Raw genomic sequence first — 113,181 nt, forward strand, 5'->3', positions numbered from 1 at the left:
CACACTCGTGTGGCGGGCGGGGTCTGCGATCACCGACCCGGACAATCCGCACCGCCCCAGAATGTTGTTCCAGAGGGTCCCGGAGGGAAAGACCGTCAAGAACCGAGCGCATCTGGACATCCAAGCGGGAGACAACCGCGAGGAGATGGCCGAGCGCCTGGTCGCGGCAGGTGCCACGCTGCTGCATCGCGGCAGTCAGGGTCCTTACGTGTGGATCACGATGGCGGACCCGGAAGGTAACGAGTTCTGCCTGTGCTGACGGTTGTGCTGATGGCTTCTGATCAGGCGGGCGCGCGGTAGGCGCGCGGCGTGTTTCCCGTCCACCGCTTGAACGCACGGCGGAAGGCGCTCGGCTCGGAGAATCCGAGACGCGCCGACAGGTCGTCCACCGGCTCGCCCCGCCGTAGTCCGGCGATCGCCAGGTCGCACAGCACTTCCTCCCGGAGACGGCCGAGGGACGTACCCTCGTGGCGCAGCAGCCGCCGCAGATGTGGCGGACTCACTGCAAGCATGTCGGCGATCTCGTCGGTGGTTGCGGTGCGGCCCTGGATGCCGGACTCGAAGATTCTGCGCACCTGGCTCGTGACGCTCGATTCGTAGTCGCGTTCGGACAACATCAGGTTCGGAGAATCCCGGAGATACGTTTCGAGCGACTCTTCGGTCCTGACGATCGGCGACCGCATGGCCGAGTTGTCCATTTCGAGCGCCGCGCGTCCCGCGTCGAAGGTGACGGGGATGCCGAAGATCGCGTCGTAGCTGCGCGCAAGGATCGGATCGGGCTCGGCGTACGGCAGCGACACCGACACCAGCGGTATCCGGCCCCCGACGAGCCAGGCCGCGAAGCGGTGCAAGAGCATCAGTAGGAAATCGACTGCCACACGGGTCTTTTCCGTCACATGCTCGGGAAGGGCAACATCCAGGTAGGTGCTCGTCTCGCCGATGGTCAGACTCAATCGAGGAAGCCCCTGCAGGACCCGGTTGACCTCGATCATTCGTGTGAGAGCGTGCGCGAGATCCGGGCAATGGATCAGTGTCAGTGTCATGATCCGGAACGATCCGCGCGGCACCGATCCTGCGCCGAGTCCGAACAACTCGTCATCGGTGATCTGCCAGACCGAGCGGGTGAACAGGCTGACCTGCTCGGGAGTGAGTCGCGCGTGTGGTTGCGCGAGCACTGCTCGGCTGATCCTGGCCGCGGCGAGCGCCGGAGCGAGGTCGATGCCGTCGGCTGCCGCGACACTCACCGCTCGACCAACGAAGTCGGAGGGAATCGTTGGGGCTGACACGCTTACAGTGCCCTTCCTTCGCTGTGAAGGCGCCGGACGCCGTGCAGTCGCTGGGCCGCCTCGGTGAGAACGTCGTCGCGTTTGCAGAAGGCGAAGCGCACCAGATGATTCCATGATGCAGAGTCGTCGACGAACACGCTCACCGGCACGGCGGCGACGCCGATCTTGCTCGGCAGTGCACGGCAGAGTTGCACACCGTCGCGGAAGCCGAGCGGCGTGATGTCTGCGCAGACGAAGTACGTTCCCGCAGAGTCGAGAACATCGAATCCGGCTTCGGTGAGCGCATGTGAGAGAAAGGTTCGCTTACGCTGCAGGTCGTCGCGCATGGATCCGACCCACGATTGTTCGTGCGTCAGCGCGTGCGCGACCGCGGGCTGGAACGGTGCACCGCCGACGAAGGTCATGAATTGCTTGGCGGCGCGGACCCCGTCGATCAGTGGGCGGGGGCCGATTGCCCAGCCGATCTTCCATCCGGTGACGTTGAAGGTCTTCGCGGCGCTCGACACCGTGATCGTGCGCTCGGCCATTCCGGGTAGTGAAGCGAGGGGAGTGTGGTGACGACCGTCGAAGACGAGGTGCTCGTAGACCTCGTCGGACAACACCAGCAGATCACGCTCGCACGCAAGCTCGGCGATCGCTGCCAGGGCGCCGTCGTCGTAGACGGTCCCGGTCGGGTTGTGCGGGGTGTTGACGACGAGCATGCGGGTGCGGTCGGTGACCGCGGCCCGGAGGGCATCGACATCGGACACGAATTCGTTGCCCGATCGGGTCAACCTCGCGGTCCGTCTGGTCGCGCCTGCCAAGGCAACTGCGGCTGCGTAGGAGTCGTAGTAGGGCTCGGTGAGCAGCACTTCGTCGCCGGGTTCGACGAGACCGAGCAGCGCGGCGCTGATGGCCTCGGTGGCACCGACGGTGACCAGAACCTCGGTGTCCGGGTCGTGTTCCAGCCCGTATCGCGCGAACCGGTCGGCAGAGATCGCCGCCCTCAGTGCCGGGGTCCCGGAACCGGGCGGGTACTGGTTGACGCCTTCCGCGATTGCTCGTCGGGCAACCTCGAGCATCTCCGGCGGCCCGTCGGTGTCGGGGAATCCCTGTCCGAGGTTGATCGCACGGTGCTCGACGGCGAGTGAGGTCATCTCGGCGAAGATCGTGGAGGCGAACGGCCGAAGCCTGGCAACGGTGCGGGCCTGTCCCGAGTTCGGCGATTCTCGCATTTCTGCAGGGTAGCCGGTACGTGCTTGCCCTGTTCGCATGCTGTGTCACATCTCGGGGTGCTGTCTCGTCCAACAAGAGGAAGATGAAAACGACCGAGGAGGCAGATCATGACACGGATACCACCGCTCACGCCCGACCAGGCGGGATTGACGACGAAGGCGATGTACAAGGTCGCAGGCCGCATGTTCGACCAGGTCCCCGAGCCGTTCACCGTGGTGGCCTACCACCCCGGCCTGCTCCGTGCGAGCGGTCTGCACGAAATGCTCGCTGATCGGGCATCGAAGGTGTTGCCGAAGAACGTGCGGGAAATAGCGGTCTACCGCACGGCATGGACTGTGGGCTGCTCGTGGTGCGTCGATTTCGGCACGATGCTGCAACGGCTCGACGGTCTCGACACCGATCGGCTCGAACATATCGCCGAGTACGCCACCTCGGACCTGTACAGCGACGACGAGAAGGCCGCGATCGCGTATGCAGACGCGATGACCGGCGATGTGGCGAACGAGGTGACCGACGAACAGATCGCCGACCTCGAGAGGCGGTTCGGCCGTGCCGGCGTCGTGGAACTGACCTACCAGATCGGGCTCGAGAACATGCGCGCCCGCATGAACTCGGCGCTGGGCATCCACGACCAGGGCTTCAGTACGGACGCGTGCCGCGTGCCATGGGCGGAGGAGACAACTCGCTGAGCGGCTCGGTGCTCACCCCGGCGGGTCGGACGGAAGTCTGACACCGCCGAGTTTTGCCGGGTTCGCCATGTCGTATGCGGCCCACACACGTCCGTCGCGCACGGTGACGCCCAGGACGCGCCCGGGGAATCCTCGGTGTGTGTCGTCGCCGACGGATCCTCGATTGAGGAAGCCGAGTTCGCCGTTGACGAGGGCCGGCTCGAGCGTGGTGAGTGCGTCGGCACCGTAGAGGTGCACGAGTCCGAGGAAGAATCGTGCGAACTTGTCGGGTCCCGTGATGACGTTGATCGCGGTGCGCGTGGTCCCGCCTGCATCGCCGAGCATGCGGGCGTCCGGGTGCAGTGCCGCGACCACCGTGTCGATGTCGCCTGTGGCAAGTGCTGTCAAGAGCTGCTGTACGGCATGCTCGTGGTCGCTCGCGGACGAGGGCGGCGGGGCATCGGCAAGGGCGCGTCGCCCTCGTGACGCGAGTTGACGTGCCGCCGCAACACCGACGTCGAGGATGCGTGCGACCTCGTCGAAAGGGACACCGAAGCCGTCGTGCAATACGAACGCGATCCGTTGTGTGGGTGTGAGCGTATCGAGCACGAGCAGTGCTGCCAGGCGGTTGTCCTCATTGCGCACCACCTGCTCGAGCGGGTCGGGTGGCGTCGTGCCCGCGAGGGGCGTGACGATCGGCTCGGGAAGCCACTGCCCCACATACTTCTCGCGGCGCACTGCCGCCGATTTCAGCCTGTCGAGGCAGAGACGACCCACGACGGTCGTCAACCACGCTCGTAGATCGCCGATGCTGTCGGGATCTGTGTTGTCGAGCCGCAACCACGCATCCTGTACGGCGTCCTCGGCGTCCGCCACGCTGCCGGTGAGCCGGTATGCGACCGACAACAGGTGACTGCGGTGTTCCTCGAACGATTCCGCCATCGCAACTGCGCGCATATTCTCGATGCTACGACGCGAGAACGATGCGGGACGAGTGACCGACCCGACGAGGAAACGTATGGACAAGTACGACGTGAAACGTGCACACAAGAAGCTGTATTCACCGTCGGCCGGGGACTTTACGGAAGTGGACGTACCCGAGTTCCGGTATCTTGCGGTCGAGGGGAGTGGCGACCCGAACAGCAGCCGGACATACGCGGAGGCGGTCGAGGCCTTGTACAGCGTGTCGTACACGATCAAGTTCGCCTCGAAGAAGGAGCTCGGGCGCGATGCCGTTGTGGGGCCGTTGGAGGGGCTGTGGTGGGCCGACGACATGTCGACATTCGTCAGCCGTGACAAGCAGGCATGGAAATGGACGATGCTGATCAACCAGCCGCCGTGGGTCACTGACGAGATGGTCGACTCGGCGAAGGTCGTTGTAGCGAAGAAGAAGGCGCCGGCCGCGTTGCCGCTGCTGCATTCGATGACGTGGACCGAGGGACGATGTGTGCAGATCCTGCACATCGGCGCGTACGACGACGAAGGGCCGACCCTGGAGAGCTTGCATCATCGCGTGCTTCCTGAGAGGGGGCTCACCTACAACGGCAGACATCACGAGATCTACCTGAGTGACCCCCGCCGTACCGCGCCTGGGAGGCTGAAAACCATTCTCAGGCAACCGATCACCGGCGCATGACTGTCACCAGCGCGGGATTGCTGCTGTATCGCATCGACGACACCGGTCTCCTCGAGGTGTGGCTTGTGCACCCCGGCGGGCCGTACTGGACCGGTAAGGACGAGGCAGCGTGGTCGGTTCCGAAAGGCGAATACGGAGACGAGGAGGATCCACGCGAGGTCGCTCTGCGTGAATTCGAGGAAGAGTGCGGATTCGCCGCCCCCGACGTTCCGTTGACTCTGCTCGGACGGTACAAGCAGCCCTCGGGGAAGATAGTGAGTGTCTATACCGGGGAGATCGCAACCGAACTGGAGTTCGTGTCCAGCAATGTGTTCGATCTCGAGTGGCCGCCGCGGTCGGGAAAGATGCAGCAGTTTCCAGAGGTCGACGATGCGCGGTGGTGGCCGCTGCCCGAGGCCGAGATCAAACTCCACAAAGGCCATCGCCCAGTTCTCGATGCACTTCGTGCGCGCCTCGACGAACTCGGACGCCGCTATCGCCTCGAATAGTTCACGGCAGCGGTAGTCCTACCGCGCCGCGTTGGAATCACCGTGAGCCGAACCCTTGCCGGTGCGGCGCCGGGTCGCGATGCTTGCACGGTCGTTGTCGAACAGAAAAGGAATCGTCGTGCGTAGCTGTCCGTGTCGCTGAAGCACCGTCGCTCATACCGCAACCTCGTTCCCGTACCGGTGCCCGCAAGCGGGCCGACGCAAGGACACTTCTACGCGATGTCTCATTCCGCGCTGCGGCGCCTCACGACCGCCGTCGCAGCAGGCGCAGCATTTCTCACTCTGACCACTGTCACCACAGCCTGCTCGACGGGCTCCGACGCCTCGGTGACCGCCGACGGCAGGACCGTCCTGCGGTACGAAGGTGCACCCGCTCAGGTCATCTATCCTGAGCTCGCCGAAGCACTCGGCTACTTCGACGACGTCGAACTCGAATGGATCGGCGACAACGGCAACGGGCCGCAGTCGCTGCAGAATACTGCGACGAACCAGATCGAATTCGGCGGCGCTTTCAACGGTGCCGTCATCAAGGCACAGGCCGGCGGTTCACCGCTCACTTCCGTCCTCGGCTATTACGGGGCCGACACGCAGAGCTTTCAAGGTTACTACGTGCTCGATGACAGCCCGATCCGGGAGGCGCGCGACCTGATCGGCAAGAAGGTCGGCATGAACACTCTCGGGGCCCACCACGAGTTCCTCGTGCGGGAATGGCTGGCGCAGCAAGGATTGACGAACGACGAGATCGCGCAGGTCGAGCTCATCGTGGTGCCTCCCGTCAACACCGAGCAGGCGCTGCGTGAAGGCCAGATCGACGTCGGGACGCTCGGGAGTGTGTTCCGCGAGACCGCTGTGGAGCGCGGTGGGCTTCGGCCCCTGTTCACCGACGAAACCCTTTTCGGTGCATTCACATACGGAACGCTGGCGTTCCGTGACGACTTCATCGCGAACAATCGCGACGCCGTGGAGGACTTCGTGCAGGGGACCGCTCGTGCGATCCGCTGGGCGCAGATCACTCCACGCGAGGAGGTGATCGCGAAGTTCGAGGAGATCATCGACACTCGCGGCCGCAACGAGAACACCGATCTCGTGGGGTATTGGAAGAGCACCGGAATCGCGGGGCCGGGCGGCGTGATCACCGATCGCGAAATACAGATCTGGCTGGACTGGCTCACCCGCAACGGCGAGCTCGACGAAGGCGCGCTCGAGGCATCCGATGTCTACACCAACGAGTTCAATCCCTACTTCAACGGAACCTACGACCCCGACAGCGGTCCGAACGGCGAGCCGGTCGAGGAGGCAGTGCAGTGACGATTCGGCAGACCGATCCGAAGCTCCGACTGGAGCACGTGACCAAGCAATTCGCCGTCCGCGGTAGCAGCGAACGGTTCACAGCGATCGACGACATCAGTATCGATCTCGCAGAGGGCGAGTTCCTCGTCCTCGTCGGACCCAGCGGTTGCGGCAAGTCGACGTTGCTCGATCTTCTCGGTGGGCTCAGCGAACCGACATCCGGTCGCATTCTTCTGGACGGCCGCGAGATCTCCGGGCCCGGACTCGACCGTGGCATCGTCTTCCAGCAGTACGCGCTCCTTCCATGGCGAACTGCCCGTTCGAACATCGAATTCGGACTCGAAGCGAAGGGGCTGCAGAAGAAGGAGCGACGCGACCTCGCCGATCGCTATCTCGAACTCGTCGGCCTGCACGGATTCGGAGACCGGTACCCGCACGAACTCTCGGGCGGTATGAAGCAGCGAGTGGCCATAGCGCGCAGTCTCGCATTCGACCCCGAAGTGCTGCTCATGGACGAACCTTTCGCAGCGCTCGACGCGCAGACCCGGGAGTCTCTGCAGGACGAACTCCTGAGGATCTGGCGGGAAACCGGCAAGACCATCCTGTTCATCACTCACGGCATCGACGAGGCCGTCTACCTCGGGCAACGCGTCGCGGTTCTGACATCGCGACCGGGGCGGATCAAAACGGTCGTCGACATCGAAATCGACCGTAGCGTGGACGATGTCAGGTCCGGCGACGCCTTCCGCCGCCACCGCCATGACATCTGGAGTGAACTGCACTCGGAGGTGGAGCGCGGTCTGGGCATCGAAACCGCGGCAGTCGTGCCGACCATCACAACGGAGAAGGTGAAGCATGTCCAGCACTAGTGCCACACTGACCAGGCCGGCCGAATCGGCTGCGCCCGTCGCCGAACGGAAGTCGGACACGCCGAAGGCCACCTCCTCTCCGAGCGTGGTGGATCACGTCCGTGCAGTGGCCTGGAGAATCTTCAAGCCGGCCGTCGCTATCGTTGCGTTCTTCGCGCTGTGGGAGATCGCACCGCGCGCGGGTCTGGTCGACGACGTGTTCCTTCCTCCGCTCACCACGGTGCTGGAAGCCTTCGGTGAGCTGGTCGCCAGCGGCCAACTCGCAGAGCATCTGGGGGCGAGTCTGTCTCGGGCGCTCACCGGATTCGCGATCGCACTCGTGTTCGCGATTCCGCTCGGCGTCGCGATCGGCTGGTACAAACCCGTCGCCGAGACCCTCAATCCCATTCTGGAGATCTTCCGTAACACGGCGGCGCTCGCACTGCTGCCCGTGTTCATCCTGATCCTGGGCATCGGTGAGACCTCCAAGGTCGCGCTGGTGATCTATGCGAGCACTTTCCCGATCCTGCTGAACACGATCTCCGGTGTCCGCACCGTGGATCCTCTCCTGGTGAAAAGTGCGCGTTCGCTGGGTTTTCCACCGCATCGATTGTTCCAGAAGGTGATCCTTCCGGCCGCGGTACCGACTGTTTTCACCGGTATCCGCATGGCGGCGGCCTCGTCGATCCTGGTCCTCATCGCTGCCGAAATGGTCGGCGCCAAGGCAGGTCTGGGATACCTGATCACCGCCTCTCAGCTCAATTTCCAGATTCCGAACATGTATGCGGGCATCATTGCGATCTCGATCGTCGGACTCGTTTTCAACGGCATCCTGATCGCCATCGAACGCCGGCTCTCGCGCTGGCGCGTCACGCAGTAGGTCCGTTTCCTCTCGCCCGTCCTCCCTCGCAATCGGTTAGGTAGTCATGACCAGGTCTCCGAAGCAGCTCAACCTCAATGCCTTCCTGATGGGCGTAGGTCATCATGAAGCAGCGTGGCGTCACCCGCGCACCGAAGCCCATCGAGTCCTCGATGTGAATCACTTCCAGGAACTCGCCCAGATCGCCGAGCGCGGCAAACTCGACTCGGTGTTCTTCGCCGACGGTCTCGCGGTCGGCCCTCGTATCGAGAACAATACGCAGGCGATTTTCGAACCACTCACACTGCTCAGCGCAATGGCTGTGGTGACCGAGCATGTCGGGCTCATCGCCACCGCTTCCACGGGTTACAACGAGCCCTACAACCTCGCTCGGAAATTTGCGTCGCTCGACCACATCAGCGGTGGTCGAGCCGGCTGGAACATCGTCACCTCGGGTGGTGAGGACGAGGCCCGCAATTTCGGCTACGACGAGACTCCGGATCATGCCGGACGCTACGACCGGGCCTCGGAATTCGTCGACGTCGCGGTCTCACTGTGGGACAGCTGGGAGGACGATGCGATCGAACTGGACTCCCGGACAGGACGTTTCGCAAACGCCGACAAGGTTCATGCGATCGAACACGAGGGTGAACGGTTCCGGGTCCGAGGTCCGCTCAACTCACCGCGCTCGGCGCAGGGCCGTCCCGTCCTGGTGCAGGCCGGGTCGTCCGAGAGCGGCAAGAACTTCGCCGCCGAATACGCGGAAGCCGTGTTCACCGCGCAGCGCACTCTCGCCGAAGGGCAGGAGTTCTACCGCGATCTGAAGGCCCGCGTGATCAAGGCCGGTCGCGACCCGCAGTCCTTGAAGATCCTTCCCGGTATCGTCCCGTTCATCGGAACGACGGAAGGCGAGGCGAAAGCACTAGAGCAGGAGTTCACCGACCTCATCTCGCCTGCCTACTCACTGCGGCAGCTCTCACGGATGGTCGGCGTCGACCTCACCGAGCACTCGCTGGATGCTCCGCTTCCACCGCTTCCACCCATCGACGAGATCCAAGGCAACAAGAGTCGCTACCAGCTGGTCAAGGACCTCGCCGAGAACGAAGACCTCACCGTGCGAGAGCTGATCGCCAAGCTCGGTGGTGGCCGTGGGCACCGCACCTTCGCGGGAACACCCGAGCAGATCGCCGACGAGATCGAGCTCTGGTTCGTCAGCGATGCGGCAGACGGGTTCAACGTGATGCCCCCATACCTGCCCGGCGGGCTCGCGGACTTCACGGCGTTGGTCGTGCCGATCTTGCAGAGGCGAGGCCTGTTCCGCACCGACTACACCGAGACGACACTGCGCGGGCACTACGGGCTCGACCGCCCGGAAAGTCGGTACGCTGATCGTCGGCACGCAGCGACTGCCTGACCGGGCTGCGCCGCACCGATCATCGGCGGAGAGGACTTTCATGCGCTTCGGATACTTCGTTCCCCAGGGTTGGCGGCTGGACCTCGTGGGTGTCGCGCCCGCCGACCAATGGCGGGTCATGCGCGACCTCGCGCAACGAGCCGACAACGGTCCGTGGGAATCGATCTGGGTGTACGACCACTTCCACACGGTGCCTGTGCCGTCGGAGGAGGCGACCCATGAGGCCTGGTCGCTGGTGTCGGCATTCGCGGCGGTGACCGAACGTGTGCGTATCGGGCAGATGTGCACGGCAATGGCCTACCGGAACCCGGCGTACCTGGCCAAAGTCGCGGCCACCGCCGACCTCATCTCCGGCGGTCGCGTCGAGATGGGGATCGGCGGCGGGTGGTACGAGCACGAGTGGCGCGCCTACGGCTACGGGTTCCCGTCGGCGGGGGAGCGGCTCGGTCGCCTCGACGAAGGCGTGCAGATCTTCAAGCAGGCGTGGACCGACGGCATTGCGACTCTCGACGGGAAGTACTACCAGGTCGATGGAGCGATCTGTCGCCCACTTCCGTTGCAGGAAGGTGGTATTCCGCTGTGGATCGCAGGCGGAGGCGAGAAGGTCACGTTGAAGATCGCCGCGAAGTACGCGCAATACACCAACTTCGACGGCACACCCGAAGGATTCGCGCACAAGTCGGACGTCCTGCGTGAGCACTGTGCGGACGTGGGCACCGACTTCGACGCAATCGTGCGTTCGGCGAACTACAACGTCGCGATCGGACGGACGGAGAGTGAGGTCCAGGACCGGCTCGAACAACTTCGGAGCCGACTCGAGCCGATCGTCGGTGCGGACAAGGCTGATGGGGCGCTCAACGCATTCCGGGGGATGCCCGCGGTGGGCACTCCCGAGCAGATCGTCGAGAACCTCACAGCGCTGAAGAAGAAGGGTCTCGAGTACGCGATCTTCTACGTCCCAGAGGCCGCATACGACACGTCCGGCCTCGAACTCCTCGAGAAGGAAGTGCTTCCGCAACTAGCGTGATGGCGCCTTCGCGGTATCCGGTTCAGATCGGCCAGGTGCCGGTGGGCGTGCGAGGGTCGTCGGGCAACAGCCCGGCGACCCATACGTCGCGTGGAACACCGCGCTGCACCGTGCCGTGCCGGGCGACTCCTTCATATTGGAATCCCACCCGCCGCGCGACCGCTGCCGACGGCCGGTTACCGACGAATGCGCGCCATTCGATCCGCGAGACGCCCATTCCGTCGGTGGCGAAAGCGAAGTTGCACGCGAGCTGTACGGCAGCGGTGGCCAAACCGTGTCGCCGTATACCGGGGGCGATCCAGTAACCGATTTCCGGAGCCCCCGAACCACGCCCCAGAAACCCGACCATGCCGCACAACCGACCGTGCAGGCTCGTGCGAATCGCCCAGTCGGGGAAGCCGTCCGCCCATTTCGCAGGCACGATGTCGCCGACGAAACGCACCGAATCGGCTCGCGTGTACGGGCTCGGCACGTTCGTCCACGCGGCGATCGCCGAATCCTGGCAGGCCTCGGCAATGACGTCGATGTCTTCCGGGACGGGCGCCGACAGCGTCACGCCGCCATCAGCGAGAACTCGGGTTTCCATATCGGCTCCGAACTTCTGTCAGCGCAGCTCCGGCGGGAGGTCCTTGCTCTGAAGCTCCATGCGCCGCTCGTCGGTGGCGTTGACCTCGTCGGCGAGTTTCAGTTTGTTCGCGAGCAAGCGCCATTCGGCGTTGTCGATCGCGCCCGCCGCTTCCGCGAGAACCTTGGTGTCGCGGGTGCCCCATGCGATAGGCATCGGGCTGGCCATCTGCCACACCTGTGATTTGTTGTTCGTCGAGCGGTCGGACAGCACGGCGACCGAGGGCACCTGCTCGCCCACACGGACACGGTGCCCGGGAATTGCCTGCACGTCGCGGGTCACCAGCGCGTAGTGGCGGGTGCCTGCCTCCGGCTTCGCAATGTCGATCAGGGCCAGCAACGTCATTCCACGCGCACGTGTCGCCGCGACAACGGCCGGGACCAGCGGGTTGTCGTGATAGAGCTGCTCGATGGTGCCGATCTTGCGGGGGGCCCACAACGCCACCCACAGCGACGTGAGCGCCGCGACCACCAGTACTGCGCCCACCACGTACGACCAGGACTCACCGAGATAGAGGAGCCACGCAGCTCCCGCGGCGCACAACAGCGCGACGATGATGCCGGAACGCCGCAGGCTGCGGACCTCGGCGAGCGTCTGGTTCACACTCTTGGCATGGGGCAGGTCGACGGAGAACTCGAATCGGCGCACCCACCCAGCTTATGGGACGCGCGTCGGCCCCGGCTCGAGCACAATGCGCACAACGGGACTATCGCACTCAAACGTGACGGGCCCACGTGATGCAACCCACACTTGCTCCAGTTGATGTCACCACCGGATGGTTGCTCGGGTTCCCGAGAGCCGCACCCCGCCCCGATCGTGCAGTCGCTCGTGGACGGCGTGGGCCCACCGCATCCGGATCGCAAGAAAGTGGGTGCTGACGATGCTGGTAGGCCTCGGCTTCCTCATGATTGCCGCCTTCATCTGATGTTCGGCGCGGATACTCCCTCGTTCACGGGGAGCGGAAGCGCCGTCCTCCTTCCACAGGGTGGGCTGCGCGGAGCAACCGAATCGGGTCGAGAAACCTTGTCGGTGGGTCCGGTTACGGTACCGGGCATGGAGACCGAGGTGGTGCGCTACAACTACCGGCTGAGGCCGGGCACCCTCGCCGAACGCGCCCTGATCCAGGAATGGCACCGTTGCCGATTTCTGTGGAACGAAGCCGTCCACCAGCAGAAAACCGGCGGCAGACCGAACTTCACGAAACTCAGCACCATGTTGACCGAGACCCGAGCTCGCTCGTCGTGGCTGCGCGACGGTTCGCAGGTAGCGCAGCAGCAGATGCTCCGCACCTACGCGCAGGCGTTGGATGCATCGTTCACCGTCAAGGCCGTGGTCGTCCCCGCTTCAAGGCGCGGAAGAACACGTTGCCGTCGCTCGAATACACCCAACGAGGTTTCCGGATTCGTGACGGGCAGTTGGTGCTGCCCAAGGGTGTGAGTGTTCCGGTGGTGTGGTCGCGGGAGTTGCCGTCGGAGCCGTCGAGTGTGCGCATCACGCGTGATTCGTTGGGGCACTGGTACGCGTCGTTCGTGGTGACCCGCGCGAGAGAGCCGATACCGGCGCTCGACGACGGCAGTGGTGTGGGGATCGACTGGGGTGTGAGCAAGACCGCGACGGCCACCGCCGAGGAGTTCGATCTGCCGCATGCGCAGCATCGGAAACGCTGTGCGGCGGAGTTGGCGAAATCCCAGAAACGGATGGCCCGACGCCGTCGCGGGAAGGGGCAGGCGCCGTCGAAGGGCTACCAGCAGGCCCGCAAACAGGCCGCGAAGGTGCACAAGAAGGCGGCCCGGCAGAACCGGCACGACGGACGAGGCTGGGCCAAGCGGGTTGTCGATCGGCATCAGTTGTTGGCGGTGGAGGATTTCAAGCCGAAGTTCCTGGCGAAGTCGACGATGGCGCGTAAGGCCGCGGATGCGGCGATCGCGAGATGAAGCGGGAACTTGTCGAATGTGGCAGGCGGGCCGGCCGGAAGGTGGTGTTGGTGCGGCCCGCGTATACGACGATGACGTGTTCGGGGTGTTTCGCGAGAGCCAAGCAACCCCTCGAACTCGCTGAACGAGTTTTCCGATGCTGGGCGTGCGGGCATACCGCGTGTCGGGATCGGAACGCTGCCAGAGTGGTTCTGGCTGTGGCGGAGCGTGGCCACACCGGTGTCGACGACGTAGGTCACGGGGATCTGCCTCCTTCGGGTGGTGGTTCGGGTGCGGTCTGAGTCGGGAATCTCCTGCCTTCAGGCGGGAGAGGCGTTAAGTATCTGGTCCTGTCCAAGCGAGCGACTCCCGTCGTGGGACTGATCCTCGTTCCCGTCGCGTTCGGCCTGATCGCAGGAGCTGGTACCGGTATCGGCGACATGATCGTCGGAGGAATCGAATCCCTTGCTCCGACTGCGGCCTTGTTGTTCTTCGCGATCATCTTCTTCGGGATCATGATCGACGTCGGTTTGTTCGATCCGCTTGTGCGGCTCTGCGCAGCGATCTCGGTTATGCCGCGCTCGTCGCGCTCGGTGCCTTGGCATTCGGGACCGTCGGCTCGATTCTGCTCGCGAATCGGTGGAAGACGCTCACACTCGGACTCGAAACCGATCAGCTCGCGGAACTCGTCCGGGAGCAGGAGGTCGTCCTTCACGGGATTTCCGATGGCGTGGTCGCGACTGATGCGGGTGGAACCGTCACCGTGGTCAATTCCGAAGCGCGGCGATTGCTGAATCTGCACGGTGGTGCAGGTGATCCGGTCGAGGAGATCGGGATGAGTCCGCGCCTGTTGGACATTCTGCACGATTCGCAGAGCGCACCGGTCGCTGCGACCGCCGGGGACCGTGTCGTCGTAGCGGTCGCGCGGCGGGTGATACGGGATCGAAAGGATCTCGGCACTGTGATGTCGGTGCGCGACCGCACCGACGTGGAGAACCTCACGCGTGAACTCGGAGCCGTACAGTCGCTCACGACAGCGCTCCGCGCGCAACGGCACGAGTTCGCCAACCTACTCCACCTGCTGAACGGACTTCTCCAGCGGGGTCGTACAGAGCAGGCCGCCGACTTCATCGAGCAGATCATCGGGTCGGGGCCACTGGGACAGCACCTCGAGGGCGTCGATGCTCTCGCCGACCCCTACCTGCACGCCTTCCTCACCGCGAAGGCGGCTCACGCCCGGGAGAACGGTGTTCGCCTCGTGCTGGGGGAGAACACATGGGTGCACGGCGTGCTGCGCGTACCCGTCGATGTCACCACTGTGCTCGGGAACCTGTTGGACAATGCGATCGAGGCAGCCAGGGAAAGCCGGCGACGGCCTGCGGAGGTGGAGGTGGAGCTCGTCGAGGATGCAGCGGATCTGCACATTACGGTCGCCGACACCGGAAATGGTGTTGCCGCTGGGCTTTCCGACGTGTTCGAGGAGGGCGCCACCACCCACACCGCCAGTGGGGTTCCGGGCGGACGGGGAATGGGTCTCGCATTGGCACGGCAGATCGCACGCGAGCACGGCGGAGACGTGCACCTGGTCGAGCGTGGCGGACGTCGAACACCGGACAACCCGACCGGCGGCGCGGTGTTCCTCGCGGTGCTCGCCGGAGTTCTCGACGAAGGAGACACAGGGTGGGCAGATCAGATCTGACGGTGCTCGTCGTCGACGACGATTTCCGCGTCGCCGAACTGCACGCGCAGGTGGTGTCGGGTGTCCCCGGATTCACGGTCGCGAATGCGGTGGGCAGTGTCTCTGCGGCGGAACGCAGTGCGAGAGAATCCGGTCGACCTGGCACTCGTCGACGTGTATCTACCCGACGGTTCGGGGATCGATCTGATCCGTGAACTGGATTGCGACAGTTTCGTCCTTGGCGCAGCCGGAGAAGGGCCCACCGTGCGGCGGGCACTGGCTGCCGGGGCGCTGGTCTACCTTGTCAAACCGTTCTCCAACACCGAATTGGCGCGCAGGCTCGCCGCGTATGCGCAGTACCGTCGCATCACGTCGTCGGCGGAACTGACCCAGACCGAGATCGACACGGCCCTCGCGGCGCTGCGTCCCGTGCTGCCGTCATCGGACACCGCCGCACTTCCGGCGCGTTCGGTCACCAAAGAGCTTGTGATGAAATCACTTCGGGAGTCCGAATACCCGATGTCGGCCGGGGAGGTCGCGATGGCGACGGGGGTGTCGCGCGCGACGGCTCAGCGGTACCTCGCGGCACTCGTCGCGAAAGGGAACCTGCGGATGCAGCTGAGATACGGCAGCACGGGCCGCCCCGAACAGGAGTACCGGCTCGTCCGCACCGACAAAGCCTGAAAGGATTCGCCGCGTGGTCCGCTTACTCAGCCGATCTGCGGCCCCAGTAGGTCGTCGGCATCGGTGATCCGGTATGCGTAGCCCTGCTCGGCAAGAAAACGCTGGCGGTGTGCGGCGTACTCGGCGTCGAGAGTGTCGCGGGAGACCACCGAGTAGAAGTGCGCCTGCCCCCCGTCCTGCTTCGGGCGCAGCAACCGTCCGAGACGCTGGGCCTCTTCCTGCCGCGACCCGAACGTGCCCGACACCTGCACCGCGACCGACGCCTCCGGCAGGTCGATCGAGAAGTTCGCGACCTTCGAGACGACGAGGACGTCGAGTTCGCCGTTGCGGAAGCGATCGAACAGTGCCTCACGTTCCTTGCTGCGCGTCGAACCCTTGATCACCGGGGCATCGAGGGCTTCGCCGAGTTCGTCGAGCTGATCGATATAGGCGCCGATGACGAGCGCGGGGGAGTTGGGGTGACGAGCGAGGATCGACTTGACCACTGCGTTCTTGGTGCGAGCCGTCGAGCACAGCTTGTAACGTTCCTCCGGCTCGGCCACCGCGTACGCCATCCGCTCTGCGTCGGTGAGCGTCACGCGCACCTCCACGCAGTCGGCAGGGGCGATCCACCCTTGTGCCTCGATGTCCTTCCACGGCGCGTCGTACCGCTTGGGCCCGATCAGTGAGAACACGTCGCCTTCGCGTCCGTCCTCTCGCACCAGCGTGGCCGTGAGACCGAGACGACGTCGGGACTGCAGGTCGGCGGTCATCCGGAACACCGGTGCCGGAAGAAGGTGCACCTCGTCGTAGATCATGAGCCCCCAGTCGCGGGAGTCGAACAACTCGAGGTTGCGGTACTCGCCCTTCGTCTTGCGGGTGATCACCTGGTAGGTGGCGATGGTGACCGGGCGGATCTCCTTCTTCTCGCCCGAGTACTCGCCGATCTCTTCCTCGGTGAGCGAGGTGCGGGCGATCAGCTCGCGCTTCCACTGCCGTCCGGCGACGGTATTCGTCACCAGGATCAATGTGGTGGCACCGGCCTTCGCCATGGCGGCCGCGCCCACCATCGTCTTGCCTGCCCCGCAGGGCAGTACCACGACTCCCGAACCGCCGTCCCAGAACGAGCTCGCGGCCATCTCCTGGTAGTCGCGCAGATGCCACGGATGCGTCTCGAAGTCGAGGTCGATGCTGTGCGCTTCACCGTCGACGTACCCAGCGAGATCTTCGGCAGGCCAGCCGACCTTGAGCAACATCTGCTTGAGGCGGCCGCGTTCGCTCGGGTGGACGATCACGGTGTCGTCGTCGATGCGTGCGCCGAGCATAGGAGCGATCTTCTTGTTGCGCATGACCTCGGCGAGCACCGCATTGTCGAAGCTGACGAGTGTCAGTCCGTGGGCGGGATTCTTCACCAGCTGAAGGCGGCCGTATCGGCCCATCGTGTCGACGATGTCGACGAGCAGCGGCTGAGGCACGGCGAAGCGAGAATAGGTGACCAGCGCGTCGACGACCTGCTCGGCATCGTGGCCGGCCGCGCGTGCGTTCCACAGGGCCAGCGGAGTGACCCGGTAGGTATGGACGTGCTCGGGTGCGCGCTCGAGTTCAGCGAAGGGAGCGATGGCCTGCCGGGCCGCGTTCGCCTGCTCGTGGTCGACCTCGAGCAGCACGGTCTTGTCGGACTGGACGATGAGCGGTCCGTCGGCCACGAAGCCTCCTGGTGAGAGAATGTAGAACTCTTCCATTGTCCAGATGCGGAGGGCGGCGCGCCACCTGCGCGCCGCCCATGCGTCCGGACATCACCAGAGGAACATGATCAGTTCGTCAGCGATCGGCGCACCTCCATCACGCACACGAGAGCCTCCGAAATTCCGGAACGATATCCGGCGTCCTTTTCGGAGGAAATCATCACGGAATCCAATTCTCCTTCGAGCCTTTCCTGAATTCTGTCCAGGGCGTGGAGTGTCCGTTTCATTTCGATACCGTCTTCTTATCTCATACCGGTGTTCTGATCACTCCGGCTCGTTCGTCGAGTACGAATACTCGTGCACGGGCCAACGCTGCCCGATGACCGTTGCTGTGCGCGTCGGTTCCCGCGGATCGTGACGGCAGGTCACGGATCTTTTCGTACAGTGCCTCCAGCACTGCGGTTTCGGTGTTCATGGCGTGCGGTTCTCAATTCCGCTTCCGCTTACGAATGAATTCCCCGGCCGCTGCAGCCTTCTCACGCTTTTCTGCCCGGCGCTCCTTCATGGACTGCGCGGGTTTCTTGAGTGTTTTTCCCTTGTCGGCCATTGTCGCTCCTCATTTCGAGTGGCAATTACTCAACGAGCCACACCATACGTCAAATCCTGGAAAAAGCCAGTTTGCGAAAAATCGATTCGATTTCCGCGCGTGCATATCCAGGTCGGCGATCTCTCGCAGTCGGTGTGACCGTTGCCCGATGCGGCCGGACTGCTGGGGGAAACGGGAGGTTCAGTCGACCAGCGCTACCGACGAGACGCGATGGAGCACGAAGCTGCGCACCGAGCCGGTCGCGGGGTCGAACGCTTCGAGCTGCCCGCCCGCGACGCTGACCGGATCGACGATGCGACGGGTCGCGGTGCCCTGAGCATCGACGTACCCGAGGGTCACACTGCGTTTCGCGTGCACAGCCAGCTGCAGCAACGCCATCGTGGCCGCACCTCCCGTCCGGCTTCCGTCTCCGCGCACCGGTTTGCCTGCCGGCGCGGAGGCGGCACGATCGCCCGCACGCAGGGTGCGTACGAGTGTCTCGAGCTGTTCGTCGTTGGGCGGCAGAGGGCCGGCGTATCTGGGACGCGACCGCGGCACGACCAGCCGTGCGCCGCGCGGACGCAGATCCAGCACCGCACCCGACGCATCCTCTCCCGCCGGTGCGAAACCGGCCGCTCGCAGCGAGGTGAGTACCTCGGCGAGGGGTGCCTGCGAGATCGCGACCGTCGGGGCGACCGCGCGCAACGCCAACGTCGCCGCGACCGGCGCCGCGAGCACCTCTGCGAGAAGTGCCGGATCGTCGGCGCGCACGAACGACGACGCGATGCCGGCACGCAGGCGACCGTGGCGCCGTGCTACGTCGTCGATCAGGTAGGTCAGAGATTGGGGGACGGGTGTGCGCGAATGGGCCGAGAACAGGGCGTGCAGATCACCGGCACCCATGCCCGCGTCGAGCGCACGGCGCACACTGCCCTCACTGATCCGGTAGACGGTGGCGGCTCCGGCCGATTCGACGTCGGCGACAAGCGCGACCCGCCCGGCCAGTTCCGCGACGAGCGGACCCGGAGCGACGACGGTGAGGTCGGCCTGGACGAGGACGTAGTCGACAGGCTCGGGGAGTGCGTTCGCCATCTCCGCCTCGGCGTCACCACCGTGGAGCAGGGCCTTGCCGGGTGAGCCGAGGCTGCCGTGCGCGACCAGTGCGAGTGCGGTGGCTTCACGAATCGTCTCGGACACCGTCTCATTACCGAAGTGACCTGCCGACCGCGGCCGCCGCCATGCGGCAATGGCCTGCACCTCGGCGGTGGTCGGCGTGACGTGGTCGGCGAGAACTTCGAGGAGCAGTCTGCGGTCGTAGGCCGCGGTCGGGGAGTTCACCTCCTCGGACAGGGCTGCGATCGGCTTGTCGTTCTGATCCCGGCGCCCGATCAGCCATGGCCGTCGTGGTGCGTCGAGCCACGCGCCGGCGAGTACCGCCCAACGATGCGCGGTGTTCGCGGTGAGCCATCCGTCCGCCGAGGTGGTGGGAGCCCAGTAATCGTCGATGTCGCCCGGTGGGGCAGGGTCGGGATTGCCGCGTGCGACGAGTCCCGCAGCCGCGAGCACCTCGACAAGCAATGCGGTGTGGTCGTCGGTGAGGTCCAGTGCCTTGGCGAGTCGGTGGAGTTCGCGAACCCCGAGGCCACCGGAACGCAGCGCGGGAGCGGGTTGTCGGCCCAGTGCGGTGACCAGGCCCTCGCAGTGACGCAGCAGCTCGAGGGCGGCGCCTGCGGCGGTGCTGTTCGTGTCGGTGGCAGCCTTGGTGCCCGCCTCGACACTCGGGGCGAGCAGCGATGCCGGATCGAACGGTGCTTCGCCCCGTAGTGCTTGCCCGACCTTATGAGGAAGTTCGACCGTCTCGTCGTCGATGCGGGTGAGCAACCCGGACGCCAGCAGCCTCTGGACGGGCCGGGTCTCGTCGGAGCCGGGCGCGGCGTCGCGGGTACGCCCGATGGGTGACGTGCGTGCCAGGGTGTCGAGGATGCCGCGCTGTGCAGGGTCGAGTTCGGCGAGGACGACGTCGAGTTCCTCGCGGGTGAACGCGTCCGTTTCGGGGGTGCGCCCGACCCGCCACGGCACCGCTTCCACTGCGGCCGCAATCAGACGCAGACCCTCGGGTGTGTCCCACACCAGCAGGACGGAACGCAGCCGGTCGAGAATCCGATCGACGGCCTTGGCGGTGATCCGTCCCCGCAGATCATCGACGAGGGTTTTTCTGGCCACCGCCTCGTCTGCAGCTCCGAGACGGGCAAGTGCCTCGATGATTCCGAACTCGGCGGTCGTGAAGTCGTTCGCTGCGCGGAACACCGAAGCGCGTTGACGTGCGCGGTTCGCAAGCACGCCCATGGACGCGGGTGGGGGCACCACCAGATCGGGTCGCGAGCGCAGAAGCTCGACGAGTTCCGTGTCGCGGCGATCGGACAGCCACTGGGCGAGCGAGTCCGATGCGGCGTCGGGGGTGGGCGTGGCGGGTGTCATCCGCTCCAGATTAGAGACCTGAGATGGCCTGAGACGAACTCACCTGCCAAAATGAGCGTCATGGCTGACAAATCGAAGAACCTCTACGTCGATCGCGGATGGCCGGAGTTGGCAGATGGCGACCATGCGGTCACCGAACTGTCGTCGACGCGTTCGGGTCCGCTCTCCCCGTACGGCGAGGACGCCGTGTTCCCCGTCCCGGCGGACGAGCTTCCCTACACGCACCCGCACACCGTCATCAACCGCTGAGTTCCTCGACACCGAGGCCTCCTCGGTTGTCAGGCTCCCCGACAACGAAGAACCCCCGCACCGAGACCGGTGCGGGGGTTCTTTGCTGATGCTGCTGAGTGCTGCCTACTGGGGCAGAACGGCGCGGACCGCGTCGAGGACGGCCGGGTCGAGCGCAATACCGGCGGCCTGCAGTGCGTCGACACCCTGCTCGAAGCCGTCGATGATGCCCTGTGCCTCGGCGGGCAGCGCCGGAACCTCGGCGAGCTGCGGAACCGCACGGTTCTCGGTGACCGGCGCGGGCGTGGACTGAGCGGGGGCGCTGGGGGCCTCACGCTGTGTCGGAGCGCTGGACAGTCCGAGGCTCGAGGAGCAGGACGGCCATGCGCCCCAGCCCTGGCCTGCGAGGACACGCTCGGCGACGACGATCTGCTGGTCGCGGCTGGCCTGGTTGGCGGTGGGTGCGTATTCCTGGCCGCCGTAGGCGTTCCAGGTGCTCGGCGAGAACTGCAGGCCGCCGTGGTAGCCGTTGCCGGTGGCGATGGCCCAGTTGCCGCCGGACTCGCACTGTGCGAGGCGGTCCCAATCGGAATCGGGTGCTGCGGCGGCGGTGCCGCTGAAGGCGACACCCGTGACGCCGAGGACGGCGCCGGTCAGCGCGAACTTCGCGACGGTCCGGCCGGTGTTGGTGGGCTTGCGATGGCGTCCGCTCATGTCGGTTCCGTTTCCTCTCCGCACGCGCCTACGAGGTCAGCTGTCGGGTTCGGACTGAAGAGGTAGTCCGGCCGTTGCGCTCGTCGAGCGCTCCGGCTTCACCCCAAGGCCTGCCGCGTGTGCGGCGGGCCGGGCCTCCGGGGAAGCGTCCCGGCGGGGGCCGGGGTGCTTCCGAGGGAGACCGGTTGGGTCCCCCGTTTCCTGTCCCTCGTGGATCGTTCGTCGGGATAACCGGACTTCCGCGGGACAGGAATTTGGCGCGGCGGGCCCGGGTTGGTTGGACCAGGCGGTCCGACCGATGACGACGGTAACGGTCCGGTGGGCGAGTGTCACCAATTGGTAACGCGCGACCGGAAGCGGTCTCGAGCTTGTACTGGGGCTATTCCGGAGTGAACTCGCTGGTAGTCGCGCGAGTAGCCTCCGAAACCCGTTTCGAGCCCGCGCTGTTATCAGCTCGTTATGTGATTAAGGTCACAGGTATGTTGGGCGTGCATCGACGGGAACAATGTCTTTCCCGAGCGGCATCAGAGAGATCGGGATCATCTTCAGGTTCGCGATCGCGAGTGGAATACCGATGATCGTGATGGCCATGGCGATCGCTGTCGTGATGTGTCCGAGGGCCAGCCAGATGCCGGCGATCACGACCCAGATCACATTCCCGATCAGCGAACCGGCCCCCGCAGTCGGCTTGTCGACCGTTGTCTTCCCGAACGGCCACAGCGCATAGACGCCGATGCGGAACGAGGCGATACCGAACGGGATCGTGATGATGAGGATGCAGCAGATGATGCCGGCGAGGAAGTATCCGAGCGCCAGCCACAAACCGCCGAAGATCAGCCAGATGATATTGAGAACGACCCTCATGAACCGTTACCGCCCTTCGAGCGCCGACCTGACTGCAGAGCGAACGCGATTGCCAGCGCGAAGCCGAGTGGCCACGCGAGAGTGAGCAGGAAAAGCACGAGACCCGGCTTGCCGTCGGTGACGATCGGTGTCAGGAAGATTGCGACCACTGCCACGATGCCCACCACGAAGCACGCGATGGCTGCGTTGAACAGGCCCCGGCGGGGTGCACGAGCAGAATCGGAAGAAGAGTTACCCACGACGACTACGGTAGTCGCCGGCAGTCGGGGGCGGAATGTGCGCCGAGGTACACTGAACGCGTCTGCGCGTCCCGCTCGATGAGTTTGGGGCGCGTTGTTTTGCATGTCCATATCGTGCCCTCGGGCACGGCCGTCCAGGAGCAGGTGAGCGCGGTGCCGACCGGCAAGGTGAAATGGTACGACGTCGAGAAGGGCTTCGGCTTCCTGTCTCAGGATGAAGGCGAGGACGTCTATGTTCGCGCGTCGGCGCTCCCCGAGGGTGTCGAGAGCCTCAAAGCGGGCCAACGCGTCGAATTCGGAATGGCCGTCGGTCGTCGCGGACCCCAGGCGCTCAAGGTCGAATTGCTCGAGAAGCCGTCGTTGCGGCAACAGGCCGGACGGCGCGAGGCACCGGCGCGTGAGCGACGCTCGCCCGACGAGCTGCACGGCATGGTCGAGGACATGATCAAGCTTCTCGAAGTCGCGGTCCAGCCCGACCTACAGCGTGGGCGCTACCCGGACCGCAAGGCTGGACAGCGGATCTCCGAGGTCATGCGAGCCATCGCCCGCGAGCTCGATCACTGAACGGACCACGAGGACAGAAACGCCGAATGCCGTATCCGAACGAATCGGATACGGCATTCGGTCTTCACCGGACCGAGGAGTGACCTCGGCCGGGCCGCGTCAGAACGTCTGGACAGCCCACACGGCGTGAGCGATCGGCTCGCCGGCTTCGTCGACCACAGCGGAGGGCAGCTGGACTTCCACGCCGAGCAACTGCAGAGTCGGGTCGCTCGGCACAGTGATCGCGCGCTGCTGTCCCGGCTCGACCATGATGCCGTCGAGGAACGTCTCGCCCGTCTGGAGATCGCCGTACACGGCGATCAGACGCCACGGCGCACCGGAGATCTCCGACGGCAGCGACAGCTGAAGCGGGAATCCGGCGCGAACGGGGAGCTGCGTGATCGGATTCTCGACGCAGTCCTCGAGATTGATGTTGCAGTGCTGTGTCGGAGGGACCGTGACCGAGTTTCCGTCTCCGAAGGCTGTGATCTCGGGCAGTCGCGGCTCGGCCGAGTCGACGAGTCTCCACACCACCGCGCCGATACCCACGGCGACCACCACCAGGACTACCGCGATCAGCGCGATCGCCTTCTTCGTCCGGGCTTGCAGATTCATCGGCTCCCATTTCGTGTCGGCTGCCCATCCGTGCGTACTCGACGCTCGTCGGCAGATTCGGTGGAGGCGTGCTCGGGCCTCCTGCCGCCCAGGCCGGGCAGCAACGTCTTTCCACGGTAGGTGAGCAGGGTCTGCGTGAAACCGAGAACCAGCACCACCGTCACGACCGAGAATCCGATCCACAACTCGGTGGGAAGCAGAACTCCCATGGCGCCGCCCAGCACCCAGCTCAGCTGCAGGACGGTCTCGGACCGGCCGAATCCGGACGCAATGGACTCCTCGGGCAGGTCCTGTTGCAGCGAGGCGTCGAGCGAGACCTTCGCGAGGGCGCTGGCGCAGGCGGCGACCAGCGCGGCCAGGGCAGCGGCGAGCACGTGGTCCGTTGCAGCGACGATCGCCGCCACGACGACTGCTGCGGCCACGCAGCGCACAACGATCAGGGCCGGACGGCCCAACGCCATCCGTGCGCCGGTCGCATTCCCCGCGAAGTTCCCGATCGCGGCAGCAGCGCCGACGAGACCGAGCATCGCAGCCTGCATGAGCGGTGATTGTTCGGTGGTGCTCTTCGCTACGAAGGCGATGAACAGGGTGAGGAAGCCGGTGAGCACACGGATGGTGCCGTTGCCCCACAACCCCGTGACGACCGTACGGCCGAGCGGCTGCCTGTTCTTGCCGCCGGGGGAGAGCACCTCGGTCTTGGTATCGAGCACCTCGGTGCGGGCCTCGGACCCGCGGTACGACAATGTCGCGGGTACCTCACCCTCGGTGACTTCGACCCAGGCCGGTATCCGCATGCTCAGGTACGCGCCGAGAACGGTGATCGCGGCACACAGCCACAGTGCGCCCGCCGAATCGAATGCCCACGCCGCTGCACCGGCAATTGCTCCGGCGCCGAGGGTGCCTCCGACCAAGCCGAACACGGTGAGTCTGGAATTGACACGCACCAGGTCTATCTCGGGTGGCAGTACGCGCGGCGTGACCGCGGATTTGAGCACCGCGAACGATTTGCTGAGCACCATCATTGCCAGCGCGGCGGGATACAATGCCCAGCTGTCGAAATTGAAGATCAAGACGATCGCGAGAACGGTCCGCAACCCGAACGACGTCGCCAGCGCCACGCGACGACCGTGCTGAAGCCGGTCCAGGAGCGGACCGATCAGCGGGGCGATGACGGCGAATGGTGCGATCGTGATGAGCAGATACAACGCGACCTTCGTCTTGTCCTCACCGGTCGCGGCCGAGAAGAACAGTGTGTTCGCCAACGCCACTGCCATCGCGGCGTCGGCTGCGAAGTTCGCCATGGTCGCGTACATCAGTGCCGTCAGGCCCGACTTGTCGGCGCCGTCGGCGGTTGCGGCCCGACGGAACGTGGCGATTCCTTTGTTCGTGAGCTCTCGGCTTCGGAACGCAGCAACGCGCGTCACGGTGAGTTTGCGGGGCATCCTCGGTGCGCGGGGCCCACTGGTGTCATCCGCGCGGTCGTCCTTCGTGTCCGAGGAGTCCTTCGACGGTCCGGTGCCTCGCCCCGCCGCGCGCTTGTCGGTGTCTTCGGGGCCCGAGCGGTACGACTCGTCTATCGGATGCAATGGCGGCAACGGTGTGCGGCGCGCAGAAGTGCGGCGCGGAGGCGGATAGTTGCTGTACCCCGGATGCCGAGAGCCCGGGGCACGATCATCCGCCTTGTCGGCAGGTCGCTCTTCCCGTTCGGTCACTCTTCGATTCTTCACCACCGCGCACCTGTTGTGCAGTCGGGCCGGTTGTCGCGTCGCTCGCAATGCCCGGACGTGCGGGCTGCGCGTGCCACCCTCATGGGACGAACCGGACTTCGAACAGCGTCGGCCACAACTTGCCTGTCACCAGGAATCGGTCCGTACCGGGGATGTGGGCGATCCCGTTCAAGACGTCCACATTGTCTCGATCGGCTTCGTCGAGTCGGTTGCGCAGGGCAGACGCGTCGATCGTTGCCTCGACCCGCCCGGAATCGGGATCGATCCGCACGATCTCCTCGGTCTTCCACACGTTCGCGTAGACGGCGCCGTCGTCGGTGCATTCGAGTTCGTTCAGGTTCGACACCGCACGGCCGTCGCGATGTACCGTCACCCGTCCCAGTTCGGCAAACGTGTCCCGGTCTCGGAACGTCAGGTCTGCGGAGCCGTCACTCATCACGAGTCGAAGGGGTTGGTCGCACAGACCCCAGCCCTCACCGTCGTAGTCGATGCGTTGCTGCTCGGTCAGAGTGTCGCGGTCGCGGACGAACGCCACACCGTCCTTCCACGTGAGCTGCCACACCGCCGTGTCGGTGACGGTGATGCCTTCCCCGAACATGTCGTCGGGAAGTGGCACCCGGATGCGTTCGGTGGGTGAGTCGAGTGGGCGGGCCGACAGCCATGACGTCCCCTCACGCCCGGTGCCCTCGAACAATTCACCGCCGTCCAGTTCGAGGCCCTGGGTGAATGCCGCCGGATCGTGTGGATGCTCCGCAACGACCTCGACGCGTAGTCGATCTACGGGTGGCCCGGTTTCGTCGACGACGGTGTCGCTGCATCCCGCGGTCAGGAGGACGAGTGCGAGCACGAAGGTAGCCGGTCGACGCGTCATGGGGTTCATTTTCCCGGTGTTCTCTCCTGCTTCTTCTCAGCGGTCTCATGTGTCTTCTCGTGGCCGGGCACCATGCCGGGGCATCGGTCCGGCACAATGGTGCCCGTGAGCGTTGCATCTTCTGCCGTTGCCCCCGGAACGGTTCCTTCGGTGGATCCGGCCGTCCGATCGGTGCTCGCGGAGGCCGTCGAGGTCGCTCGGGCTGCCCTGAGCGAGGTCGGAGAGGGCGTGGTCGGCGCCTATCTGGGCGTCACCTCCGAGGACGAATGCGCAGCCACCCACCGCTTCGCAGCCGATCTGGCCGGGTACCACGGCTGGCAGTGGGCCGTCGTGGTGGCCGCGGCGCCCGAATCCGATCACGTCACCGTCAGTGAACTCGTATTGCTTCCGGGCCCCGAATCGCTGGTTGCGCCCGCATGGGTGCCGTGGAACGAACGCATCCGCCCCGGCGACCTGGGCCCCGGCGACCTGCTGGCCCCTGCGCCGGACGACGAGCGGCTCGTTCCCGGCTACACCGCTTCCGGTGATCCCGACGTCGACGAGACCGCCGGTGAAATCGGGCTCGGCCGCAAACAGGTGATGAGTCTCGAAGGCCGGCTCGCCGCAGCAGAGCGCTGGTTCGACGGTGAATACGGCCCCCGCTCGGAGATGGCGAAGGCCGCACCGTCGACGTGCATGCTGTGTGGGTTCTACCTGCCGCTCGCGGGGTCGCTGCGGGCAGCGTTCGGTGTGTGCGGAAACGAACTCGCCGCCGACGGTCATGTGGTGCACGCCGAATTCGGTTGCGGCGCTCACTCCGATACCACTCTGCCCACCGGCGCGGGGTCGCCGAAGTTCGACGCGTACGACGACGGAGCGGTGGAGGTGGTCGAACTTCCCGGTGCCGCTGCAGAGCCCACCGCCGACCCAGCCGTCACCGAGAACGCGCAGTCGGAACAGATCGACTGACGTGCACGCCTCCGACACCGCGGATCCGTTCGGCACCGCGGCGCTGCGCGATGGTCTCGTGACCGCGTGGCGGTCATCGCCGACACGCTTACGAGAGGACATCGCCACCGAAGCGGATCTCGTCCGCGGCGGATACCGCGACCGGGTCCTGACCGAGCTGGCCCAGAACGCTGCCGACGCTGCAAGTCGTGCCGGAATTCCGGGCACCCTGCGAGTTCGGCGGGTCGGAACCTGCCTGCACATCGCGAACACCGGAGCGCCCCTCGACGAAGCCGGTGTCCAGGCACTGACCGCCTTGCGAGCGTCGAGCAAGAGTGGCGGTGTGGGGCGATTCGGCGTCGGATTCACCGCGGTACTCGCAATTTCCGATGAGGTCGAGGTGCGGTCTCACACCGGGTCCGTCAGGTTCTCCGCCGCGCAGACCCGTGACTTGCTGACCGAACACGGATTGGCCGTGTCCGGCCGCAGCGTGCCGACCCTGCGTCTGGTGTGGCCCAGCACGACCGCACCGGCCGCGGGAAGTGACACCGAAGTGGTGCTCGACGTCCGTTCCGGAATCGACGTCGAAACGCTGCTCGGCGACTTCCGCCGCGAGGCGATGGATCTGTTGCTCGAACTGCCCGCACTGCAGACGATCGTCGTCGACGACGACGAGTTCGTCCGCACCGAACGTGTTCTCGAGTCCGGTCTGCGGGAACTACGCATCGGCGATCACTGCTGGTGGGAGCATCGTGGAGCTTCGGCCCGATGGCTCATGCCCGTCGTCGACGGCGTGGTCCGGCCGGTCGGCGACGACGTGCTCCGCGCACCCACCCGGTCGGACGAGGAACTGTCGTTACCCGCCCTTGTCGTCGCCGACGTTCCGATGCAGCCCGACCGTCGGCGGGTTCTGCCCGGCGCTCCGGTGGAACAGCTTGTCTCGGGCTACGCAGATTTCGTCGCGGCACTGCCCGGCGATCAGCGACTCGCTGCGGTGCCCACACCGGGTTTCGCGCGCAGCGAGGTCGACGGACGCATCCGTGAGGCACTGTTCGACGAGCTTCGTCGCACCAGGTGGTTGCCCGCCGCACGCGGGGGCGACGATCTCGCACCCGACCGCGCGACCGCACTGACCGGACTCGACGACGCTCTTGCCGAGGCACTCGACGAGGTCGTCCCGGGACTGATCTCTCCGGCGTTGTGCTCACCTCGACACGCGGCGGCGCTTGCTGCGCTCGACGTGCACCGCATCGGTCTTGCGCGAGTCGCCGATCTACTTGCCGGGCAGTCGCGGGAGCCGGCCTGGTGGAACAGGTTGTACGAGGCGCTGGCACCCCTGGTCGTCGACGCCGTCGCAGCCGAGGAGCTCGCGGCCCTTCCGGTGCCGCTGTCCGATGGACGGACCGTGACCGGGCCTCGGACCGTCGTCCTGCACGACCTCGGCTCCGTCGCATTTCCGTGGGTGAGGCTCGTACACCCCGATGCGGCGCACCCGCTGCTGACCCGGCTCGGCGCGGGCGTCGCCACAGCAGAGGATCTGCTCGGCGATCCGGCGCTCGCCGCAGCCATCGACGATGTGTACCACGATCCCGACGACCGAGCGGCCGAGGACCTCGCCGCCGTCGTGTTGACGCTCGTCGCGAGGGTCCCCGCCGGGGCCGTGCCCCGCGACCTCGGGAGGCTGTTGTTGCCCGGCGAGGACGGTGAACTCGCCCCCGCTGATGAGCTGCTTCTTCCGGATGCACCTCTCGCGGAGGTTCTCGTCGAGGATTCGCCGTTCGGCACGATCGACGCGGATCAGGTCGAGAAGTACGGCGCTGACGCGCTGCGGGCGATCGGCGTCGGGTGGGGATTCACCGTGTTGCGCGCCGACCTGCCGACCGGACCCGACCACGACCTGCCCGACGAGGACCTCTGGTGGCAGACGATCGATACCGATCCCGACACGCTGGTAGCGGTGCGCGATCTCGACCTCGTCGACGAGACCCGCTGGGAGCGGGCGCTCTCGCTGCTGGCTGCCGAGCCCGGCACCGCGGCGACACTCACCGATCGTGACGGCTACACCGCGTGGTGGCTACGCAATTACGCGGTCCTGGACGATCAGCCGCTCGGCCATCTACGGTACGTGGACGACGCGGTCTTCGAAGGTCTGCTCGATCCGTGCACGCATCCCGACGCGGGAGCATTCCGTACGTGCCTGGCCGGAACCGGGATCGACGATCCCGACCTCGTCGAGATACTCCTCGATCGGCTCGCCGATCCGGGGCGGCGTCCGGACCCCGCCGCTGTCGTGGCTGCGCACACCGCGCTCGCGCAGTCCTACGCCGCGGGCACCGCCGAACTCGACGGCGTGATCCTGCCCGCCGGGGTCCGTAGCCTCGCGGGCTCCGTCGTCGATGCCGCAGATGCTCTCGTGGCCGACCAGCCGTGGTTCGCTTCGGCGATTCCGGCCGATCGGCTGATCGTGGTCGACCACGCTGCCGCGGCCCCGCTCGCCGAGTTTCTCGACATCGCTGCAGCGTCGGCCGTGATGTCCGGCGAACCGACGGCGCCGGGAGAGGCCACGACGTGGCGGCGTGAACCGGATGCGGTGCTCGCCTCGGTGGCGTCGGGCCTGCCGATACCGACGACGCCACTGGTGGTACACGAACAGCTCACGGTGCGCTGTACCGGCGCGATCACCGGCGAGCGTGCGGTGCCGTGGTGGGTCGACGTCTCCGGTACCGTCCACTGCACACGTCTCGGCCTGCCGGCGGCCCTCGCCGGGTTGTCCCGTAGCTCGTGAGCATCGACAGCACGTGAACATCGACGAGGCGACACTCGACTGGGTTGTCGGCATTCGCAGTCCGGAGCTCACTACGGCGCTCACTCTGGTCACTCACGCCGGCGGCGGGATCGCGAACCTGGTGATAGCCACGACTGCGGTGCTGCTGCTCTTACGGATCTCGAGGCCGGCAGACGCGTTGCTCGTCGGGGGAGCGGTGGCCACGGCATGGCCCTTGATGACGGCGATCAAGAATCTGGCGGTCCGGGCGCGTCCGGACGAACCCGAACGACTGCTGGACCTTGCCACGTGGTCGTTTCCATCGGGACACGCGATGATGAGCGCGGTGCTTGCGACGACCCTTGCGGTCGTCGCGATGCGGGCCTGGCCCCGTGGCGATGGCCGGAGAACGGTCGCGATCGCCGGTCTCGGTACCTACACCGTGCTGGTGGGGCTGAGCCGTGTGTACCTCGCGGTGCACTGGTTGACCGATGTCCTCGCCGGGTGGATTCTCGGCTTCGGCTGGGCGTTACTGTGGGTGTGGTTGCTCACGTGGGTGCAGGGCAAGCGGCTACGCGGCTAGCCCGGGACGTCGAGACCTCGGCGGTCTCACTCGAGACCTACCTGCGCACCCCGCCGACCGCGACGCGACGCCGAGCGTTGAACGAGGAACAGGCCAGTTCCCAAGAGCCCCACGATGATTCCGGCGATACAGACGGGAAGTGCAGCCGACCAGCGCTCGCCGGCGATCAGGACCGCGACCGTGGCGATCACCCAGAGCCCCGTTCCGATCACGAGTGCGGGCCGGGGGTCGGCGATGGCGCGGATCCGTCCGGCGATGATTTCTGAATCTCTCACGAATTGCAGATTAGATCCTCAACGCTGCAATAATCTTCACCCGTTGCGACGCACCGTACTCGACGAGCGGAAAAAGTGGACATGGCCGTAGGCACCGATTCCAAGAAATCATCATTCCTGGACACGTACTTCAAGATCACCGAACGAGGTTCGACGGTCTCGCGGGAGGTACGTGGTGGACTCGTCACGTTCTTCGCGATGTCGTACATCGTGGTGCTCAACCCCTTGATTCTCGGCAGTTTCTCCGCCGACGATGCGACCGCGAAGGTCGACGTCCTCGGCAACATCCTGCCGGTCAACCAGGTTGCCGCGGTCACCGCCCTCGTTGCCGGTCTGATGAGCATCATCTTCGGTGTCGTCGCCAACTATCCGTTCGCGATCGCCGCAGGCCTGGGCATCAACAGCCTGCTCGCTGTCACGATCGCCCCTCAGGTGACATGGCCCGAAGCGATGGGCCTGGTCGTCATCGACGGCATCATCATCGTGGTGCTCGCCCTCACCGGTTTCCGCACCGCCGTGTTCAACGCGATCCCGAAGGAACTCAAGGCGGCGATCGCCGCCGGTATCGGCGCCTTCATTGCTTTCATCGGGATGGTCGACGCCGGGTTCGTGCGGCGCATCCCCGACGCGGCAGGGACCACGGTCCCCGTCGGACTGGGTATCGACGGTTCCATCGCGTCGTGGCCGACCTTCGTTTTCATCGTGGGTGTGCTGCTCATGGGTGTCCTCGTGGTGCGGAAGGTGCGGGGCGGCCTGCTCATCGGCATCGTCACCACCACGATCCTCGCGATGATCGTCGAGGCCATCGCGGAGGTCGGACCGTCGCAGGGCACCAACCCGAAGGGCTGGAACCTCGGTCTTCCCGCAGCACCCGATTCCTTCATCGGCCTCCCCGACCTGTCCTTGGTCGGCGACGTGAATCTGTTCGGCGCGTTCACCCGTATCGGCGTGATCGCCGCGTCGTTGCTCGTGTTCACCCTCGTGCTCGCCAACTTCTTCGACGCGATGGGCACCATGACGGGCCTGGGCAAGGAAGGCAACCTCACCGACAAGGACGGTAATCTGCCGGGCATCGGCAAAGCCCTCGTCGTCGAAGGCGCCGGAGCCATCGTCGGTGGCGGAGCCTCCGCATCGTCGAACACGGTGTTCGTCGAGTCCGCGTCGGGCATTGCCGAAGGGGCCCGTACCGGCCTCGCCAATGTCGTCACCGGCCTGATGTTCCTGCTCGCGATGTTCCTGACCCCCCTCTACGAGGTTGTGCCGATCGAGGCCGCGGCCCCCGCACTCGTCGTCGTCGGTGCGCTCATGATCGGTCAGGTCCGGGAGATCGACTTCACGAAGTTTGCCGTCGCGCTCCCCGCCTTCCTGACGATCATGGCGATGCCGTTCACCTACTCGATCGCCAACGGCATCGGCGTCGGCTTCATCACCTGGGTCGTCCTCCATGCGGTGAGCGGCAAGGCGCGCACCATTCATCCGCTGCTGTGGATCGTGGCGATACTGTTCGGGCTGTACTTCGCCGTGGACCCGCTCACGGAATTGCTCACCTGACACAGCGGCGGGTCGAAGGCCCGATCTGTCCCGTATTGTGCTCGCCATGATCTCGGACACACGGGCACTCGCAGGCGACCTCGCGCTTGCTGTGGTGCGTTTGACGCGGCATCTGCGGGGACAGCGTAGCCATTCCCGAGTCACTCTGACGCAGTTGTCGGCCATGCAGACGTTGCGGACGGAGGGGGCGATGACGCCTGGAGTGCTCGCGTCCCGCGAACGGGTGCAGCCGCCGTCGATGACCCGTGTGATCGCGTCGCTGAACGAACTCGGCCTCGTAGATCGCACTCCGCATCCCACCGACGGCAGGCAGATCATCGTCAAGTTGTCTTCTGCAGGAGACAGCTTGCTCGCCGATGAGCACCAGGCGCGTGAAGTGTGGCTGACCGAACGCCTCACGAAGCTCGATGACGACAGCATCGCGATCTTGCGCGACGCGGTGGGCATCCTGACCGAATTGGTGTCCGAGGAAGACTAGTCGAGTCCGATGCGGCGATCGTGTCTCCGACTGGGAGAATGTTGTCGTGGTTCACGTCATCGACATCGACGATCCCGCCGATCCAAGGCTGGACGATTTCCGCGATCTCAACTCCTCCGACCGGCGTCCTGATCTTCCAGGTCGCAAGGGTTTGGTGGTCGCCGAGGGTGTGCTGGTGGTGCAGCGCATGCTCGACTCCCGATTCCCGTTGCACGCCATGCTCGGTGTCGATCGTCGTCTCGGTGAACTCGCCGACGACCTGTGCGACGTGGACGTGCCGTTCTACAGGACCGACGCGGCGACCATGGCAGAGGTGGTCGGTTTCCACCTCAATCGCGGCGTGCTCGGGGTCGCGTATCGGCCCGAACCGCTCGACGTCGTCGAAATGATCGAGAAGGCAACCACCGTTGCGGTACTCGAAGGCGTCAACGATCACGAGAACATCGGCTCGATGTTCCGCAATGCCGCAGGGCTCGGTGTCGACGCTGTGCTGTTCGGTAAGAGCTGCGCCGATCCGTTGTACCGGCGCGCGGTGCGCGTGTCGATGGGGCATGTTCTGCGAGTCCCGTTCGCGCACGTCGAGCAATGGCCGAGCGACCTCGATACGCTGCGTGACTGCGGCTTCCAGCTGATCGCGCTGACCCCGAACCCGGAGGCGATGCCGCTCGCCGAGGTGATGACGGGGGAGAAGGTTGCGTTGCTGCTCGGCGCGGAAGGACCCGGCTTGACCGAGCAGGCGATGGGCGCCGCCGATGTGCGTGCCCGGATACCGATGGCGCCGGGGACCGATTCGCTCAATGTCGCGACGGCCGCGGCGATGGCGTTCTACGAACGGGTTCGGATTCCGCGGTGAATATGACTTCCGTGCCCTCGCCGACCCCGTGGTCGACGGGGCTACCGCTGTCTGTGTTCGTCTTCGCGATGAGCGCGGTAACCCTCATCGCGATCGGGGACGTGCTCGCAGACATTCATCCCGCGGTTGCGGTACTGGTCAATGTCGTGGCTGTCGTGGGAGCCCTCCCGACCTTTCTTCTTTGGCGACAGCGAGAGGTATGGCGGTGGGTGGCGTGGGGTATCGCTGCCGCAGTGCCTGTGGCGTGGGGGGGGCTGCTGCTCGGATGAGTGCGGGGTGACCTACAGGCCTACTGCGCGACGCCACCAGGAGCGTGTGGGCTGTTGTCCGGCCGGTGCGGCAAGCGGTGCGGGTTCCCCTGGCCTGCGCAGGGTGAAACTCCATACCTCGATACCGCTCGGCTCGGGCTCGTCCTCGGCGCGACCGACATACCGGAATCCGAGCCATGCGGCATTGGCGGCTTCGACAAGGCGCCGGGGATGGAACGGCAGTGCTTCGGGGTGCGGAACAGAGCCGGCAGGCCACCGCATGGGGTGTTCGCCCGACCAGTACGGACGCTCCCATAAGAAGGGGATGCCCTCGTCCTCGTAGAACTCGATGGCACCGGCCCCGAACGCGCGCCGGAGCGTACCGCGCTCCCATGCCGCGAACGAGCCCCACCCACCGGCCGCGTCGGACACGATCAGGTAGGTGCTCTCCGATGCGAGCGTGTGCAGCCAGTTGGCACCCACCGCGGACGGGCGACGATGGATGAGTTCGCGGCTGCACACCACCGTGACACCGGGGAAGCTGCCGACGAAGACTGTGTTGTCGTCGAACTCCGTATCGTCCGGCCCTTTTCCTGCAGCGACCTGTGCGAGCGTCGCGCGACCGCCCGCAGTGGCGTGCCGATCGGGATGCAAGCGCGTGAGCAGGGCATGCGCGGTATCGCGGTCGGGAGTTGAATTACGCAGTACCGCAGCCGGATCCGGGGCGTCGACGTACCAGAGTGTCGACACGACCGCCGCCATCGGCGTCGGCCCTCAGGCGCGTCCGTTGCTGCGGACGCCGAGTAGTACGTCGTCCCAGGACGGAAGTGCGGGCTTGCCGCGCTTGTCCTTGCTCGGGTTCGCTGCCGACTTGGCCGAGACGGCAGCGCCGCGCTGGGTGTCGGTATCGTGCTCGGTGACGGTCGGCATCGACCGGCCCGCCTCCACGACGGGTACCTCGTGCTCTTCGGGCTCCGGCTGTCGATCGATGACGACCGCGTCGGCCGGTGGGGCGACGAACCGCTCGGTCTCCGACTCCACTGTGTCGTCGATGTCGCGGGACGAGTACACAGGCGTCAGGTAACGCAAGGGGCGACCGCAATCCGGGTCGACGAGGTCGGCGGCGATGTCGTCGAGCGCCGAAATGGTGCCGCCGTGTGCATCGGGCTGATAGCGCCAGTGCGCCGCATTGGTGGAGCGACCGGCCTGCCACTCGAGCTGAGCGACCCAGTGCCCGTCGTCGTCGCGCCACGCATCCCACGTCGCCTCGTCGAGGTTGTGGCCCCGCGAGCGGAATGCCTGTGTGACGATCTCGAGGAGCGTTTGCACGGCGGGACCGTCGGGGCGCACCGGGTGCCCCTGCTGTGCCATGTCGGCGGCACGGGAACGCTCGAGGAGCACCGGGTAAGCGAATCGCTCGACCTTCGAGATCGGGATTCCTGCTTCCTCGGCGACCTGTTCGACGGATGCGCCTGCCCTTATGCGGGCCTGGATCTCCCGTGGGCGGAGGGTGCTGGCGGTTTCGATCTGGATCTGTCCCAGCCGGGCGAGATCGCCGCGTGATGCGGCGCGGAGTGTGTCATCGACTGGAATGCGGAACTTGTCCCCCGTTGTGGGATCCGCGAGCACGACATGCTTAGCATCCGGCTCGAGACCCACCACCTTCAGTTCTCGCACACTGACCTCCTCGCGCCGGCTCGCGATCGACTTGCCCGAGATTATCGGAGTTGTCCGCGATCCGGGAGGCGGACACGCCGCGCCACGCCGGGTCGGATCACAGGAATTCCGGTCGGAGGCGTTATCGTACTGAGTTTGCCGATTATGTCTCGATGTGTGGTTGAGGGTTTTGGAAAAGGCGCGAGGGCCGGACCCACAGGGTCCGGCCCTCGCCCCGATGCTGCGACAGCGGTCGCAACATCGGGATCAGAGCTGGGAGACGACCCAGTCGATGCTCTTGGTCAGCTGCGTGATGTCTTCGGGGTCGATCGCCGGGAACATGCCGACACGCAGCTGGTTCCGGCCCAGCTTGCGGTACGGCTCTGTGTCGACGATCCCGTTGGCCCGCAAGATCTTCGCGACCTGCGCCGCATCGACGGACTCGGCGAAATCGATGGTACCGACGACCTGCGACCGCAGAGCCGGATCGGTGACGAAAGGCGTGGCGAACTCGGAGCCCTCGGCCCACTCGTACAGACGCGACGACGAATCCTTGGTGCGCGCGACCGTCCAGTCCAGGCCACCGTTGCTGTTCATCCACTCGATCTGATCGGCGAACAGCAGCAGCGTTGCGAGCGCAGGCGTGTTGTAGGTCTGGTCCTTGCTGCTGTTGTCGACGGCGATCGGCAGCGACAGGAACTCCGGCGTGAACCGGCCCGATGCCTTGATCTCGGCGACGCGCTCGAGCGCTGCCGGGCTCATCAGCGCGATCCACAGTCCGCCGTCGGCCGCGAAACACTTCTGGGGCGCGAAGTAGTAGACGTCGGTGTCGGCGATGTTCACGGGAAGTCCACCCGCGCCCGACGTGGCGTCGATCGCGATCAGCGAGTTGCCGGACCCCGCGGGACGGGACACCGGCACAGCAACACCCGTGGACGTCTCGTTGTGTGCCCAGCCGATGAGGTCGACCGACGAGTCGGCGACGATTTCGGGAGCCGAACCCGGATCGGCGCTCACGACGACCGGGTCGCCGATGAACGGGTTGTTCTTCGTGACGGTGGCGAACTTCGACGAGAACTCGCCGTACGTGAAGTGCTGCGAACGTTCGCGGACCAGGCCGAATGCTGCGGCATCCCAGAATGCAGTGGTGCCACCATTACCGAGGACCACCTCGTAGCCCTCGGGCAGCGAGAAGAGATCGCGCAGCCCCGAGCGGACACGAGCCACGACGTCCTTGACAGGCTTCTGGCGGTGACTGGTGCCGAACACCGAAGCGCCGACGTCGACCAGCGACTGCAGCTGCTCGGGGCGGACCTTGGAGGGACCGCAGCCGAAGCGGCCGTCTGCGGGCTTGAGATCGGCGGGAATGATCGGTGAAGCGTCAGCCATCGGAAAGCGTGTCCTAAGCGTCGAGGGACAAGTGCAGCAGTAGTCTAAACCGCCTCGCGTGGCCGATCACCGATGTGTGATCGAATCCCATCCCGCGACGGTGGCGGCAGCGCGGGGGTCGGGGCCCGTGTAGATCGCGGCAGGACGCACCAGCTTGCCGAGTTTCTTCTGCTCGAGAATGTGTGCGCACCAGCCGCCGGTACGACCGCAGGTGAACATCGCGGGCATCATCGCGGCGGGAACCTCCGCGAAGTCGAGGATGACCGCGGCCCAGAATTCGACGTTCGTTTCGATCGCGCGGTCCGGGCGGCGTTCACGCAGCTCGGCGAGGGCGGCCTGCTCGAGTGCGGCGGCGGCCTCGTAGCGCGGCGCGTCGAGGCGCTTGGCGGTGGCGCGCAGCACGCGGGCACGAGGGTCTTCTGCGCGGTAGACGCGGTGCCCGAAGCCCATGAGCTTCTCTTTGCGGTCGAGGATGCCCTTGACCATGGCGCGTGGATCGCCGGTGCGCTCGGTCTCTTCGATCATCGGCAGCACGCGCGCCGGTGCCCCGCCGTGGAGGGGACCGGACATCGCGCCCACTGCGCCGGACAGCGCGGCCGGGGCGTCGGCGCCGGTAGAGGCGATGACACGGGCGGTGAAGGTGGAGGCGTTCATACCGTGCTCGGCGGCGGAGACCCAATAGGCGTCGATGGCCTCGACGTGTTTGGGATCGGGCTCGCCCTTCCAGCGCACCATGAAGCGTTCGGTGACGGTCTGTGCCTCGTCGACCCGTTTCTGGGGCACGGCAGGCTGGTAGATGCCGCGCGCGGACTGGGCGACGTAGGACAGGGCCATCACCGCGGACCGGGCGAGGTTGTCGCGCGCGGTTTCGTCGTCGATGTCGAGCAGGGGTGAGAAGCCCCAGATGGGTGCGAGCATCGCGAGGCCTGCCTGGACGTCGACACGCACGTCGCCGGTGTGGATCGGCAGGGGGAACGGTTCTGCGGGGTGCAGTCCGCGTCCGAACTCGCCGTCGACCAGCAGCGCCCACACGTCCCCGAAGGTGACGCCCTTGCCGACGAGCTCTTCGATGTCGACACCGCGGTATCGCAGTGAGCCACCGTCTTTGTCGGGTTCGGCGATGTCGCTGGTGAAGGCGACGACGCCTTCGAGTCCTGCGACGAAATCCTCGGGTACGGACGCGTGTGGTGCCATGACGGTGTGGCTCTCCTCGTTCACGTGCGGCCCGGTCCGGGCGGCACTGCCGGTGGAATGAGTGCGCAGTGTTGTGATCGGCAGCTCATCTCTGTCGTCGAAGAGGACTCTAGTCTCCCAGTCCATCTTCGACCTCCGGGAGGTGCTCGCTGTGGATAATCGGCGAATGGCCGACTCGCAGCAGGAAATCAAGGACGTCCCGAGCAGCATCGCGAGCCCGCCGCACGGGGAGCGGCAACCCGAACGACAGCGCCTCCGCAAACTCGCGCAGGCCGCGCTCAACGCCGACATGACCGTCGACCAGCTGCAGACGATCATCGGCGATCTGGACCGAACTCTCGGCAACATGGACCACACCATCAGCGGACTGGACGGCGCGATCGCCGGGCTCGGCGTCACGCTGGCCCGCTTCGACAGAACTCTCGACCAGGTCGACGCGACCGTGAGCCAGATGAGTGACGTCGTCGGTCGGCTCGAAAGGGTCACCGGCCGCCTCGAGTCGCTCGTCGACATCGCCGAGATCGCCGTCCGGCCCCTTGGTGCACTCGAGTGGGCGGGTCGCAGTATTGCTGTCCGTCTCGGCTGGGGCGATCGCTCAGAATCCACCGACCGGCGAGAGACGGCGATCTCGGAGTAGCGTCCACATCCGTGCAGCACGATCCGCAGAACCCCTTCGCGTCCATGCGCGTGGACTACACCCCGGCGACCCCGGTAACGGTGTCGCCGGACGTCGATCTGAAGCCGGAAGACGTCGCCGACGGCTGGTTTCCGCTGGCACGACGGTGGCTGGCCGACGCGGTGTCCGCAGGTGCCCCCGAACCGAACGCCATCGTTCTCGGCACCGTCGACGAACACGGTCATCCCGCGACCCGGACCGTGTTGTGCAAAGGAATCGATGCCGACGGCGTCACCTTCTTCACCAACTACGGATCGGACAAGGCACGTCACCTCGACGCTGTGCCCTACGCGTCCGCAACCTTCGTGTGGTTACCGCTGCACCGGCAGATCGGTATCCGAGGCCAGGTCACTCGAATCCCGGCCGAGGAGACGGAAACCTACTGGCGGACTCGGCCGCGCGGGTCGCAGCTGGGAGCGTGGGCATCGCATCAGTCGCAGCCCGTCGCCTCGCGCGCCGACCTGGACCACGCACTTGTCGAGGCAGGCGAAAGGTTCGGTGTCGACGACATTCCGGTGCCTCCTTTCTGGGGAGGATTCCGCATTTCTCCGGAATTCGTCGAGTTCTGGCAGGGCAGGCCCAACAGGATGCACAACCGTGTCCGGTCCCGGCTCGTTGATGGCAGGTGGCACACGCAACGGCTGCAACCGTGATTCGAGTGTGCAGTTGTTGTCGCGACCTGCCCGGAGGATTCAAGCCGAGGAGAACTACGCACTCGACATGTTCGGTGCCCGCAGTTCGGTGACCGCGATCCGTGCGGCCTCTCCGATCGCCGCATCCACCACCGGTAGTGCCGGCTCCGCCCGCGCGGCGCGCGTGAAGACCGCGACCGCCACCGGATGCTCACCGGGGAACTCGACGACCGCGACCTCGTTGCGGATGACGCCGATCGTGCCGGTCTTACCCGCAATCGATACTCCGCGATAGGGGAAGGCCGCGGCGATGCGGTGCGGCCAGATCTGGTTGCGCATCACGTTCTGGACGAAGTTCGTCTGCTCGGCGGAGAGCGCGTCGCCTGCCCACACCGCGGCGAGCAGCCGGGTCATCTCCTCGGCGGTGGTCGCGCTGGTGAACGCCGGATCGTATGCGGAGACCGACCACGCCGCGTCGTTGTCGGTGAGGGCCTTGAATGCTTCGACAGTGGTGCGGCTGTCGGTCTCCTCGACCAGCCGCCGGTACATATCGGCGGTGCCGCCGACGATGTTCGTGCGCTCTAGACCGAGCCTGGCGAGCATGTCGTGCACTGCGACGGTGCCGATCTCTCCGAGCAGCACGTCAGCAGCGGCATTGTCGGAGACGGTCATCATCGACGCGGCGAGATCGCGTCTGCTCATGGTCACCGGATCACGCATGCTCGCGATGCCGGTCGACCCCGGTGTGCACTCGTACGGATCGATCCGCAGTTCGGACGTCGGGTCGATCCTGCCCGCGTCCACCTCTGCGCAGAACGCGAGGAACAGCGGAAGCTTGTAGACCGAGGCGAGTACCACCCGCTCATCACCGTGCACCGACAACGTGATGTCGTCGGTCGAGCAGCGGCGCGCGTGCAACCAGCCGCTGCACCCGGCGTCGGCGAACACGGCCCGGATCCGATCGGCAGCCGATCTCATTTCGCGCGCTCGCGGAACAGCACGCGATCGATCGCCGCGACGTGCCGGTCGACGTCGGCACCGGGGCGCCACACGATGCGCACACGCAGCGCAATGGCATCCGGAGCGAGTGTCAGCCACGCGACGCCGGGCGCCGAGCCCGGTGGTGCGGTGGATATTCCGAAGTGCCTTCCGGCTGCGACCGCCGCGAGGATCGTCCGGTCGTCAGGGACGGTCGTCGGATCGACATCGAGTCCGCGCTCTCGCAGAATGTCTTGTGTGGCATCGAAACCCGCCGGGTTTCCGGCTCGCGGGGGTGTCGCGAACGACAAGTCGCAGAGCATCGGGAAGCGGGGCCGCTCCGCTCGGGCGCTGCGGTGCCCGGCAGGGACAACCACCCATCGAGGCACCTTCGTCACCGGTCCGGCCTCGATACCGTCGAGAAGTGCAGGGTGTTCGACGACCGCGAGGTCACACATGCCGGAGCGGACGGCCGCGATCAGGTCGGTTGTTGCAGCCACCTCGGTCGCGATCGTCACGTCCGGTTCGGTGCGAAGCGCTGCGGCGCAGGCGGTGATATTCCGATCGGGGAGTGCGGCCGTTGCGCCCCAGCGCACGACACCGCGGGTTCGAGAGACGCGCTCGGCTTCGGCAAGGAACCGTTCGGAGTCGTCGACGAGCAACCGTGCGCGGGGGAGCAGTGCGGCGCCGGCAGTGGTCAGGACGGCTCCCCGCTGTGTGCGGTGCACAAGAGTGGTGCCGATGTGCTGCTCCAGCCTTCGAAGTCCTTGTGACAAAGGAGGTTGCGTCATGTCAAGGGCGGCTGCTGCGCGACCGAAGTGACCTTCTTCCGCGACGGTGACGAAGAAGCGGAGATGGCGGATCAGATCCATGCCGCTATTCAACCAGCGCCTGCTGTGCACGGTGTGGAGTGCCGCTTCGGGAGTTCGACGTCCGTCTCCTGCGGGTCGCCTACCGGCGGCGATACTTTTTGCGACCCGTCGCTGACCCATGCGGATATTGGCGGTCCGGATTGCTCGAGTGCTGTGGTGATGGCATGACTGAGCAGCGAACAACATTGTCCCGCAGATGGTTTCTCAACTCCGCGCTCGTGGCGGTGTCGATCCCCGTCGTTTCAGCATGTGGCGCACCGACTGCCGCGTCCGTTCCGGATCGTCCATCGGACGGTGCGCCACTCGAAACGAGGCTCCACCTGGCGGAACTCGACGAGCGCCTCGACGAGATCGAGAAGATGCATGCGGTGCGTCTTGGAGTGGCCGCACATTCACCGGGGAGCGGCCGGACCTACACGTATCGCGGCGACGAACGGTTCGCGATGTGTTCGACGTTCAAGCCGTACGCCGCCGCAGGCATCCTGCAACTCGAATCCCAAGGGCGGCTGCGGCTCGACGACGCCGTCGCTGTCGAACCGGGTGACATCGTCGTCAACTCACCGGTCACTTCCGAGAACCAGGGCCGAATGATGACCTACGCACAACTGTGCGAGGCCGCACTGACCCGCAGCGACAACACGGCAGGCAATCTGCTGCTGAGGCGGCTGGGCGGCCCGGACGCGGTGACCGCGTTCGCACGCTCGGTCGGGGACGATACGACACGCCTCGACCGGTGGGAACCCGAGCTGAACGACGCCGCGCGCGGCGACGAGCGCGACACGACGACTGCGGCCGGATTGGGGCGCGGATACCGGGAGCTGCTTCTCGGCTCGGCGCTGGACCCGGCGCGCCGACGAATCCTCACGGGATGGATGCATGCGAGCATCACATCCGATACGAGGATGCGTGCAGGTCTCCCCTCGGGCTGGGTCGCCGCAGACAAATCGGGAGGAGGATACTTCGCCACGCTGAACGACGCCGGGGTGGTCTGGTCGCCGGAGGGGGAGCCGTTGGTGCTGGTGATTCTCTCGGACACCACTACCGGCGACCGCGACGCTCCGTTCGAGAACGCTCCGATCGTGGACACGACGGCGGCACTCGTCTCGGCGATGAGAGCTGTGCCCTGACGGTTGGTACTCCTGCCGTGAAGCCCCGAATCGGCAGGCCGAATCCGCAGTGAAGACGGTGTCCGCCGGGCAGACTGTTGATCATGTCCGAGCCGATCCATCACTCCATCCGGGGCGGCGGATACCGGGCCGAGGTGTCCGGTACCGGTGCTGCGCTGCTCGCACTCGACTACGACGTCAGCTCGGACACGCGAGAATCGGCTGCTCGAGGCTCGGCTGCTCGAGGCTCGGCGGGGGCCTACCGGCTGGTCGAGACCCCGCCAGGCTACGAACCCCCACAGGACTACGTCGGGGCTGTGCTTGCTCCGTGGCCCGGCGGCATCCGCGACGGGCACTTCTATTTCGACGGAATCGAGCATCAGCTCGCCCTCACCGATCCGGAGCGGGGTACTGCCGTCAACGGTCTCGCCTGGCATCGGCGATGGGAGGTGACGGCTCTCACCGACTCGAGGATCCAGCACACGTTGGAGGTCGGGCTGCACAAGGGCTGGCCGTACCAATTGCGGTTGACGGTCGCGCACGAAGTGGGTCCGCACGGCCTCACCGTCACTCACACGGCGACGAACGTCGGCGGATACCATTCGCCGTTCGGGTTGGGGGTGTGTCCCTACCTGCGGGCCGGTGACACCCCGCTCGACGAGTGCACGCTGCAGTTGGCTGCTGGGACGAGGATGCCTCTCGACCGCGCGCGAGGTCTGCCCGATGCATACTCGCAGTCCGTCGCGGACACCGAATACGACTTCACCCGGGCGAGGTTGCTGGGGGACGTGCACCTCGATGTTCCCTTCAGCGCCCTCGACGAGGATCTGGACGGTAACGCCCGGCATCGACTGTGTGGGCCGGACGGCCGGGGTGCCGAACTCTGGACCGGCCGGGGATTCGGATGGCTCCATGCGACGACGATCGAGGATGCCGGAACGCGCGCGCTCGCCCTTGCCCCGATGACGTGCCCGCCCGATGCCTTCAATCTCGGCATCGATCTGCTCGTCCTGCAGTCCGGGGAACGGTGGAGCGGGCGATGGGGTCTGCGGGCGTACGACTCCCAAGGCTGAGTTCTGCCGCACGTCGCGTACGATCGATGCTGGTGAGCGGCGTGCATCGACGTCCCGTCGGAGATTCGGAAGGTGCTGTCGGGCTCCCTTCGGCGGTACGTGCGACACACCGTTCGGGGACTTTCGACCGACCCTGCCTCCGCGCTGCAGCCACGGAACCGTTAGGTTCTACGTGAATGTTCGGAAGTTTCTGGTAGGTCTGAGCTTGAGAGGGATCCTTCGTGCCCGCTGAGAATGACACACAGCCCACCCTCAGCTACCCCGGTGGCGAGCACACAATGGCTATCGCCAAGGCGACGGAAGGCAATGACGGCATCGAGCTCGGCAAGCTCCTTGCGGACACGGGGTACACCACCCTCGATCCCGGATTCGTCAACACCGCCTCCACGAAGTCGGCGATCACATACATCGACGGCGAGAAGGGAATCCTGCGCTACCGCGGATACCCCATCGAGCAGCTCGCGGAGAAGTCGACGTTCATCGAGGTCAGCTATCTGCTGATCTACGGGGAGCTGCCGACCACCGAGCAGCTCGACGTCTTCACCGATCAGATCCGCCGGCACACGCTGCTGCACGAGGATCTCAAGCGCTTCTTCGACGGTTTCCCGCGCAACGCGCACCCGATGCCCGTCGTCTCCAGCGCTGTGAACGCGCTGTCCGCGTACTACCAGGACGCCCTCGACCCCGACGATCCCGAGCAGGTCGAGCTCTCCACCATCCGTCTGATGGCCAAGCTGCCGACGATCGCGGCCTACGCCTACAAGAAGTCGGTCGGTCAGCCGTTCCTCTACCCCGACAACTCACTGTCGCTGGTCGAGAACTTCATGCGGATGACGTTCGGGTTCCCGGCCGAGCCGTACCAGATCGACCCCGAGGTCGCGCAGGCTCTCGAGATGCTGCTGATCCTGCACGCCGACCACGAGCAGAACTGCTCGACGTCGACGGTGCGTCTGGTCGGTTCCTCGGATGCGAACCTGTTCACGTCGATCTCCGGTGGCATCAATGCCCTCTGGGGTCCGCTGCACGGTGGTGCCAACCAGGCCGTGCTGGAGATGCTCGACGAGATCCAGAAGTCCGGCGGCGACGTCACGGAGTTCGTCCGCAAGGTCAAGAACAAGGAAGACGGTGTGAAGCTCATGGGCTTCGGGCACCGCGTCTACCGCAACTACGATCCGCGTGCTGCGATCGTGAAGAAGACCGCGGACAAGATCCTCAACAAGCTCGGCGCCGGCGACGAACTGCTCGAGATCGCGATGAAGCTCGAGGAAGCCGCGCTGACCGATGATTACTTCATCGAGCGCAAGCTGTACCCGAACGTGGACTTCTACACGGGCCTGATCTACCGGGCGATGGGCTTCCCGGACCGCATGTTCACCGTGCTGTTCGCGCTGGGTCGTCTGCCGGGCTGGATTGCGCACTGGCGCGAGATGCACTCGGATCCGACCCTGAAGATCGGCCGTCCGCGTCAGATCTACACCGGGTACACCGAGCGCGACTACAAGGGACTCAGCGCACGCTGACGTGTCACCGACGATGAGTTCGACGATCGACTGTTCGACGAGGGAGCTGGACCTATGACCAAACCGGAAATCGAATTCCAGGAGGGGCCCGCCCCCACTGAGCTGGTGGTCAAGGACATCACCGTCGGCGACGGGGCAGAGGCCGTTGCGGGCGCAATCGTCGACGTCCACTACGTGGGTGTCGAGTACGACACGGGCGAAGAGTTCGACTCGTCGTGGAGCCGTGGTGAATCGATCCGCTTCCCGCTTGCAGGTCTGATCGCAGGCTGGCAGGAAGGCATCCCCGGTATGAAGGTCGGCGGCCGTCGTCAGCTGACGATTCCGCCGGAGCTTGCTTACGGTCCGGCGGGGTCGGGGCATCAGCTTTCCGGCAAGACCTTGGTGTTCATCATCGACCTGCTCGCCGTGCAGGTGCCGCCGGAGCCTCCCGTGATCGAGAAGCCCGAAGGCCCGGCCCCGACCGAGCTGGTCGTCGAGGATATCGAGATCGGCGACGGCGCGGAGGCCCAGCCCGGCGCCACCGTCGACGTGCACTACAAGGGTGTCGAGTTCGACACCGGGGAAGAGTTCGACTCGTCGTGGAGCCGCGGTCAGTCGGTGGCGTTCCCGCTCGCTCGTCTGATCCCGGGCTGGCAGCACGGCATTCCCGGCATGAAGGTCGGCGGCCGTCGCAAGCTGACGGTGCCGCCGGAGCTTGCTTACGGTCCGGCAGGGTCGGGGCATCAGCTTTCCGGCAAGACCTTGGTGTTCGTCATCGACCTGATGGGCACCAACTGATCAGCGCAGTGCGCTGATTCCGATCACGTTCGCAGGCCGCGCATCCATGGTGATGCGCGGCCTGCGAAGTTTCGGGCGCCTCCGATCAGTAGCCCGCAGTGGCAAGTCCGTTGTCGGTGATACTGCCCCGGATGGCTCCGGAGTTGCCGACGGTCCTGCCGAAACTCCACTCGCCGTCGTTGCCGCACACGAGCGCACCATTCCGGGTACCGGGTGAGGCGTACTCGACCTTGACGACGTTGCCGTTGTCGTCCTCGTGCACGATCGGGCAGCCCTTTCCGGGGCCCCCGACCGGATCGACCTTCGGTTCCGCCGAGGCGGTGGCGGCCCCGCCCAGCACAGCTGCGGCGATCATGATGGTGGCGGCGAAAACTTTGTGGTGCTTCGACATTCGATTCTCCTGGGGCGGGGGCGTGGTGGCTGATACAAGAGTGCGCCCTCGGTGGCGTTCACCGAACCCACCCTAGGGGTGGGGTCGGTACACCCGGCTGGGCGCGATAGGTGATCATCGACGGTATGGAGAGCGCACACGGCGGGGTTGCTCACACTGTCCGGAAGTCGAGTTCGGTCCGTGAGGCCTACTCGGCGAGATCGCAGGAATACGTGGATCTGTTCGGCACCATGACCTCGACGCACCCATCCGACCGTGCGCTGGTGGGCAGTTGGGCCGCCGCGCTCACGGGTGCTGTACTCGATGCCGGGTGTGGTCCGGGGCAGTGGACGGACTTTCTGGCCGAGTGCGGATTGGACGTGAGCGGAATCGATCTGGTGCCCGAGTTCCTCGCACGAGCTCGCGACCGGTATCCGGAGCTCACCTTCGATCTCGGCCGATTCGAACAATTGGACGCCACGACAGCATCATTGGGAGGTGTACTGGCGTGGTATTCGCTGATCCATCACGATCCGGCGGACATCGCGATTCCCCTCACCGAGTTCGCGCGTGTGATCCGGCCCGGTGGAGGATTGCTGGTGGGTTTCTTCGAAGGACCGGCCGTCGAGCCGTTCGACCACGCCGTCGCCACTGCCTATCGATGGCCCGTGGACGAGCTCGGCGCGGAACTTGATGCTGCCGGCTTCGACGTGATCGAGACGCACATGCGAACGGTGAGCGGTCACCGGCCGCACGGCGCCATCACCGCACGTCGCCGAGACTGAATCCTCTTGGAAAGGCGGTAGTTACAACGACAACGGGTAGATACAGGACTTTGCGGAGGTTGTATCTGTCCGTTGCTCCGTTTCTACGACGGCCGGCCGTTGTACGGCGAATCGAAGAACGCGGCCAGCCGTCTGTGCCTGTGCGCGAACAGGGCAGCGACGATGCGGCGCGCGAGTGTGCCCGCGCCCGGAATCCGCGACAGCGGCACGCGCAACTCGAATGTGAGCCGATCATGGACCCAGGTGCGGTTCGTCGCGAGCTGATCCAGAGTGCGTTCGTGTTCCCAGCGACGCATGAGGAGCATCGTGGACTTCTCGTGGAACCGGCGTCCGGGTTCGAGGGCGGCGATGGACAGGTGGTCGTAGTCCACCGGCAGCACGCCGAACAGAAGTAGTGGGACTCGGGCGAGTGGGCGTCCGATGGGGACCGTGTCCTCGGAGAGTGTGTGCGCCCACTGGGGCATGCGCATTGCGAGTACCGGTGCGAGCTCGTCGTTGATCCCCTCGACGCTCGTGACCCGGGCCCACACAACCGTATTCGGTGCATCGACGGCCGACTCGTGCTCGACAATGATCTCGCTGCTCATCAGGCCCGCTTCCCGTCTCTGAGGGACACTGCTTTTACTGGACATCATGCATGCTCGTTGGTCTACTTGTGGGCACAGTGTCCCCCGCGAAAGATCCTCCGAAAGGATTGTCCGTGCCCGCTCCTGTCTTGTCCCGTCGTGACCTCGACTTCCTGCTCTACGACTGGCTCGACGTCGAATCACTGACGTCGCGGGAGCGTTTCGCCGAGCACTCACGCGAGACGTTCGACGCTGTGCTCGATCTGAGTGCCGATCTCGCGACCAAGCATTTCGCCACACACAACAAGAAGGCCGACGCCCAGGAGCCGCGGATCGGCGAGGACGGACGCGTCGAGATCATTCCCGAGGTCAAGGCGGCGCTGGATCTGTTCGCCAAAGCCGGGCTGATCGCCGGAGGATTCGACGAGTCGCTCGGTGGAATGCAGCTGCCGATGACGTTGTTGCGCGCATCGATGGCGTGGTTCCAGGCCGCCAATGCCGGAACCTCGTCGTACCCGTTCCTCACCGCCGCCAATGCGAGTCTTCTCGTCACTCACGGCAGCAGGGAGCAGATCGAGAGGTTCGTCCCGGCGCTGCTCGAGGGCCGGTTCTTCGGCACGATGTGTCTGTCCGAACCGCAAGCGGGATCGTCGCTGGCAGACATCACGACCAAGGCCGTTCCAGTGGATGACGGCACCTACCGGGTCACCGGGACCAAGATGTGGATCTCCGGCGGAGACCACGAGCTGACCGAGAACATCGTCCACCTGGTGCTCGCAAAGATCTCCGGCGGCCCCGCCGGGGTCAAGGGAATCTCGCTGTTCATCGTCCCGAAATTCCTGGTGAACGACGACGGCACGCTGGGTGACCGCAACGATATTGCGCTGGTGGGCCTCAACCACAAGATGGGCAACCGTGGCACCACCAACGCGTTGCTCAATCTCGGCGAAGGTGCCTTCGCGCCGGGTGGGCAGGCAGGGGCCGTCGGCTATCTCCTCGGCGAACCGCACAAGGGCCTGCAGTACATGTTCCACATGATGAACGAGGCGCGTATCGGTGTCGGCTTCTTGGCGACCTCGCTGGGCTACGCGGGCTACCTGCAGTCGCTGGACTACGCGCGCACCCGCACACAGGGGAGGCCGCTCGGGGCGAAAGACCCTGCATCACCGCAGGTTCCGCTCATCGAGCATGCCGACATCCGGCGGATGCTACTCGCGCAGAAATCGTACGTCGAAGGTGCTCTTGCCCTGGGACTGTACTGTTCGAAGCTTGTCGACGAACAGAATACCGCCACGAACGACGAAGCACGTGCCGAAGCAGGGCTGCTCCTCGACGTGCTCACCCCGATTGCGAAGTCCTGGCCGTCACAGTGGTGCCTCGAAGCCAACAGTCTGGCGATCCAGGTTCTCGGCGGTTACGGCTACACCCGCGAATTCGACGTCGAGCAGTATTATCGCGACAACCGGCTCAACCCCATCCACGAGGGCACGCACGGCATTCAGGGGATGGATCTGCTGGGGCGCAAGGTCGTCATGCAGGGCGGGGCCGGACTGGCGCTGCTCGGTTCGACGATCGACGCCACCGTGAAGAAGGCGCTCGCAGCCGGCGGCGACGCGGCCGAGTACGCGCAGCTGTTGCGCGCCGCGGCCGAGCGTGTCGGCACCACGACGGCAACGCTGTGGTCTTCCGGGGATCCTGCACTGGCGCTGGCGAATTCGACGGTGTATCTCGAAGCGGTGGGGCACGTGGTGGTCGCATGGATGTGGCTCGAACAGATGCTGGCTGTAGCCGGCCGTGAGGGCGACTTCTTCGACGGAAAACGTGCGGCAGCGAGGTACTTCTATCGTTTCGAGCTCCCGAAGACCGGACCGCAGTTCGATCTGCTCGCCGGCCTCGACCGTACGACGCTCGACGTCTCACCAGCTGCATTCTGATACGACTTCACCACGTCACCGTGAGAGTCCCGCCCACCTCCATGGCGTGCCAGCGATCGGCGTAGTCGTCGAATCGGCCGACGATGCGCTCGACCAGCGGGGGAACTGCGTCTGCCGTCATAGGCGGTGGTAGTGCCCGCGCGTGGCCGCGTCGGTACTCCCAGACGGGTAGCGTCATTCCCACCAGTTCCTCGGAGCGGATCAGGTCGGCCTTCGAACGGGAATGCGCGTTGTCTCCCTTCGTCTTTCGGCGCCGATTTGCCTTGGTTCGTTCGGCGGGGTCGGCGGGCCAGAACAGGCCGTTGTCGCCGGCAGCGAGCTGCCCGAACACCCCGCGAGGAATGCCTGCCTCGACTTCGACGAGGAAATGCAGCAGGTCGTGGGGGAGATAGGGATGCCCGCCGGGGCCGTTGCGGGGAGCGAGCGTCGCCCCGGTCTCACGGTGTACGGCGATCTCGTAACTCGTCCCGGGGCCTTTCGTGAACACGACACGCATACCGTGCACGGTAGGCCACGGGAACAATATGCGCACGTGGTTTTCGGCGCCGCTGGGCCGGTGCGAATCGGACCTTCCGCGTCAGGCAGATACTTCGTCGATCAGCAGCCGCAGAGCGTGACGTACCGTCTGTGCCAGCACGCTTTCCGGGTCTCCCTCGAAATGCTGTTCTTCGGAGCGTGTTCCACGCGGGCCGGTCGTCGCGAAACACACGGTGCCGGGCGGCCGCCCGTCCTGTGGGTCGGGGCCGCCGGCGCCGGTGACGGCGACGACGATGTCCGAGGCGAGCAGCCCGGCTGTCGACTGGGCCATCGCGCGCGCTGCCGACTCGCACACCACCGGCCCTTCGGGCACTTCGAGCAATCCGTGCTTGACGGATCGTGAGTAGGCCACGATCGCGCCGCGGAACCATTCGGAACTACCCTTTGCTGCTCCGAGTCGTGCCGCCAGGGTGCCCGCCGTGAGAGATTCGGCGCATCCGATGGTGAAATTGCGGTCGGATGCGAGTGTGCCCAGTTCGTCGATCAGCGCATCGGACAGATCCGTCCCTTCGACGACATCGTCATCGTGGGCATCGGGGTCGTTCCCGCGACTCGCCATGGCCGGCCTCAGCCCTTCGTCGTGAAGCGATTGAAGACGACGCCGCTGTCGAACACGCGGCTTTCCGCCAGCTCGAAGAACTGCGGCTCGAAACCTGTTCGGAACAACGGAATCCCGTTTCCTGCGATGATCGGGGTGACCTCGACAGCGAGCTCGTCGATCTCCGGCAGCAGCTCACCCGCGAGAGTCCCGCCGCCGCACAACCAGATTCCCCTGCCGTCCTGCTTCTTCAGGTCGCGAACGTATTCGAGGGGGTCGGTCGCCACCAGAGTGACGGTGTCGTCGGGGGATTGCGGTAGCGTCTTCGAGAAGACGTACTGCTGGAGATGCGGATAGGCGCTGGTGAGGCCGACGCTGAGCGAGGGCTCCCATGTGCGACGACCCATGACCACCGCGTCGAAGTGCTTGCCGGGCGCCGTGACCTCGAGCTGGTCGCGAACGTGCACCGGCAGTGTCTCGGGATACTCCTCGATCCGGTGAAACATGTGATCGCCCTCGGTGGGGAAGAATTCGGTGCCGCCGGAGGGGTCGGCGATGAATCCGTCGAGTGTCGTCGCGACGTAATAGGTCAGTGTGCGCACACAGCCCTCCTCGAATGTGGGTACAGGCCGAGACCTGATCGAACTGCAACGCTAGAACGGGCGTAGCACCGAAGCCAGCACATTCGACCGGTTTCCACCGAAAAGTTGTCACTCGCTACTCGGTGGCCGCATCGCGGACCCATCGAGTGAGGATCGTGCCGTCGTCGTCGCACACCAGGTGAGTGCGCCGCATCTCGGTGACAGCGGAGGCGGGGGAGTGAGCGATACGGTCCGCAGACCCTGCAGCGAGCAGCGGCGCCCAGGTCAGACACAGGTCGTCGACGACGCCGTCGGCGATCATACGACCGAAAAGCCGGGGGCCTCCCTCACACAGGACCCGGTTCCACCCTGCTCGGGCCACGGCGGCGACGAGGGCCTCACCGCCGATATCACCGTCCGCGATGACACGGACGTCAGCGCCGGCGTCGGTGAGTGTGCGACGTTTCTCCTCCGGCACCGCGCCGCTCGTGAACACAACCGGTGGTACGACGGTGTCGGTGAACAACCGCATCCCCGGATCGAGATTGCCCGATGCAGTGACCACTGCAATCGGCGGCACTTCCGACAAACCCGCGGCGGTGCGACGCTCCCGAAGGGAAGCGCTCGTCCGTGCACCGCCGTAGTTTTCGGTGCGCGCGGTACCTGCACCGACAAGGATCACGTCGGCGAGTTCGCGGAGCAGCCCGAACACGACCTTGTCCGCCGGTGTTCCGAGCCCGCCGGAACGGCCGTCGACAGCGACCGCGCCGTCGAGAGAGGACACGAAGTTCATACGAACCCACGGCTCGGCGAGGTCGGGCGGATAGGCGTACAACTCGTGCAGATCGGAGCCGTCGAGGACTTGGCCGGGCACTGTGGGGTCGTCGAGTCGTCGCATACCGTCGATCAGACCACGGCGGCGGCGGTACCGTCACGTCACGCGCCGTGCCCGGGATCCAAGTGCCGCACGTCGTCGAACATCACCGGGTCGCTCAGATCCGAGCGGAGTTCGCCGCGATCCGGGGCGAGCAAGAATCCGACGTGGTCTCCGAGGTCGACTCTCCCCACGATGGCGCCGGTGAACCACGCGGCCGCGTCGTCGAGGATCGGTAGCCCGTGTGGTCCGTCGCTCCAGTTGCATTGTGCGAATTTGTCGGTGTCGTCGCCGCTTCGTGAACCGAACAGGTCGGCCAGTGCCAGCTGCGACCGGTCGAGTATGTGTACCGCAAGATGTTCGGCGGCACCCGCTACCCGGAACGTCCGGTTCTTGTCGGACAGCGCCACCAGAAATCTCGGCGGATCGATCGCGACCTGTGTGGCGAAGCCGACCAGACATCCGCTGCGTTCGTTCACTGCCCTGGTGGTGACGATGAACATCGGATAGTCGAACCGGCCGACGATGGCCGAGAAGCCGTCGTTCGAGCCGTGGTCGTCGGTAGGCATGCACGCATCGTACGTGGCACGTATCCGAGCCGGCCCCGGGTTTGATTTTCCGCTCATGCGGTACCCGAGAGGCCATGACGGATCATTCGGAGCCGAGGGATGCAGCGGATACGACGGTGGCACCCGACGACCCGCGCAAACCCGATTCGCCCACGGATCTGGCGAAGCCGTCGTGGAAATATGTGCTTCGACGGACGGTCGGTGAATTCGGCCGAGACCAGTGCACAGACCTTGCCGCTGCCCTGACCTATTACGCGGTGCTGTCACTGTTTCCGGCGCTGTTGGTATTGGTCTCTCTGCTCGGAGTGTTCGGGCAGGGGCAGAACACCGTCGACACGGTCCTGCAGATGATCGAGGATGTGGGCCCGAGTTCTGCAGTCGACACCCTGCGCGGCCCCATCGAACAGCTGGTTCAGGCACCCACCGCAGGGTTCGCCCTGATCATCGGTCTCCTCGGCGCGTTGTGGTCGGCGTCGGGTTACGTCGGTGCGTTCGGCCGGGCAATGAACCGAATCTATGAGATCGAGGAAGGCAGGCCGGTCTGGAAGCTGCGTCCGTTGATGCTGCTCGTGACCGCGCTGGCACTCGTTGCAGCCGGGGCCACCGCGCTGATGCTGGTGGTCAGCGGACCGGTCGCCCGCGCGATCGGCGAGGCCGTGGGGCTCGGTGACACGGCTGTCACGGTGTGGAACATCGTGAAGTGGCCGGTGATGCTGGCTCTCGTCGTCGTGATCGTGGCGGTGCTGTACTACGCCACTCCCAACGTGGCTCAGCCCAAGTTTCGATGGGTCAGTCTCGGATCGCTCATCGCGATCGTCGTCTGGATTCTCGCGTCGGTCGTATTCGCCCTCTACGTATCGAATTTCGGAAGTTACAACAAGACCTACGGTTCTTTGGCAGGGGCAGTGGTCTTCCTGCTCTGGCTGTGGATCACCAACCTGGCCTTGCTCTTCGGTGCGGAGTTCGACGCGGAACTCGAACGCGGACGGCAACTGCAGGCCGGTATCGAGGCCGAGGAATCGCTGCAACTTCCCGAGCGCGACACCCGGGTGATCGACAAGAACGAGGCGAAACATCAGGAATTGATCGAGCACGGACGCCGCCTACGCACCGCACACGGCCCCCCGGAGTTCGACGACGATACGGAAGGAACCCGCTCATGACGACGCATTCCGGCGAATCTCGCCCCGTTGCGGAACAACCCGCGAACCTGTCGACGGTAGAACTGACCGAACGGCTCACGGCCCAGGTGTCCACTCTCGTGCGCACCGAGGTCACTCATGCCCTCGACGAGGTGAAATCGAAGGGCACTCGCATCGGTGTCGGCGTGGGTATCTCCGGCGCCGGCGCACTCCTTCTGTATCTGGGAGTGGCGACTCTGATCGCCGCGGGAGCGCTGGGGCTCGCCACGGTGCTCGATCCATGGCTCGCGACCTTGATCGTCGCGGTGGTGGTGCTTGCGGTCGGTGGCATCCTCGCAGCTCTCGGTGCATCGAAGGCGAAGAATGCGGCGCCGCCCGTGCCTGACCGGACCATCGACAGTGTCCGCGGAGATGTCGCCGCAGCGAAGGGAGCAGTGCGATGAGTGAGTCCACCACCAATGGAGACGGAACGAGCGGTGCAGCAGAGCCCGACATCGAGCGTCAGCGGGCCGAACTTGCGGCGACCGTGGGCGAACTCACCGACCGTCTCGACGTGCCCACCCGCGTCAAGCATGCGGCAGAGGAACGCGTCGAATCGGTCCGGGAACGGCCCGACCTCGTCGCGTTGGGTGCGGGCGCGCTCGTCGTGATCCTCGCCCTCGTCGTGTGGCGGCGACGGCGAGGATCACGAACGTAGCCGGCGTCCGTCAGCCGCCGAGCTGCTCCCTCAGCGCTTCGAGTACGGCGGGGTCCTCGATGGTCGACGGCACGGTGTACTGCTCGTGGTCGGCGATCTGCCGCATGGTCTTCCGCAGGATTTTTCCGGATCGGGTCTTGGGAAGCGCGTCCACGACGGTCACGTCGCGGAAGGTGGCAACAGCGCCGATCTGGTCGCGCACTATCGCCACCAGTTCCTGGCGAAGGGTTTCGTGGTCGATGTCGACACCGGCCTTGAGTACGACGTATCCGGACGGACGCTGACCTTTGAGTTCGTCGCGGATTCCGACGACGGCGCACTCGGCGACCGCGGGATGCGCCGCGACCACGGCCTCCATGCTGCCGGTGGACAGCCGGTGTCCGGCGACGTTGATGACGTCGTCGGAGCGGCCGAGTACGAACACGTACCCGTCGTCGTCGATGAAGCCGGAGTCGCCGGTGAGGTAGTAGCCGGGGAACGTATCGAGGTACGAGCGGCGGTAGCGGTCGTCGTCGCGCCACAGCCCGGTGAGGGTGCCGGGTGGCAACGGTAGCCTCACGACGATATTGCCCTCGGTGCCTGCCTCGACCTGCTTGCCTTCGCCGTCGACGATCTCGACTCGATAACCCGGGACCGGGACGGTGGGGGAGCCGGCCTTGAGTGGCATCGGGTCGAGTCCGCGCAGGTTCGCGGCGATCGCCCAACCGGTCTCGGTCTGCCACCAGTGATCGACCACCGGACGTCCCAGGACCTTCGTCGCCCATTCGTAGGTGTCGGGGTCGAGACGCTCACCGGCCGCGAACAGCGTCTGCATCGAGGAGATGTCGTATTTCTTCAGCTCGTCGGCGTCGGGATCAGCCTTACGCACGGCCCGGATGGCGGTGGGTGCGGTGAACAGTGCCTTGACTCCGTACTCGGCGATGATTCGCCAGAACGCGCCCGCATCGGGGGTACCGACGGGTTTGCCTTCGTACATGACGGTCGTCGCTCCGGCCAGCAGCGGTCCGTACACGATGTACGAATGGCCGACGACCCAGCCGACGTCGGAGGCGGTCCACCAGACATCGCCCGCGGCGATGTCATAGATGTTGCGCATCGACCACGTGAGTGCGACTGCGTGGCCGCCGTTGTCGCGAACGACGCCCTTCGGCTTCCCGGTGGTGCCGGAGGTGTACAGGATGTAGAGCGGATCGGTTGCCGCCACAGCCACCGGTTCGGCCGGGGAGGCGTCGGCGACGAGCGCATCCCAGTCGAACCATGCGGCCGTGGATGCCTTGTAGTCGCCTGCGGAACCGGGGATCTGTTCGCGGTTCTTCACGATCACGGTGTGCGGGGGAGTCTGCGACAACTGCAGTGCCTGATCGACCATCGGCAGGTACTCGATGGTGCGTCCCGGCTCGAGCCCGCCGGATGCCGTCACCAGCAGCACCGGTTGCGCATCGTCGATGCGGGTGGCGAGTTCCTTGGCAGCGAACCCGCCGAACACCACCGAGTGCACCGCGCCGATACGGGCGCACGCGAGCATCGCGATGGCGGCCTCGGGGATCATCGGCATGTAGATGATGACGCGATCGCCGGATACCACGCCCTGGTCCCGCAGGACGCCCGCGAACGTGGCCACTTCGCCGAGCAACTCCGAATATGTGTAGGTGCGTTTGGCAGGCACCATCGCCGAATCCCAGATCAGCGCCGTCCGGTCGCCGTGACCGGCGCCCACGTGCCGGTCGAGGGCATTGACGCTCGTGTTGAGGGTGCCGTCCGGGAACCACCGGTACGACGGGGCCCGGGTATCGTCGAGGGCACGGGTCGGGGCGGTGTCCCACTCGATATCCTGCGCGGCCGCGAGCCAGAACGACTCCGGATCCTCCACGCTTCGCCGGAACGCGTCCTCGTACGAGCTCATCGGTTCGTGTCCTTCCTCGACATCGACGTGACCGCGACCACCCTATTCGACACCGTCCGCCGGGCGGGACAGGATCGGACGCATCTGCGCCGGGTGGTACCGATGGATCGGTGAACGGCCGTACCGTGTGAGCATGTCTTTGCTTGCGGAGGATCTGCTGCTTCTCGCGCTCGACGACGAGTCGGGAAAGGCGATCGTCGACAGCATCACCCTGCCCCGTGCGCTTGCAGGCGCTGTGCTCCTCGAACTGGCACTCGACAATGTCGTTCTCCTCGATGACAAAGGGGAGGGAGGAAAGAAGAGCCGGGTCGTGGTAGGCAGTGCGGTGCCCGTCGACCCGATACTGACCGACGCGGTGGCGCGCCTCGACCGGCGCAGGCCGATGAAACCGGCAGCAGCGATCGAGAAGCTGAGCAAGAACATGAGAGACACCGTGCTCGAACGTGTCGTGGCGAACGGCTGGGTTCGCGAAGAGCGCGGCAAGGTACTCGGGCTGTTCCCGGCTCGCCGTTGGCCCGCCGTCGACGACAGTCATGAACGGCGGGTACGCAACGAGCTTCATTCCGTACTGGTCGACGGGACGACACCCTCGCCCCGCGCAGCAGCGCTGATCTCGTTGTTGTCGGCCACGAAATCGACGCCGAAGATCTTCCCCGATGCCGACAAGAAGAGAATTGCAGAGCGTGCCAAGGACATAGCCGAAGGTCAGTGGGCGGGTCAGGCAGTTCGTCAAGCGGTCGATGCGATCAACACGGCGATCCTCGTTGCGGTCACCGTGCCCGCAGTGGTAGCGAGCAGCTGAGCGCCGCGACTCAGGTGGGCAAGCCCAGAGCGCGGAAGCGGGAGATTCGGCGCTGGTAACGCTCGTCGGCGGGTTCGTCTGCAAGAGAGGACAACTCGCGCGCCACTGCGGCGCCGACCCGTTTGAGGAACTGGATCGGCTCGTCTGCTGCATCCTGCTGTTCAGGTATGACACCGTCGATGATCCCGTTGCGCAACAGATCCCTCGAGCGAATCCCCTGCGCCTCGGCCATCCGAGGAGCGTGGGTGGTGTCGCGGTGGACGATCGCGCTTGCGCCTTCCGGGGGCAGCGGTGCCAGCCAGCCGTGTTGCGCGCACAGTACTCGATCCGCAGGAAGCAACGCGAGGGCGCCGCCTCCGGTGCCCTGGCCGAGCAACACGGACACGGTCGGCGTCGGCAATGTCACCAGATCTGCAAGGCAACGGGCGATCTCTGGCGCGAGCCCACGTTCCTCGGCTTCCTTCGACAACGCCGCCCCCAGGGTGTCGATGACGAGGACCAAGGGGAGTTGTAGTTCGTCGGCGAGTCTCATTGCGCGTCGTGCTTCCCGCAGTGCTCCGGGACCCATGGGTGCTGCAGCCGATTGGCCACTGCGGTCCTGGCCGAACAACACGCACGACACACCGCGGAACCGCGCCAGAGACAACATCACCGTGGCATCGGATTCGCCCTCACCGGTACCGGACAGGGGCACCTGGGCGGACGCCGCGTGCCGCAACAGCTGACGGATTCCGGGTCGCTCGGGTCGGCGGGTGAGGATCACCGACTGCCAGGCCGGAATATCGGGGACGTCGTCGACATCGGTGAGTGCAGACTCTGCGGAGGTGTCGGGATGATCCGGTTCGACGAGAACCCGCAGCAGCCGATGCACCACCTGTCGGATGCCCCCGAGCGGGATCACCCCGTCGATCACGCCGCGCCGATGGAGGTTCTCCGCCGTCTGGACTCCTTCGGGGAAGTCCTCCTGGTACAGGGCCTTGTAGACGCGTGGACCGAGGAAGCCGACGAGTGCACCGGGCTCTGCCGCGGTGACGTGCCCGAGCGACCCCCATGACGCGAACACCCCGCCGGTGGTGGGGTTTCTCAGGTACACGAGGTAACCGAGATGCGCGGCCTTGTGCGCAGCTACCGCAGCTGCGATCTTCACCATCTGCACGAACGCGAGGGTGCCCTCCTGCATGCGGGTTCCGCCCGAGGTGGGGGAGGCGAGCAGCGGAAGGCCCTCCGCGGTGGCGCGTTCGACGGCCGTCACGATGCGTTCGGCCGCCGCGACCCCGATCGACCCTGCGAGGAAAGCGAATTCGCAGGCGATCAGCGCGACCCGGCGTCCGTGGACGGTGCCGACACCGGTGAGTACCGACTCGTCCACGCCGGACTTCTCCGCGGCGCGCTCGAGTTCGGTGCGGTAGGAGTCGTCGGGTTCGACGTCGAGCGGCGCCTCGTCCCACGAGCTGAAACTGCCTTTGTCGAGCACGGCATCGATGAACTGATGTGCAGAGATTCTCTTGCCTGCCACGCTGCCTCCCCGTCTCATCCGTATCAACAGCACACTGTACGAGTTGCAAGATCAGTCGCGGGGGACCAGGGATGGTACGACGAACACGCGCAGTTTCTCGCGCAACCGGTCCAGGGATCCTGCGTCAGCGCCGAGGGCGCTGATGTAGTTCATTTCGAGCTCGGACAGCCATTCGCAGAGAAGGTCCAGGTCGATGTCGTGTCGCAGTTCGCCGGTATCCTGCGCTTCGTGGAGTATCGGTTCCCACAGTTCGCGGGTCAGCTCGACTGCCTTGCCGGACGTGGAGAGCAACGTTGTGGCAAGTGTCGCCTCGGCAGGTGAGACGAGCAGGTGGATCATCGGGTCCCGAAGCCCCCTGCGGATGTTAGCGCACAGACCTTCGACGACCCGTTCGCCGAATGTCGGGTACTTCCTGATACGTGTCCGCCACGGCTCCATGTTCATTCGTGCACGACGAACGATCGATGCCGTGATGAGAGATTCGCGGTCCGAGAAATATCTGTAGACCGTGGCGCGGGACATGTTCGCGGCTCGGGCCACGTCGGCCATCGTCGTCTTCGTGATGCCGAACTGCTCGAAACACGATTCGGCGGCGACGAGGATTGCCGCGCTCACGTCGAGAGTCTCTGCTTCGGTCTTCTGTGTCACGCATGAACCATACCGCCGAGTAGTCTACCTAAGACACTAGACTGAATATGTCTCATGTGCCATCCTGGGTTCATGCAGCGAGAAGACAAGATCGAACTCACCCGGCGCCTGATCGCGCATGTGGACAACAACTCCACCGACTATGCGGACGACATGCTCCGCGTGCCGTTCTCCGTATTCAACGACCCGGAACTCGCGAGTCTCGAGCGCGACGTCGTGCGCCGGTTCCCGCATATCGTCGCGCACGTCGACGAGCTGAAGAAGACAGGCGACTTCGTCACCACCGAACTCATCGGCACACCACTCCTGGTTGTCCGGCAGTCCGACGGCAGCGTCAAGGCGTTCTCCAACGTGTGCAGGCACCGCGGTGCCAAAGTCGAGTTCGAGGAATCGGGGTGCAAGCGAATCTTCAGCTGCCCGTACCACAACTGGGCCTACGGCCGCGACGGTGCGCTGCGGGGAATGCCGCACGCGGAAGGGTTCGACGGCCTGGACCGATCGCAGTACGGGCTGGTCGAGTTCCCGTGCGAGGTGCGGCACGGGCTGGTCTGGGTGGTGCCGACTGCCGGTGCCGAACTGGACATTGCCAAGGTCCTCGGCGAGAAGCACGATGCCGAGGTCACCGACACCGGTATCGACACCTCCGTCCAGATCCGCAAGGAAACCTGGAAGCTCGACATGAACTGGAAGATCGCGGTCGACGGCGTGCAGGACTCCTACCACCTGTGCCAGTTGCACACCAAGACTGTGTGCAACTTTCTGGAGGGCAACATCACCGCCCTCGACGTGGTCGACAGGTCGTGGCGAATCGTGGTGGCACGCAAGTCGATCACAGAGGTACGCGACGCCGATCCGGATTCGTTCGACGTGCGCGACTACTCCCTCGCGAACTACACGATCTACCCCGGCACGATGCTGGTCACCGAGCCGAACCACTTCGAGATCTGGACGATCGTCCCCGACGTCGACGATCCCAATGTCTCGTACTGCACCATCCGGTTGCTGGCGCCGACCGCCCCCACGACGCCGCGCGAAGAGCGGATCCTGGAGAAGAACTGGGAACTTCTCATGGAAACCCTCCATGCAGAGGACTGGTTCGTCACCAAGACGATCACCGACAATGTTGCTCACGGTCAGGTGGACGAGCTCGTCTACGGGCGGAACGAGCTACCGGGCCAGGTCTTCCACAAGATGATCACGAGCGACGCTGCTGCGATCGCCGAGGAGCGCCGAGCCGCCAAGGTCGGTTCAGCGCAGTGACCTCAGAGGAGCTGCTCGAATCGTTCTCCGCCCCAGGAGTATTGCAGCTGACTTTGAATCGTCCGCACGTGCACAATGCGATCTCACTGTCGCTGCAGCATGCACTGGATGCTCGGCTCGCGCGCGCCGCCACCGATGACGAGGTGCGGGTCGTGGTTCTCACCGGCGCGGGAGATCGTGCCTTCTCGTCCGGGTACGATCTGCGAGAATTGGAGGCACTGTCGTCGGAGGATAATCTCGAGGCGATGCTCGAACGCGAGGAACTGCTGTGGCGGTATCTCGAGTTCGACAAACCCACGATCGCAGCAGTTCAGGGTATGTCGTACGGCGCGGGAACCCTGCTCGCCGCATGCTCGGACCTGAGGGTCGGTGGTCCGTCGACCGCGTTGAGCGTGACCGCGGCGAAGTACGGTGGTGCGAATCTGACGTGGATCCTCGACACCCTGATTGGGGCCGGGCAGACCCGCGACCTGCTCATGTCCTCCCGTGTCGTCGCAGGCGACGAGGCGTATCGCATGGGGCTGCTCACCCGATACGCAGACACCGGTGACGTTCTGGGAACCGCGCTGGAGGCGGCAATACAGATCGCAGCGCAGCCGCCCGACGCGATCCGGCAGATCAAGACGCTCCTGCTCTCCGGGCACGGCCGCGGTCTCCGCAGTCGCTACGACCGCGAGAACACCGTCGCCCGCACGACACTGAGACCGCGCCGGGTCACCGAAATGTTCACGGAGTTCTTCCGCGCTCGCGCCGGAAGCGACTGAGAGGATCACATGGACGCCGCGCTACAGGCCGATGCGCCGATCGACATCTGGAACCCGGACTGGGACGATCCATTCGATCCGACCGTCGAGGCGGACGACGAGTTCGTCGAGTTGGTCGCCGCAGTACGGGCGGTGCAGGAAGCGTTCACGCGGTCGCGCCCCAGCCCGGCCGCCGCGTCGAGCATCGCCGTCGACTTGCACGCCATCGCAGCGAGGTTGGGGGAGCACGAGGTCGACGAAGACCGGCAGATCGCAGGTCATCGCTGGGAACTCGCGGGACGGGGCCAGTGTCTCGCGCCGCCGTTGCACATCGACGAGGTGACGGAGACGACGGCATGTGGCCGGGTCGCGGTCGAACGTTTTCATTCCGGTCGCTATGCGATGAATGGCGGTGTCACACCGCTGATCTTCGACGAGATCATGGCTCGTCTGGCCAACGACTCGGGACGTGCGTGGGCGCGCACGGCCTATCTCAACGTGGACTTCCGTGCCCCTGCCCCGCTCGGGGTCGAACTCGATGTCGCAGCGGAATTCGTACGGCAGGACGGACGCAAACGATTCATGCGCGGGACCCTGCACCACGGTGATGTCCTCGTCGCTGAGGCCGAAGGGCTGTGGGTCGAACTCAAACATGAACAAACACAAAATATTTCGGAAAGAGGTGGGGTATGAGCGGATACTCGTTGCTCGAGGGAATGCGCATCCTCGAGGTCGCACAACTCGCGCCGTCGTCCGTCGGTGGTCACCTCGCCGATCTGGGTGCAGAGGTCATCAAGATCGAGTCGGGCCCCCTCGGGGATCCGGTGCGTATCGGTGGCAGTCGCGCGATCGGTGACGAGGACGGACCGTCGTTCATGCATCTGCGGTGGAACCGCGGGAAGAAGAGCGTCGCTCTCGACCTGCGTTCCGACGAGGGAAAGAAAGCGTTCCTCGCGCTGGCGCGCAGCTGTGATGCGGTGGTCGAGGGTATGCGAGGCGGCTACCTGGACTGGCTCGGTGTGGGGTACGAGCAACTGAGAGAAGTGAATCCGGCAATCGTTTTCTGCACGGTCTCGGGCATGGGATCGGATGGGCCGTACCGCCATCTCGGTACAGGTGGGCCGGTCTTCGACGCCTACGCGGGACTGCGCGAAGTCAACACGCCGGAACAACCGCCGACCGACGGGATGGCGGGGTCGACGACTCCGCCGATCGCGATGTATGCGCTCGGGGCGTACGGCGCGATGGGATTGCTCGCTGCAGTGCACCGCGCCGGTCGTACCGGACGGGGGTGCAGGCTGGAGATCGCGGGTATCGACATCGCTGCGGCATGGATGCCTGATCTGGTGGATGCCGAACTGAACAAGGCGCGCTCTATTGCCCGGCCCACTTGGTTGCCCGACGGGCGACTGCCCGACTGGCCGCGTCTCGAGGCGTACCGCACGAAGGATGGTGCGGCGATGCTGTTCGGTTCCCACGTGAGCAAGTTCTGGCGCAATTTCTGTGTGGCAGTGGACCGTCCGGATCTGCTCGAAATCGATTTGGAGAGCGCGGATTCCGAGGCGCCGGCTCGTGCCGATCGGGTCTACGGGGAGCTCCGGGACATCTTTGCGCAACGAACTCGCGAGGAATGGGTCGCGCTGTTCCTCGAGCACGAGATTGCGGGGGGTCCGGTGAATACCGTCACGGACATGGTCGAAGACCCCCATTTCCGGGCCCGCGCAAATACCTATCGGGTCGAGTACGAGGGTGTGGGCGAGCTCGAGTTCGTCGTGAGTCCGGTCCGCGTGGACGGGGAGGAGTTCGCTCCGGACCTGCCGCCCGCGCTGGGCGCAGACACCGAGAGCGAACTACGAAACATGCTTCAGGACAACACTACGGAAAAACAGATGGGCGCCTGACCGCGCACGAAGTACGACTCGACCCGAACATGGTCTCGGGCGGGGAATGACGCATGCGCCGTGACCGGACTTCGGTCACGGCGTCTTTGCGATGCCTCGATTTCGGATAAGCATTCACGACATGAATCCACTTGTGGGCCATGGTTTATATGAACTCGTCCGCTCGACGAACCCGGGTATTTCGAAGCGATTCCCTTATTGTGCCCGGTATCTACTGATGTTAGATTATTTGGCATCGAGTGACTGCGCTCACATCGACTGAATTGCGGCTCGAACGCAAACACAAGGAGAAGACATTGAATCTGCCCGATCTGGTTCGATACTGGGGCAAGACCCGCCCTGCGCAGCAGGCGATCGTGTTCGGTGGTACATGCCAGACCTGGTCCGAGGTGGACTCGATCACCGATGCCTTGGCCCGAGGACTGGCCGCTCGCGGTGTCCGGAAGGGAGACCGCGTCGGCGTCATGATGCTCAACCGGCCCGAGCTCGCCCACATCATCCTTGCCACGCTCAAACTCGGCGCGATCAGTGTCCCGCTGAACTTCAGGCTGATCGGCAAGGAACTCGCACCGATGCTCGTCGACTCAGCGCCGCGTGTCGTCGTGGTGGAGAACGAGTTGGCTTCCTTGCTCGAGGAGGGGGCTGCCGAGGCCGACTTCGAGATCTTCGCGATCGGCGGTACGGATCACCGTCCCTACGACACGTTGCTCGATGCCGGTGAGGCGCCCGCCGTCGAGATCGACGCGTCGGATCCGGCGTTCATCTGCTACACATCGGGAACCACCGGGGTCCAGAAGGGCGCTGTGATCACGCACCGCAGTGCGCTCGCGCCGGGAGTCGCCCAGGTACTCAGCCACGGGATCTCGGGCCGAGATCGTGTGATGTGTTCGGCCCCATTGGTATACACCGGGTCGGTGTTGTCGATCTTCGCTCAGCTCGTCGTGCTGCCCGGCTCGACGATGGTGCTGCTGCGCGAATTCGACCCGGCTATCGCGCTCGATACTTTCGAGCGTGAACAGGTCACCGCGACCACGACAGTCCCGGTGATCTGGGAACGTATGACCCAGCTGCCGGACTTCGGCACACGCAAGCTTGCGAAGTTCACCTTTGCCGGCGCCGGTGGTGCACCGGTCAGCCTGGACCTGCTCGACTTCTACAACAGCCGCGGTGTACCGATGACGCAGGCCTACGGGCTCACGGAAGCGTCAGGAATGGCCTCGACGCTGAACTACGAGGATGCGCGCACACGCCCGGGCTTCGCGGGGTTGGCCCTCGCGGGGACGCAGTTACGCATCGCGAGCATCGACGGCGGATTCGCGAAACCCGACGAGGTCGGTGAGATTCTTCTGCGTGGCGAACACGTCATGAAGGAGTACTGGAACAAGCCGGACGCCACCGCCGACACGCTTGTCGACGGATGGTTGCGTACCGGCGATCTGGGTCTGCAGGACGAGGGTGGCTTCCTCAAGGTGGTCGACCGTCGCAAGGACATGCTGATCTCCGGTGGCCTGAACGTGTATCCGGCCGAGATCGAAAAGGCTCTGCACAGCATCGAGGGCCTGGTGGATCTCGCGGTGATCGGCGTCGAGGACGAACGATGGGGTGAGGTCCCGATGGTCGTGTTCCACAGCCAGCGCCCGGCGGCCGAGGTCGTCGGCGACATCACTTCTGTGGCAAGTGCCAACCTCGCGAAGTTCAAACGCCCCGTGCATGCGGTCGCTCTCGACGAGCCGTTGCCCCGCACATTCTCCGGAAAACTTGCGAAAGCGGTTTTGCGAGAGCGCTTCCAAACTCCGCCGATCGATGCGATCTCGGTTCCCCGTGAGGGGACGCCGGCGGACGCCGCGTCGTCTTCTTCCTGAGGCACCTTCCCTTCTCCGAGAGGACACCCACCGTGAGCATTACTCGCGATGTGGATATCACCAAGCTCATCGACGACTCACCGCTGTCGTCTCTACAGAAGCGTGTCATCGCCCTGTGCCTCGGTCTTGCGATCCTGGACGGCATCGATGCGCAGCTCATCGGGTTCGTCATCCCCGCGATGTCCTCGGACTGGGGGGTGACACCCGCGTCATTCGGCTACGCACTCGCCTTGAGCACCGGCGCGATGGTCGTGGGTAGCCTGCTGTTCGGGCCGCTGGCCGACCGCTACGGCCGCCGCCGGATCATCATCGTGTGCACTGTGATCTTTGCGGTGTTCACGCTGGCCACTGCCCTCGTCACGTCGATGACCGCACTGATCGTGCTGCGCGTGATCGCCGGACTCGGCCTCGGCGGTGTCACGCCCAATTTGGTGGCGATGGTGAGTGAGTACAGCCCCGCGCGCATTCGCGCGACGGTCGTGACCGTGACGGTCGCGGGCATGTCGCTCGGTGGATTCGTCGGTGGGTTCGCCGCCGCGTTCCTCATTCCGCATTTCGGATGGCAGTCGCTCTTCGTTCTCGGTGGTGTGCTGCCACTGCTGCTCATTGTGGCAGCGTTTCGGTGGCTTCCGGAATCCGTGAAGTTCCTCGTCGCCCGCGGCGACGAGGAGCGGGCGGCCCGCATCGTCGACGAGATCGCCCCGAATGCGGCGGTCACCGCCGTGACCGGATTCGTGCAGGTCTCTGCGACGTCGGCGAAGACCTCGGTGGGCGCGCTGTTCCGCAAGGGCAAGGCGCTCGACACCGTGCTTCTCTGGGGCGTGTTCGTGATCAACTTCCTGGTCATCTATTTCCTGCTGAGTTGGATGCCGACGCTGTTCAGTGAGGGAGGACAGGGCGCATCGACGGCCTTGCTCGCGGCGGCGCTGTTCAACCTCGGCGGCATGACGGGTGCGCTGACGATCGGATGGATCACCGATCGGATCGGGAACGGATTCATCGTGGTCATGGCCGGCTACACGCTCGGCGCCGTGTTCACCGCGGCGGTGGCGGCTCTTCTCGGTAGTGGATGGTTGCTGTTCGCTGCTGTCTTCATCGTCGGTTTCGGGATGTCGGGCAGCTCCGCAGGCATTATTGCGATCGCAGCATCGGTGTACCCGGTCTCGGCCCGCGCGACGGGCGTCGGCTGGGCGATGGGAATCGGACGCATCGGATCGATCGCGGGCCCGAGCATCGGGGCCGTGCTGATCGCAGCGGGGCTGGGCGCGCAGAACATCTTCCTGCTGACGATCGTGCCGACGCTTCTTGCCGTGCTCATTCTCGGAGTGATGGCCCTGCGAGGCAGGCGAACACGGCGCGCTGATGCCGAGGAATCCTCGGACGTGCAGGTGATGGCGACCGCCGAATAGCGTCGCTCGGTAAGTGGTTGTTCACCGATGGATTACGTGCGGTGAACAACCACTTACCGCGTTGACCGGGCCATTCTCGTGCAGTGTTGCATCTTTTATCTACGATGGTTAGATTATGCTCAGGTCGGTGACGGTAGTCACACCCCTGTAGTGCGCCATCACTGCAGCCCAACAGTGGACGGAGTTGAGGCAGTGTCGGTGAAGTTGTCCTATTGCCGCCTGTGCCCCGCGTCGTGCGGGGTGCGCGTGGAGGTCGACGGTGATCGGATAATCAGCATCGTCGGCGACGGACTGCACCCGTTGTCGGGTGGCTACTCGTGTCCAAAGGGACGCCGAGGCGGCGACTTTCTTCAGGGTCCCGATCGGCTCACCACGTCGATGCGCCGCACGGCAGACGGCCAGTACGAGCCCATCCCCATCGACGTCGCGATCTCCGAGATCGCCGAGCGACTCGCAGCGATCACGGGCACGCACGGCCCCGACGCGCTCGCACTGTTCATGGGCACTCAGCAGAACTTCGCGGCGCTGACCATGCCGATGGTGCGGGCCTGGTTCCGCACCACCGGATCACACAAGCTCTTCTCGACCATGACGATCGACCAGTCCGCCAAATGGCTCGTGCAGTCGCGCATGGGTCAGTACCTGGGTGGTCGGCAACGATTCGACACTGCCGACGTCTGGCTTCTGGCCGGAACGAATCCGATGGTCTCGCTCAACGGCGGTGACGGAGACGGTGCGATCACCCAGAACCCGTCCGTGACGATCCGCGATGCGCGGGCGCGCGGACTCGAACTCATCGTCGTCGATCCCCGCCGTACGGAAACGGCGGCGCGGGCCGATCTGCACCTTCAGCTCACACCCGGTACCGACGCCGCCCTGCTCGCCGGACTCCTCCACGTGATCCTGTCCGAGGACCTCCACGACAGCGAATTCTGTGACCGTTTCGTGGACGGCCTCGACGAACTCAGAGCGGCGGTCGCGCCGGCAACCCCCGCGCATACCGAGGCAGTGACCGGGGTCCCGGCTACGGACGTGGTTCGCGCAGCCCGGATCTTCGCTGAAGGCCCGCGAGGTATGGCGACCACCGGCACCGGTGTATGCATGGGTCCGCATTCCAATGTTGCCGAGCATCTCGTGGCGTGCCTGAACGTGGTCTGCGGCAGGTACCTGCGCGAGGGAGAAGTGACCCCCGACCGCAACGTTCTCGCACGCTCCACACCGCTGAAGGCGGAAGTGCTTCCGCCGTACCGGAGTTGGGAGTCCGGATTCCGAAGCCGCATCGGCGGGATCGGCACGATGAACGGTGAACTGCCCTCCGGAATCCTGGCCGACGAGATCCTAGAGCCGGGCCCCGACCGCGTGCGAGCGTTGGTGGTCTCGGGTGGTAACCCGGCCCGCGCCCTGCCCGACAGGGAGAAGGCAGAGCGTGCACTGCGTGAGTTGGATCTACTGGTGTGCGTCGATACGCGCATGTCCGACACCGCGAAGCTCGCCGACTATGTCATTGCGCCCACCATGGTCTACGAACGTCCCGACCACACCATGCTGATGGAATTCTTCTTCGCCGAGCCGTTCGCGCAATACACGCCGCGACTCGTGACACCACCCGAAGGGGTGATCGAGGACTGGCAGTTCTTCTTCCGGCTCGCCGCAGCATCCGGGCACAAGGTGAAGTTTGCCGGACGGGTACTCGACCCGGACGCCCCACCGACGTCGGAGGAACTGCTCGCGATGTTCGCTGAGCGCGGGCGCATCTCGATCGACGACCTCACTTCGTCGTCGCGCGGCATCCTCGCGCCTCCTGAGGACAAGGTGGTGGCCCCGGCCACGGAGGGTGCCGAAGATCGTCGACTCGACGTGTGCCCGGACGATGTTGCGGCAGAAGTTGCTGCTGCACTGGAATGTTCGGCTCCGGTCAACGCGCTTCCGATGCGACTGACGGTACGTCGTATGCGCGAACTGATGAACTCGCTCGGGCGTGACATCGACGGTCTGTCACGGTCCGGGTACAACCCCGCTCATGTGAACCCGGAAGACTTGAGACGGCTCGGTATCGAACACGGCGACCTCGTACGTATCCGATCGGCGCACGGTCGCATCCGTGCGGTCGCGCACGGAGACCATACGGTCGGCCGAGGCACAGTATCGATGACCCACTGCTGGGGCGCGTCGGACACGGAGGCCGACCCCCGTCTCGTCGGCAGCAACGTCAACGACCTGACCGGATACGACCGCCTCCAAACCATCAACGCGATGCCGACGATGACTGCTGTTCCTGTCGCGATCGAACGAGAGGTGCCTGCCGGTGTCCAGTGAAACGTCGACTCTCCCGATAACGCCCGCCGCGACTGCGGCGGCGCGCATCTGCCCGCTGTGCGAGGCGACGTGCGGCCTGCTGTTCGAACTCGACGGTCGCACGGTGACTGCGGTGAAGCCCAACCCCGAGGACGTGTTCAGCGCGGGACACAGCTGTGCGAAGGGGCTGGGGCTCGGACGGTTGGAGAACGACCCCGACGTCATCCGCACCCCGCTGATCAGGCATAATGACAGTTTCCGTGAAGCGACGTGGGACGAGGCATTCGCGGAGATCGGCCGCCGATTGCCGGCGATCATCGCGGCAGATCCCAACAGCTGCGCCGTGTACTCGGGCAACCCCGCCGCGCACCATCTCGACCCGTCGCTCTACACCCTGCCGCTCATCGCCGCGATCGGCACCCGCAACGTCTATTCGCCGGCGAGTATCGACACGCTTCCGAAGAACCTCGCCAACACACTGCTCTACGGAACAGGGCTGGGCATGGCGATCCCCGACATCGACCGCACGTCGTATCTGCTGATCCTGGGATCGAATCCCCTCGTATCCAACGGCAGCACCATCACGGCCCCCGGCATCGGCAAGCGCTTGCAGGCACTGCAGGAGCGCGGCGGCACGCTGGTCGTGGTGGATCCCGCGCGCACCCGTACCGCGGAGGTTGCCGACCGGCATCTCGCGATCCGGCCCGGCACCGACGCATTCCTTCTGCTGGCTCTCGTCTCGGTGATAGCCGACGAGGGGCTCGCCGCGCCCGGCCGTCTCGCCGAGTACGTCGACGGGCTCGATGAGGTCCTCCTGCTTGCAGAGCGGTTCACACCGCAGGCAGTTGAACGGATCTGCGGTGTCGACGCCGAGGTGATCCGCCGGGTCGCCCGCGAGTTCGCCTCTGCCGACACCGCTGCAGCACATTCCCGGATGGGCTCGTGTACACAGGAATTCGGCTCTGTTGCGAACTGGATGGTCGAAGTCCTCAATATCATCACCGGCAACCTCGATCGTCCCGGTGGTGCGATGTTCCCCACGCCACCTGCGGGTGGCCCCACCACATGGCCTGCGAATCCGAAGGCGCCGATGGTGTTCGACCGCTGGCGGTCGAGGGTGCGCGACATGCCCGAAGCGATGGGGGAGATCCCCGCGGTGTGCTTCGCCGAGGAGGTCCTCACCCCGGGCCCTGGGCAGGTGCGGGCGCTGATCACCATCTCGGGCAACATGTCGCGGTCGCTGCCGAACAGCAATGCCGTCGAAGCGGCCCTGGCCGATCTGGATTTCATGGTCTGCATCGACGGGTACCTGAATGAGACGACCCGCTACGCCGACGTCATCCTTCCTCCTCCACCCCTGACCACGCGCGGCCATCACGACCTCGCGCTCACCCATTTTCAGGTGCGCAACGTGGCCCGTTACACCGCTCCGCTGCTCGAGCCGGGTCCTGGACAGATCCCGGAGTGGCAGATCCTGTTGCGGCTCACGGCGATCGTCCGCGGCGAACCGGGTCGTCCGATCGCCGAATTGGACGACGAAGTGGCCACGACCGCGACGCGTCGTGCAGCGAAGCTTGCGGGCTGCGACATCGACGAAGTCCTTCGCGCGACGGGAAACCGCAGAGGACCCGAGCGCCTATTGGATCTACGCCTGCGCAGCGGGCCGTACGGCGACCGGTTCGGCGCGCTGCCGGGTGGGCTCACTCTCGAACTGCTGGAGAAGAACCCGAACGGTATCGACTACGGTCCGCTGGAACCGCGTGTGCCCGAGGTGCTGCGGACGCCGAACGGACGGATCGACCTCGTGCCCGACATGCTGACGGCAGACCTGCCGCGGCTCCTCGCGGCGCTCGAGCAGCCGGTGCCGGAACTGGTCCTCATCAACCGCCGGCAGCGCCGTGGGATGAACTCGTGGTTGCACAACGCTCTACCGCAGCCCGACGCGGGTCAATGCGCGCTCTTCATGAATCCGGCCGATGGTGTGGCACGCGGTCTCGTCGACGGCGACACGGTCCGTATCGAGTCGAAGACCGGTTCCGTGGTTGCGGAACTACGCATCACCGACTCCATGAGAGAAGGCGTGGTGAGTCTTCCTCACGGGTGGGGGCACGCCGGCGCAGGCCTCGGCACTACCAGATCGGTCGCTGCACCCGGCGCGAACGTCAATGCGCTGGTCGACGACATCGTGGTCGAACCGTTGACGGGGGCCCCGATTTTCAACGGATTCGCGGTCGATGTCACGCGTGTCGAGAGTACGCACATATGAGCGAGAAGACCCTGGTGGGCACCACGATCGGAATCGTCGGCGCCGGGATGATGGGCGGGGCCCTCGCGTACACGGCTGCCAGGTCAGGTGCCGACGTCGTACTCGTGGCGCGGACCCTCGACGGTGCGCGACGAGGAAAGACCTACGCCGGGCGACGGGAAGCGCGCGGTCAACAGGCGGGAACCACGGATGTGGCAGCGTCGCGCGTGTTGCTCGACCGCATCACGACCACCGAACGTCTCGCAGACCTGATGCCCGCGGTGCTGGTGGTCGAGGCGGTGGCAGAGAATGTCGTCGTCAAGCAGCAGGTCTTGCAGTCTGTCGAGGCCGTCACCGAGTCACGCACCGTACTGGCCTCGACCACCTCGACTCTGCCGATCACGACCCTGGCGTCCACGCTGGCCCGGCCCGAGACCTTCGTCGGAATGCACTTCTTCTCGCCCGTCGACCGGATGCCGCTGGTGGAGACGATCGTCGGTGCCCGCACGTCGGAGTCCACCCTCGCCGCATCCCTCGACTACACAAGGCTGCTCGGGAAGACACCGATCGTGGTGCGCGACAGCAGGGGATTCTTCACGAGCCGGGTGATGGAGCGCTATCTCGACGAGGCGATGGTCGCGATCGGGGAGGGAATCGATCCCGACATCGTCGAACGCGCTGCGACCGACGCCGGATATCCGGTGCCGCCTTTGCAGCTCCTCGACGAGATCACGTTGACGCTCAACCGGGCAGTGCAGCAGGAGAATCGTGTCGCTGTGGAGTCCGCCGGACAATCGTGGTGCGGTAATAACGCCGACCGGGTGCGCGATCGGATGATCGACGGGTACGGCCGTGGGGGCCGATCGGCGGGACGCGGGTTCTACGAGTACGACTCCGCGGGCGTGCGCCAGGGGCTGTGGACGGGACTGCGCTGCACGTTCGGTCCGACTCGGAGTATCCCCATCGACGATATGCGCGATCGACTTCTGTTCATCGAGGCCGTCGAAGCGCTGCGATGTCTCGACGAAGGCGTGATCGCCTCGGAGGCCGACGCCGATACCGGGTCCGTTCTCGGTATCGGTTTCCCCGCGAAGACCGGCGGGGTCATATCTTTCGTACGTTCCTATCCGGGTGGTGCCCAGCGGTTCACGGCCCGCGCACACGAGCTCGCCGACCGTTACGGCGTCCGTTTTCTTCCACCGCAACAGAGTTCGGAAGCACACGATCAACCGGAGTACCCATGACCTACGTAGTCACCCAAGCCTGCTGCAACGATGCGACGTGCGTCGCGGTGTGTCCTGTGAACTGTATTCATCCGACGCCCGACGAAGCGCAGTACGCACGCACCGAGATGCTCTACATCGATCCGACCGTCTGCATCGACTGTGGTGCATGCGCGGACGTGTGCCCGGTGGAAGCGATCGTTCCGGACGGTGATCTCACGCCGGAAACCGAGATCTACAAGGAGCTCAACGCCGCGTACTTCCTGGGTAACCCTACGGTGTCCGGGCCGAGCGAAGTTCCGCCCGAACCCGTGGTGGCGAGTGAACGACCCGACACGCTGCGGGTGGCGATCGTGGGATCTGGGCCCTCTGCGTTCTACGCCGCAGAGGAGCTCCTTCAGCGTCGAGACGTCGACGTGGAGGTCACCATGTTCGAGAGGCTCGGTGTTGCAGGTGGTCTGGTGAGATTCGGGGTTGCACCCGACCATCAGACGACGAAGGCCGTCGAGCGTGTGTTCGCCCGCACCGCGGGCCGAAACGGGTTCCGTGCGCATCTCGGAGTCGAGGTCGGCAGGGACATCAGTGTCGAGGAACTGCTCGATCATCACCACGCGGTGATCCACGCGAGCGGAGCCTCCGACGACCGGAGGCTCGGGATCGCCGGGGAGGACCTGCCCGGCAGCTACGCCGCGCGCGAATTCGTCGCGTGGTACAACGGGCATCCGGATTTCGCGGATCGTACGTTCGATCTCTCGGGGCGCCGCGCCGTCGTGATCGGTAACGGGAACGTCGCGCTGGACGTCGCCCGGATCCTCGCGCGTGATCCCGAGTACCTCGTGCCGGGAGACATTGCGGAGCACGCTCTGGAGGCCTTGCGCAGCAGTGCGATCGAAGAGGTGGTCGTTCTCGGTCGACGCGGTGCCGAACACGGTGCCTTCACCACTCCGGAGCTTCTCGCGCTGGGGTCGCTGCCCGAAGTGGACGTCACGGTCCATGGTGGATACGACGCGCCTCGGGGTGCCTCGATCAAATTGAGGACGATCGCGGAGTACGCGCAGCGGACCCCTCGGCCCGGTCGCCGGCGGATCACTTTGCGGTTCGATGCGGCGCCCGGCGAGATCATCGGTACCACACATGTGGAGGGTCTGCGACTTTCTCCGCACGCTGCGCGCGGCGAGGAGGAAGTGCTCGACTGTTCGCTGGTGCTGCGTTCGGTGGGCTACCGGGGCCGCCCGCTTCCCGGCTTGCCGTTCGATTCGGATCGTGGAACGGTACCGAACGTCTCGGGTCGCGTCGTCGACCCCGCACACGACCGGCCGCTACCCGGGCTCTACGTCGCGGGCTGGATCAAGCGCGGCCCGACCGGGGTGATCGGAACGAATCGCTACTGCGCGGCCGAGACCGTGGAGGCGATCATTGCCGATCACGAGCGGATGCTCCTGCCGTCGCCGGCCCGTACCTCCGACGAACTGGTGAAGGTCGTCGAGTCACGTTGTCCTGATTCGTTCGGGTTCGACGGCTGGCGCCGAATCGATCGGCACGAACGTATGGAGGGGCGTCGCCGGGGCCGGGCACGTCACAAGCTGGTCGAAACCGACGTGATGCTCGCGGTTGCCCGGGGTAGTTCTGCAGAATGACACTTGCCTCGATAAACAACGACCATTAGATTTAACAGGCGGCTACGACACGCGATTGCCGGTCCATTGCGCCGACATTTTCATGGTGGACCGTGCTCGCCGCCGATCAGCCCACGATCGACGATCCCGAATTCTTGGAGGCTTACATGAGCGGCACCGTTGTAGATGCTTTGACCTATTGGTCACGGTCGAAGCCGGATCTGATCGCGATCGATTTCGACGGCGACAGCATCACCTATGCCGAGTTGTCCCGCTGGTCCGACGGTATCGCGCACGACCTCGCTTCGCGGGGTGTCACGGCCGGTGACCGAGTGAGCTTCGTGGGTGCGAACAGCCTCGAGTGGGCAGTGGCCGTGCTCGGTGCCATGAAAGTCGGTGCCATCGCCGTGGGTTTCAATCACCGCATGGTTGCCCGTGAGCTCGCAGACCTCGTCGAGGACTGCGAGCCCGCGGTGGTGTATTGCGACGAATCATTGCTGCCTCGACTCGAGGAAGTTCAGCAGGCCCGGAACACATTCACGCTCGCGGTGTTCGAGAAGGATGTGCGTCCGTTACGTGCGGGTGAGCACGCTCCGTACCGAACGCCCGATGTCGGACTCGACCAGCCCGCTGCCATTGTGTTCACCAGTGGAACCACCGGCAAACCCAAGGGCGTGATCTTCACTCATGCCACGATTGCCGGTGAGATGCACGAATGGCACCTGATGGAGCCGATCCCGCACAATGGTCTGCGCCCGGTGCTCGTTCTGCCGCTCTTCAGCGCAGCCGGAATCATTTGGGGTGTCGCCCGGGTGGTCCTCCATGGCGGCACGCTCTTCCTGCAGCCGGGATTCGACCCAGCGTCGGCGCTGCGCGTGCTGACCGAGAACAAGGCCAATACCCTGACCGGACCGCCGATTCTCTTCGAGCAGATTTCGAAGGTTCCGGGCTTCTCCGATGCGGATCTGAGCCACATGGTCACCGCCCACGTCGGTGGTGCGAGGGTTCCGGTCGACCTGCTGGGAAAGTGGCAGGCACGCGGCGTCGCGTTGCGGCAGATCTACGGTCAGACCGAGATCGGCGGCACTGCCACAGCGATGCCCCGCGACGAGGCTGCCGAGCATCCCGACAAGTGCGGTTGGGGCAGCATCTTCACGAAGATCCGGGTGGTCGGCCCTGACGGTGACGATCTTCCGCCCAACGAGACCGGCCAGATCCTGCTGCGCGGACCGGGCATGATGCCCGGTTACTGGCGCAACGAGGAAGCGACCAAAGCTGCGCTGATCGACGGCTGGCTTCACACCGGCGATCTTGGGAAGCTCGACGAGAAGGGCTATCTCACTTATGTCGACCGGCTCAAGGACATGATCATCTCCGGTGGAATAAACATTTCACCCGCAGAGATCGAGACCATCATCAACCAGATTCCGGGTGTCGAGGAGGTCGCCGTGATCAGCGTCCCCGATGCCAAGTTCGGGGAGACCCCTGCCGCGCTGGTGCGGACAGAATCCGAGCTGACGGAATCCGAGATCGTCGCCTTCTGCAACGAACGACTCGCCGACTACAAGGTGCCGCGCTACGTCGTCTTCATGGACGAACCGCTGCCCCGGATGCCCAGCGGAAAGATCGCGAAACGTCAGCTTCGCGACTCCTTCGCGGATGTGCCCGACAACTACGAAAAGGTTCGGTGATTCTGTCGTGAGTTCAGAGAGGGTTGCTGTCGTCACGGGCGGAGGGCGCGGTATCGGTGCGGCCATCTCACAGCGACTCGCTGCCGACGGATTCGCTGTTGCCGTCAACTATTCACGTAGTGCTCGCGATGCCGAGGACGTCGTAGCGAAGATCATCGCGGATGGCGGTCGTGCGGCAGCGATCCAGGCCGACATCTCCCGGGCCGCCGACGCCGAGCGACTCGTCGCGGAATGCACCGCTGCGCTCGGTGCGCCGGTCGTGCTCGTCAACAATGCGGGCATGAACAAGACCGGCGCGGCGCGCAAACAAGCCCCCGATGAGTTCGACGAGGTCGTCGCAGTCAACCTCAACGGTGCTTTCTACTGCACGCGTTTCGCGCTCCCTGCGATGTATGAAGCAGGCTGGGGCCGTGTGGTATTCGTGAACAGTCCGTCCGGTGGTCGACGTCCGGCACCCGGTATGAGTGCCTATTCGGCAGCGAAGGCGGGCCTGGTGGGGATGGCAAAGACCATCGCGCAGGAGGTGGCTCGCCGTGGTATCACGGTGAACACGGTGATGCCCGGGTTCGTCGCAACCGACATCGTGTCGTCGGGTGGTGAGGCCGGAGTCGAGGCACTGACGAAGCACTGGCCGTCGATCCTGCCCGAGTCGATCGCTTCAACCGTGTCGTTTCTGGTGAGCGACAACGCCGCCGACGTCTCCGGTGAGGAGATCGGCGTGTGGAGGGGTGGTCCGGTGGGCGTGTGAGGGCAACGCGCCTTCCCATCGTCCCCGTCCGGTGCACATACACCGGACGGGGACGATCTGCGTTTCTCCAAGGCTGGAGTTCTCACGAGCCATTGACTGTTGGTCTCGGGCCTTCATGCCGATTGAGCAGAAACCCTTGTCAAAAACAAAGTATGGTGACCTGAACTGGGATAATTCGACTTGCGAAGGTTGAATCAGTCCGAGTCCGAGGAGCACCAAATGAGTCGTAGGACATCCCTGAACTGGGGTTTCCTGCGGGCAGCAGTCGACGAGTGAGCCGACCTGTCTTCGCCGGAATCAGTCGAACTGTTGACCAAGGCCCTGACTCCATCCCGAGCCGCCGACCTGACACTCACACAGATCAAGGCCGCACTGCGACGAGCACACCGTCGCAGCATCGACGAACGGGCACCGAAGATCCGCGCCACCTTGCACGCGCCCGGCAAACTGGGACTGCTCGGTTCGCTCGAAGCCGGACATGCCTCGGCAACCGTCGCAACTCTGGCCGTCCTCGTCACGCTGACAACCCAAATCGAGGCACTCAAAGAGCAGGTCACCACGGCCTTCGCGGACCATCCGCACGCCGCGATCATCACCTCACTACCCGGAATGGGGCCAGTTCTCGGTGCTCGGGTGTTCGCCGAGTTCGGCGATGCAGCGGATCGATATCGCTCAGGCAAGGCTCGTCGAAACTTCGCCGGCACCAGCCCGATCACCAAAGCCTCGGGCAAGAAGACCGTGGTGTCCCGACGTTACGTCCACAACGACAGGCTCCTCGATGCCTTGACTCGGCAGGCGTTCACCGCGATCCGTGTGTCGCCTGGAGCCCGCGCCTACTACGATCGCCAACGCCGACGCGGAGTCGAACACAACGCTGCGCTACGGCACGTCGCCAACCGGTTCGCAGGAATTTTGCACGGCTGCTCAAATCCGGAGTGCTCTACGACGAAAGCGTTGCCTGGGGGCGCCAGCCCGGGTCGATGCAATGACAGAAAGGGTCGATGCTGCTTGACCTCTTAACAACATGGGATGTCTTTCAGGTGAGCAAGTCTACGTCCCCTTACCCATCCGTGTCCGCATCTGCCACCGGCACCGGCGTCGTGTCGCATGCCGGAGCGGTCCTGCTGCTGCGCACCGCGGAAAAGACCGGCCTCGCTTCGGCGTTGACGACCGAGCTCGCACCGTATCGAAAACCGCTGGCCGTCACGATCCCGGCAAGATCGTCCTCGACCTCGCGGTGTCCCTGGCAATCGACGGGGATTGCCTCGCCGACATCGACCAACTCCGCAACCACCCGGAGGTCTTCGGGCAGGTGGCATCCGACCCGACCGTCTCCCGCCTGATCAGCATGTTGGCCGCTGATGCCGACACCGCGCTGGCTGCGATCGGACGTGCTCGCGCCGCCGCCCGAGCCCATGCCTGGACTGCCTCCGGCGAGTCGGCAGCGGACCATGCCAGCGACGAGCAGCATCCGCTGGTCATCGACGTCGATGCCACCCTGGTCACCGCGCACTCGGAAAAGGAATCTGCTGATCCGACGTTCAAGCGGGGCTTCGGGTCCCATCCGTTGTGCGTGTTCGTCGACCACGGCACCGACGGTACCGGTGAACCCGTCGCGATGCTGCTACGCCCGGGCAACTCGGGATCGAAGCATCCACCAACTGATTGAGTATCTGACCAAACGCCCGCTGTCGCACTCGGTCGAATTCTCCTTGACCGATGCCCACGCCGAAGCGATCGATCTGGTTCCCGAGCAGGCGTGGACTCCGGCGTCGGGCCCAGTGCGAGGACCGGATTCGGGCAGCGAAAGCCACCGGATTGCAGAACCTTCCACTGCACGGATTCGAGCAGAACCGCATCTGGTTGGCGCTCGTCCAACTCGCGTGTGAGCTGGTGGCCTGGATGCAGATGCTCGCGTTGACCGATGGTCCGGCGCGTCGGGGGGAACCGAAACGGCTGGGGTTGCGGCTGTTGTCGACCGCCGGTCGGGTCGCTCGGCATGCCCGCCGTGACCGTCTGCGTCTGGCGACAACAGCTCCTGATGTCGATGTCCTCGTGGCCGGCCTGAACCGACTCGCAGCGCTTCCCATACCTTCCTGATCTGCGCCTATCTATCAGATCGAGACGAAAGGGAGCCTGTTTCCGGGGATGTGGACCCCGGTGCCACCCCGGCCATGTCGGGCGATAAGGCCTGGTCCCAAACCGGATTTATGGTCTCGACGCCCAATCCGAAACTGCCCAGGCCGGCACACGGGACTCAAGAAAGATCGAGGCTGAGTCAGACATCCCATGGCGTATCTGTGTCAAGCCGCGGCTTGCGTCGGGACTTGGTGCCAGGCGATGATCTCGTCGTAGATCGTGCCGGTCTTCAAACATCCGTGGAGAATCCCGACGAGCCGGTTACCGAGCTGACGCAGCGCGGCATGATGACCGACCTCCCGGGCTCGCAGCGCGTCGTAATAAGCCCGAGCACCCGGCGAGGTGTTCATCGAGCAGAACGCCCACTGATGACACGCATCGGCCAGGTGCTTGTTACAGGCATAGCGCGCCGACACCGTCTTCCTCTTTCCCGACGCTCGGGTGATCGGCGAGGTCCCGGCGTAATTCTTGCGGGCCTTGGCATTACGGTATCGGTGCGGATCGTCGCCGAATTCTGCGAGCACCCGGGCGCCCAGCACGTCCCCGAGTCCGGGACAGCTGCGGACGATCTCAGCGGCCGGGTGCCCACGAAAACTGCGCTTCACCTCCTGCTCGAGCTCGTCGATCTGCTCGGCCAGATGCTCGAGCATGCGGGCTTGTCCGGCGACGACGACCGCGTAGGCGTGCTCGATCGCAGCCGGTTGCCGCAGCGACGGTGCCCGCAGCGCATCGCGGATACAGGTGGCCCTGGTGGTGCGGTCCCCACGCCGATGTGCCCGGGCCAGTTCCGCGGTGATCTGCCCGGTGGTCAATCGGGCTGCGCGATCCGGATCGGGGGCTTTGCGCAGCAATGCCAGGGTGTCCGGCGCAACGAGGTTGTCGAACGCGGTCAATGCGGCCGGGAAGTACTCACGTAGCGCCGACCGCATCCGCTGCAGGTGCCGGGTCCGATCCCAGATCATGCCCTGGTGAGCGCGGGCAAGCAGCTTCACAGCCTCGACCTGCGGGGAGTCCCCGGCGATCTGGCGGTGATGGTCGCGGTCCACCCGGATGATCTCGGCCAGGACATGGGCATCGCCGGCATCGGACTTGGCTCCCGAGGTGCCGTGTCGCTCTCGATATCGTGCGGCCGACATCGGATTGATCGCATACACCTGGTATCCGCAGGCCAGCAGCGCCGACACCCACACCCCACGATCGGTTTCGATCCCGACTACGACCGCATCGCCGGTGGGGGCATCGGTTCCGATACCGTCGGGGTCGGTCTCGAGATGCTCGGCTATCGCCTCGTGCAGTCGGGCCAGCCCCTCGACGCCTTCCGGCAGCCGCATTCGTGCCAGGCGGCGGCCGGAGTCGTCTTCGATCTCGATGTCGTGATGTCCTTCCGCCCAGTCATCGCCGACGAACAACATGGAGTGACCTCCGAACGGGCTGCTATTCACTACTTTTCGGTTGGCAGCGGAGGAAAGCAGTCGGCGACCTAATGGCTCGAGTACTCACCGACATGCCGGAGCGGCGGGGTACGTCATCCCATCAGCGATCACCACTTCCCTCACGACCGGCGGGTACACGGTCTGACTTCAGACATCGGGTTCCCTCGGTGAGGGTCCGTGTCGGGTCAGAGGAGTGTTGTCCCGTCGGCCGCTACCTTCACCGACCCTGCCACAGCCGGGACGTGGTCGGTAGCTCCCATTAGGTCAGACGGCCACTACAACGACCGGGCGATCAAGGTCTTTCACCTCCATTCGGAAGGGCAGTGCCTCGTGGCGCACCTTGTGTTCGTCGACCCCCACGACCCTCAGATAACGCACGCCGTCGAGGTTGCCCGGGCCTATCGATCCAGTGCTTCATTTCCAGCGGAGAAGGCTGGCTTCGAGCTTGCCGAACGCAGCGTTGGCTAGCGACGCCGCAGCCGCGAGGAGAATCAACAGGGCGAAGACGTAGTTCATCTGATAAGAGGTGGAGAACAGAGTGATGTCCTGCCCGATTCCGTTCCTCGCAGCGATCATCTCTGACGCGATCACGCCGAGGAGCGAATAAGGCAGCGCGAGCCGAAGCGCACCAAAAATACTGGGGACGCTGGAAGGCAAGACCACCTTCCACAGGATCGCACGTCCACTCAATCCCGACACTCGCGCCATCTTCAGGTATTCCGAGTCAACTGACTTCACCGACGATCGCGCGGTCTCCGCCAGGATGAAGAACACCACGCTCACACCCATCACGACTTTCGAGAGCATTCCCAGGCCGAACCACGCGATGAACAGCGGGGCAAGTGCGATACGAGGGATACTGTTAAGGGGAACCAGGAAAGCCCCGAGAACATCGTCCATTATCCGGCTGAATCCCAGTATCAAGCCGAAGACGACACCGGCCCCGCTGCCGATGAAGAACGACAGCACGACCGCGTAGAACGTTGCCCGGATGGATTCCCAACCGCTATTGGATGTCACGTAATCTACGAATGCTGCTGCGACACCAGATGGCTGACCCACCAAGGTCGGGCTGATCCAGCCCAGACGCACCGCGAACTCCCATACGAGGACAAAACCGACCAGAATGGCCACCCTCAGGGCCACGACAGCAAAATTACGCGAAGCTATCGTCTTTCGACGCGGCCGCCGCCGTGCAGGTGTGGTGACCTCGTTCGCCGGGGACGGGTCGACAACAGTCGAACTGTCCTTCTTTCTCACTCGTATCGGAGCACTCATATCGCTACCTTAATTTCCGAACAGTGTGGCATCTTCATCCCATTGCGCCTTCGAGGCTGTCGAACATTTCTCTGACCGTCTCCTGGAATTCTCCGGAGAGCATGATGCCCCTCAAGTCGGCCGCCCTCGGTCGGGGGATCCGGGAAGGAATGACATCAGCGACCCTGCCCGGAGAGGGAAGCATCACCACGACCCGGTCTGCCAACAGTGCCGCCTCTTGCAGGTCATGCGTCACAAAGACAACCGTTTGCCGGCTCTCTTCGTCCTGGCATTCCCAGATTCGGCAGAACTCGGACTGTAGTGTCAGCTTTGTTCTCGCATCAAGGGCCGCGAACGGTTCATCCATCAGCAACAGGCTCGGGTTGGCGGCGAAAGTTCTCGCCAGCGCAACGCGTTGACGCATTCCCTGCGACAGTTGGTTCGGAAACGCATTCTCGCGACCGCTGAGTCCCACGAGTGACAGCCACTCCGCGGCCGAACTTCGACGTTCATTCTTGCCGATGCCTCTCGCCTCGAGAGGTAGGGAGACGTTGCCGGCCGCTGTACGCCAGGGCAACAGCGCATCACGCGCGAACATGTATCCCAGCTCTAGATTGGGTACTGTCGGCACGGCCCCATTGATACTCACGGTTCCGTGAGTAGGTGAAATGAATCCGGCGACCATATTCAGAAGAGTGGTTTTCCCACAACCGCTGGCGCCGACAAGGGCGACGAACTCCCCCTTCTCGATCTGAAGATCGACTTCTTTCAGAGCCAGGACCTTGTCCTGGCTCTCCGTTGTCGAGTCAGACCCGTTGCCACCATTCTGTTGCATGAAGAACTCATGGCTCACGTCGTTTACTGTGATCACGATTGATAGTCCCAGTCGCTAGTTTTCGAAGGCAGCCGTACTCACTTGTCCGTGATAACCTGCTCGGAATACACCGGCAGCGGTTCAGGTGCGATCACACCCAGGTCGAGAAGGATGTCCACAGAATTTCTGAAGGCATCCTCAGGGATCTCGGTGGTGTACACGCCCCTGTCCGTGGCGTTCTGGATTACCAGATCCGCCGCCTCTCGTGTGAGGTATTGAGCGTCGTCCTGGTAGATGTCAATTACGGTCTCGCGATTAGTAGAGTCCTCGATATAGGTGACCGCCTCCCCGAAGCCTTCACAGAAGGCCCGGGCCGAGTCCTCGTTGGCCTGGATCCAATCACGGTTGGCCACCCATGCGGCCCCATAAACTTGGCCGAATGTGCTGTCACTGAAGTCGGGCATGTACACGAGTTCCTCGGCCTCCGCCTCGGTGATCAGATCCTCGGTGAGCGGAGCACCTGTCTGGATCACATCGACGCTGTTGTTGTTGAGGGCGGCTCTTGTAATCTGGCCGCTAGCACCAACATTCACGAACGTCATCGAGTCGACATCGACATCGTGGTTTTGGAGGTCCTTCACAAACATTTCGTGCAGGGCGGATCCGGTAGGCGTGAGGATCCCCACCGTCTTGCCCTCCAAAGACTTCAGCACGTCTTCTAGGCTTGCGCCCGAGTCGACGCTCGGGTGGCCGGAATCGGGCAATGCCATCAGACTCATGCCTGTCGTGCTCAGGCTTCCGCAGAAGAACACCAACTCATCGTCTAGCTCCTGGAAACCCTGCGCGTAGGTAGCCACTGTCAGCTGCGCGATATCGGCACCTGTGGCGTCCAATGCCTGTGACGTCGTCAGGTTTGACGGCATCGAGACATTTTCGACCGTGATGCCACGCTCCCCGAAGAACTGCTCGGTCTCCGCCACGGCAACCGGCAACCGATATATTTGGTCTTCGTACATCAGCGCTTCCACCGTGGCAGTACCGCTTGAATCACCGTTTGCATCGCCGCCTGACTCATCAACGGCACATGCGGATGCAGCAAGAATCACTGCTACCGGCAATCCGAGAATTCGAAGTGCCGCACTACGGATCTTAATTCCACCACGACCATTCATCGTACAACTCTCCAAGATTGGATCCGAGTTCTTCTGAACAACAAGAAGGGCACCTAATTGGTCGGGCTCGCTGAGATCCCCGCCGGGATATCTCCGACTATCGAGATTCGATCCATTTCACGCGGCTTGGGGTAATAGTCATTCACCGCATAGTGCTGGCACGCACGGTTGTCCCACATCGCAACGGTTCCACTACGCCATTTGAGCCTGACCTGGAAATCAGGACGCGTGCAATGGGCATAGATCTGATTCAGGATCTCTTTTGAAGCCTGCTCACCGACAGCGTTGATCCGCTGGGTGAAGATCGAGTTCACGAACAGAACTCGCCTACCGGTCTCGGGAATCGTCCTGACGATAGGATGAGTAACTGGTGGGTACTCGACCCGGGCAGCACGAATTGCAGGCGCGTCCATTGAGACGCCGAAGCTCTCGATCCAGTCATGTTCGGCGGTCAGTCCGTCAACTCGAGCACGAAGATCCTCGGGAAGTGTGTCGTACGCGGCACCCATATCCGCCCACAGAGTATCGCCACCCAATTCTGGAACCTCGACAGCTCGCAGAATGGCCATTTTGGAAGGATTCTTCAGGAATGTGACATCGTTGTGCCAAACATTCTCATAGCCGGGTGAGTTCTCCCCCTTCTTCAGGGTGGCAACATCCTCAGCAGTCTGAAAAGGCTGTGCGTACTTGAAAAAGGGGTGATGCTCGATCTCACCAAATTTCAGTGCCAGTCGTCGCTGAGCTTCGCGGCCCATGTTTTGGTCCCGGAAGAATAGTACCTTCCACTCCAACAGTGCCCTATGGATTTGGCTGACCACTTGGTCGTCCAGATCGGCACCCAGATCTATTCCGGAGACTTCCGCCCCGATGGTTGGGGTCAAGCCACTCAGCGTGAACGCTGTATACGGCTGAGGATCGAACCCCGGCGCATTCCGGTCGGCAACCAGCGGGCCCATTCGGAATCGAGCAGGAGGGGGAGTTACTACAACTTCACTCATGTCTACTCCTTGAGTGTCGTGCTTGACCGATCGGGTCAAGCTAGAGGAGAACCTCGGACGTGTTGCAGGAATTGATCGGGAACACACAGCAGACCCCAAGCACGTCCACTCCGGTGATCGCCCTCGGGTGATTGTCACCATCTCCATCAACCCTGCGGACGCTGTGGCGTGGATCGCATATTACCTTATGAAGTTAGGTATATCACTGTCAAGGTGGAGGCGGCCCGGGTCCCGGTGAAGCCCTGTTTCAGGAGGTAAGTAACAGTGCATCAGCGTGTTCGGACCTGCGAGCATGATGGCGCAGCCGAGCGGCGATGTGGTCCAGCCATCGAGACGGAGCGTGCTGAACACGGTGCTGCGCATGTGGTCATCACCCGTGCTGCGTTACCCTGTGCGTACTCGGGACCGGACCGCCGGTGATGGCGACCTTGAGGAACGTGGTGGTCGGTCTTCATCGTCGGGCTGGGCAGTCGAGCATCGCCCAAACCTGCCGGCGAATGACAGCCAACCTCATGACGCGGCCGTCTATGACGGGCACGCATGAAATTGCAGGTCACTGCCCCGGAATTCAACAGCTTCGGCACCCTGGCAGCGCGGTCAAGATGCCTTCTATTATGGGTCATGGCTGAGGTGGTCCAGACAGGTGGATGCGCAAGTAATCGCAGTGAAATCAAGGGCGCCGCTGTGGGGCCCGGAGCGCACTGCTGATCAGTGGATCAGCCTGATGCGAGCACTCTTCGAGCGGCCGCATGCCCGTCGAGGCTGGGATCGTTAGCAACCGCCTCTCTGTGAAGAGCATGCCGAGGTCGAGGCCCGGCCACCTGTGGATCACCTCTCGCCGTTCCCCATTCTCGCAACCGCCGGCTCGAGAGCTTCTGCAGCATCCCAGTGCATCTCGGGCGACGGATAGTAGGTGTTCACATCCTCGAAGTGGCTGGGCATCTTACCCGTTCGGTCGATCGCGGTGTAATCCACCGACACCTGCTCACCGGTGTACCTGCTGAGCAAAGGGAAGGTCTTCGCTCGGTCGCTGGAGCAGACCACTAGCTCTTCATATCCTGAGAGCTTTGCGACATTCCGGCCGGTGACGAACTGGGGGTACTCATCGATCGTCCCGCTGTACCCGGAGCCGTCGAAGTCGATCGACGCGTCGAGAGACTTGGGAGAAAACCAGAACAACACGACCGGAACGTCGAACGCGTCGATGAGCTCCTGCATGTGCTGTTCCCAGGCTTCCACACTCTGTCGGGCATACTTCTGCAGGTTTTCGGGTTCCTCGTCCTGGATTCTCTCCCAGATGACCACGGAGTCCGCTTCGTCACCGCGCCTGAGATCCCGCATCACACTTGCGGTCTTCATCTGCGCCATCCGGTCGTTGGGTTCCGTGCGCGCCGTCATGATCTGCAACACCACACCTGCACCCTTGTTGGCGAGTTCGATGAGCTTCGGGTTCTCCAGGAAGTACGCAGGCGTCGCCGCGCCGACGCCCACATTCCACATCGCTCGTCCGGTCTTCTGCGCGATGAGGTTCGGGTACGGATTGGCAACGTACACGCCAAGTGTCTGAGCTGCACCCATGCAGGTCACATAATCGTCCCTGCCGAATACATCTACCGCGGGACCTCGCAGGGGATAGCCGTCTAGCCCTTCGAGCTCATAGGTCCCGTATTCCGCGACCTCGTGGTCCCGCGGGGAGTAGTCGATCGTGTACATGGTCCTGTCTGGGTCCAGAACCGGAGCCCCGTTCCGTGGTGAACTGGGAGCGGGTGCGTCACCGCCCGAGCTGTTCTGGCCGGAGGCCGCTGCACATCCGGTGAGCGCCACCGCTCCCGCGGCGCCGGCCGCGTAGCCAAGCAATTCTCTTCGGTTCACTGATTTCCTTACCATGCCTCTACGGACCCGGCTGAACTTCATCCTCCGCTCCGATTTGAGAAACGATGCTCGGTCCGATTTGGCTGGCTGCTTGTTCGTCCGCACCTGGTGCGGCCTGGCGCCGCTTCTTCGAGATCGCGGGAGCCCACCGTGGCCACCGTCCCACCACCTGGCCATCCACCGAGCGGGGCACGCCCGGAAGTGTGAATCGAAATGCCAAGCAGGCCGGCGGATCGCTTGTGGCTGAAGAAAAGTTCTCATCCGGATCTGGCAGAACGCTGGATTTGGATCGAGGACGGTAGATCAGGGCTCAGTGGTCATCAGGCGGAGACTGATGCCTTGCTGGTGCTGACACGCTCCAAAGTGCTCGAAGGTGTACGGGTACGGGACAGTACCGTTGCTGCGAATCCGAGCAGCGACACGACGCAGATCAGGAGGCTGAGCCAGACCGTGGTGTCGTCGAATGCCAAGGCGACCGCGATAACGGGAACGAAAGCGGCACCGAGGGCGTTGCCACCCTCGCGGCCGAGACCCAGGCCGCTGTATGCGTGCTTGGTGTGGAACAGTTCGATGACATACGCACCCATCGGGCCGAAGATCGCCGCCACACCGACACCGTTTCCGAGCGCCATGACGACCCAGTACAGCAGCGGAGGTGTGCCGATGCCTGACAGCAGTGAGATACCCACCCACGCGAATACGGCGCTGTAGAGGAATCCGAACATGATCACCGGCGCGCGTCCGATGCGATCCGACAATGTTCCGAAGACCGGAATCAACAGGCCGTTCGTCATCTGTGCGGCGATCAGCCCGACCAGGACCTCGGTGCTGCCGAAACCCAGCTGGTTGGTGCCGAAAGTACCCATGAACACGATGTAGAAGTAGCCGATGCCGGTCTGACCGATGGTCATCACGAGCACGGTCAGAAGTGCGCGCGGCTGCTGGCGGATCACGTCGAAGAGTGGTGTCTTCGAAACAGTGTCGTTCTCTTCGATCTCCTGGAACGCGGGCGTCTCGGGCAGGCTGCGGCGCAGCCACAGGCCGTAGGCGAGAATCACGACGCTGAACAGGAACGGGATGCGCCAGCCCCATGCGAGGAAGGCTTCCTGTGACATCGCGGTCGATACTGTGAGGAGCGACAGGGTTCCGAGCACGCCGCCGAATGCTGCGCCCATGCCGGGCAGCGAGCCCATCAGGCCCTTCTTCTTCTCGGGTGAGAATTCGACCGCGACCAGGGCGGCGCCGCCGTACTCGGCGCTCGCGCCGATGCCCTGCAGGATTCGCAGGAACACCAGAAGCGCAGGGGCGAGCCATCCGATCTGTGCGTATCCGGGAAGCAGCCCCACGAGTAGGGTGGCGGTACCCATCAGGACCAGGGTGAACACCAGGATCTTCTTGCGGCCTATCCGGTCGCCGAGGCTGCCGAGGATCACCCCGCCCAGAGGACGGACGAGGAACCCGACTGCGAAGGTGCCGACCGCCTGCAAGGTGCCGAGGAACGGGCTGGAGCCGGAGAAGAACACGCTCGCGAAGACCACGGAGGCCGCCGAGGCGTAGAGGCTGAAGTCGTAGTACTCGAGCAGGGTTCCCACGAAGGCAGCACGGCTCGCCTTTCGTGAATCTGCTCGGGAGCGGCCGGAACTCGATCTCACAGGCGCGTCCGGTAGCCCGGTTGTACGTTCGGTCATGCGTAACCTCACAGTTGTGAGCGGTGGGCAGAAAGCCCGAATGACATGGTGACGCGGACCACAATAATCTATGTGGATTAGGTTTGTCTAGTGAGGTCCGAGGCTTCGGCTCGCGCGACCTCGACGTTGATTCCCGTGAGGTGCGACTGGTTGCTGAGGATGTCGTATCCCTCGCGTCCGATAGGGGCAAGTGCGTTCACATTCGTGCCCGGATGGCGTCGTGCCACATCGAGTCCGCGGGCGGTTCTCTGGCCCCAGCCGTGTGTCATCGCGACCACCCCAGGCTTCAGTGCGTCATCGTAGGCCAGCACCGCCTCGAGCGTGCCGAAGCGATTGTGGACGACGACGTGATCACCCTCTGCAAGTTCGCGACGGTCGGCGTCGGTTGGATTCATCCATAATGGATTATCTTGGTGGACACCCTGTTTCATAACAGGGAGATTGTGTAGCCAGCTGTTCACCATGTACGGGGTTCGGCGGGTGATGAGCTTGAGCTGGTCAGGGTTTTCGGCAGACAATTCGTCGAAGATGTTCTCTGCGGTGCGATATGCACGCCGGAAGATCCCAGGGCAACAATCGATCAGTCCGTCGTCATGCTGCACCGCGATGGTGAACACCTGCGACGGAACTGCCTCGGGCAGCACCGCGGTCTGGGAGGGCAGGCCCTCGAGAACATCGATGCTCAGTCCGGCACCGCGCATGGCCGCGTCTGCATTGGCGAGAGGGTTCGGATCGGGCTGGTCGAGGAGGGTCTCGACTCCCATCTCCTGCTGGATACGTGAAAGGATCCACCAGTCGTCGCGGCGCTCGCCCTTCGGCGCCACCACGGCCGGGGTGTATTGCACGTACGGTTCCGTCGCAACACCCATCGTGTTCAGGAAGTTGACGTCCTCGTGCTCGAGCCAATCGGTGGCGGGCAGAACATAGTCCGCGATCTCGCCGGTCACCGTGCGGTACAGGTCGAGTGTCACGATCAACTCCAGGCCTTCGAGCGCCCGGCGAAGACGTCCTCCACCTCCCACCGACAACAGCGGATTGCCGGAGATGACGATCAACGCGCGAATGGGCTCGTGCGGATTCTCGATGTAGTCCGACAGCCGTGCAGCGGGAAGATCCCCGCTGACGGTACGAATCTCGCCCAGATGGTTCTCGAAGAACGGATCTTCGCGCTTGCGTTTCGAGTTCTGTACGACGTCGGCCATGCCGCGCGAGTAGATATTTCCGCCCCGCCGTCCGAGATTTCCGGTGAACAAGCTGATCATGTTGAGCATCCAGTACGCGAGTGCGCCCTGTCTGCCCTGGTTCACGCCGGTCGCCATGTAGATGCTGGCGGTGGGAGCAGCGCAGAACTCGTCGGCGACCTGCCTGATGGCCGCTGCTTCGATTCCGGTGACTGCGGCCACCCGTTCGACGGGGTACTGCGCGACGAAGTCGAGCAATCCGTCGATGTTGCGCGCGTGCTTCTCCACCGCGGTGCGGTCGTAACCGATGCGGAAGACGATCTCGTGCAGAAGTGCGGCGAGAAAGTAGAAGTCGGTGTCCGGCTTGATCAACAGCACCTCTCCGGTGTCCGGCCTCGACGACTCGATCTTGCGCGGATTGACGAAGAGAACGGTGCCGCCTCGCTTCTTCACCGCCCTGATCTTGGCCATCGGATCGGAGATGTGCAAGAGCGTCATGTGTGAGACCTGCGGGTTGCTGCCCAGACACAGGAAGTAGTCGGTGTGGAGCAGATCCGGAATCGGATGAGCCATCGACGCTCCGTAGATGGCCTCACTCGCAGCATATTTGGCGGAGGTGTCCTGGGTGCCTGCGCTGAAACGCATCCGGGTGTCGAATCCCCGTGCGAGTGAGCCCGCATTGGCGTAGTACGTGCCGTTGAACGCGGAGGGATTGCCTTGGTACACGGCGAGAGCGTTGCGTCCGTAGCGCTGCCGGATGTCCCCGAGTGCGGCAGCGATCTCGCGCACCGCATCATCCCAGTCGATCGGCTCGAAGTTGCCGACCTCCTCGCTGCGAGGGTTCGTGCGTTTGAGTGGGCGATCGAGGCGGTCCGGGTCGTTGTGGACCTGGAGGAAGTGCACGCCTTTGTGGCAGGAGAAGCCCCGGTGGATCGGATGGTCCTTGTCCGGCTGCAGCGTGATCACCTTGTCGTCCCGGACCTCGGCGACCAGTCCGCAGGCCGCCTCGCAGATCCGACAGAACGTGTGAACCCTTTGTGTGACGTGCTCAGCCACCGATAGCTCCCATACTCCGTTGTGGCGGAACGAAACCCGCCGCGTCGATGCCGTGTCCGGCCCACTTGTTCCACATCGCGCCGCGCCACAACGCGGCAAGCTCGTCGTCGGTCGCACCACCACGGATCGCCGCCCGCAGATCGGTCTCCCGATCGCTGAACAGACACGACCGGACGGTGCCCTCGGCCGTCAGACGGGTGCGGTCGCAGTCCGAACAGAACGACCGGGTGACCGACGCGATGATCCCCACTGTCGCCGGTCCACCGTCGACGAACCAGCGTTCCGCGGGAGCCGACGGGTCCTCTCGCGCAGTCTCGGTGAGGGTGAACCGGGCACCGAGTACCTCGAGCAGACGCGCAGCGGTGATCATGTTCGTCCGCGCCCATTCGTGGTCGGCGTCGAGGGGCATCTCCTCGATGAACCGCAGTTCGACACCCTCGTTGAGGCACCAGCGCAGCAGGTCGGCGGCGCCGTCGAGGGTCTCGGGCATCAGGACCGCGTTGACCTTGACCCTGGCCAAACCCACCTGCGCGGCCGCGCGGATGCCCGCGAGGACCGAATCGAGGCGGTCGCGTCGGGTCAGCCGGGCGAAGTGATCGCGGTCGATGGTGTCGAGGGAGATGTTGATGCGGGACAGTCCGGCGTCGCGCAGGCCTCGGGCGCGGTGGGCGAGTCCGACGGCGTTGCTGGTCAGGGCCAGTGGTACGTGGGGGGCGACGCGGCGGCAGCCGGCGATGATGTCTTCGAGGTCGCGGCGCATGAGGGGTTCGCCGCCGGTGAAGCGCACCTCGTGTACGCCGAGGTGGCCGGTGGCGATGTCGACGAGGCGCACGATTTCGTCGGCGGTGAGCAGTTGCTCACGGGGGATCGGGGGAAGGCCTTCTTCGGGCATGCAGTAGGTGCAGCGCAGGGAACATTTTTCGGTGAGGGAGACACGGAGGTCTCGTGCGACACGCCCGAAGCGGTCGAGGAGTTCGGGTACGTCGGGGCGATCGGATACGTGGTCCGTCGCGGCGCGCACGGACGGCATTCCCACCTCTACTGTGGTCACGACACGGCGGCGGCTGTTCGACTCGATGCCGCCTGCGCCTCGTCCCGGTAGTTGGACGGCCACTTCTTGCCGAGCGTCAGTCCGCCGTCGACGCCGAGCGTCTGGCCCGTGACGAATGTCGAATCGTCGGACGCGAGGTAGGCGGCGGCGTGCGCGAGGTCCTCGGGTTCGCCGGCGCGAGGGATGGGCTGGAACTTTCCGAGGCTGCGGCGTACGGCGTCGACACTGCGATCGAGGGCCTCGTCTTCGAGTCCGGCGCCGTGTCCGACGATCCGGGTGGCGACACCGCCGGGGATCAGCGCGTTGACCCGGATCCGGAACTCGGCCAGTTCTACGGCGGCGGTGCGCGTCAGTTGCAGAACGGCGGCCTTCGCGGCGCTGTAAGGATGTGGTCCGAAGCCGGTGCGCACGCCCGCGACGCTGGAGACATTGACGATGCTGCCCGAACCCTGTTCGCGCATAACGCGTGCCGCGTGCTTGGTCCCGAGGAACGCGCTGCGCGCGAGTACTGCGAACCCGTCTTCCCATTCTTCGAGGGAGGTGTCCTCGAGGAACGTCCAGGCGCCCACCCGTCCGGCATTGTTGATCATGCAGTCGAGCCGGCCGAACCGGTCCACGGCCAGGGCGACGGCGGCGGCGACCTCGGATTCGTTCCGTACATCCGTGTGGAGGTAGGCGCCGTGGTCGCCGAGTTCGGCGGCGACGGCTTCGCCCCGGGCGTGGTCGATGTCCGCAACGATCACTCGGGCCCCGCGCTGCACGAACGTGCGCGCAGTGGCTGCGCCGATTCCGCTCGCAGCCCCTGTCACCACTGCGACCTTGCCATCGAGATGTGCCACTGCAGACTCCTTCGGTCGGGTTGCTCCGCTGCTTCCTTGAGCTTTTAATCTAAAGCCATTAGCCTCGATCTGTCGAGTACAACGTCCTTTGGGAGAGTCATATGTCCGATGCGAAACTGGTTCTGACCGAGCGACCCCGGCCCGGGATTCTGCTGATCCGACTCAACCGACCGGACGAACTCAACGCCATGAACGTCGATCTCATCGACGCGTTGCACGAGGTACTCGCCGAGGTTCGTGATGATTCGGACACGCGGGCGATCGTTCTCACCGGCGAAGGACGCGCCTTCTGCGCGGGGCTGGATCTGCGCGGCTACGGAACGCCGGCCGGCACGACCGACGGCGAGGGCAGGGCGCAACTCGGACTTCGCGTACAGAAGCACATCGCGGGTCTCGTCGACGCGTTCCGCAGCGCCCGGCAGCCGATCATCGCGGCTGTCAACGGTGCCGCGGCGGGCGGAGGTATGTCGCTCGCTCTCATGGCGGACATCCGCATCATGTCCGAATCGGCCGTCTTCCACGCGGCATTCATCCGGCGTGGCCTGTCGAACTGCGACATCGGGATGAGTTGGCTCCTTCCCCGCATGATCGGTTTCTCCCGTGCAGCGCAGATCATGCTCACGGGTAGGTCCATCGATGCCGCCGAGGCCGACCGTATCGGTCTCGTCTCGTCTGTCGAACCCGCCGACAAGGTGCTCGACGCCGCGTTGGACACCGCAGACTCCATCGCGCAGAACAGCCCGTTCGGTGTGTGGATGACCAAGGAGGTCATGTGGTCGAACCTCGAGGTGCCCAGCATGCGCGCCGCGATCGATCTCGAGAACCGGACGCAGATCCTCAGCTCATTGACGCGGGATCACAAGGAGGCCGTCGTCTCGTTCCTGGAGAAGCGCCCGCCGGAGTTCAAGAACCACTGACACCGACAGCACGAGGCAGAGGAACAGCATGAGAGTTGGAATCGCCGCAGGGTATTGGGGCGCGGGCCCGCCGCGCAATGTCGAACGGATGCTCGCGGAGGCCGAGGCGCTCGGCGTCGACAGTTTCTGGACAGCCGAGACGTACGGGTCCGACGCGCTGACGCCGCTCGCGTGGTGGGGCGCGCAGACATCGACGATCAAGCTGGGTACGTCGGTGTGCCAGATGTCGGCACGCACACCGACCGCGTTGGCGATGGCTGCGCTGACCCTCGATCACCTCAGCGGTGGCCGCGTGATCATCGGCATCGGGGCGTCGGGGCCGCAGGTCGTCGAAGGCTGGTACGGACAGCCCTATCCGCGACCACTCGAGCGCACCCGCGAGTACATCGACATCATGCGCCAGGTGTGGGCGCGTGAGGAGCCGGTGACGTATTCCGGGCGCCAGTATCAGCTTCCTCTCCAGGGGGGTTCGGGACTCGGAAAGCCGCTCAAGTCGATCGTTCATCCTTTACGCAACGACGTCCCCATCTACATGGGGGCGGAGGGGCCGAGAAACGTGGCGTTGGCCGCCGAGATCGCCGACGGGTGGACACCGCTGTGGTTTTCGCCCAAGAGCGACGAGTTCTACCGCAAGGCACTCGCCGAGGGCTTCGCTCGCGAGGGCGCACGTCGCACCGAAGACGACTTCGAGGTTGCGAACACGTGTTGGCTCGTCGAGAACGACGACGTGGAGAAGGCGGCCGCCCGGCTCAAGCCGACGGTCGCGCTGTACGCCGGTGGGATGGGCGCCAAGGGCGCCAATTTCCACAACGATGTGTTCGCGCGTATGGGCTGGGGAGACGTGTGCGCCGAGATTCAGGAGCTGTATCTGAGTGGCCGCCCCGAGCTCGCGGCCCAGGCGGTGCCCACCGAAATGGTCGAGGACGTCGCGCTGGTAGGTCCGGCGGACAAGATCATCGAAGAGATCGAAACCAAGTGGAAATCCACGTGTCTCACGACCTTGATCCTCGGAGGGTGGCCCAAACCGGAGAACCGTGAGCGGATCCTGCAGGCGGTGCAGTCGTGACCCTCGACCCGCGAACCCCGGTACTCGTCGGCACCGGTCAGATCAACGAACGTGACGGCGGTGTGGAGCCGGTCGATCTGATGGTGCGCGCGGCGCGTGCGGCCGCTGCGGACGCGGGATCGGCGCGGCTGCTCGAACTCGTCGATTCGGTCCGTGTGATCGGACTGTTGTCGTGGCGCTACCGTGATCCGGGTGCGCTCGTCGGTGAGCGTATCGGCGCGACTGTCCGGCACACCGGCTACACCGGAAACGGTGGTAGCTCACCGCAGGTGCTGGTCAACGGTGCTGCCGAGGACATCGCTGCCGGACGCGCCGATGTCGTGCTCATCGGCGGAGCGGAATCGTGGCGGACCCGCACGAAACTGCGCACGCAGAAACTGCGACCCGAGTGGACCGTGCAGGACGAGTCGGTGCCTGCCGCCGAGATCATGGTCACCGATGTGCCGATGGCGGCCGAGAGTGAACGCCGGATCGGTCTGGATCGGCCCTCGTACGTGTATCCGCTGTTCGAGCAGGCGTTACGGGTCTCGGCCGGACTCTCGATCGAGGAACACCGGGAATTCCTCGGTGGGTTGTGGTCGCGGTTCAGCAAGATCGCGGCGACCAATCCGAACGCGTGGGTGCAGCGGGAGTACACCGCCGAGCAGATTGCGTCGGCGGCGCCGGAGAACCGGATGATCTCCACGCCGTACACCAAGCTGTTGAATTCGAACAACATGGTCGATCAGGGTGCCGTGTTGCTGATGTGCTCGGTCGATACCGCCACCAGGCTCGGAATTCCGCAGGAGAACTGGATCTTTCCGCAGTCCGGCACCGAATCGCACGATACGTATGCGATCGCGGAGCGCGGAGCGCTCGATGCGTCCCCGGCCATCCGGATCGCGGGGGCGCGGGCCCTCGAAATCGCCGGTATCGGACTCGACGATGTCGCGCATGTCGACGTGTATTCGTGTTTCCCGTCGGCGGTGCAGGTTGCGGCGAACGAATTGGGTCTGGCGCTGGATGATCCGGGTCGGCCTCTCACGGTGACCGGGGGCCTGACGTTCGGTGGTGGGCCGTGGAACAACTATGTGAGTCACTCGATCGCGACGATGGCGACGCGATTGCGGGAGTCTCCGGGTGCGTACGGTCTGGTGACGGCCAACAGTGGTTATCTGACCAAGCATGCGATGGGCGTGTATCGGACCGAGCCTCCGGCGGGCGGTTTCCGGCGTCTGGATGTGCAGGCCGAGGTCGAGGCGCAGCCGACGACGAACGCCGTCGAGTCGTTCGAGGGTACGGCGTCGGTGGAGTCCTGGACGGTGACCTACGGCCGTGACGGTCATCCGGAGCGGGGTTTTGTCGCTGCGCGCACGGTATCGGGTGAGCGGACACTCGCGACGACGGCGGACGTCGATGGCCTTGCTCGTCTGGTCGAGGACGACGTCGCTGGTCAGCCGGTTGCGATTGCGGGAAGCGGACAGTTCCGCTTCGTGTGACGTTGACGCCATTTATCTAAAGTCATAAGGTTACTGTAACGAGGGGCACGGCGAATTCGTGTCATGGAATCGAGGAGTGCACACATGTCGGTCGAAGACTTCCGTGTCTTGTACGAGCAGCACGTCGGCTATGTCCACGTCGGGGACATGAAGGCATGCCTCCGCGACATGGTGCGCGAGAACATTCCGGCGGTCTTCGAGGGCATCGACACCCCGCGCGAAGCCACGAAGGGGTTCGAGATCAAGGACGTGCGCGCCGAGGGCGACCTCATGGTGGGCGAGACCGTCTACGACACGGGCGACCGCTCGATCGGGCTGCGTTCCATCTGGGAACTCCACGACGGCCGATGGCTGGCAGCAAAGCTCGAGAACTTCCCCACCGGAACGGACGCGAACGCATGACGACAACGGAATCCGCCACAGAACCGTGGGGCCCGGTCCCCGACGGGCTCGATCAGCCGTACTGGGACGGTCTCCTCGAAGGTGAGCTTCGGCTGCAGCGTTGCGCCGCCTGCCGCACCTGGATCTGGGGCCCGCAGGCCCTCTGCGGTCACTGCCACAGCTTCGACCTCGACTGGGAGACGGTCGAGCCCGTCGGCACCGTGTACAGCTGGAATCGCAGCTGGTACCCGTACATGGAGGAATACGCCGACACACTTCCATACGTGACCGTGCTCGTCGAGCTGCCACACGCCGACGGTCGCCGTGTTCTCGGCATCCTCACCGACGGCATCGACGCAGACCCCGAGATCGGAGACCGCGTGGTCGGAGTCTTCGAACGAGCCGAAGGTGCAACCTGGCCGCTGCTGCGTTGGCGTCGTGCCGATGTGGGCTCGGAAGGAGAACAACGATGAGCAACATCATGCGTGGTGCCGCCGCGGTCGTGGGCATCGCAGAACAGCACTACCGGCGAGGCGAGGCCCCCCACAGCGAGAAGCGTATGACCCTCGAAGTCATCCTCGAAGCGTGTGCCGACGCCGGGATCAGCCCTCGCGAGATCGACGGCTTCGTCTCCTTCGCCGGCGGCGACAACGACGGTGCCATCCTCGGCGGTGCGTTACTCATCGACGAACTGCGCTGGTCGAACATGATGTGGGGCGGCGGCGGAGGCAGTGTTGCGGCCGCCATCACCAATGCCGCCGCGGCGATCGCCACCGGGCAGGCCGAGTGCGTTGTGGTGTATCGAGCAATGTCGCAGGCGGATACGGGTCGGCTGGGGTACGCAAAGTACCACTACGGCAGCCACTTCCTCGCACACGGCATCGGCTCGCCCGCGCAGATCTGCGCGATGCGCACGCAGCGCCTGCTCGAACACGGCGGTGTGCCGCGTTCGGCAATGCGCTCTCTCGTACTCGCGGCGTACCAGCATGCGCAGAACAACCCGACTGCACAGGGCTACGGCCGCCCCCTCGACGAAAAGATCTACGACGAGTCGCGATTGATCGCCGAGCCGTTCCACCTGTTCGACTGCTCCCGCGAAAGCGACGGCGCCGTGGCGTTGGTACTCGTCTCGTCCGACCGGGCGAAGACGTTGCGCCCCGACCCGGCATATCTGCTGGCGGGTGCACAGGGCGCGCCGGGCGGATACTCGGAACTGATCGACAACGATTTCGGCGAGCAGTACATGAGCGCCGGATTCGGACCCGCGAACAACGGAAAACCCGGTGTTGCCGAGAGGCTTTGGAGCGGAGCAGGTCTCGGGCCCGACGACGTCGACGTGGTGCAGGTCTACGAGAACTTCAGCGGCCCTGCCGTCGCAGCGCTGATCGACCACGGCCTGTGCCCGCCGGGCGAAGCGGCAGGAACATTCATGACCGTCGAGAACCTCACCGCACCGACAGGCAAGCTGCCCATCAACACCAGCGGTGGCAACCTCGCCGATTCGTTCATCAACGGTCTGAACCTGGCGGTCGAAGCGGTCCGGCAGATCCGCGGCACCTCGACCAACCCCGTCGCCTCCGCGAAGACCTCCCTGTTCATCGGCGGACCGATGGCGCCGCTGGTGAGTTCAGTGCTCTTCGGCCACGAAGACACCCTCTGACCGTCACCTCGAAAGGCACGATATGAACGAGCAGGACAGAAACGAACTGTTCATCGGTGGCCGATGGGTGGCCCCGAAAACCGGCGGACAAGTCGACGTCGTCGAGGCGGCCACCGAGAAAGTCCTGGCCACATCCGCGATGGCATCCGAAGCCGACATCGACGATGCAGTCGCGGCGGCACGCACCGCATTGACGGGACCGTGGCGCGGCCTCAGCAACGTCGAACGTGCCGACCTGCTCGACACGTTCGCGGCCGCCCTGAAGTCTCGTGGCCGCGACACCTCCCGGCTGGTCACTCGTGAGAACGGCATGCCGATCGCACTGTCGGGCGGTGTCAACGGGTTCGGGCCTGCTGCGATGATCTCGTACTATGCGGGTCTGATCCGGAATGCGTCCAACGAGGATGTCCGCCCGAGCGCATTCGGTGGTCGTACCGTCGTGCGCCGCGAGCCGGTGGGTGTCGTCGCGGCAATCACGCCGTGGAACTATCCGCAGCCGCTCGCTGCGATGAAGCTGGCGCCCGCGCTCGCAGCCGGGTGCACCGTGGTGCTCAAGCCCGCACCCGAGACTGCGCTCGACGCGTTCGCGTTCGCCGACGCTGCCGTGGAGGCAGGTCTTCCCGACGGCGTGATCAATGTCGTCCCCGCCGACCGCGACGCGAGCGCGTACCTGGTCTCGCATCCGGGCGTCGACAAGGTGGCCTTCACCGGTTCCACTGCCGCGGGTCGCGCGATCGGTGAGGTGTGCGGCCGGTTGTTGCGGCCTGTCACCCTGGAACTCGGCGGCAAGTCCGCCGCGATCGTCACCGAGCGCGCGGACCTGGATGTGTTCGCGAAGAACCTGCTCGAGGTGTCGCTCGTGAACAACGGCCAGACCTGCCACGCGAGTACCCGGATTCTCGCGCCCCGCTCGCGGTACGACGAGGTCGTGGACGTGGTCACCGAGACTGTGCGGGCGCTGACCGTCGGGGATCCGCTCGACAAGACCACCGACGTGGGCCCCCTCGTGTCGGCAGCGCAGCGCGATCGCGTCCTCGGATACATCGAATCGGGTTGCGCCGACGGCTACCGCATCACCACCGGTGGCGGCGCTCCCGCCGCACAGTCGCAGGGATGGTTCGTCGAGCCGACGGTTTTCGCCGACGTCGACAATTCCGCGCGCATCGCGCAGGAAGAAATCTTCGGGCCCGTGCTGACCATCACCCCGTACGACGGTGAGGACGACGCCGTCCGGATTGCCAACGACTCGGAATACGGGCTCGGTGGCACGGTCTGGACCACCGACGAACAGCACGGTCTCGACCTCGCAGGGCGGATTCACAGCGGCACGGTCGGGGTGAACTACTACGCCCTCGACCTGGACGCGCCGTTCGGCGGAGTCAAGTCGTCGGGGCTGGGCCGTGAACTCGGCCCGGAAGGACTGACACCGTATTTCACTGCGAAGTCGGTGTACTTCGGAACACGCTGAGTACACACGTATCTCGCGTCGAGCAGACTTATGGAGCACACGATGGCACTACCACTGCAGGGTGTCCGGGTACTGGAACTGACGGATGGCTTCGGCGACACCGCAGGCCGCATTCTCGCCGATCTCGGTGCCGAGGTCGTCCGGGTCGAGCTTCCCGGAGGGTCCGCCTCACGATCGGCGGAGCCGGTACGGGACGGTGTGAGTATCCCGTTCGCGCTCCGCAATGCGAACAAGCTCGGAGTTGTCCTGGACCTAGATGCGGAGGGCGATCGTGAACGAGTGCGTTCCCTGGCGCGACGTTCGGATATTCTGCTCGAATCCTTCGCACCGGGCTTTCTCGCAGCGCGCGGAGTGGGCGCTGCCGACCTTCTGGAAGTGAACCCCGCGCTCGTGGCGGTATCGATCGCCGGTTTCGGTCAGGACGGTCCGTACCGGGACTGGGCAGCGACGGAACAGGTGCTCTATGCCCTCAGCGGTGTGCTGTCCCGGTCCGGTGAACCGGGGGACCGGCCGCTACTACCGCCCAACGGTCTGGTCGACGAGTCGGTGGGTGTCCACACGGCGTGGTCGGCGCTGCTGGCGTACTACGACCGACTGCATACCGGACGTGGGCAGTTGGTCGACATCTCGGCATTCGAGGTCATCGTGCACGGCTTCGATCCCGGCTTCGGAGTGCAGGGTTCTGCTGCAGCCGGTCGTTCGGAGGACTTCCCCCGCGGCCGGCCCGACGCGTCCAACTTCTATCCGGTCTATCGTTGTGCCGACGGACAGGTACGAATCTGCCTGCTGGCGAAACGGCAATGGCGCGCAATGTTCGAATGGCTCGGTGAGCCGAAGGAATTCGCAGATCCGAAGTACGACACCATTCCTGCACGATTTGCGGCATCGGACCGTCTCAACCCGCTCATCGACGAATTGTTCAGCACCTACACCCGCGCTCAGCTGGTCGTCGAAGGTGCTGCGCGAGGCATCCCGATCGGGGGACTCAACACTGTCTCGGAGGTGTTGACGACCGAGCATTTCGAGGTGTCCGGCACCTTCGTCGACACCGAGATCGCTCCCGGTGTCCAGGCCCGGGTCCCGTCCGGCTACGCGAAGGTGGACCACAGCCGCGTCGGATTCCGTACACGTGCACCGGAAGTCGGTGAACACAACGAGAGAGTGTTCTCCTCTGCTTCCGACGATCCCCGCGTTCCGGTGACAGCGTCGTCGCGTGAACCCGGTGCGCGTCCGTTCGACGGGCTCCGGGTCCTCGACCTGGGTGTGGTGGTGTTCGGTGCAGAACTCGGACGTCAGTTCGCGGACAACGGCGCGGACGTCATCAAGATCGAGAACTCGAGCTTTCCGGACGGACTGCGCCAGTCCAAGCGGGGCGCCGCACTTGCCGCATCCGTGGCCTGGGGGCACCGCAACCGTCGCAGTCTGGGCCTGAACCTGCGCAGCCCCGAGGGCATTCGGCTGTTCAAGCAGCTCGCCGCTGACGCAGATATCGTGCTCGCGAATTTCAAACCGGGGACCCTCACGTCGATGGGGCTGTCGTACGACGAGCTCGCCGCGATCAACCCGCGGATCATCGTGTCCGAGAGCAGTGCGTTCGGCAGCGTCGGACCGTGGAACAAGCGGCTCGGCTATGGACCGCTGGTGCGTGCCGCGTGCGGTGTCTCGGCGCTGTGGCGTTACTCCGACGCCTCCGACGGGCTGAGTGACGGTTCCACCGTCTACCCCGATCACATTGCCGGACAGGTCACTGCGACATCGATTCTCGCGACATTGATCAGCCGATTGACGACCGGACGCGGCGCCACGATCGAAGTGGCCCAGGCCGATACCGCGATCATGATGCTCGGCAACCAGCTCGTCGCCGAGTACCTCGAGCCGGGAACGATCAATGCACCAGGCAACTCCGATCCGTATTCGGCACCTTCCGGGGTGTTCGCGTGTGGTGGGGACGACGAATGGTGCGCGGTGACCGTACGCGACGATGCCGACTGGGCGCGGCTCTGCGGAGTGCTCGGCCGCCCCGATCTCATCGACGATCCGCGGTTCGCGACTGCAGAGCGCCGGATCCGTCACAGGGCCGAAGCGGACGAGGTTCTTGCACAGTGGTCGGCGTTGCACACACCAACCGAGACGATGGAGTCCTTGCAGGCTGCCGGTGTTCCGGCCGGCGCGATGTTGCGGCTGCCTGAGCTGCTCACCGACCCGCATCTGGTTGCACGTGGAGCGTATACTGAGCTCGAGCACGACCTGCTGCCTGCTCCGCTTCCGTCGGCGAAGCAAGTGGCCCATTTCTCCGCACTGCCCGACTGGCCGTTGCGCCAGGCGCCGCTCGCCGGTGAGCAGACACGCGAGATCTGCGAGAGCCTGCTCGGCATGAACAAGGCCGAGGTCGACTCGCTCGTGCGCGACGGAGTGCTGCAGCCGCCGGCCGACGATCCGGCGCTGTCTGCGGTGCCGTCGACAGTGTGACCGTCTCGGCCGCAGGACCGCGGTGTTCGGCACAAGCACAGAAGGTCCCCGGAGTTTCCTCCGGGGATCTTCTGTTGTGCACGGCCTGCTACTTATGGCGCGCCGATCAGCGCGACGACGGTGTGAACGTGATCGGCAGCTTCTCACATCCGCGGACCTGCGAGGAATGGAAAACGGGAGGATTGCCCGGGACAAGCGCGTAGTCGGGGATCCTTGTGTGGATCTCCTCCATGGCGAGCCTGAGTTCGAGCCGGGCGAGATGTGATCCGAGGCAGCGGTGCGGACCGGCACCGAATCCGATGTGACGGTTGGGATGCCGTTCGATCTGCAGCTCATCGGGGTTGTCGAACTCGTACTCATCGCGATTGGCCGCGGTCATCACGACGAGAAGCTGGTCGCCGGCCTTGATGGATACACCGCCGATCTCGATGTCGCGGGTGGCGCGCCGCCCTCCGCTGGTGGCTGTCTCTATGCGCAGAATCTCCTCGACGGCTGACGGGATCAATGTCGGGTCGTCGATGATGGCCTGGCGCTGCTCGGGATTGCGCGACAGGTGGATCAGTCCCCAGGCGAGAGCGCCCTGGACCGTGTGCAGCCCTGCGACCAGAAGCAGGAAGAACATCCGGCACAGTTCTTCGTCGGTGAGTTCCCGCGGTGTTCCGTCGATGTCCAGTGGTGTGTTGATGATCTGTGTCGTGAGAGTGTCGGTGGAGTCCTCGCCGGAACGAACCCGCGTGATGACTCGACCGAAGTACTCGTAGATGTCGGCCGCGGCCTTCGCGCGGGCCTCCGCTGATTCTTCTTCGCTTGCTCCCGGGATCCCCTGAAGCGTGATGTCGGTCCATTCTGTGAACTGCGGTGCATCGCTCAGTGGCCAGCCCATGAGGGCAAGGAAGATCCGAGTCGGCACCTCGTGCGCGAAGTCAGCGATGAACTCGGCTTCGCCCTTGTCGGCGAACTGGTCGAGCAATTCGGTGATGATCGCCCGGATCTCGGGCTCGAGTGCCTTCATCTGCTTGGGGCTGAACAGTGGCTGCAGTGCCTGCCGGTAGTAGCTGTGCTCCGGCGGGTCGAGTTCGAGCGGGAGGAACTTCCCCTGTGCGGCGTTCAGCAGATTGTTGGGAAAGCTCGAGAACGTCGCGGGGTCCTGGAGCACCTGGAGGGCTTCCTTGTATCCCGTGACAACCCAGTGTCCGCCGTGGTGCGGGGAGTACAGGATCGGCCCCTGCTTACGCAGCGCTGCGACCCGCTCTTGGAACACATCGGTCGGCACGGCCAGGGACGGATCGTACACATCGAAGTCGGTGACCAGGTTCGTAGGAATATCGATCTGTGTCGTGGTCATGGCGATCCTTCGCAAGGAGAGTGATCCGGAGATCAACTCGTAGGCAGAGATGGTTCTCCGGGTGTGTCAGGTGAATTCGAGCGCGGTGTACGCGCATGGGCTGACAGATGAGAAGGCGATTGCCTGGGGATGAAGGTAGAGCAGCGGCTTCCTCGTGGTCAACAGTTGGCGGGCGATGTGTCCGTTTCTTCCCTGTGGGGGAGTGCGACGGGATTACGTCTCTTGACCGGATAATCGAGTGGGTTTAGATTAATCGGATGTGATCCACGGCACGCCGGCGGACGAGGGTTCTTGCGTGACCTGCGGTGGATTTCTACCTCTTCGTAGAGCTGAATCCCGTATCGGGGCAGGAAGATATGTCTCTCTCTGCCACGAGCGGTAGATCGGGCACACCTTTCCCAGAAGGATCATTCCCTTGAGTTCATCTGTCAGGATCACGGAGATCGTCGACAAGGTCCCCGTGTCCAAATTCCAGCGGCGAGCAATCGCCATCTGCTTGGCATTGGCCTTTGCCGACGGATTCAACGTGTTGTCCATCGGCTATGCGATTCCGAGTCTTGCGGATTCGTACGGGGTCGCGGCAGCCGACTTCTCGATCGTGGTGATGGCGGCGCTGATCGGCGAGATTCTGTCGAATTTCCTGATTGCACCGCTGGCGGATCGATACGGGCGCAAGCGAATCATGGGTCTCGGGATCGTCGTGTTCGGCCTCGCTGCCATCCCGTCCTTCTTCGCCTCGTCGATCTTGGCACTCGCCGTGTGTCGATTCGTCGCCGGAATCGGAATCGGTGCCGCGGTGCCCAACGGATTCGCCCTGGGTAACGAGTATTCGCCGACACGACTGAAGGCGACGACGGTTACCGCCCTCAGCTCGGGAACCGCTGTCGGTGGGCTTGTCGTCGGACTCATCGCGTCCCAGTTGGTGCCACTGCACGGTGGCGAAGCGCTGCTCCTGGTGGCGGGAGTGATTCCCCTCGTTATCCTTGTGGCAACGTGGCGTTGGCTCCCCGAATCGATCGAGTATCTCGCCAAATCGGGGCGCACGGCGAAGGTCGCGGCCATCCTGGACAAGATCGAGGTCGGCACTGTTCACAGTGCAGACACGGAGTACCTCTTGCCCACTCAGCCGGCGGGTGCGCGCGTTGCCGCGCTCTTCACCAACGGACGGGCAGCTCTGACGGTGCTCATTTGGTCGATGATGTTCTTTGCGCTCTTCGGGAGCTATTTCGTGCTCAGCTGGCTGGCGACAATCCTCACGGACAACGGGGTGGAGGAAGGCCCTGCGCTGCTCGCGACATCGCTGGCCACGTTGGGTGGCATCGCGGGAGCGCTGGCGCTCGGTGTAGCGATGGATCGAAGCAGATTCGGTGCAGCCGCCGCCATCCTCGGGCCGATCGTCACCATCGTGTCGGTGTCACTGCTGGCGTGGACCTTGGTGAGCGGTGGGTCGACGTTCGTCGTCGGAGTTCTGTGCTTCGCGCTCGGGTTCGGGGCGATCGGGTTGGCCTCGGCACTGACATCGGTCGCTGCTCAGGCGTATCCCACTGCGGTGCGTGCAACAGGGATCGGCTGGGCATTCGGGGTGAGCCGGATGGGCGGTCTGTTCGCGCCGGCGCTGGGCGGGGCCATGCTGGCCACGACCATGGCGAGTTCGACTGTTCTCCTGTTGTCTGCGATTCCGGCGGCCATTGCGGGACTGCTGGTGGCGTGGTTCGCCCTCACCGTGCGTCGCAGGAGGGTGTCGGGTGCACAGTCCGTGGACGAATCCGCTTCTACGGATGTCCCGGTATCGGGCTGAGGCCGAGAAGAAAAGATCGTTCCGGTCTTGTCGAATCAATCGATAGGCATTAGATTAACGAATGTGATCCACGGTACAACGATCGAGTTTTCGTGGACCTCAACAGATGTGAAGTCCCCGCTGGGCGCACGAATCGATTGCTGCCCGGTGTCGGCGCCACCCCGGAGGGCAATACATGAGCTTTCGCCGCGTCATCGCTGGAGAACGGAACGGTGCAGCTGTGCTGATCGCCGACGAGAAGATCGAGAGGATCGACGCCGCTGGACTCGACCCGATCTGGCGTTCCGATGCCGCTCCCGAGGTGCCCAACGCCGGTCACGTGTCCGACACGGTCGGATTCCCCGATCCCGGCGGCGTATGGGTGATCGGCTGGGTGCTCGAGCCCGGGCTGACCGGCGACAATGACAACGGAATCGTCGAAATGGACGAAGATGCACCCGGATTCCACCGCACCGATTCCGTGGATGTACACGTACTTCTCGAGGGTTCGCTCGTGCTCGAGCTCGACGACGGAGTGGAGATCGAGCTGAATGCCGGCGACACGGTGGTCGTCAACGGCAATACCCATCGATGGCACAACCGAGGGGACGAGACGGCTCGCGCCATCGTCACCATCTGCGGTGCATCACGCAATGACCGACGGGAGATCTGACATGGAACCGAACGGTTCGCCTACGAGCAGTAGTTCATCCACGAACAGCGAGCCGAGTGCGCGGAAAGCTCCGCTCCGGTGCGGTGTCTTCCTGCCTCCGTACCACAACCCGCGGCGTAACCCCACGATGGCGATCGAGCAGGACCTCCGTCATGTCGAGGATCTCGATCGACTCGGATTCCACCAGGTGTGGTTCGGCGAGCATCACAGTGGTGGATACGAGGTCGGACCGTCGCCGGAACTGATGATCTCGGCGGCTGCGCAACGCACGTCACGGATCGAACTGTGCAGTGGGGTCATCTCCCTGCCCTACCATCATCCGTTGATGGTTGCCGATCGAATTACCTTCTTGGATCACATGACTCGTGGCCGAATTCGAATCGGTGTCGGGCCCGGCGCGCTCGTGGCCGACTCGCAGATGATGGGCATGGACTACAGCCTCCTGCGCCCGCGCATGGAGGAATCCCTCGACGCCATCCTGGAACTGCTCACCACACAGGGCCCCGTCGACCGGAAGACCGAATGGTTCACCCTAGAGGACGCGCGCGTTCAGCTGGGACCCTACTCGTACCCGGGTGTTCCGATCACCGTTGCGGCCGCAATGTCGCCCTCCGGCCCGAAGCTGGCCGGAAAGTACGGACTCGGTCTGCTATCCATCGGCGGTACGGGCGACAAGTCGATCGAACTGCTCGAACAGACGTGGGATATCACCATGCACGAGGCGAACGAGTACGGGCAGACCGTGGATCGGGACGACTGGGCGATCGTCGGCAACATCCATATCGCAGATACTGTCGAGCAGGCCATCGAGGACACCCGCTACGGTCTGCGGGACTTCATGGACTACCGCCACGTCGTCACACCGATGAAGATGATCGAGCCCGGCGAGGAAGTCGCGCACGAGGAACTCGTCCGGCGCGTCAACGAATCCGGATACGGCTGCATCGGCGATGCGAACGACGCCATCGCCTACATCCAGAAGATCATCGACCGCACCGGTGGGTTCGGCACGTTCCTTGCCACTGCCCACGATTGGGCAGACACCGAGGCCACCTCTCGTATGTATCGCATTCTCATGCGCGACGTCATGCCCCGGTTCACCGGTGTCTCCGAGCCGCTCCTGAACTCCTACCGCTGGACTCAGGCGCGCAAGGAGGGCTTCAGCGAGCGTTTCGCGACCGGCATCAACAGGGCGACGCAGGATTACGAGCGCGCGAAGACCGCACGGTAGCAAGCCCGCAATTCCCCCGACCTTCATTTCGAAAGCAGGAGTATCGATGACGTCTCTCGACGGAAAAGTTGCAGTCATCACCGGCGGTGCACGAGGACAGGGCCGCTCCCACGCGCTCACACTCGCCGCGGCGGGCGCGAAGATCGTGGTGTGCGACGTTGCCGCACCGATCAAGGAAGTTCAGTACGCGCTCGCCACCCCCGGTGATCTCGAAGACACCATCCAGCTCGTCAAGGAGGCTGGGGGAGAGTGCGCCGGCCTGCAGGCAGACGTCCGGAGCAGCAAGGACATGAAGGCCGTCGCAGATCTGGCCGTATCGCAGTTCGGACGAATCGACATCCTGCTGGCCAACGCCGGCATTCACGATCACGCAGAATCGACGATCGAGATCGACGACGACGCGTGGCAGATCATGCTCGATGTCAACCTCACCGGCGCGTGGAAAGCCTGCAAGGCTGTGGTGCCCGTCATGATCGACGGCGGCCGAGGCGGTTCGATCGTGATCACCTCGTCCGTGGACGGGCTGGGCGCATCGCCGTCGTGGGGGCATTACGGTGCAGCGAAGCACGGACTGCAGGGACTGAAGGACACGTTGGCTTTCGAACTCGCCGAGCACAACATTCGCGTCAACACGGTGAATCCGACCGGCGTCAATTCGCCGATGGCGGCAGGGCTGTCGAAGGTGCTGCCTCATGTGGTGCGGAAGTGGGCGCACAACGACCGTACGAATTTGCTCGACGTACAGATGCTCGAACCGCAGGACATCTCCGATGCGGTGCTGTGGTTGGTGTCCGATGCCGCCAAGTACGTGACCGGGATCGACGTCCCGATCGACGCCGGATACCTGACGAAGCACTGACCGATGATGCTGAGCGCAGGAGAAGTTCGAGAGTTCCCGGCGACTGCTCTCGCCGGTCCGTATGCCGACGGTCTCGACCGGCCGTATTGGGAGGGTTTGCAGGCAGGAGAGTTGCGACTGCAGCGATGCAGTAAGTGCAACCTGTGGATCTGGGGTCCCCGCTGGATGTGCGGCCAGTGCAACACTTTCGATCCTGAGTGGGTCGCGGTGAAACCACAGGGCCGAGTTTTCTCCTGGGCGCGGACCTGGCATCCTTTCATCCCCGAATTGACCGACGACGTACCGTATATCACCGTCCTGGTCGAACTGCCGCAGGCCGGCGGCCGTCGGGTTCTCGGTTTGCTTGCGGCGAGCGGAGATACGGAAATCGCCATCGGCGACGAAGTCACCGGGGTCATCCAGCAGCCGTCCGATTCGCCATGGCCGGTACTCCGCTGGCAACGGGTGAGCACTTCGACCGGGACGGAGCGGGGAGACCAGCGATGACCGACACATTCCTACGTGGTGCGGCAGCCGTAGTCGGGGTCAGCGAATTCCATTACAAACGAGGCGAATCGCCCGACAGTGAGCTGAGGATGACGCTCCGTGCGGTAGTGGAGGCCGCTGCAGACGCCGGTATTTCGCCGCGCGAGATCGACGGATTCGTCTCGTACGGTGGCGGCGAGAACGACGGCACAGTCGTCGGGGCCTCGCTGATGTCGCACCGGATCCGATGGTCCACCATGATCTGGGGTGGTGGGGGCGGCGGTGCCGCTGCAGCGCTCACCAACGCTGCGGTCGCCATCGCGGCCGGCCAGGCACAGTGCGTCGTGGTGTACAAGGCAGTGGCGCAAGAGGACACGGGTCGTCTCGGCTATGCCAAGCATCACTACGACGGGCACATGCTCCCGCACGGTGTCGGTGCGCCCGCCCAGTCGTGCGCACTGCGCACGCAGCGGATGCTCGAGCACGACGGTGTGCCGGCCTCCGCGATGAAGTCCCTTGTGCTGGCGGACTATTTCCACGCGCAGCAGAATCCGGACGCCGTGGCATTCGGTCGCCCTCTGGACGAGGCAGCCTACGAGTCCTCCCGGAAGGTAGTCGAACCGTACCGCTTGTACGACTGCTCGCGAGAGAACGACGGAGCTGTCGCGCTGATCCTGGTCGCTGCGGACCGCGCCGAGCAGTTCCATCCGAAGCCCGCATACGTGCTGGCAGGGTGTCAAGGCTCGGTCGGCGGTTACGCCGTCGACACCGAGAACGATCTCGAGTACACCTCGGCGGGATTCTCCGCGGCCGGGGTCGCGGAGACTCTCTGGGAGAACGCCGACCTCGGTCCCGATCAGGTCGATGTCGTCCAGGTCTACGAAAACTTCAGCGGCGCCGGTGTGGCAGCACTGATCGACCACGGGTTGTGCCCGGCGGGTGCCGACGCAGGCAAGGTCATGACCGTCGACAATCTGACTGCTCCACACGGCCTGCTCCCGGTGAACACGAGCGGGGGGAACCTCGCAGATTCGTTCATCAACGGAATGGGATTGGCAGTCGAAGCCGTGCGCCAGGTGCGCGGAACCTCGACCAACCAGGTGCCCGATGCCAAGGTGTCGCTCTTCATCGGCGGGCCCATGGCCGCGCTGTCGAGTTCGGTCCTCCTCTGTACGCGCGACGTGTTGTGAGCTGAAGGGAACCATGAGATGAGCACCGAGGCCGACATCGAGAACATCTCGATCGCACAGCAGATCGTCGGATCGTGGGAACTCGTCGAGTATTCGACGACCGCCGACACGGGGAAGGTCGACTACCCGCTCGGTCCCGACGCTCGCGGGCTGATCATCTACTCGGCGGACGGATTCATGTCGGTGCAGATCATGCGCCCCGACCGAGCCCCGTACCGGTCGCTGAACGTGCACAGCGGCGAGACGAGCGAACGAGGCGAGGCTGCGGGGGGATACCTCGCATATTCGGGCCCCTACCGGATCGACCAGGACAACTCCGCCGTGTGGCACGAGATGGCGGTGTCGCTGTACCCGAATTGGATAGGTGAGAACCAGAAGCGAAACGTGCGCTTCCACGGCGACATGATGACCCTGTCCTCGGATTCGCTCGTGTTCCGCACCACCACGCTGTCCCCGGCCCTGGTGTGGCGACGGACCTCATCTCCTACACGACGGACCGTGTCGTGAGCAGGGCCGAGCCCACCGTGGCCGTAGACCTGTCGACACCGGCCGTACCGGCCGACAGTACGGCTCTGATGCCACGAACGGGTGCTTCCCGGGCGGTGCGGATCAGAGCGTCGGACCTTCGCGAGGCGCAGAAGGCGTGCGCGCGCATCCGCGCAGAGTTCGAGGAAACTGGCGATCCAGGTGTCCGGGTCGACGTGCTGCTCGACGTCGTCGTCCACATCGCCCCCGACGCTCGCACCGCCCGCACCGAAGCCAGGTGGCAACCGTCGGCGGTCGGCGCGGCGGGAGAGCACACCGTCGTCTACGTCGGAACCCCGCGCGGCCTCGCGAGCTTGATCCTCGACATCCGCGCGGCGGAGGTGGCGGACGGCGTCACCTTGATACCGTCTGCTGCAGAGGGCGATTCACGCGAGATGTGTGTGAAGCTGCTGAAAAGTGAAGTGCTGGCGGTCCTCGAAGCACGCAGGATGATGTCGGACGGGCCATTACGGCAACAGGCCGGCTGACGCGGAGGAGTTCGGTTCGCTCCGAATCGGACCGGCCGATCCCGAGCACAGTGTCTCTGCGAGCGAGCTTGCCTTCCTCGGCAGACCGTCCGGCGAACAGCACCTCTTCGTCGATCCGAGCACCATCCGCGCCTTGGCGGGGAAGCGGGCTGCGGACCGGTCGTGGTCTGCGAGCTTCGACGCGATGGTCGCGTATGCGCGCGATCGCGGATGGCTCGGTCCCGCAGGAGAAATCAGGGTGCACCTCGCACCGAGCGAATGAAAGGACGTCGCGTGTCGACACGAGTGGACAGCAGTACCGGACCGGCTCTGGACGTCAGGGCGCTCCGCGACGTATTGGGACATTTCTGCTCCGGCGTGACGGTGGTGACGGCGAACGTGGGCGGCGAACCGGCCGGGTTCACCTGCCAGTCGTTCTCGGCATTGTCGCTGGATCCACCTCAGGTATTGCTGTGTCCGAGTAGACGCTCGACGAGCTGGCCAGGTATCCGTAGCACCGACACCTTCTGCATCAACGTGCTCTCCTCGGCTCAGCACAGCCTCAGTGACCGGTTTGCGAGATCGGGTGGGCCGAAGTTCGACGGCGTGCAGTGGCGTCCGGCCGCACGCGGAGCGCCGATTCTGGGCGGTGCGGCGGCCTGGTTCGAGGTGGCGCTTGCTGCGGAGCACGACGGGGGCGACCACCTGATCGCGGTCGCGGACCTGCTCGATTTCGGGGCCGACCCGACTACCGAGCCTCTGGTCTTCCACCGGAGTCGGTATGGCGGCGTCGTGGATTTGGGCCTCGGCCGAAAGCGGGAATGATGGGACGACCGTCGAAGCCGCTGATCAGCCGGAGTGCGACGATCGCCGCGAGCATCGAGATCATCGACACCGAGGGAATGGATGCTTTCAGTCTTCCCCGTGTCGCCAAGCAGTTGAATGTGAGGACCTCGTCGCTGTACCACCATTTCGCTGACCGTCGTGAGCTCATGACGGAGGTCGCGCAGGAGCTCATGACCGAGGCGACGGTGCCCGAATACACTCCGGGAACGGACTGGGTGGAATGGTTCATCGGCCTCAGTCTCAACTATCGCGACGCGATTCTCCGCCACCCCAATGCGGCACTCGTGCTGCTGCAGTTCCTTCCACGTGACGTCCTCGCGAGTACGTATGAGAAGTGTGCTCGCATTCTCGATGACGGGGGAGTACCGGCGAACTTGCACGTGGTGATACTGGACGGTCTCGAGAAGCTCGCACTTGCAACCACTCTGACCGATCTCATGCGCGGGCCGGTCGACAGCAGGGAGGTTTTCCCGAATGTCGACGCGGGGAGGCATCCGACACTCACCCGGGCACTGGCGGCCAACACGTGGTCGTCGCGGGACCTCTTCGTTGTCACGATCCGCGGGTTCCTGTCCGGCGTGATGGGGCTGGCCACAGCGCCGTTGAGCGACCGGAGTCTGCAGGATTTCATCGGGTCGTAGGCGGTCCGAGTCGTCCGCGCGGAACGTCCGCATACGACTCGACAATTCATTGATGCACCTCGGAAAGGGATGTTGTGACAATTTCCACCACACGCATGTCACGCCTGGGTACGATCGCTGTACTCGGTGCGCTCGGATTGGTTGCCACCGGCTGTTCAGGGGCGGTCAGCGATGACACCAAGGTTCTGACGGTCAGTGTGCCACGGTCGGAGAGCCATTCGCTGTCGCTTGTGATGAAGGGATGGGCGGAGGAGATCGAGGCCGCCACCGACAATGGGATCACGTTCGAGTTCAATTACGACAGTGCGTTGTGCCCGGAAGGTGATGCGGTGGAATGTATCGGCTCGGGACGTGCAGACGCGGGACAGAGTTCCCCCGCGTGGGAGCCGGCGAAGTTCCCATTGACCACCGTGGGTGAAGTCGGTTTCGCGAGCGCAGATGTCGCAGCGGTCACCAAGGCGGTCAACGCCCTCGCGCAGGAGAGCGACGAGATTCAGTCGGAGTACACGAACCAGAATCAGAAGCTGCTGTTCTTCACCGCTTTGAACCCGCTCATCGTAGCCACGTCGGAGCAGGTGGACACTCTTGCGGACTTGCGGAATCTCAGTCTGCGAACTCCGGGTGTGTGGCCGAGGATCGCGGAGCCCTTGGGCGTGGCGCCGGTGGCCATGCCCCAGACCGAACAATACGAGAGCATCCAGCGCGGCGTGATCGACGGAACCATCACGACTTTGGACGGCGCGTTGGAGGGCAGCCTGTTCGAGGTCGCCCCGTACTACGGAGCCGTCGGTGAGTACGTGGGCTCGAATATCCTGGCGTCGTTCACCATGAACGCGGACGTCTACGAGAATCTGTCCGAGGACGAGCGCGCGGCCGTCGACAAGGCGAGCGACAACGTTGTCGCGGCCTGGTACAGCGATTACCTCGCCCCGGAGAACGAGCGTGTCTGCGAGGCCCTTCGTGCGGAAGGCGCAACGATTTCCACCATCGGCACCGGCGAGGAGGCGGAGCCGTGGGTGCGCGCTGCCAGGCAGGCGACCGAGGACAATTGGAAGGCCGGCGCATCTGCCGCCGAGGACCCCGACGCGATGATCGCGCGATTCCGGGAACTGGTGGACCAAAGCATCGGCGACTCCGGCGGGCCGGTGAACGGCGTCCAGGCGTGTATCGGGGGACCCGGTACACCCCGGCCTTGACGGAGATCGATCCACAACCCAGATCTACTAGATGATGCGGAGTGCCCAATCGTGACTAACGACCTGTATGTGGATGGCAAGTGGACATCCTCCGAGAGCGGTGATCGTGTCGACGTGGTCAACCCGACCACCGAAAAGCGGATCGGGGACGTCCCCGCCGGCTCGACGGCCGACGTCGATCTCGCGGTAGTTGCTGCGAGAGCGGCATTGGAGCAGTGGTCGCAGCTCGAGCCGAGCGTGCGGGCCGGTTACGTGTCGCGCTTGGCCGACGAACTGGAGCGGCGTCAGGACGAGATCACCGACATCGTCGTTGCCGAGGTCGGCACTCCGCGCAGGCTCGCTCGGTGGGCTCAGGTGGGGTTGGGCATCGTGGACCTACGTGAGGCGGTCATTGCTGCCAAGGATTTCCCCTGGGAAGAACCACTCCGAAATTCCCTGATCGTGCGTGACCCCGTCGGTGTCATCGGGTGCATCACCCCTTGGAACTATCCGCTGCACCAGATCACCGCCAAGATCGGCGCCGCACTCGTGACCGGGTGCACCGTGGTCGTCAAGGCCAGTGAAGTCGCTCCGTTCACTGCCCATGCTCTGGCGGAAGCGGTTGATGCGGTGGGCGTTCCAGCTGGCGTATTCAACCTGGTTCACGGGTACGGACCGATCGTCGGCGAGGCCATTGCCGTCCATCCGGATATCGACATGGTCAGCTTTACAGGGTCGAACACGGTCGGTAAGCGCGTGCTGGAGTTGGCTGCCGGGACCGTGAAGCGTGTGTCGGTGGAACTGGGCGGAAAAAGTGCCGCGGTGTTGCTCGACGACCTCAGTGACGAAGAGTTCGCGAAGGCGGTGCCGCACACTGTGCG

111 protein-coding genes, 4 pseudogenes and 1 riboswitch (2 of these 116 only partly in view) are annotated in these 113,181 nt (G+C 64.6%); of the genes and pseudogenes, 72 read left to right on the top strand and 43 right to left on the bottom strand.

Features of this window, described 5'->3' with window-relative positions:
* Nucleotides 1-259 carry the 3' portion of a VOC family protein gene (locus ACSYG9_RS14720; protein ID WP_440123351.1) on the top strand. 167 nt of this gene lie to the left of the window's left edge, so the window shows 259 of its 426 coding nt (coding positions 168-426); its start codon lies off the left edge, out of view; the stop codon is at nt 257-259.
* A gap of 22 nt (nt 260-281) precedes the next feature.
* Here ACSYG9_RS14720 and ACSYG9_RS14725 read toward each other — a convergent pair whose 3' ends face one another.
* Entirely contained in the window at nt 282-1,286 is a 1,005-nt protein-coding gene (locus ACSYG9_RS14725; protein WP_454838866.1) for an AraC family transcriptional regulator, read from the bottom strand.
* A gap of 2 nt (nt 1,287-1,288) precedes the next feature.
* Nucleotides 1,289-2,500 (bottom strand): pyridoxal phosphate-dependent aminotransferase, encoded by a 1,212-nt coding sequence (locus ACSYG9_RS14730; protein ID WP_440123353.1) that lies wholly within the window; start codon nt 2,498-2,500, stop codon nt 1,289-1,291.
* 108 nt (nt 2,501-2,608) lie between these two features.
* Between ACSYG9_RS14730 and ACSYG9_RS14735 the strand changes: the two genes are divergently transcribed.
* Complete coding sequence (locus ACSYG9_RS14735; protein ID WP_440123354.1) at nt 2,609-3,190, top strand: carboxymuconolactone decarboxylase family protein; 582 nt, start codon at nt 2,609-2,611, stop codon at nt 3,188-3,190.
* 12 nt (nt 3,191-3,202) lie between these two features.
* On the opposite strand, the gene ACSYG9_RS14740 is transcribed toward ACSYG9_RS14735, so the two are convergent.
* Nucleotides 3,203-4,126: a sigma-70 family RNA polymerase sigma factor gene (locus tag ACSYG9_RS14740; RefSeq protein ID WP_454838868.1), complete on the bottom strand. Its 924-nt coding sequence runs from the start codon at nt 4,124-4,126 to the stop codon at nt 3,203-3,205.
* Nucleotides 4,127-4,187: 61 nt separating this feature from the next.
* Between ACSYG9_RS14740 and ACSYG9_RS14745 the strand changes: the two genes are divergently transcribed.
* The 7 genes from ACSYG9_RS14745 (at nt 4,188) to ACSYG9_RS14775 (ending at nt 10,731) form a co-directional block, all read left to right on the top strand.
* Nucleotides 4,188-4,805 carry a GyrI-like domain-containing protein gene (locus tag ACSYG9_RS14745; RefSeq protein WP_454838870.1) on the top strand — a complete coding sequence of 206 codons (618 nt, stop codon included), beginning with the start codon at nt 4,188-4,190 and terminating at the stop codon, nt 4,803-4,805.
* On the top strand, nt 4,802-5,293 hold the full coding sequence (locus ACSYG9_RS14750; RefSeq protein ID WP_454838872.1) for an NUDIX domain-containing protein: 492 nt from the start codon (nt 4,802-4,804) through the stop codon (nt 5,291-5,293). The genes ACSYG9_RS14745 and ACSYG9_RS14750 overlap by 4 nt, the downstream gene beginning before the upstream one ends.
* A 219-nt stretch (nt 5,294-5,512) precedes the next feature.
* Entirely contained in the window at nt 5,513-6,601 is a 1,089-nt protein-coding gene (locus ACSYG9_RS14755; RefSeq protein WP_454838873.1) for an ABC transporter substrate-binding protein, read from the top strand.
* A complete protein-coding gene (locus ACSYG9_RS14760) occupies nt 6,598-7,452 on the top strand; it encodes an ABC transporter ATP-binding protein (RefSeq protein ID WP_454838875.1) in 855 nt (284 codons plus the stop codon). The genes ACSYG9_RS14755 and ACSYG9_RS14760 overlap by 4 nt, the downstream gene beginning before the upstream one ends.
* Nucleotides 7,439-8,311 (top strand): ABC transporter permease, encoded by an 873-nt coding sequence (locus ACSYG9_RS14765; RefSeq protein ID WP_454838876.1) that lies wholly within the window; start codon nt 7,439-7,441, stop codon nt 8,309-8,311. The genes ACSYG9_RS14760 and ACSYG9_RS14765 overlap by 14 nt, the downstream gene beginning before the upstream one ends.
* Before the next feature lie 46 nt (nt 8,312-8,357).
* A complete protein-coding gene (locus ACSYG9_RS14770; RefSeq protein WP_454838878.1) occupies nt 8,358-9,704 on the top strand; it encodes an LLM class flavin-dependent oxidoreductase in 1,347 nt (448 codons plus the stop codon).
* A gap of 40 nt (nt 9,705-9,744) precedes the next feature.
* A complete protein-coding gene (locus tag ACSYG9_RS14775; RefSeq protein WP_454838879.1) occupies nt 9,745-10,731 on the top strand; it encodes an LLM class F420-dependent oxidoreductase in 987 nt (328 codons plus the stop codon).
* A gap of 22 nt (nt 10,732-10,753) precedes the next feature.
* On the opposite strand, the gene ACSYG9_RS14780 is transcribed toward ACSYG9_RS14775, so the two are convergent.
* The 3 genes from ACSYG9_RS14780 to ACSYG9_RS14790 all read right to left on the bottom strand — a co-directional run bounded on the left by ACSYG9_RS14780 (nt 10,754) and on the right by ACSYG9_RS14790 (nt 12,262).
* Nucleotides 10,754-11,317, bottom strand: a complete 564-nt coding sequence (locus ACSYG9_RS14780) for a GNAT family N-acetyltransferase (protein ID WP_440123363.1) — start codon at nt 11,315-11,317, stop codon at nt 10,754-10,756.
* An 18-nt stretch (nt 11,318-11,335) separates the two neighbouring features.
* Nucleotides 11,336-12,004: a DUF3239 domain-containing protein gene (locus ACSYG9_RS14785; protein WP_440123364.1), complete on the bottom strand. Its 669-nt coding sequence runs from the start codon at nt 12,002-12,004 to the stop codon at nt 11,336-11,338.
* A 117-nt stretch (nt 12,005-12,121) separates the two neighbouring features.
* Nucleotides 12,122-12,262 carry a hypothetical protein gene (locus tag ACSYG9_RS14790; protein ID WP_440123365.1) on the bottom strand — a complete coding sequence of 47 codons (141 nt, stop codon included), beginning with the start codon at nt 12,260-12,262 and terminating at the stop codon, nt 12,122-12,124.
* A 147-nt stretch (nt 12,263-12,409) separates the two neighbouring features.
* Here ACSYG9_RS14790 and ACSYG9_RS14795 point away from each other — a divergent pair, with 147 nt between their 5' ends.
* The 6 genes and pseudogenes from ACSYG9_RS14795 to ACSYG9_RS14820 all read left to right on the top strand — a co-directional run bounded on the left by ACSYG9_RS14795 (nt 12,410) and on the right by ACSYG9_RS14820 (nt 15,631).
* Nucleotides 12,410-12,793, top strand: a complete 384-nt coding sequence (locus tag ACSYG9_RS14795; protein WP_440123366.1) for a hypothetical protein — start codon at nt 12,410-12,412, stop codon at nt 12,791-12,793.
* Nucleotides 12,721-13,290, top strand: coding sequence for an RNA-guided endonuclease TnpB family protein (locus ACSYG9_RS14800; protein ID WP_440123367.1), 570 nt, complete (start codon nt 12,721-12,723; stop codon nt 13,288-13,290). Before ACSYG9_RS14795 ends, ACSYG9_RS14800 begins: the two co-directional genes overlap by 73 nt.
* On the top strand, nt 13,287-13,571 hold the full coding sequence (locus tag ACSYG9_RS14805; protein ID WP_440123368.1) for a zinc ribbon domain-containing protein: 285 nt from the start codon (nt 13,287-13,289) through the stop codon (nt 13,569-13,571). The genes ACSYG9_RS14800 and ACSYG9_RS14805 overlap by 4 nt, the downstream gene beginning before the upstream one ends.
* A 12-nt stretch (nt 13,572-13,583) precedes the next feature.
* Nucleotides 13,584-13,823: pseudogene (locus tag ACSYG9_RS14810) on the top strand (hypothetical protein); the annotation flags it as partial.
* 44 nt (nt 13,824-13,867) lie between these two features.
* The gene (locus tag ACSYG9_RS14815) at nt 13,868-14,968 is read left to right on the top strand and encodes an ATP-binding protein (RefSeq protein WP_440123369.1); all 1,101 of its coding nucleotides are present in this window, start codon (nt 13,868-13,870) and stop codon (nt 14,966-14,968) included.
* Nucleotides 14,950-15,631: pseudogene (locus tag ACSYG9_RS14820) on the top strand (response regulator). Before ACSYG9_RS14815 ends, ACSYG9_RS14820 begins: the two are co-directional and overlap by 19 nt.
* Before the next feature lie 26 nt (nt 15,632-15,657).
* Here ACSYG9_RS14820 and ACSYG9_RS14825 read toward each other — a convergent pair.
* The 3 genes from ACSYG9_RS14825 to ACSYG9_RS14835 all read right to left on the bottom strand — a co-directional run bounded on the left by ACSYG9_RS14825 (nt 15,658) and on the right by ACSYG9_RS14835 (nt 20,359).
* A complete protein-coding gene (locus tag ACSYG9_RS14825; protein ID WP_440123370.1) occupies nt 15,658-17,316 on the bottom strand; it encodes a DNA repair helicase XPB in 1,659 nt (552 codons plus the stop codon).
* 286 nt (nt 17,317-17,602) lie between these two features.
* Nucleotides 17,603-17,770, bottom strand: coding sequence for a hypothetical protein (locus tag ACSYG9_RS14830; protein ID WP_440123371.1), 168 nt, complete (start codon nt 17,768-17,770; stop codon nt 17,603-17,605).
* Nucleotides 17,771-18,082: 312 nt separating this feature from the next.
* The gene (locus tag ACSYG9_RS14835) at nt 18,083-20,359 is read right to left on the bottom strand and encodes a helicase-associated domain-containing protein (RefSeq protein WP_454838882.1); all 2,277 of its coding nucleotides are present in this window, start codon (nt 20,357-20,359) and stop codon (nt 18,083-18,085) included.
* 60 nt (nt 20,360-20,419) lie between these two features.
* Here ACSYG9_RS14835 and ACSYG9_RS14840 point away from each other — a divergent pair, with 60 nt between their 5' ends.
* On the top strand, nt 20,420-20,608 hold the full coding sequence (locus ACSYG9_RS14840) for a hypothetical protein (RefSeq protein WP_440123373.1): 189 nt from the start codon (nt 20,420-20,422) through the stop codon (nt 20,606-20,608).
* Between the two features lie 105 nt (nt 20,609-20,713).
* Here the strand turns inward: ACSYG9_RS14840 and ACSYG9_RS14845 are convergent, their stop codons facing one another.
* From ACSYG9_RS14845 to ACSYG9_RS14855, 3 genes are all read right to left on the bottom strand, one after another.
* The gene (locus tag ACSYG9_RS14845; protein WP_440123374.1) at nt 20,714-21,301 is read right to left on the bottom strand and encodes a resuscitation-promoting factor Rpf1 domain-containing protein; all 588 of its coding nucleotides are present in this window, start codon (nt 21,299-21,301) and stop codon (nt 20,714-20,716) included.
* A 9-nt stretch (nt 21,302-21,310) separates the two neighbouring features.
* Nucleotides 21,311-21,438, bottom strand: a riboswitch (cyclic di-AMP (ydaO/yuaA leader).
* 334 nt (nt 21,439-21,772) lie between these two features.
* Entirely contained in the window at nt 21,773-22,165 is a 393-nt protein-coding gene (locus ACSYG9_RS14850; protein ID WP_440123375.1) for a YccF domain-containing protein, read from the bottom strand.
* Nucleotides 22,162-22,509 carry a hypothetical protein gene (locus ACSYG9_RS14855; RefSeq protein ID WP_440123376.1) on the bottom strand — a complete coding sequence of 116 codons (348 nt, stop codon included), beginning with the start codon at nt 22,507-22,509 and terminating at the stop codon, nt 22,162-22,164. Before ACSYG9_RS14855 ends, ACSYG9_RS14850 begins: the two co-directional genes overlap by 4 nt.
* A 48-nt stretch (nt 22,510-22,557) precedes the next feature.
* Here ACSYG9_RS14855 and ACSYG9_RS14860 point away from each other — a divergent pair, with 48 nt between their 5' ends.
* Nucleotides 22,558-22,968, top strand: coding sequence for a cold-shock protein (locus ACSYG9_RS14860; RefSeq protein ID WP_308198756.1), 411 nt, complete (start codon nt 22,558-22,560; stop codon nt 22,966-22,968).
* 99 nt (nt 22,969-23,067) lie between these two features.
* On the opposite strand, the gene ACSYG9_RS14865 is transcribed toward ACSYG9_RS14860, so the two are convergent.
* The 3 genes from ACSYG9_RS14865 to ACSYG9_RS14875 all read right to left on the bottom strand — a co-directional run bounded on the left by ACSYG9_RS14865 (nt 23,068) and on the right by ACSYG9_RS14875 (nt 26,160).
* Nucleotides 23,068-23,562, bottom strand: a complete 495-nt coding sequence (locus ACSYG9_RS14865; RefSeq protein WP_440123377.1) for a DUF2771 domain-containing protein — start codon at nt 23,560-23,562, stop codon at nt 23,068-23,070.
* A complete protein-coding gene (locus ACSYG9_RS14870) occupies nt 23,559-25,274 on the bottom strand; it encodes an MFS transporter (protein WP_440123378.1) in 1,716 nt (571 codons plus the stop codon). The genes ACSYG9_RS14865 and ACSYG9_RS14870 overlap by 4 nt, the downstream gene beginning before the upstream one ends.
* A gap of 94 nt (nt 25,275-25,368) precedes the next feature.
* Entirely contained in the window at nt 25,369-26,160 is a 792-nt protein-coding gene (locus tag ACSYG9_RS14875) for a glutaminyl-peptide cyclotransferase (RefSeq protein ID WP_440123379.1), read from the bottom strand.
* 96 nt (nt 26,161-26,256) lie between these two features.
* Between ACSYG9_RS14875 and ACSYG9_RS14880 the strand changes: the two genes are divergently transcribed.
* Genes ACSYG9_RS14880 through ACSYG9_RS14890 form a run of 3 tightly spaced genes read left to right on the top strand, consistent with a single transcriptional unit; the run spans nt 26,257 to nt 30,434 of the window.
* Nucleotides 26,257-27,108 (top strand): DUF3027 domain-containing protein, encoded by an 852-nt coding sequence (locus tag ACSYG9_RS14880; RefSeq protein WP_454838885.1) that lies wholly within the window; start codon nt 26,257-26,259, stop codon nt 27,106-27,108.
* A gap of 1 nt (nt 27,109) precedes the next feature.
* Entirely contained in the window at nt 27,110-29,872 is a 2,763-nt protein-coding gene (locus tag ACSYG9_RS14885; RefSeq protein WP_454838886.1) for a sacsin N-terminal ATP-binding-like domain-containing protein, read from the top strand.
* Between the two features lie 13 nt (nt 29,873-29,885).
* Nucleotides 29,886-30,434, top strand: a complete 549-nt coding sequence (locus tag ACSYG9_RS14890) for a phosphatase PAP2 family protein (RefSeq protein WP_454838888.1) — start codon at nt 29,886-29,888, stop codon at nt 30,432-30,434.
* Between the two features lie 26 nt (nt 30,435-30,460).
* On the opposite strand, the gene ACSYG9_RS14895 is transcribed toward ACSYG9_RS14890, so the two are convergent.
* On the bottom strand, nt 30,461-30,709 hold the full coding sequence (locus tag ACSYG9_RS14895; RefSeq protein ID WP_454838889.1) for a DUF2530 domain-containing protein: 249 nt from the start codon (nt 30,707-30,709) through the stop codon (nt 30,461-30,463).
* Between the two features lie 81 nt (nt 30,710-30,790).
* Between ACSYG9_RS14895 and ACSYG9_RS14900 the strand changes: the two genes are divergently transcribed.
* From ACSYG9_RS14900 to ACSYG9_RS14915, 4 genes are read left to right on the top strand one after another with little or no spacing between them, the layout of a single operon-like run.
* Nucleotides 30,791-32,260: a solute carrier family 23 protein gene (locus tag ACSYG9_RS14900; RefSeq protein ID WP_440123384.1), complete on the top strand. Its 1,470-nt coding sequence runs from the start codon at nt 30,791-30,793 to the stop codon at nt 32,258-32,260.
* A 46-nt stretch (nt 32,261-32,306) separates the two neighbouring features.
* Nucleotides 32,307-32,738 carry a MarR family winged helix-turn-helix transcriptional regulator gene (locus tag ACSYG9_RS14905; RefSeq protein ID WP_454838890.1) on the top strand — a complete coding sequence of 144 codons (432 nt, stop codon included), beginning with the start codon at nt 32,307-32,309 and terminating at the stop codon, nt 32,736-32,738.
* A 46-nt stretch (nt 32,739-32,784) separates the two neighbouring features.
* Nucleotides 32,785-33,591, top strand: coding sequence for a TrmH family RNA methyltransferase (locus ACSYG9_RS14910; protein ID WP_440123386.1), 807 nt, complete (start codon nt 32,785-32,787; stop codon nt 33,589-33,591).
* A gap of 11 nt (nt 33,592-33,602) precedes the next feature.
* The gene (locus tag ACSYG9_RS14915) at nt 33,603-33,860 is read left to right on the top strand and encodes a DUF2537 domain-containing protein (protein WP_454838892.1); all 258 of its coding nucleotides are present in this window, start codon (nt 33,603-33,605) and stop codon (nt 33,858-33,860) included.
* A 12-nt stretch (nt 33,861-33,872) separates the two neighbouring features.
* Here the strand turns inward: ACSYG9_RS14915 and ACSYG9_RS14920 are convergent, their stop codons facing one another.
* The 4 genes from ACSYG9_RS14920 to ACSYG9_RS14935 all read right to left on the bottom strand — a co-directional run bounded on the left by ACSYG9_RS14920 (nt 33,873) and on the right by ACSYG9_RS14935 (nt 38,078).
* Nucleotides 33,873-34,589 (bottom strand): DUF6928 family protein, encoded by a 717-nt coding sequence (locus ACSYG9_RS14920; protein WP_454838894.1) that lies wholly within the window; start codon nt 34,587-34,589, stop codon nt 33,873-33,875.
* Nucleotides 34,590-34,613: 24 nt separating this feature from the next.
* A complete protein-coding gene (sepH, locus tag ACSYG9_RS14925) occupies nt 34,614-35,516 on the bottom strand; it encodes a septation protein SepH (protein ID WP_440123389.1) in 903 nt (300 codons plus the stop codon).
* 246 nt (nt 35,517-35,762) lie between these two features.
* The gene (gene serC / locus ACSYG9_RS14930; RefSeq protein ID WP_440123390.1) at nt 35,763-36,884 is read right to left on the bottom strand and encodes a phosphoserine transaminase; all 1,122 of its coding nucleotides are present in this window, start codon (nt 36,882-36,884) and stop codon (nt 35,763-35,765) included.
* A gap of 66 nt (nt 36,885-36,950) precedes the next feature.
* Nucleotides 36,951-38,078, bottom strand: coding sequence for a citrate synthase 2 (locus ACSYG9_RS14935; RefSeq protein ID WP_440127669.1), 1,128 nt, complete (start codon nt 38,076-38,078; stop codon nt 36,951-36,953).
* 166 nt (nt 38,079-38,244) lie between these two features.
* Here ACSYG9_RS14935 and ACSYG9_RS14940 point away from each other — a divergent pair, with 166 nt between their 5' ends.
* Together ACSYG9_RS14940 and pdxH are read left to right on the top strand one after the other, a co-directional pair.
* On the top strand, nt 38,245-38,715 hold the full coding sequence (locus ACSYG9_RS14940; RefSeq protein WP_440123391.1) for a hypothetical protein: 471 nt from the start codon (nt 38,245-38,247) through the stop codon (nt 38,713-38,715).
* Between the two features lie 44 nt (nt 38,716-38,759).
* Nucleotides 38,760-39,407 carry a pyridoxamine 5'-phosphate oxidase gene (pdxH, locus tag ACSYG9_RS14945; protein WP_454842963.1) on the top strand — a complete coding sequence of 216 codons (648 nt, stop codon included), beginning with the start codon at nt 38,760-38,762 and terminating at the stop codon, nt 39,405-39,407.
* Nucleotides 39,408-39,461: 54 nt separating this feature from the next.
* On the opposite strand, the gene ACSYG9_RS14950 is transcribed toward pdxH, so the two are convergent.
* Together ACSYG9_RS14950 and ACSYG9_RS14955 are read right to left on the bottom strand one after the other, a co-directional pair.
* A complete protein-coding gene (locus ACSYG9_RS14950; protein ID WP_440123392.1) occupies nt 39,462-40,364 on the bottom strand; it encodes a serine hydrolase in 903 nt (300 codons plus the stop codon).
* A complete protein-coding gene (locus ACSYG9_RS14955; RefSeq protein ID WP_454838896.1) occupies nt 40,361-41,236 on the bottom strand; it encodes a LysR family transcriptional regulator in 876 nt (291 codons plus the stop codon). The genes ACSYG9_RS14950 and ACSYG9_RS14955 overlap by 4 nt, the downstream gene beginning before the upstream one ends.
* Before the next feature lie 164 nt (nt 41,237-41,400).
* Between ACSYG9_RS14955 and bla the strand changes: the two genes are divergently transcribed.
* The 5 genes and pseudogenes from bla to ACSYG9_RS14980 all read left to right on the top strand — a co-directional run bounded on the left by bla (nt 41,401) and on the right by ACSYG9_RS14980 (nt 45,712).
* Nucleotides 41,401-42,363, top strand: a complete 963-nt coding sequence (gene bla, locus ACSYG9_RS14960) for a class A beta-lactamase (RefSeq protein WP_454838897.1) — start codon at nt 41,401-41,403, stop codon at nt 42,361-42,363.
* A gap of 83 nt (nt 42,364-42,446) precedes the next feature.
* Nucleotides 42,447-43,415, top strand: a complete 969-nt coding sequence (locus ACSYG9_RS14965) for an aldose epimerase family protein (RefSeq protein ID WP_454838898.1) — start codon at nt 42,447-42,449, stop codon at nt 43,413-43,415.
* A 221-nt stretch (nt 43,416-43,636) separates the two neighbouring features.
* Nucleotides 43,637-44,935 (top strand): citrate synthase, encoded by a 1,299-nt coding sequence (locus tag ACSYG9_RS14970; RefSeq protein WP_440123396.1) that lies wholly within the window; start codon nt 43,637-43,639, stop codon nt 44,933-44,935.
* A gap of 54 nt (nt 44,936-44,989) precedes the next feature.
* Nucleotides 44,990-45,340: pseudogene (locus ACSYG9_RS14975) on the top strand (FKBP-type peptidyl-prolyl cis-trans isomerase); the annotation flags it as partial.
* Between the two features lie 6 nt (nt 45,341-45,346).
* Nucleotides 45,347-45,712, top strand: a complete 366-nt coding sequence (locus ACSYG9_RS14980) for an FKBP-type peptidyl-prolyl cis-trans isomerase (RefSeq protein ID WP_440127671.1) — start codon at nt 45,347-45,349, stop codon at nt 45,710-45,712.
* Between the two features lie 85 nt (nt 45,713-45,797).
* Here the strand turns inward: ACSYG9_RS14980 and ACSYG9_RS14985 are convergent, their stop codons facing one another.
* Nucleotides 45,798-46,103 carry a hypothetical protein gene (locus tag ACSYG9_RS14985; protein WP_440123397.1) on the bottom strand — a complete coding sequence of 102 codons (306 nt, stop codon included), beginning with the start codon at nt 46,101-46,103 and terminating at the stop codon, nt 45,798-45,800.
* 125 nt (nt 46,104-46,228) lie between these two features.
* Here ACSYG9_RS14985 and ACSYG9_RS14990 point away from each other — a divergent pair, with 125 nt between their 5' ends.
* Nucleotides 46,229-46,867 carry a methyltransferase domain-containing protein gene (locus tag ACSYG9_RS14990; RefSeq protein WP_440123398.1) on the top strand — a complete coding sequence of 213 codons (639 nt, stop codon included), beginning with the start codon at nt 46,229-46,231 and terminating at the stop codon, nt 46,865-46,867.
* Between the two features lie 83 nt (nt 46,868-46,950).
* Here ACSYG9_RS14990 and ACSYG9_RS14995 read toward each other — a convergent pair whose 3' ends face one another.
* Nucleotides 46,951-47,454 (bottom strand): hypothetical protein, encoded by a 504-nt coding sequence (locus tag ACSYG9_RS14995; RefSeq protein ID WP_454838901.1) that lies wholly within the window; start codon nt 47,452-47,454, stop codon nt 46,951-46,953.
* A 113-nt stretch (nt 47,455-47,567) separates the two neighbouring features.
* Between ACSYG9_RS14995 and ACSYG9_RS15000 the strand changes: the two genes are divergently transcribed.
* The gene (locus ACSYG9_RS15000) at nt 47,568-49,367 is read left to right on the top strand and encodes an acyl-CoA dehydrogenase (RefSeq protein WP_454838903.1); all 1,800 of its coding nucleotides are present in this window, start codon (nt 47,568-47,570) and stop codon (nt 49,365-49,367) included.
* A 7-nt stretch (nt 49,368-49,374) separates the two neighbouring features.
* Here ACSYG9_RS15000 and ACSYG9_RS15005 read toward each other — a convergent pair whose 3' ends face one another.
* The 5 genes from ACSYG9_RS15005 to ACSYG9_RS15025 all read right to left on the bottom strand — a co-directional run bounded on the left by ACSYG9_RS15005 (nt 49,375) and on the right by ACSYG9_RS15025 (nt 52,466).
* Nucleotides 49,375-49,863 carry a hypothetical protein gene (locus ACSYG9_RS15005; RefSeq protein WP_454838904.1) on the bottom strand — a complete coding sequence of 163 codons (489 nt, stop codon included), beginning with the start codon at nt 49,861-49,863 and terminating at the stop codon, nt 49,375-49,377.
* Between the two features lie 81 nt (nt 49,864-49,944).
* Nucleotides 49,945-50,463: a CinA family protein gene (locus ACSYG9_RS15010; protein ID WP_454838905.1), complete on the bottom strand. Its 519-nt coding sequence runs from the start codon at nt 50,461-50,463 to the stop codon at nt 49,945-49,947.
* An 8-nt stretch (nt 50,464-50,471) separates the two neighbouring features.
* Nucleotides 50,472-51,044 (bottom strand): dihydrofolate reductase family protein, encoded by a 573-nt coding sequence (locus ACSYG9_RS15015; protein ID WP_440123403.1) that lies wholly within the window; start codon nt 51,042-51,044, stop codon nt 50,472-50,474.
* A gap of 115 nt (nt 51,045-51,159) precedes the next feature.
* Nucleotides 51,160-51,921: a pyrimidine reductase family protein gene (locus ACSYG9_RS15020; protein WP_454838906.1), complete on the bottom strand. Its 762-nt coding sequence runs from the start codon at nt 51,919-51,921 to the stop codon at nt 51,160-51,162.
* Between the two features lie 38 nt (nt 51,922-51,959).
* Nucleotides 51,960-52,466, bottom strand: a complete 507-nt coding sequence (locus ACSYG9_RS15025) for a flavin reductase (RefSeq protein ID WP_440123405.1) — start codon at nt 52,464-52,466, stop codon at nt 51,960-51,962.
* Nucleotides 52,467-52,540: 74 nt separating this feature from the next.
* Between ACSYG9_RS15025 and ACSYG9_RS15030 the strand changes: the two genes are divergently transcribed.
* The 3 genes from ACSYG9_RS15030 to ACSYG9_RS15040 are packed head-to-tail and all read left to right on the top strand — an operon-like array spanning nt 52,541 to nt 54,305.
* The gene (locus ACSYG9_RS15030; RefSeq protein ID WP_454838908.1) at nt 52,541-53,629 is read left to right on the top strand and encodes a YihY/virulence factor BrkB family protein; all 1,089 of its coding nucleotides are present in this window, start codon (nt 52,541-52,543) and stop codon (nt 53,627-53,629) included.
* On the top strand, nt 53,626-54,051 hold the full coding sequence (locus tag ACSYG9_RS15035; protein ID WP_440123407.1) for a phage holin family protein: 426 nt from the start codon (nt 53,626-53,628) through the stop codon (nt 54,049-54,051). Before ACSYG9_RS15030 ends, ACSYG9_RS15035 begins: the two co-directional genes overlap by 4 nt.
* Entirely contained in the window at nt 54,048-54,305 is a 258-nt protein-coding gene (locus ACSYG9_RS15040; protein ID WP_440123408.1) for a DUF3618 domain-containing protein, read from the top strand. The genes ACSYG9_RS15035 and ACSYG9_RS15040 overlap by 4 nt, the downstream gene beginning before the upstream one ends.
* A 10-nt stretch (nt 54,306-54,315) precedes the next feature.
* On the opposite strand, the gene ACSYG9_RS15045 is transcribed toward ACSYG9_RS15040, so the two are convergent.
* Nucleotides 54,316-56,208 (bottom strand): propionyl-CoA synthetase, encoded by a 1,893-nt coding sequence (locus tag ACSYG9_RS15045; RefSeq protein ID WP_454838911.1) that lies wholly within the window; start codon nt 56,206-56,208, stop codon nt 54,316-54,318.
* Nucleotides 56,209-56,341: 133 nt separating this feature from the next.
* Between ACSYG9_RS15045 and ACSYG9_RS15050 the strand changes: the two genes are divergently transcribed.
* Nucleotides 56,342-57,010 carry a GPP34 family phosphoprotein gene (locus ACSYG9_RS15050; protein WP_440123410.1) on the top strand — a complete coding sequence of 223 codons (669 nt, stop codon included), beginning with the start codon at nt 56,342-56,344 and terminating at the stop codon, nt 57,008-57,010.
* A 10-nt stretch (nt 57,011-57,020) separates the two neighbouring features.
* On the opposite strand, the gene ACSYG9_RS15055 is transcribed toward ACSYG9_RS15050, so the two are convergent.
* Both ACSYG9_RS15055 and ACSYG9_RS15060 read right to left on the bottom strand, forming a co-directional pair.
* A complete protein-coding gene (locus ACSYG9_RS15055; protein WP_454838912.1) occupies nt 57,021-58,526 on the bottom strand; it encodes a carboxyl transferase domain-containing protein in 1,506 nt (501 codons plus the stop codon).
* A 51-nt stretch (nt 58,527-58,577) separates the two neighbouring features.
* On the bottom strand, nt 58,578-59,174 hold the full coding sequence (locus ACSYG9_RS15060; RefSeq protein WP_454838914.1) for a TetR/AcrR family transcriptional regulator: 597 nt from the start codon (nt 59,172-59,174) through the stop codon (nt 58,578-58,580).
* A 72-nt stretch (nt 59,175-59,246) separates the two neighbouring features.
* Here ACSYG9_RS15060 and ACSYG9_RS15065 point away from each other — a divergent pair, with 72 nt between their 5' ends.
* From ACSYG9_RS15065 to ACSYG9_RS15130, 14 genes and pseudogenes are all read left to right on the top strand, one after another.
* Nucleotides 59,247-60,434 (top strand): aromatic ring-hydroxylating oxygenase subunit alpha, encoded by a 1,188-nt coding sequence (locus tag ACSYG9_RS15065; RefSeq protein WP_454838915.1) that lies wholly within the window; start codon nt 59,247-59,249, stop codon nt 60,432-60,434.
* Nucleotides 60,431-61,198 (top strand): enoyl-CoA hydratase/isomerase family protein, encoded by a 768-nt coding sequence (locus ACSYG9_RS15070; protein WP_454838916.1) that lies wholly within the window; start codon nt 60,431-60,433, stop codon nt 61,196-61,198. The genes ACSYG9_RS15065 and ACSYG9_RS15070 overlap by 4 nt, the downstream gene beginning before the upstream one ends.
* A 9-nt stretch (nt 61,199-61,207) precedes the next feature.
* Nucleotides 61,208-61,870 carry a PaaI family thioesterase gene (locus ACSYG9_RS15075; RefSeq protein WP_454838918.1) on the top strand — a complete coding sequence of 221 codons (663 nt, stop codon included), beginning with the start codon at nt 61,208-61,210 and terminating at the stop codon, nt 61,868-61,870.
* Nucleotides 61,867-63,078: a CaiB/BaiF CoA transferase family protein gene (locus ACSYG9_RS15080; protein WP_454838920.1), complete on the top strand. Its 1,212-nt coding sequence runs from the start codon at nt 61,867-61,869 to the stop codon at nt 63,076-63,078. The genes ACSYG9_RS15075 and ACSYG9_RS15080 overlap by 4 nt, the downstream gene beginning before the upstream one ends.
* A gap of 296 nt (nt 63,079-63,374) precedes the next feature.
* Nucleotides 63,375-64,940: a class I adenylate-forming enzyme family protein gene (locus ACSYG9_RS15085; RefSeq protein WP_454838922.1), complete on the top strand. Its 1,566-nt coding sequence runs from the start codon at nt 63,375-63,377 to the stop codon at nt 64,938-64,940.
* Between the two features lie 32 nt (nt 64,941-64,972).
* Complete coding sequence (locus ACSYG9_RS15090; RefSeq protein WP_454838924.1) at nt 64,973-66,349, top strand: MFS transporter; 1,377 nt, start codon at nt 64,973-64,975, stop codon at nt 66,347-66,349.
* Nucleotides 66,350-66,541: 192 nt separating this feature from the next.
* Nucleotides 66,542-68,665 carry a molybdopterin-containing oxidoreductase family protein gene (locus tag ACSYG9_RS15095; protein ID WP_454838925.1) on the top strand — a complete coding sequence of 708 codons (2,124 nt, stop codon included), beginning with the start codon at nt 66,542-66,544 and terminating at the stop codon, nt 68,663-68,665.
* Entirely contained in the window at nt 68,655-70,910 is a 2,256-nt protein-coding gene (locus tag ACSYG9_RS15100) for a molybdopterin-dependent oxidoreductase (RefSeq protein ID WP_454838927.1), read from the top strand. Before ACSYG9_RS15095 ends, ACSYG9_RS15100 begins: the two co-directional genes overlap by 11 nt.
* Nucleotides 70,907-72,133: a 3-hydroxyacyl-CoA dehydrogenase family protein gene (locus ACSYG9_RS15105; protein WP_454838928.1), complete on the top strand. Its 1,227-nt coding sequence runs from the start codon at nt 70,907-70,909 to the stop codon at nt 72,131-72,133. Before ACSYG9_RS15100 ends, ACSYG9_RS15105 begins: the two co-directional genes overlap by 4 nt.
* Entirely contained in the window at nt 72,130-73,749 is a 1,620-nt protein-coding gene (locus ACSYG9_RS15110) for an FAD-dependent oxidoreductase (RefSeq protein WP_454838929.1), read from the top strand. Before ACSYG9_RS15105 ends, ACSYG9_RS15110 begins: the two co-directional genes overlap by 4 nt.
* A 146-nt stretch (nt 73,750-73,895) precedes the next feature.
* Nucleotides 73,896-75,419, top strand: coding sequence for a class I adenylate-forming enzyme family protein (locus tag ACSYG9_RS15115; RefSeq protein WP_454838931.1), 1,524 nt, complete (start codon nt 73,896-73,898; stop codon nt 75,417-75,419).
* 7 nt (nt 75,420-75,426) lie between these two features.
* The gene (locus ACSYG9_RS15120) at nt 75,427-76,167 is read left to right on the top strand and encodes an SDR family oxidoreductase (protein ID WP_454838933.1); all 741 of its coding nucleotides are present in this window, start codon (nt 75,427-75,429) and stop codon (nt 76,165-76,167) included.
* 309 nt (nt 76,168-76,476) lie between these two features.
* Nucleotides 76,477-77,187 carry a transposase gene (locus tag ACSYG9_RS15125; RefSeq protein ID WP_454838935.1) on the top strand — a complete coding sequence of 237 codons (711 nt, stop codon included), beginning with the start codon at nt 76,477-76,479 and terminating at the stop codon, nt 77,185-77,187.
* A 20-nt stretch (nt 77,188-77,207) separates the two neighbouring features.
* Nucleotides 77,208-78,267, top strand: a pseudogene (locus tag ACSYG9_RS15130) (transposase).
* A gap of 203 nt (nt 78,268-78,470) precedes the next feature.
* Here the strand turns inward: ACSYG9_RS15130 and ACSYG9_RS15135 are convergent.
* From ACSYG9_RS15135 to ACSYG9_RS15180, 10 genes are all read right to left on the bottom strand, one after another.
* Entirely contained in the window at nt 78,471-79,718 is a 1,248-nt protein-coding gene (locus ACSYG9_RS15135) for an IS110 family transposase (protein WP_454838937.1), read from the bottom strand.
* Between the two features lie 435 nt (nt 79,719-80,153).
* Nucleotides 80,154-80,885, bottom strand: a complete 732-nt coding sequence (locus ACSYG9_RS15140; RefSeq protein WP_454838939.1) for an ABC transporter permease — start codon at nt 80,883-80,885, stop codon at nt 80,154-80,156.
* Between the two features lie 166 nt (nt 80,886-81,051).
* Nucleotides 81,052-81,849, bottom strand: coding sequence for an ABC transporter ATP-binding protein (locus ACSYG9_RS15145; protein WP_454838941.1), 798 nt, complete (start codon nt 81,847-81,849; stop codon nt 81,052-81,054).
* Nucleotides 81,850-81,908: 59 nt separating this feature from the next.
* Nucleotides 81,909-82,982, bottom strand: a complete 1,074-nt coding sequence (locus ACSYG9_RS15150; protein ID WP_454838942.1) for an ABC transporter substrate-binding protein — start codon at nt 82,980-82,982, stop codon at nt 81,909-81,911.
* A gap of 53 nt (nt 82,983-83,035) precedes the next feature.
* Nucleotides 83,036-83,980 (bottom strand): TauD/TfdA dioxygenase family protein, encoded by a 945-nt coding sequence (locus tag ACSYG9_RS15155; protein WP_454838943.1) that lies wholly within the window; start codon nt 83,978-83,980, stop codon nt 83,036-83,038.
* A gap of 828 nt (nt 83,981-84,808) precedes the next feature.
* Entirely contained in the window at nt 84,809-85,693 is an 885-nt protein-coding gene (locus tag ACSYG9_RS15160; protein ID WP_454838945.1) for a DUF6473 family protein, read from the bottom strand.
* 479 nt (nt 85,694-86,172) lie between these two features.
* Nucleotides 86,173-87,540 carry an MFS transporter gene (locus ACSYG9_RS15165; protein WP_454838946.1) on the bottom strand — a complete coding sequence of 456 codons (1,368 nt, stop codon included), beginning with the start codon at nt 87,538-87,540 and terminating at the stop codon, nt 86,173-86,175.
* Between the two features lie 77 nt (nt 87,541-87,617).
* On the bottom strand, nt 87,618-89,777 hold the full coding sequence (locus ACSYG9_RS15170) for a molybdopterin-containing oxidoreductase family protein (RefSeq protein WP_454838948.1): 2,160 nt from the start codon (nt 89,775-89,777) through the stop codon (nt 87,618-87,620).
* On the bottom strand, nt 89,770-90,828 hold the full coding sequence (moaA, locus tag ACSYG9_RS15175; protein ID WP_454838950.1) for a GTP 3',8-cyclase MoaA: 1,059 nt from the start codon (nt 90,826-90,828) through the stop codon (nt 89,770-89,772). The genes ACSYG9_RS15170 and moaA overlap by 8 nt, the downstream gene beginning before the upstream one ends.
* Nucleotides 90,825-91,667, bottom strand: a complete 843-nt coding sequence (locus ACSYG9_RS15180; RefSeq protein ID WP_454838952.1) for a glucose 1-dehydrogenase — start codon at nt 91,665-91,667, stop codon at nt 90,825-90,827. The genes moaA and ACSYG9_RS15180 overlap by 4 nt, the downstream gene beginning before the upstream one ends.
* A gap of 101 nt (nt 91,668-91,768) precedes the next feature.
* On the opposite strand from ACSYG9_RS15180, the gene ACSYG9_RS15185 reads away from it, so the two are divergent.
* From ACSYG9_RS15185 to ACSYG9_RS15220, 8 genes are all read left to right on the top strand, one after another.
* A complete protein-coding gene (locus tag ACSYG9_RS15185; protein WP_454838953.1) occupies nt 91,769-92,584 on the top strand; it encodes an enoyl-CoA hydratase/isomerase family protein in 816 nt (271 codons plus the stop codon).
* 28 nt (nt 92,585-92,612) lie between these two features.
* A complete protein-coding gene (locus ACSYG9_RS15190) occupies nt 92,613-93,650 on the top strand; it encodes an LLM class F420-dependent oxidoreductase (protein WP_454838955.1) in 1,038 nt (345 codons plus the stop codon).
* Nucleotides 93,647-95,128 (top strand): acetyl-CoA acetyltransferase, encoded by a 1,482-nt coding sequence (locus ACSYG9_RS15195; protein ID WP_454838956.1) that lies wholly within the window; start codon nt 93,647-93,649, stop codon nt 95,126-95,128. Before ACSYG9_RS15190 ends, ACSYG9_RS15195 begins: the two co-directional genes overlap by 4 nt.
* 84 nt (nt 95,129-95,212) lie before the next feature.
* Nucleotides 95,213-95,530, top strand: coding sequence for a hypothetical protein (locus tag ACSYG9_RS15200; protein WP_454838957.1), 318 nt, complete (start codon nt 95,213-95,215; stop codon nt 95,528-95,530).
* Nucleotides 95,527-95,982: a Zn-ribbon domain-containing OB-fold protein gene (locus tag ACSYG9_RS15205; RefSeq protein WP_454838958.1), complete on the top strand. Its 456-nt coding sequence runs from the start codon at nt 95,527-95,529 to the stop codon at nt 95,980-95,982. The genes ACSYG9_RS15200 and ACSYG9_RS15205 overlap by 4 nt, the downstream gene beginning before the upstream one ends.
* Nucleotides 95,979-97,169 (top strand): thiolase C-terminal domain-containing protein, encoded by a 1,191-nt coding sequence (locus tag ACSYG9_RS15210; RefSeq protein WP_454838959.1) that lies wholly within the window; start codon nt 95,979-95,981, stop codon nt 97,167-97,169. Before ACSYG9_RS15205 ends, ACSYG9_RS15210 begins: the two co-directional genes overlap by 4 nt.
* A gap of 22 nt (nt 97,170-97,191) precedes the next feature.
* A complete protein-coding gene (locus ACSYG9_RS15215; protein ID WP_454838961.1) occupies nt 97,192-98,637 on the top strand; it encodes an aldehyde dehydrogenase in 1,446 nt (481 codons plus the stop codon).
* A gap of 42 nt (nt 98,638-98,679) precedes the next feature.
* A complete protein-coding gene (locus tag ACSYG9_RS15220; RefSeq protein ID WP_454838962.1) occupies nt 98,680-101,106 on the top strand; it encodes a CaiB/BaiF CoA transferase family protein in 2,427 nt (808 codons plus the stop codon).
* Nucleotides 101,107-101,212: 106 nt separating this feature from the next.
* Here the strand turns inward: ACSYG9_RS15220 and ACSYG9_RS15225 are convergent, their stop codons facing one another.
* On the bottom strand, nt 101,213-102,451 hold the full coding sequence (locus ACSYG9_RS15225; protein ID WP_454838964.1) for a cytochrome P450: 1,239 nt from the start codon (nt 102,449-102,451) through the stop codon (nt 101,213-101,215).
* A gap of 415 nt (nt 102,452-102,866) precedes the next feature.
* Here ACSYG9_RS15225 and ACSYG9_RS15230 point away from each other — a divergent pair, with 415 nt between their 5' ends.
* The 13 genes from ACSYG9_RS15230 to ACSYG9_RS15290 all read left to right on the top strand — a co-directional run.
* Nucleotides 102,867-104,249: an MFS transporter gene (locus ACSYG9_RS15230; RefSeq protein WP_454838965.1), complete on the top strand. Its 1,383-nt coding sequence runs from the start codon at nt 102,867-102,869 to the stop codon at nt 104,247-104,249.
* 175 nt (nt 104,250-104,424) lie between these two features.
* A complete protein-coding gene (locus ACSYG9_RS15235) occupies nt 104,425-104,901 on the top strand; it encodes a cupin domain-containing protein (protein WP_454838967.1) in 477 nt (158 codons plus the stop codon).
* Between the two features lie 127 nt (nt 104,902-105,028).
* A complete protein-coding gene (locus ACSYG9_RS15240; protein WP_454838968.1) occupies nt 105,029-106,132 on the top strand; it encodes an LLM class flavin-dependent oxidoreductase in 1,104 nt (367 codons plus the stop codon).
* Between the two features lie 46 nt (nt 106,133-106,178).
* Nucleotides 106,179-106,991, top strand: coding sequence for a mycofactocin-coupled SDR family oxidoreductase (locus tag ACSYG9_RS15245; protein ID WP_454838970.1), 813 nt, complete (start codon nt 106,179-106,181; stop codon nt 106,989-106,991).
* A gap of 3 nt (nt 106,992-106,994) precedes the next feature.
* Entirely contained in the window at nt 106,995-107,477 is a 483-nt protein-coding gene (locus ACSYG9_RS15250) for a Zn-ribbon domain-containing OB-fold protein (RefSeq protein WP_454838972.1), read from the top strand.
* Nucleotides 107,474-108,646 (top strand): thiolase C-terminal domain-containing protein, encoded by a 1,173-nt coding sequence (locus ACSYG9_RS15255; protein ID WP_454838974.1) that lies wholly within the window; start codon nt 107,474-107,476, stop codon nt 108,644-108,646. Before ACSYG9_RS15250 ends, ACSYG9_RS15255 begins: the two co-directional genes overlap by 4 nt.
* A gap of 18 nt (nt 108,647-108,664) precedes the next feature.
* The gene (locus tag ACSYG9_RS15260) at nt 108,665-109,153 is read left to right on the top strand and encodes a lipocalin-like domain-containing protein (protein WP_454838976.1); all 489 of its coding nucleotides are present in this window, start codon (nt 108,665-108,667) and stop codon (nt 109,151-109,153) included.
* The gene (locus tag ACSYG9_RS15265) at nt 109,150-109,659 is read left to right on the top strand and encodes a hypothetical protein (protein ID WP_454838977.1); all 510 of its coding nucleotides are present in this window, start codon (nt 109,150-109,152) and stop codon (nt 109,657-109,659) included. The genes ACSYG9_RS15260 and ACSYG9_RS15265 overlap by 4 nt, the downstream gene beginning before the upstream one ends.
* A 133-nt stretch (nt 109,660-109,792) precedes the next feature.
* The gene (locus ACSYG9_RS15270; RefSeq protein WP_454838979.1) at nt 109,793-109,921 is read left to right on the top strand and encodes a hypothetical protein; all 129 of its coding nucleotides are present in this window, start codon (nt 109,793-109,795) and stop codon (nt 109,919-109,921) included.
* Between the two features lie 11 nt (nt 109,922-109,932).
* Nucleotides 109,933-110,463, top strand: a complete 531-nt coding sequence (locus ACSYG9_RS15275) for a flavin reductase family protein (protein WP_454838980.1) — start codon at nt 109,933-109,935, stop codon at nt 110,461-110,463.
* Nucleotides 110,463-111,125: a TetR/AcrR family transcriptional regulator gene (locus tag ACSYG9_RS15280; RefSeq protein ID WP_454842964.1), complete on the top strand. Its 663-nt coding sequence runs from the start codon at nt 110,463-110,465 to the stop codon at nt 111,123-111,125. The genes ACSYG9_RS15275 and ACSYG9_RS15280 overlap by 1 nt, the downstream gene beginning before the upstream one ends.
* 95 nt (nt 111,126-111,220) lie before the next feature.
* On the top strand, nt 111,221-112,321 hold the full coding sequence (gene dctP / locus ACSYG9_RS15285; RefSeq protein WP_454838981.1) for a TRAP transporter substrate-binding protein DctP: 1,101 nt from the start codon (nt 111,221-111,223) through the stop codon (nt 112,319-112,321).
* Nucleotides 112,322-112,372: 51 nt separating this feature from the next.
* On the top strand, nt 112,373-113,181 hold the 5' portion of the coding sequence (locus ACSYG9_RS15290) for an aldehyde dehydrogenase family protein (protein ID WP_454838982.1). The gene runs 607 nt beyond the window's last position; only the first 809 of its 1,416 coding nucleotides appear in the window; it begins with the start codon at nt 112,373-112,375; its stop codon lies off the right edge, out of view.

This window comes from Rhodococcus sp. SJ-2 (genome assembly GCF_053750035.1).

What these genes read in the sequence shown, in the direction of transcription:
- ACSYG9_RS14730 (WP_440123353.1), bottom strand. Translation starts at nt 2,500, where the DNA reads ATGCGAGAATCGCCGAACTCGGGACAGGCCCGCACCGTTGCCAGGCTT.
- ACSYG9_RS14735 (WP_440123354.1), top strand. Translation starts at nt 2,609, where the DNA reads ATGACACGGATACCACCGCTCACGCCCGACCAGGCGGGATTGACGACG.
- ACSYG9_RS14740 (WP_454838868.1), bottom strand. Translation starts at nt 4,126, where the DNA reads ATGCGCGCAGTTGCGATGGCGGAATCGTTCGAGGAACACCGCAGTCAC.
- ACSYG9_RS14745 (WP_454838870.1), top strand. Translation starts at nt 4,188, where the DNA reads ATGGACAAGTACGACGTGAAACGTGCACACAAGAAGCTGTATTCACCG.
- ACSYG9_RS14750 (WP_454838872.1), top strand. Translation starts at nt 4,802, where the DNA reads ATGACTGTCACCAGCGCGGGATTGCTGCTGTATCGCATCGACGACACC.
- ACSYG9_RS14755 (WP_454838873.1), top strand. Translation starts at nt 5,513, where the DNA reads ATGTCTCATTCCGCGCTGCGGCGCCTCACGACCGCCGTCGCAGCAGGC.
- ACSYG9_RS14765 (WP_454838876.1), top strand. Translation starts at nt 7,439, where the DNA reads ATGTCCAGCACTAGTGCCACACTGACCAGGCCGGCCGAATCGGCTGCG.
- ACSYG9_RS14770 (WP_454838878.1), top strand. Translation starts at nt 8,358, where the DNA reads ATGACCAGGTCTCCGAAGCAGCTCAACCTCAATGCCTTCCTGATGGGC.
- ACSYG9_RS14775 (WP_454838879.1), top strand. Translation starts at nt 9,745, where the DNA reads ATGCGCTTCGGATACTTCGTTCCCCAGGGTTGGCGGCTGGACCTCGTG.
- ACSYG9_RS14780 (WP_440123363.1), bottom strand. Translation starts at nt 11,317, where the DNA reads ATGGAAACCCGAGTTCTCGCTGATGGCGGCGTGACGCTGTCGGCGCCC.
- ACSYG9_RS14790 (WP_440123365.1), bottom strand. Translation starts at nt 12,262, where the DNA reads ATGAGGAAGCCGAGGCCTACCAGCATCGTCAGCACCCACTTTCTTGCG.
- ACSYG9_RS14795 (WP_440123366.1), top strand. Translation starts at nt 12,410, where the DNA reads ATGGAGACCGAGGTGGTGCGCTACAACTACCGGCTGAGGCCGGGCACC.
- ACSYG9_RS14805 (WP_440123368.1), top strand. Translation starts at nt 13,287, where the DNA reads ATGAAGCGGGAACTTGTCGAATGTGGCAGGCGGGCCGGCCGGAAGGTG.
- ACSYG9_RS14830 (WP_440123371.1), bottom strand. Translation starts at nt 17,770, where the DNA reads ATGAACACCGAAACCGCAGTGCTGGAGGCACTGTACGAAAAGATCCGT.
- ACSYG9_RS14835 (WP_454838882.1), bottom strand. Translation starts at nt 20,359, where the DNA reads ATGACACCCGCCACGCCCACCCCCGACGCCGCATCGGACTCGCTCGCC.
- ACSYG9_RS14840 (WP_440123373.1), top strand. Translation starts at nt 20,420, where the DNA reads ATGGCTGACAAATCGAAGAACCTCTACGTCGATCGCGGATGGCCGGAG.
- ACSYG9_RS14845 (WP_440123374.1), bottom strand. Translation starts at nt 21,301, where the DNA reads ATGAGCGGACGCCATCGCAAGCCCACCAACACCGGCCGGACCGTCGCG.
- ACSYG9_RS14850 (WP_440123375.1), bottom strand. Translation starts at nt 22,165, where the DNA reads ATGAGGGTCGTTCTCAATATCATCTGGCTGATCTTCGGCGGTTTGTGG.
- ACSYG9_RS14855 (WP_440123376.1), bottom strand. Translation starts at nt 22,509, where the DNA reads ATGCAAAACAACGCGCCCCAAACTCATCGAGCGGGACGCGCAGACGCG.
- ACSYG9_RS14865 (WP_440123377.1), bottom strand. Translation starts at nt 23,562, where the DNA reads ATGAATCTGCAAGCCCGGACGAAGAAGGCGATCGCGCTGATCGCGGTA.
- ACSYG9_RS14875 (WP_440123379.1), bottom strand. Translation starts at nt 26,160, where the DNA reads ATGACGCGTCGACCGGCTACCTTCGTGCTCGCACTCGTCCTCCTGACC.
- ACSYG9_RS14880 (WP_454838885.1), top strand. Translation starts at nt 26,257, where the DNA reads ATGGTGCCCGTGAGCGTTGCATCTTCTGCCGTTGCCCCCGGAACGGTT.
- ACSYG9_RS14900 (WP_440123384.1), top strand. Translation starts at nt 30,791, where the DNA reads ATGGCCGTAGGCACCGATTCCAAGAAATCATCATTCCTGGACACGTAC.
- ACSYG9_RS14905 (WP_454838890.1), top strand. Translation starts at nt 32,307, where the DNA reads ATGATCTCGGACACACGGGCACTCGCAGGCGACCTCGCGCTTGCTGTG.
- serC (WP_440123390.1), bottom strand. Translation starts at nt 36,884, where the DNA reads ATGGCTGACGCTTCACCGATCATTCCCGCCGATCTCAAGCCCGCAGAC.
- ACSYG9_RS14935 (WP_440127669.1), bottom strand. Translation starts at nt 38,078, where the DNA reads ATGGCACCACACGCGTCCGTACCCGAGGATTTCGTCGCAGGACTCGAA.
- ACSYG9_RS14940 (WP_440123391.1), top strand. Translation starts at nt 38,245, where the DNA reads ATGGCCGACTCGCAGCAGGAAATCAAGGACGTCCCGAGCAGCATCGCG.
- pdxH (WP_454842963.1), top strand. Translation starts at nt 38,760, where the DNA reads ATGCGCGTGGACTACACCCCGGCGACCCCGGTAACGGTGTCGCCGGAC.
- ACSYG9_RS14950 (WP_440123392.1), bottom strand. Translation starts at nt 40,364, where the DNA reads ATGAGATCGGCTGCCGATCGGATCCGGGCCGTGTTCGCCGACGCCGGG.
- ACSYG9_RS14955 (WP_454838896.1), bottom strand. Translation starts at nt 41,236, where the DNA reads ATGGATCTGATCCGCCATCTCCGCTTCTTCGTCACCGTCGCGGAAGAA.
- bla (WP_454838897.1), top strand. Translation starts at nt 41,401, where the DNA reads ATGACTGAGCAGCGAACAACATTGTCCCGCAGATGGTTTCTCAACTCC.
- ACSYG9_RS14965 (WP_454838898.1), top strand. Translation starts at nt 42,447, where the DNA reads ATGTCCGAGCCGATCCATCACTCCATCCGGGGCGGCGGATACCGGGCC.
- ACSYG9_RS14985 (WP_440123397.1), bottom strand. Translation starts at nt 46,103, where the DNA reads ATGTCGAAGCACCACAAAGTTTTCGCCGCCACCATCATGATCGCCGCA.
- ACSYG9_RS14990 (WP_440123398.1), top strand. Translation starts at nt 46,229, where the DNA reads ATGGAGAGCGCACACGGCGGGGTTGCTCACACTGTCCGGAAGTCGAGT.
- ACSYG9_RS14995 (WP_454838901.1), bottom strand. Translation starts at nt 47,454, where the DNA reads ATGAGCAGCGAGATCATTGTCGAGCACGAGTCGGCCGTCGATGCACCG.
- ACSYG9_RS15005 (WP_454838904.1), bottom strand. Translation starts at nt 49,863, where the DNA reads ATGCGTGTCGTGTTCACGAAAGGCCCCGGGACGAGTTACGAGATCGCC.
- ACSYG9_RS15010 (WP_454838905.1), bottom strand. Translation starts at nt 50,463, where the DNA reads ATGGCGAGTCGCGGGAACGACCCCGATGCCCACGATGACGATGTCGTC.
- ACSYG9_RS15020 (WP_454838906.1), bottom strand. Translation starts at nt 51,921, where the DNA reads ATGCGACGACTCGACGACCCCACAGTGCCCGGCCAAGTCCTCGACGGC.
- ACSYG9_RS15025 (WP_440123405.1), bottom strand. Translation starts at nt 52,466, where the DNA reads ATGCCTACCGACGACCACGGCTCGAACGACGGCTTCTCGGCCATCGTC.
- ACSYG9_RS15030 (WP_454838908.1), top strand. Translation starts at nt 52,541, where the DNA reads ATGACGGATCATTCGGAGCCGAGGGATGCAGCGGATACGACGGTGGCA.
- ACSYG9_RS15035 (WP_440123407.1), top strand. Translation starts at nt 53,626, where the DNA reads ATGACGACGCATTCCGGCGAATCTCGCCCCGTTGCGGAACAACCCGCG.
- ACSYG9_RS15040 (WP_440123408.1), top strand. Translation starts at nt 54,048, where the DNA reads ATGAGTGAGTCCACCACCAATGGAGACGGAACGAGCGGTGCAGCAGAG.
- ACSYG9_RS15045 (WP_454838911.1), bottom strand. Translation starts at nt 56,208, where the DNA reads ATGAGCTCGTACGAGGACGCGTTCCGGCGAAGCGTGGAGGATCCGGAG.
- ACSYG9_RS15050 (WP_440123410.1), top strand. Translation starts at nt 56,342, where the DNA reads ATGTCTTTGCTTGCGGAGGATCTGCTGCTTCTCGCGCTCGACGACGAG.
- ACSYG9_RS15065 (WP_454838915.1), top strand. Translation starts at nt 59,247, where the DNA reads ATGCAGCGAGAAGACAAGATCGAACTCACCCGGCGCCTGATCGCGCAT.
- ACSYG9_RS15075 (WP_454838918.1), top strand. Translation starts at nt 61,208, where the DNA reads ATGGACGCCGCGCTACAGGCCGATGCGCCGATCGACATCTGGAACCCG.
- ACSYG9_RS15080 (WP_454838920.1), top strand. Translation starts at nt 61,867, where the DNA reads ATGAGCGGATACTCGTTGCTCGAGGGAATGCGCATCCTCGAGGTCGCA.
- ACSYG9_RS15105 (WP_454838928.1), top strand. Translation starts at nt 70,907, where the DNA reads ATGAGCGAGAAGACCCTGGTGGGCACCACGATCGGAATCGTCGGCGCC.
- ACSYG9_RS15110 (WP_454838929.1), top strand. Translation starts at nt 72,130, where the DNA reads ATGACCTACGTAGTCACCCAAGCCTGCTGCAACGATGCGACGTGCGTC.
- ACSYG9_RS15115 (WP_454838931.1), top strand. Translation starts at nt 73,896, where the DNA reads ATGAGCGGCACCGTTGTAGATGCTTTGACCTATTGGTCACGGTCGAAG.
- ACSYG9_RS15135 (WP_454838937.1), bottom strand. Translation starts at nt 79,718, where the DNA reads ATGTTGTTCGTCGGCGATGACTGGGCGGAAGGACATCACGACATCGAG.
- ACSYG9_RS15150 (WP_454838942.1), bottom strand. Translation starts at nt 82,982, where the DNA reads ATGAATGGTCGTGGTGGAATTAAGATCCGTAGTGCGGCACTTCGAATT.
- ACSYG9_RS15155 (WP_454838943.1), bottom strand. Translation starts at nt 83,980, where the DNA reads ATGAGTGAAGTTGTAGTAACTCCCCCTCCTGCTCGATTCCGAATGGGC.
- ACSYG9_RS15160 (WP_454838945.1), bottom strand. Translation starts at nt 85,693, where the DNA reads ATGTACACGATCGACTACTCCCCGCGGGACCACGAGGTCGCGGAATAC.
- ACSYG9_RS15165 (WP_454838946.1), bottom strand. Translation starts at nt 87,540, where the DNA reads ATGACCGAACGTACAACCGGGCTACCGGACGCGCCTGTGAGATCGAGT.
- ACSYG9_RS15185 (WP_454838953.1), top strand. Translation starts at nt 91,769, where the DNA reads ATGTCCGATGCGAAACTGGTTCTGACCGAGCGACCCCGGCCCGGGATT.
- ACSYG9_RS15190 (WP_454838955.1), top strand. Translation starts at nt 92,613, where the DNA reads ATGAGAGTTGGAATCGCCGCAGGGTATTGGGGCGCGGGCCCGCCGCGC.
- ACSYG9_RS15200 (WP_454838957.1), top strand. Translation starts at nt 95,213, where the DNA reads ATGTCGGTCGAAGACTTCCGTGTCTTGTACGAGCAGCACGTCGGCTAT.
- ACSYG9_RS15205 (WP_454838958.1), top strand. Translation starts at nt 95,527, where the DNA reads ATGACGACAACGGAATCCGCCACAGAACCGTGGGGCCCGGTCCCCGAC.
- ACSYG9_RS15210 (WP_454838959.1), top strand. Translation starts at nt 95,979, where the DNA reads ATGAGCAACATCATGCGTGGTGCCGCCGCGGTCGTGGGCATCGCAGAA.
- ACSYG9_RS15215 (WP_454838961.1), top strand. Translation starts at nt 97,192, where the DNA reads ATGAACGAGCAGGACAGAAACGAACTGTTCATCGGTGGCCGATGGGTG.
- ACSYG9_RS15220 (WP_454838962.1), top strand. Translation starts at nt 98,680, where the DNA reads ATGGCACTACCACTGCAGGGTGTCCGGGTACTGGAACTGACGGATGGC.
- ACSYG9_RS15225 (WP_454838964.1), bottom strand. Translation starts at nt 102,451, where the DNA reads ATGACCACGACACAGATCGATATTCCTACGAACCTGGTCACCGACTTC.
- ACSYG9_RS15235 (WP_454838967.1), top strand. Translation starts at nt 104,425, where the DNA reads ATGAGCTTTCGCCGCGTCATCGCTGGAGAACGGAACGGTGCAGCTGTG.
- ACSYG9_RS15240 (WP_454838968.1), top strand. Translation starts at nt 105,029, where the DNA reads ATGGCGATCGAGCAGGACCTCCGTCATGTCGAGGATCTCGATCGACTC.
- ACSYG9_RS15245 (WP_454838970.1), top strand. Translation starts at nt 106,179, where the DNA reads ATGACGTCTCTCGACGGAAAAGTTGCAGTCATCACCGGCGGTGCACGA.
- ACSYG9_RS15250 (WP_454838972.1), top strand. Translation starts at nt 106,995, where the DNA reads ATGATGCTGAGCGCAGGAGAAGTTCGAGAGTTCCCGGCGACTGCTCTC.
- ACSYG9_RS15255 (WP_454838974.1), top strand. Translation starts at nt 107,474, where the DNA reads ATGACCGACACATTCCTACGTGGTGCGGCAGCCGTAGTCGGGGTCAGC.
- ACSYG9_RS15260 (WP_454838976.1), top strand. Translation starts at nt 108,665, where the DNA reads ATGAGCACCGAGGCCGACATCGAGAACATCTCGATCGCACAGCAGATC.
- ACSYG9_RS15280 (WP_454842964.1), top strand. Translation starts at nt 110,463, where the DNA reads ATGGGACGACCGTCGAAGCCGCTGATCAGCCGGAGTGCGACGATCGCC.
- dctP (WP_454838981.1), top strand. Translation starts at nt 111,221, where the DNA reads ATGTCACGCCTGGGTACGATCGCTGTACTCGGTGCGCTCGGATTGGTT.